Annotated in this window: 78 protein-coding genes, 3 tRNA genes and 28 pseudogenes; 81 read left to right on the plus strand and 28 right to left on the minus strand. The window is 43.0% G+C overall.

From position 1 onward, the window contains the following. The 6 genes and pseudogenes from TT11_RS00005 to TT11_RS00030 form a co-directional block, all read left to right on the plus strand. Nucleotides 1-758, plus strand: a 758-nt coding sequence (locus tag TT11_RS00005; protein WP_261868660.1) for a hypothetical protein, incomplete at its 5' end; no start/stop codon positions are given. Nucleotides 759-816: 58 nt separating this feature from the next. After that, nucleotides 817-1,944: pseudogene (locus TT11_RS00010) on the plus strand (glycosyltransferase family 4 protein). Further along, nucleotides 1,945-2,557: pseudogene (locus TT11_RS00015) on the plus strand (sugar transferase). It begins immediately after the preceding pseudogene. A 144-nt stretch (nucleotides 2,558-2,701) separates the two neighbouring features. Further along, a pseudogene (locus TT11_RS00020) lies at nucleotides 2,702-3,902 on the plus strand (DegT/DnrJ/EryC1/StrS family aminotransferase). Nucleotides 3,903-4,180: 278 nt separating this feature from the next. After that, nucleotides 4,181-5,059: a bifunctional methylenetetrahydrofolate dehydrogenase/methenyltetrahydrofolate cyclohydrolase FolD gene (gene folD / locus TT11_RS00025; protein WP_261868662.1), complete on the plus strand. Its 879-nt coding sequence runs from the start codon at nucleotides 4,181-4,183 to the stop codon at nucleotides 5,057-5,059. A 99-nt stretch (nucleotides 5,060-5,158) separates the two neighbouring features. After that, a complete protein-coding gene (locus TT11_RS00030) occupies nucleotides 5,159-5,677 on the plus strand; it encodes a phosphate-starvation-inducible protein PsiE (protein ID WP_057759021.1) in 519 nt (172 codons plus the stop codon). A gap of 79 nt (nucleotides 5,678-5,756) precedes the next feature. Here TT11_RS00030 and corA read toward each other — a convergent pair. Both corA and TT11_RS00040 read right to left on the minus strand, forming a co-directional pair. Beyond that, nucleotides 5,757-6,910: pseudogene (gene corA / locus TT11_RS00035) on the minus strand (magnesium/cobalt transporter CorA). Nucleotides 6,911-7,050: 140 nt separating this feature from the next. Beyond that, on the minus strand, nucleotides 7,051-7,443 hold the full coding sequence (locus TT11_RS00040; RefSeq protein WP_261868664.1) for a DUF2237 family protein: 393 nt from the start codon (nucleotides 7,441-7,443) through the stop codon (nucleotides 7,051-7,053). Between the two features lie 490 nt (nucleotides 7,444-7,933). Here TT11_RS00040 and TT11_RS00045 point away from each other — a divergent pair, with 490 nt between their 5' ends. The 6 genes and pseudogenes from TT11_RS00045 (at nucleotide 7,934) to TT11_RS00070 (ending at nucleotide 14,430) form a co-directional block, all read left to right on the plus strand. Next, on the plus strand, nucleotides 7,934-9,232 hold the full coding sequence (locus TT11_RS00045) for an ATP phosphoribosyltransferase regulatory subunit (protein ID WP_238053250.1): 1,299 nt from the start codon (nucleotides 7,934-7,936) through the stop codon (nucleotides 9,230-9,232). A gap of 197 nt (nucleotides 9,233-9,429) precedes the next feature. Next, nucleotides 9,430-10,718: pseudogene (locus TT11_RS00050) on the plus strand (adenylosuccinate synthase). 257 nt (nucleotides 10,719-10,975) lie between these two features. Next, entirely contained in the window at nucleotides 10,976-11,338 is a 363-nt protein-coding gene (locus TT11_RS00055; protein WP_261868666.1) for a lysozyme inhibitor LprI family protein, read from the plus strand. A 477-nt stretch (nucleotides 11,339-11,815) separates the two neighbouring features. Further along, a complete protein-coding gene (gene ndk / locus TT11_RS00060; RefSeq protein WP_057759031.1) occupies nucleotides 11,816-12,247 on the plus strand; it encodes a nucleoside-diphosphate kinase in 432 nt (143 codons plus the stop codon). 511 nt (nucleotides 12,248-12,758) lie between these two features. Further along, nucleotides 12,759-13,991 (plus strand): annotated as a pseudogene (gene rlmN / locus TT11_RS00065) (23S rRNA (adenine(2503)-C(2))-methyltransferase RlmN). Nucleotides 13,992-14,205: 214 nt separating this feature from the next. Further along, the gene (locus TT11_RS00070; RefSeq protein ID WP_261868668.1) at nucleotides 14,206-14,430 is read left to right on the plus strand and encodes a hypothetical protein; all 225 of its coding nucleotides are present in this window, start codon (nucleotides 14,206-14,208) and stop codon (nucleotides 14,428-14,430) included. Nucleotides 14,431-14,459: 29 nt separating this feature from the next. Here the strand turns inward: TT11_RS00070 and TT11_RS00075 are convergent, their stop codons facing one another. Beyond that, entirely contained in the window at nucleotides 14,460-14,585 is a 126-nt protein-coding gene (locus TT11_RS00075; protein WP_261868670.1) for a hypothetical protein, read from the minus strand. A 98-nt stretch (nucleotides 14,586-14,683) separates the two neighbouring features. Between TT11_RS00075 and TT11_RS00080 the strand changes: the two genes are divergently transcribed. The 10 genes and pseudogenes from TT11_RS00080 to TT11_RS00125 all read left to right on the plus strand — a co-directional run bounded on the left by TT11_RS00080 (nucleotide 14,684) and on the right by TT11_RS00125 (nucleotide 24,845). Beyond that, nucleotides 14,684-15,139, plus strand: coding sequence for a hypothetical protein (locus TT11_RS00080; RefSeq protein WP_261868672.1), 456 nt, complete (start codon nucleotides 14,684-14,686; stop codon nucleotides 15,137-15,139). Continuing rightward, nucleotides 15,136-15,948 (plus strand): helix-turn-helix domain-containing protein, encoded by an 813-nt coding sequence (locus TT11_RS00085; protein ID WP_191115367.1) that lies wholly within the window; start codon nucleotides 15,136-15,138, stop codon nucleotides 15,946-15,948. Before TT11_RS00080 ends, TT11_RS00085 begins: the two co-directional genes overlap by 4 nt. A 158-nt stretch (nucleotides 15,949-16,106) precedes the next feature. After that, nucleotides 16,107-17,223, plus strand: a pseudogene (gene ispG, locus TT11_RS00090) (flavodoxin-dependent (E)-4-hydroxy-3-methylbut-2-enyl-diphosphate synthase). A gap of 123 nt (nucleotides 17,224-17,346) precedes the next feature. Then, nucleotides 17,347-18,636: a histidine--tRNA ligase gene (gene hisS, locus TT11_RS00095; RefSeq protein WP_261868673.1), complete on the plus strand. Its 1,290-nt coding sequence runs from the start codon at nucleotides 17,347-17,349 to the stop codon at nucleotides 18,634-18,636. Between the two features lie 69 nt (nucleotides 18,637-18,705). Continuing rightward, a complete protein-coding gene (locus tag TT11_RS00100) occupies nucleotides 18,706-19,128 on the plus strand; it encodes a tetratricopeptide repeat protein (protein WP_261868674.1) in 423 nt (140 codons plus the stop codon). Then, the gene (locus TT11_RS00105) at nucleotides 19,067-19,501 is read left to right on the plus strand and encodes a tetratricopeptide repeat protein (protein ID WP_261868676.1); all 435 of its coding nucleotides are present in this window, start codon (nucleotides 19,067-19,069) and stop codon (nucleotides 19,499-19,501) included. The genes TT11_RS00100 and TT11_RS00105 overlap by 62 nt, the downstream gene beginning before the upstream one ends. 146 nt (nucleotides 19,502-19,647) lie before the next feature. After that, entirely contained in the window at nucleotides 19,648-19,887 is a 240-nt protein-coding gene (locus tag TT11_RS00110) for a hypothetical protein (RefSeq protein ID WP_261868678.1), read from the plus strand. Nucleotides 19,888-19,889: 2 nt separating this feature from the next. Continuing rightward, nucleotides 19,890-20,858 carry an outer membrane protein assembly factor BamB gene (gene bamB, locus TT11_RS00115; protein ID WP_261868680.1) on the plus strand — a complete coding sequence of 323 codons (969 nt, stop codon included), beginning with the start codon at nucleotides 19,890-19,892 and terminating at the stop codon, nucleotides 20,856-20,858. Nucleotides 20,859-21,251: 393 nt separating this feature from the next. Then, nucleotides 21,252-22,672: pseudogene (gene der, locus TT11_RS00120) on the plus strand (ribosome biogenesis GTPase Der). A 307-nt stretch (nucleotides 22,673-22,979) separates the two neighbouring features. Then, nucleotides 22,980-24,845 carry a HAMP domain-containing sensor histidine kinase gene (locus TT11_RS00125; protein ID WP_261868681.1) on the plus strand — a complete coding sequence of 622 codons (1,866 nt, stop codon included), beginning with the start codon at nucleotides 22,980-22,982 and terminating at the stop codon, nucleotides 24,843-24,845. A 193-nt stretch (nucleotides 24,846-25,038) separates the two neighbouring features. Here TT11_RS00125 and TT11_RS00130 read toward each other — a convergent pair. Together TT11_RS00130 and TT11_RS00135 are read right to left on the minus strand one after the other, a co-directional pair. Next, nucleotides 25,039-26,206: pseudogene (locus TT11_RS00130) on the minus strand (D-alanyl-D-alanine carboxypeptidase family protein). A 502-nt stretch (nucleotides 26,207-26,708) separates the two neighbouring features. After that, a complete protein-coding gene (locus TT11_RS00135; RefSeq protein WP_261868683.1) occupies nucleotides 26,709-27,110 on the minus strand; it encodes an MCR_0457 family protein in 402 nt (133 codons plus the stop codon). Nucleotides 27,111-27,684: 574 nt separating this feature from the next. On the opposite strand from TT11_RS00135, the gene surE reads away from it, so the two are divergent. From surE to modB, 15 genes and pseudogenes are all read left to right on the plus strand, one after another. Next, nucleotides 27,685-28,530: a 5'/3'-nucleotidase SurE gene (gene surE / locus TT11_RS00140; RefSeq protein WP_261868685.1), complete on the plus strand. Its 846-nt coding sequence runs from the start codon at nucleotides 27,685-27,687 to the stop codon at nucleotides 28,528-28,530. Nucleotides 28,531-28,713: 183 nt separating this feature from the next. Further along, nucleotides 28,714-29,502 (plus strand): peptidoglycan DD-metalloendopeptidase family protein, encoded by a 789-nt coding sequence (locus TT11_RS00145; protein WP_261868687.1) that lies wholly within the window; start codon nucleotides 28,714-28,716, stop codon nucleotides 29,500-29,502. Nucleotides 29,503-29,619: 117 nt separating this feature from the next. Beyond that, entirely contained in the window at nucleotides 29,620-30,390 is a 771-nt protein-coding gene (locus TT11_RS16745) for a lytic transglycosylase domain-containing protein (RefSeq protein ID WP_370587717.1), read from the plus strand. A 7-nt stretch (nucleotides 30,391-30,397) separates the two neighbouring features. Continuing rightward, nucleotides 30,398-30,871, plus strand: coding sequence for a lytic murein transglycosylase (locus tag TT11_RS16750; protein ID WP_370587718.1), 474 nt, complete (start codon nucleotides 30,398-30,400; stop codon nucleotides 30,869-30,871). A gap of 523 nt (nucleotides 30,872-31,394) precedes the next feature. After that, nucleotides 31,395-32,204 carry a molybdopterin molybdotransferase MoeA gene (locus TT11_RS00155; protein WP_261868688.1) on the plus strand — a complete coding sequence of 270 codons (810 nt, stop codon included), beginning with the start codon at nucleotides 31,395-31,397 and terminating at the stop codon, nucleotides 32,202-32,204. Beyond that, nucleotides 32,201-32,587 (plus strand): hypothetical protein, encoded by a 387-nt coding sequence (locus TT11_RS00160; protein ID WP_261868690.1) that lies wholly within the window; start codon nucleotides 32,201-32,203, stop codon nucleotides 32,585-32,587. The genes TT11_RS00155 and TT11_RS00160 overlap by 4 nt, the downstream gene beginning before the upstream one ends. 220 nt (nucleotides 32,588-32,807) lie before the next feature. Beyond that, nucleotides 32,808-33,832: pseudogene (gene moaA, locus TT11_RS00165) on the plus strand (GTP 3',8-cyclase MoaA). Between the two features lie 96 nt (nucleotides 33,833-33,928). Continuing rightward, nucleotides 33,929-34,459 (plus strand): molybdenum cofactor biosynthesis protein B, encoded by a 531-nt coding sequence (gene moaB / locus TT11_RS00170; RefSeq protein ID WP_261868692.1) that lies wholly within the window; start codon nucleotides 33,929-33,931, stop codon nucleotides 34,457-34,459. 57 nt (nucleotides 34,460-34,516) lie between these two features. Beyond that, on the plus strand, nucleotides 34,517-34,936 hold the full coding sequence (locus TT11_RS00175; RefSeq protein ID WP_261868693.1) for a nucleotidyltransferase family protein: 420 nt from the start codon (nucleotides 34,517-34,519) through the stop codon (nucleotides 34,934-34,936). Between the two features lie 142 nt (nucleotides 34,937-35,078). Further along, nucleotides 35,079-35,231 (plus strand): hypothetical protein, encoded by a 153-nt coding sequence (locus TT11_RS00180; RefSeq protein WP_261868695.1) that lies wholly within the window; start codon nucleotides 35,079-35,081, stop codon nucleotides 35,229-35,231. 30 nt (nucleotides 35,232-35,261) lie between these two features. Beyond that, entirely contained in the window at nucleotides 35,262-35,768 is a 507-nt protein-coding gene (gene moaC, locus TT11_RS00185; RefSeq protein ID WP_261868697.1) for a cyclic pyranopterin monophosphate synthase MoaC, read from the plus strand. A 97-nt stretch (nucleotides 35,769-35,865) separates the two neighbouring features. Further along, nucleotides 35,866-36,147, plus strand: coding sequence for a MoaD/ThiS family protein (locus tag TT11_RS00190; protein ID WP_261868699.1), 282 nt, complete (start codon nucleotides 35,866-35,868; stop codon nucleotides 36,145-36,147). Between the two features lie 75 nt (nucleotides 36,148-36,222). Then, nucleotides 36,223-36,714 carry a molybdenum cofactor biosynthesis protein MoaE gene (locus tag TT11_RS00195; RefSeq protein WP_201571239.1) on the plus strand — a complete coding sequence of 164 codons (492 nt, stop codon included), beginning with the start codon at nucleotides 36,223-36,225 and terminating at the stop codon, nucleotides 36,712-36,714. Continuing rightward, nucleotides 36,707-37,579, plus strand: coding sequence for a molybdate ABC transporter substrate-binding protein (gene modA, locus TT11_RS00200; protein WP_261868700.1), 873 nt, complete (start codon nucleotides 36,707-36,709; stop codon nucleotides 37,577-37,579). The genes TT11_RS00195 and modA overlap by 8 nt, the downstream gene beginning before the upstream one ends. A 74-nt stretch (nucleotides 37,580-37,653) precedes the next feature. Next, a complete protein-coding gene (gene modB / locus TT11_RS00205) occupies nucleotides 37,654-38,355 on the plus strand; it encodes a molybdate ABC transporter permease subunit (RefSeq protein WP_261868701.1) in 702 nt (233 codons plus the stop codon). 157 nt (nucleotides 38,356-38,512) lie between these two features. On the opposite strand, the gene TT11_RS00210 is transcribed toward modB, so the two are convergent. Then, a tRNA-Asp gene (locus TT11_RS00210) sits at nucleotides 38,513-38,589 on the minus strand. A 37-nt stretch (nucleotides 38,590-38,626) separates the two neighbouring features. After that, nucleotides 38,627-38,702, minus strand: a tRNA-Val gene (locus TT11_RS00215). A 382-nt stretch (nucleotides 38,703-39,084) separates the two neighbouring features. Here TT11_RS00215 and TT11_RS00220 point away from each other — a divergent pair. From TT11_RS00220 to TT11_RS16760, 12 genes and pseudogenes are all read left to right on the plus strand, one after another. Further along, the gene (locus TT11_RS00220) at nucleotides 39,085-39,345 is read left to right on the plus strand and encodes a PLDc N-terminal domain-containing protein (protein ID WP_261868702.1); all 261 of its coding nucleotides are present in this window, start codon (nucleotides 39,085-39,087) and stop codon (nucleotides 39,343-39,345) included. Nucleotides 39,346-39,386: 41 nt separating this feature from the next. Continuing rightward, nucleotides 39,387-39,773 (plus strand): phospholipase D-like domain-containing protein, encoded by a 387-nt coding sequence (locus tag TT11_RS00225; protein ID WP_261868703.1) that lies wholly within the window; start codon nucleotides 39,387-39,389, stop codon nucleotides 39,771-39,773. After that, nucleotides 39,718-40,623: a phospholipase D-like domain-containing protein gene (locus tag TT11_RS00230; RefSeq protein ID WP_261868704.1), complete on the plus strand. Its 906-nt coding sequence runs from the start codon at nucleotides 39,718-39,720 to the stop codon at nucleotides 40,621-40,623. The genes TT11_RS00225 and TT11_RS00230 overlap by 56 nt, the downstream gene beginning before the upstream one ends. 120 nt (nucleotides 40,624-40,743) lie before the next feature. Then, nucleotides 40,744-41,217, plus strand: a complete 474-nt coding sequence (locus TT11_RS00235; protein ID WP_261868705.1) for a hypothetical protein — start codon at nucleotides 40,744-40,746, stop codon at nucleotides 41,215-41,217. A gap of 100 nt (nucleotides 41,218-41,317) precedes the next feature. Continuing rightward, nucleotides 41,318-42,262 (plus strand): tetratricopeptide repeat protein, encoded by a 945-nt coding sequence (locus TT11_RS00240; RefSeq protein ID WP_261868706.1) that lies wholly within the window; start codon nucleotides 41,318-41,320, stop codon nucleotides 42,260-42,262. A gap of 132 nt (nucleotides 42,263-42,394) precedes the next feature. Further along, nucleotides 42,395-43,942 carry a 3-deoxy-D-manno-octulosonic acid transferase gene (locus tag TT11_RS00245; RefSeq protein ID WP_261868707.1) on the plus strand — a complete coding sequence of 516 codons (1,548 nt, stop codon included), beginning with the start codon at nucleotides 42,395-42,397 and terminating at the stop codon, nucleotides 43,940-43,942. Beyond that, a complete protein-coding gene (locus TT11_RS00250) occupies nucleotides 43,939-44,661 on the plus strand; it encodes a 16S rRNA (uracil(1498)-N(3))-methyltransferase (protein ID WP_261868708.1) in 723 nt (240 codons plus the stop codon). The genes TT11_RS00245 and TT11_RS00250 overlap by 4 nt, the downstream gene beginning before the upstream one ends. Before the next feature lie 265 nt (nucleotides 44,662-44,926). Further along, nucleotides 44,927-46,052: pseudogene (locus TT11_RS00255) on the plus strand (extracellular solute-binding protein). A 338-nt stretch (nucleotides 46,053-46,390) separates the two neighbouring features. Further along, on the plus strand, nucleotides 46,391-47,026 hold the full coding sequence (locus TT11_RS00260) for an iron ABC transporter permease (protein ID WP_261868710.1): 636 nt from the start codon (nucleotides 46,391-46,393) through the stop codon (nucleotides 47,024-47,026). Then, nucleotides 47,013-47,927: an iron ABC transporter permease gene (locus TT11_RS00265; protein ID WP_261868711.1), complete on the plus strand. Its 915-nt coding sequence runs from the start codon at nucleotides 47,013-47,015 to the stop codon at nucleotides 47,925-47,927. The genes TT11_RS00260 and TT11_RS00265 overlap by 14 nt, the downstream gene beginning before the upstream one ends. 315 nt (nucleotides 47,928-48,242) lie before the next feature. Beyond that, on the plus strand, nucleotides 48,243-48,947 hold the full coding sequence (locus TT11_RS16755; RefSeq protein ID WP_370587719.1) for an ABC transporter ATP-binding protein: 705 nt from the start codon (nucleotides 48,243-48,245) through the stop codon (nucleotides 48,945-48,947). After that, complete coding sequence (locus TT11_RS16760; RefSeq protein ID WP_370587720.1) at nucleotides 48,887-49,375, plus strand: TOBE domain-containing protein; 489 nt, start codon at nucleotides 48,887-48,889, stop codon at nucleotides 49,373-49,375. Before TT11_RS16755 ends, TT11_RS16760 begins: the two co-directional genes overlap by 61 nt. Before the next feature lie 34 nt (nucleotides 49,376-49,409). Here the strand turns inward: TT11_RS16760 and TT11_RS00275 are convergent, their stop codons facing one another. Continuing rightward, nucleotides 49,410-50,267, minus strand: a complete 858-nt coding sequence (locus TT11_RS00275) for a methyltransferase domain-containing protein (protein ID WP_238053232.1) — start codon at nucleotides 50,265-50,267, stop codon at nucleotides 49,410-49,412. Between the two features lie 54 nt (nucleotides 50,268-50,321). Beyond that, nucleotides 50,322-50,603 carry a hypothetical protein gene (locus tag TT11_RS00280; protein WP_057759093.1) on the minus strand — a complete coding sequence of 94 codons (282 nt, stop codon included), beginning with the start codon at nucleotides 50,601-50,603 and terminating at the stop codon, nucleotides 50,322-50,324. Nucleotides 50,604-51,074: 471 nt separating this feature from the next. Between TT11_RS00280 and TT11_RS00285 the strand changes: the two genes are divergently transcribed. The 8 genes and pseudogenes from TT11_RS00285 (at nucleotide 51,075) to TT11_RS00320 (ending at nucleotide 59,407) form a co-directional block, all read left to right on the plus strand. Further along, nucleotides 51,075-51,254, plus strand: coding sequence for a hypothetical protein (locus TT11_RS00285; RefSeq protein WP_160021614.1), 180 nt, complete (start codon nucleotides 51,075-51,077; stop codon nucleotides 51,252-51,254). Between the two features lie 291 nt (nucleotides 51,255-51,545). Beyond that, nucleotides 51,546-54,337, plus strand: a pseudogene (gene gyrA / locus TT11_RS00290) (DNA gyrase subunit A). Nucleotides 54,338-54,516: 179 nt separating this feature from the next. Next, nucleotides 54,517-55,587: an EamA family transporter RarD gene (gene rarD / locus TT11_RS00295; RefSeq protein WP_261868712.1), complete on the plus strand. Its 1,071-nt coding sequence runs from the start codon at nucleotides 54,517-54,519 to the stop codon at nucleotides 55,585-55,587. Between the two features lie 304 nt (nucleotides 55,588-55,891). Continuing rightward, nucleotides 55,892-56,896 (plus strand): EamA family transporter RarD, encoded by a 1,005-nt coding sequence (rarD, locus tag TT11_RS00300; protein ID WP_261868713.1) that lies wholly within the window; start codon nucleotides 55,892-55,894, stop codon nucleotides 56,894-56,896. A gap of 194 nt (nucleotides 56,897-57,090) precedes the next feature. Then, nucleotides 57,091-57,507 carry a glutathione S-transferase gene (locus TT11_RS00305; RefSeq protein WP_261868714.1) on the plus strand — a complete coding sequence of 139 codons (417 nt, stop codon included), beginning with the start codon at nucleotides 57,091-57,093 and terminating at the stop codon, nucleotides 57,505-57,507. Then, nucleotides 57,504-57,761, plus strand: coding sequence for a glutathione binding-like protein (locus TT11_RS00310; RefSeq protein ID WP_370587721.1), 258 nt, complete (start codon nucleotides 57,504-57,506; stop codon nucleotides 57,759-57,761). The genes TT11_RS00305 and TT11_RS00310 overlap by 4 nt, the downstream gene beginning before the upstream one ends. A gap of 94 nt (nucleotides 57,762-57,855) precedes the next feature. After that, on the plus strand, nucleotides 57,856-58,167 hold the full coding sequence (locus TT11_RS00315; RefSeq protein ID WP_261868715.1) for a hypothetical protein: 312 nt from the start codon (nucleotides 57,856-57,858) through the stop codon (nucleotides 58,165-58,167). A gap of 103 nt (nucleotides 58,168-58,270) precedes the next feature. Next, nucleotides 58,271-59,407, plus strand: coding sequence for a ribonuclease Z (locus TT11_RS00320; protein WP_261868716.1), 1,137 nt, complete (start codon nucleotides 58,271-58,273; stop codon nucleotides 59,405-59,407). 40 nt (nucleotides 59,408-59,447) lie between these two features. Here the strand turns inward: TT11_RS00320 and TT11_RS00325 are convergent. Then, nucleotides 59,448-60,419: pseudogene (locus tag TT11_RS00325) on the minus strand (ATP-binding protein). 192 nt (nucleotides 60,420-60,611) lie between these two features. Between TT11_RS00325 and TT11_RS00330 the strand changes: the two are divergent. The 3 genes and pseudogenes from TT11_RS00330 (at nucleotide 60,612) to TT11_RS00340 (ending at nucleotide 62,749) form a co-directional block, all read left to right on the plus strand. Further along, complete coding sequence (locus TT11_RS00330; protein ID WP_261868717.1) at nucleotides 60,612-61,652, plus strand: protein kinase; 1,041 nt, start codon at nucleotides 60,612-60,614, stop codon at nucleotides 61,650-61,652. Between the two features lie 155 nt (nucleotides 61,653-61,807). Continuing rightward, nucleotides 61,808-62,370: pseudogene (locus TT11_RS00335) on the plus strand (DJ-1/PfpI family protein). Nucleotides 62,371-62,425: 55 nt separating this feature from the next. Next, a complete protein-coding gene (locus TT11_RS00340) occupies nucleotides 62,426-62,749 on the plus strand; it encodes a ribbon-helix-helix domain-containing protein (RefSeq protein ID WP_261868718.1) in 324 nt (107 codons plus the stop codon). A gap of 289 nt (nucleotides 62,750-63,038) precedes the next feature. Here TT11_RS00340 and TT11_RS00345 read toward each other — a convergent pair. The 4 genes and pseudogenes from TT11_RS00345 to TT11_RS00365 form a co-directional block, all read right to left on the minus strand. After that, nucleotides 63,039-63,123 (minus strand) — tRNA-Leu (locus TT11_RS00345). Between the two features lie 218 nt (nucleotides 63,124-63,341). Further along, nucleotides 63,342-64,992, minus strand: a pseudogene (locus TT11_RS16580) (sigma 54-interacting transcriptional regulator). 234 nt (nucleotides 64,993-65,226) lie between these two features. After that, nucleotides 65,227-65,394, minus strand: coding sequence for an ATP-binding protein (locus TT11_RS00360; protein ID WP_261868719.1), 168 nt, complete (start codon nucleotides 65,392-65,394; stop codon nucleotides 65,227-65,229). 20 nt (nucleotides 65,395-65,414) lie between these two features. Beyond that, nucleotides 65,415-66,590, minus strand: a complete 1,176-nt coding sequence (locus tag TT11_RS00365) for a nitrogen regulation protein NR(II) (protein ID WP_261868720.1) — start codon at nucleotides 66,588-66,590, stop codon at nucleotides 65,415-65,417. A gap of 135 nt (nucleotides 66,591-66,725) precedes the next feature. Here TT11_RS00365 and rimO point away from each other — a divergent pair, with 135 nt between their 5' ends. From rimO to TT11_RS00425, 12 genes and pseudogenes are all read left to right on the plus strand, one after another. Next, complete coding sequence (gene rimO / locus TT11_RS00370) at nucleotides 66,726-68,312, plus strand: 30S ribosomal protein S12 methylthiotransferase RimO (RefSeq protein WP_261868721.1); 1,587 nt, start codon at nucleotides 66,726-66,728, stop codon at nucleotides 68,310-68,312. Between the two features lie 172 nt (nucleotides 68,313-68,484). After that, on the plus strand, nucleotides 68,485-69,210 hold the full coding sequence (pyrH, locus tag TT11_RS00375) for a UMP kinase (RefSeq protein ID WP_057759121.1): 726 nt from the start codon (nucleotides 68,485-68,487) through the stop codon (nucleotides 69,208-69,210). A gap of 112 nt (nucleotides 69,211-69,322) precedes the next feature. Then, nucleotides 69,323-69,878: pseudogene (frr, locus tag TT11_RS00380) on the plus strand (ribosome recycling factor). Between the two features lie 389 nt (nucleotides 69,879-70,267). Continuing rightward, nucleotides 70,268-71,025: pseudogene (uppS, locus tag TT11_RS00385) on the plus strand (polyprenyl diphosphate synthase). 189 nt (nucleotides 71,026-71,214) lie between these two features. Beyond that, the gene (locus TT11_RS00390; protein ID WP_261868722.1) at nucleotides 71,215-72,024 is read left to right on the plus strand and encodes a phosphatidate cytidylyltransferase; all 810 of its coding nucleotides are present in this window, start codon (nucleotides 71,215-71,217) and stop codon (nucleotides 72,022-72,024) included. Between the two features lie 185 nt (nucleotides 72,025-72,209). Then, a pseudogene (gene ispC, locus TT11_RS00395) lies at nucleotides 72,210-73,431 on the plus strand (1-deoxy-D-xylulose-5-phosphate reductoisomerase). 78 nt (nucleotides 73,432-73,509) lie between these two features. After that, a pseudogene (rseP, locus tag TT11_RS00400) lies at nucleotides 73,510-74,884 on the plus strand (RIP metalloprotease RseP). 260 nt (nucleotides 74,885-75,144) lie between these two features. Continuing rightward, a pseudogene (gene bamA / locus TT11_RS00405) lies at nucleotides 75,145-77,543 on the plus strand (outer membrane protein assembly factor BamA). 146 nt (nucleotides 77,544-77,689) lie between these two features. Continuing rightward, nucleotides 77,690-78,706 carry a UDP-3-O-(3-hydroxymyristoyl)glucosamine N-acyltransferase gene (lpxD, locus tag TT11_RS00410; RefSeq protein ID WP_261868723.1) on the plus strand — a complete coding sequence of 339 codons (1,017 nt, stop codon included), beginning with the start codon at nucleotides 77,690-77,692 and terminating at the stop codon, nucleotides 78,704-78,706. Between the two features lie 52 nt (nucleotides 78,707-78,758). Next, nucleotides 78,759-79,296, plus strand: a pseudogene (gene fabZ, locus TT11_RS00415) (3-hydroxyacyl-ACP dehydratase FabZ). Between the two features lie 173 nt (nucleotides 79,297-79,469). After that, a complete protein-coding gene (lpxA, locus tag TT11_RS00420) occupies nucleotides 79,470-80,249 on the plus strand; it encodes an acyl-ACP--UDP-N-acetylglucosamine O-acyltransferase (protein WP_261868724.1) in 780 nt (259 codons plus the stop codon). A 299-nt stretch (nucleotides 80,250-80,548) separates the two neighbouring features. Continuing rightward, nucleotides 80,549-81,903: pseudogene (locus TT11_RS00425) on the plus strand (sodium-dependent transporter). Nucleotides 81,904-82,043: 140 nt separating this feature from the next. On the opposite strand, the pseudogene tgt reads toward TT11_RS00425, so the two are convergent. Beyond that, a pseudogene (gene tgt, locus TT11_RS00430) lies at nucleotides 82,044-83,194 on the minus strand (tRNA guanosine(34) transglycosylase Tgt). A gap of 416 nt (nucleotides 83,195-83,610) precedes the next feature. Between tgt and TT11_RS00435 the strand changes: the two are divergent. Genes TT11_RS00435 through TT11_RS00445 form a run of 3 tightly spaced genes read left to right on the plus strand, consistent with a single transcriptional unit; the run spans nucleotide 83,611 to nucleotide 84,206 of the window. After that, complete coding sequence (locus TT11_RS00435) at nucleotides 83,611-83,913, plus strand: heme-binding protein (protein ID WP_261868725.1); 303 nt, start codon at nucleotides 83,611-83,613, stop codon at nucleotides 83,911-83,913. Beyond that, nucleotides 83,894-84,127 carry a heme-binding protein gene (locus TT11_RS00440; RefSeq protein WP_261868726.1) on the plus strand — a complete coding sequence of 78 codons (234 nt, stop codon included), beginning with the start codon at nucleotides 83,894-83,896 and terminating at the stop codon, nucleotides 84,125-84,127. The genes TT11_RS00435 and TT11_RS00440 overlap by 20 nt, the downstream gene beginning before the upstream one ends. Continuing rightward, the gene (locus TT11_RS00445; protein WP_261868727.1) at nucleotides 84,090-84,206 is read left to right on the plus strand and encodes a heme-binding protein; all 117 of its coding nucleotides are present in this window, start codon (nucleotides 84,090-84,092) and stop codon (nucleotides 84,204-84,206) included. Before TT11_RS00440 ends, TT11_RS00445 begins: the two co-directional genes overlap by 38 nt. 64 nt (nucleotides 84,207-84,270) lie before the next feature. On the opposite strand, the pseudogene asd reads toward TT11_RS00445, so the two are convergent. After that, nucleotides 84,271-85,409, minus strand: a pseudogene (gene asd, locus TT11_RS00450) (aspartate-semialdehyde dehydrogenase). Nucleotides 85,410-85,848: 439 nt separating this feature from the next. Here asd and TT11_RS00455 point away from each other — a divergent pair. Beyond that, entirely contained in the window at nucleotides 85,849-86,979 is a 1,131-nt protein-coding gene (locus tag TT11_RS00455; protein ID WP_261868728.1) for an endonuclease/exonuclease/phosphatase family protein, read from the plus strand. A gap of 479 nt (nucleotides 86,980-87,458) precedes the next feature. Here TT11_RS00455 and TT11_RS00460 read toward each other — a convergent pair whose 3' ends face one another. From TT11_RS00460 to TT11_RS00475, 3 genes and pseudogenes are all read right to left on the minus strand, one after another. Then, on the minus strand, nucleotides 87,459-87,836 hold the full coding sequence (locus TT11_RS00460) for a peptidyl-prolyl cis-trans isomerase (RefSeq protein ID WP_261868729.1): 378 nt from the start codon (nucleotides 87,834-87,836) through the stop codon (nucleotides 87,459-87,461). Between the two features lie 71 nt (nucleotides 87,837-87,907). Further along, nucleotides 87,908-88,705: a peptidylprolyl isomerase gene (locus tag TT11_RS00465; protein WP_261868730.1), complete on the minus strand. Its 798-nt coding sequence runs from the start codon at nucleotides 88,703-88,705 to the stop codon at nucleotides 87,908-87,910. Nucleotides 88,706-89,007: 302 nt separating this feature from the next. Next, nucleotides 89,008-92,000: pseudogene (locus tag TT11_RS00475) on the minus strand (LPS-assembly protein LptD). Between the two features lie 471 nt (nucleotides 92,001-92,471). Between TT11_RS00475 and TT11_RS00480 the strand changes: the two are divergent. Next, complete coding sequence (locus TT11_RS00480; RefSeq protein ID WP_261868733.1) at nucleotides 92,472-93,575, plus strand: aminoglycoside phosphotransferase family protein; 1,104 nt, start codon at nucleotides 92,472-92,474, stop codon at nucleotides 93,573-93,575. A gap of 46 nt (nucleotides 93,576-93,621) precedes the next feature. Beyond that, a pseudogene (murU, locus tag TT11_RS00485) lies at nucleotides 93,622-94,358 on the plus strand (N-acetylmuramate alpha-1-phosphate uridylyltransferase MurU). 187 nt (nucleotides 94,359-94,545) lie between these two features. Here murU and TT11_RS00495 read toward each other — a convergent pair. From TT11_RS00495 to TT11_RS00525, 8 genes and pseudogenes are all read right to left on the minus strand, one after another. Next, complete coding sequence (locus TT11_RS00495; RefSeq protein WP_101206161.1) at nucleotides 94,546-94,662, minus strand: DUF2474 domain-containing protein; 117 nt, start codon at nucleotides 94,660-94,662, stop codon at nucleotides 94,546-94,548. Nucleotides 94,663-94,757: 95 nt separating this feature from the next. Beyond that, on the minus strand, nucleotides 94,758-95,774 hold the full coding sequence (gene cydB, locus TT11_RS00500) for a cytochrome d ubiquinol oxidase subunit II (protein ID WP_057759155.1): 1,017 nt from the start codon (nucleotides 95,772-95,774) through the stop codon (nucleotides 94,758-94,760). Beyond that, nucleotides 95,774-97,270, minus strand: coding sequence for a cytochrome ubiquinol oxidase subunit I (locus TT11_RS00505; protein ID WP_370587723.1), 1,497 nt, complete (start codon nucleotides 97,268-97,270; stop codon nucleotides 95,774-95,776). Before TT11_RS00505 ends, cydB begins: the two co-directional genes overlap by 1 nt. A gap of 451 nt (nucleotides 97,271-97,721) precedes the next feature. Further along, complete coding sequence (locus TT11_RS00510) at nucleotides 97,722-100,127, minus strand: triacylglycerol lipase (RefSeq protein WP_261868737.1); 2,406 nt, start codon at nucleotides 100,125-100,127, stop codon at nucleotides 97,722-97,724. Nucleotides 100,128-100,498: 371 nt separating this feature from the next. Next, the gene (locus tag TT11_RS16765) at nucleotides 100,499-100,978 is read right to left on the minus strand and encodes a tetratricopeptide repeat protein (protein WP_370587724.1); all 480 of its coding nucleotides are present in this window, start codon (nucleotides 100,976-100,978) and stop codon (nucleotides 100,499-100,501) included. Then, a complete protein-coding gene (locus tag TT11_RS16770) occupies nucleotides 100,932-101,624 on the minus strand; it encodes a hypothetical protein (protein WP_370587725.1) in 693 nt (230 codons plus the stop codon). Before TT11_RS16770 ends, TT11_RS16765 begins: the two co-directional genes overlap by 47 nt. Nucleotides 101,625-101,860: 236 nt before the next feature. Continuing rightward, complete coding sequence (gene coq7 / locus TT11_RS00520) at nucleotides 101,861-102,499, minus strand: 2-polyprenyl-3-methyl-6-methoxy-1,4-benzoquinone monooxygenase (protein WP_261868973.1); 639 nt, start codon at nucleotides 102,497-102,499, stop codon at nucleotides 101,861-101,863. 273 nt (nucleotides 102,500-102,772) lie between these two features. Next, a pseudogene (locus TT11_RS00525) lies at nucleotides 102,773-104,105 on the minus strand (MFS transporter). A gap of 524 nt (nucleotides 104,106-104,629) precedes the next feature. On the opposite strand from TT11_RS00525, the gene TT11_RS00530 reads away from it, so the two are divergent. Next, nucleotides 104,630-108,058: an autotransporter assembly complex family protein gene (locus TT11_RS00530; RefSeq protein WP_261868738.1), complete on the plus strand. Its 3,429-nt coding sequence runs from the start codon at nucleotides 104,630-104,632 to the stop codon at nucleotides 108,056-108,058. A gap of 102 nt (nucleotides 108,059-108,160) precedes the next feature. Continuing rightward, nucleotides 108,161-113,153: pseudogene (locus TT11_RS16775) on the plus strand (translocation/assembly module TamB domain-containing protein). Nucleotides 113,154-113,476: 323 nt separating this feature from the next. Here TT11_RS16775 and hemP read toward each other — a convergent pair. Next, nucleotides 113,477-113,635, minus strand: a complete 159-nt coding sequence (hemP, locus tag TT11_RS00555; protein WP_227672156.1) for a hemin uptake protein HemP — start codon at nucleotides 113,633-113,635, stop codon at nucleotides 113,477-113,479. Nucleotides 113,636-113,934: 299 nt separating this feature from the next. On the opposite strand from hemP, the gene TT11_RS00560 reads away from it, so the two are divergent. Next, nucleotides 113,935-115,071, plus strand: a complete 1,137-nt coding sequence (locus TT11_RS00560; RefSeq protein WP_261868743.1) for an NUDIX domain-containing protein — start codon at nucleotides 113,935-113,937, stop codon at nucleotides 115,069-115,071. Nucleotides 115,072-115,343: the final 272 nt, after the last annotated feature.

Genomic DNA, 115,343 nt, shown 5'->3' on the forward strand with positions numbered 1-115,343 from the left:
TTCCCATTATGGTAGTTAGACTTTCAAGCATAACGTTCAAAAGAAATCAAAAATACTATTTATACGCTCTTTTAGTTTGCTTGATTCATCCAACGATATTCTTTTTTTCAACAGATATATTTCGCGATATATTTATGGCCTTTAGTTTTCTATTAGGATGCCTGACAGTAAAGTGGTTCTTAAATAGTCATAGTGTCTTTGGTGCTGTCTTTTATTTTTTATTATCTGTGGCGATTGGATTTTTCTTAATAGAGATAAGACCTTATTTAGGATATGCCTACTTGCTTAGTCTACTTTTCTTAAAGATAAAATTTACTAAAAGTAGAGCTTTTTATTTAGGTCTTCTCTATCTTGGACTTCTGTTTGCAGCAAACTATTTAGGCGTTTTGGACTTGCTAACTGAGTATCGGTCTGGATTTGAAGATTCGGAAGGTGGCTCGACTCTAGGTCTCAGCTTCTCTAATCCTATACTATTTATACCTAATTTTATAATTAGCTTTTTAGGGCAGATGTTGGGCTTGTACATTACTAACCCGCTAGCGCTTGTACTATTCGTACTCGAAACCGTTCCTTTCTTTTTCATGCTCATATATGTATTAAAGAATATTAAGTTAGCAGACAGCTTTGTACGTTTTCTCATTATATTTTTCGTGTTCTACGGCAGTGTTTGGTTGATCGGAAACGATAATTTAGGCACCGCAGTACGTTTAAGGATATACAACTATTTGGCTATATATATCAGTTTTTTTATATCTTAAGGCTTAAAAGATCGTCTTTTAGAAAGTCCTCCTCAAATAGAGTATAGGTGGTGAATGGATGAAAATAATTATTTTAGGCACCATTGCTTATAGTTTTTATGGCTTTCGCGCTGACCTTATTCAGGAGCTGGTCAAACAGCAGCATACTGTCTATGCGTTTACTTCTGAATATACTCAAGATGAGCTAAAGAAGATAGAAAGGTTGGGTGCCATACCTGTAACCTATAGTCTAAATCGAGGTGGCCTGAATCCTTTAGCGGATATCACAGCAGCTTATCATCTGTCCAAAGTTATTAAGAAAATAGCGCCAGATGTTGTGTTCTCTTACTTTTCTAAACCCGTTATTTTTGGCACGTTAGCAGCAAAAATAGCAAAGGTTCCACAGGTTGTAGGTATGCTCGAAGGATTGGGTTATTGTTTTACAGATCAACCTGAAGGCCTTAGCAAGAAGGTAAAAGTGATTAAAGGTATTCAGGTCTTATTGTATAAAATTGCTTTGCCACGGTTAAATCGGCTTATATTTTTAAATACTGATGATCCTAATGATTTATTGAAGCGGTATAAAATACAAGTGAAACAGGTAAATGTGCTAGGTGGTATTGGTTTAAATCTAAGCCAGTACAAATATCAGTCCATAGTAAATATCGAAGAACCTATCAAATTTTTATTTATTGGTCGCTTATTGAAAGAAAAAGGCATTCATGATCTTATTTCGGCTATAAAAATAGTAAAGAAAGTATACCCTGAAGCGTATTTCACTATTTTGGGAGAGATAGATGCTTCTAATATGGGTGCATTGCAGAAATCAGAGTTAGATGAGTTGATTGCATCGAACATCGTAAATTATCCTGGTCATGTTGATAGTGTAAAAGACTGGATTGCAAATCATCATGTATTTGTACTGCCGTCTTATCGTGAAGGGGTGCCGCGCAGCACTCAAGAAGCGATGGCAATTGGAAGACCTATTATCACTACTGATGTACCTGGTTGCGTGAGACGGTTGTTGATGGAGTAAATGGGTTTTTAGTAGAAAAATGGGACCAAAAGCTTTGGCAGAGAAAATAATTTACTTTATAGAACATCCTGAACAGATTAAAGAGATGGGTGATGAAGCTACAAGCTAGCACAAGAGAAATTTGATGCGAATAAAGTCAATAAACGACTAATAAATATGTTGGGCTTATAAATGATAAAACGACTATTTGACATTGTAGGTGCAACGACAGCGTTAGTAGTGCTGTCTCCTATCTACGCTGCAACTGCCTACAAGGTGAGTAAGAATCTTGGCGCGCCTGTTCTATTTCGTCAGATTCGTCCAGGTCTGTATGGCAAGCCATTTGAGATGATAAAGTTTCGTTCCATGAAGGATGATATAGACGCAGATGGCAATCCTCTAGAAGATGGCGCGCGATTGACATCGTTTGGTAAAGCGTTGCGTAACACCAGCCTTGATGAGTTGCCTGAACTTTGGAATGTTATAAAAGGTGATATGAGTCTAGTGGGCCCGCGACCATTATTGATGGAGTATCTACCCTTATATAATGATGAACAAGCGCGCCGACACGATGTCCGCCCAGGTATTACAGGGTATGCTCAAATTAATGGTCGCAATGCTATTGGATGGAATGAGAGGTTTGCATTGGACACATGGTATGTGGACAATCAGTCGCTGTGGTTGGATATCAAGATTTTATTTAAAACAGTGAAAAAAAGTTATTGTTAAAGATGGCATTAGTGCTGAGGGAGAAGCGACTATGAGTAAATTCATGGGCAATAGTATTAATGAAGAAATGCTTTAAAAGTACTCTTTGCTAATAGCAATACAGCTAATTGAAAAAGCTGCGTATCAAGCAAATCATGATAGATAGGAAGGTTAATAACATAGTGAGCAGTTTATCGTAGAGCATGACACAACATTAGACATAAGTACCATAGAGGAACATATGCTAAATACCCCTTTTTCACCTTGGCCAAAATTTACGCAGCATGAGGCTGATGCTGTCAGTCGAGTGCTACTATCTAATAAAGTCAATTATTGGACAGGCGAAGAATGTCGTCAGTTTGAGCGAGAGTTTGCTGACTGGGTAGGTAGTAAGTACGCAATAGCGTTGGGTAATGGCACCTTGGCATTGGATGTCGCGTTACAAGCACTCGATATAGGTGCAGGTGATGAGGTCATTGTCACACCGCGTACCTTTATTGCTAGTATCTCATCAATCGTTAATGCAGGTGCGACCCCCATCTTTGCAGATGTCGATGAAGCAACTGGTAATATCACTGCTGAGACCATCACAGCTGTATTAAGCGACAAGACGAAAGGTATCGTGTGCGTCCATTTAGCTGGCTGGCCATGCGATATGGACAGTATTATCGCACTGGCAGATGAGCATGGCTTATATGTTATTGAAGATTGCGCACAAGCTCATGGCGCACGATATAAAGGGCGAAGCGTGGGCAGTATTGGTCATGTTGGGGCATGGAGTTTTTGCCAAGATAAGATTATGACCACAGGAGGTGAGGGCGGTATGGTCACCACCGATAGCGAACTGCTATGGCGTAAAATGTGGGCGTATAAGGATCATGGTAAGAGCTATGCGGCAGTCTATGAAACGGAGCAATCACCTGGCTACAATTGGCTCCATGAAAGCTTTGGCACCAATTGGCGTATGACTGAGATGCAAGGCGTTCTAGGGCGTATTCAACTGGAAAAAAATGAATGAGTGGACAGCAAAACGGACTACTAATGCGCAAGCCATACTAGAGGCCTGTAGTAAATGGGAGTCCAAAGGCTACCTTTGTGTGCCGAGACTAGAGCATTTAGCGCAGTTCTCAAATGCTAACCATGCTTACTATAAATTATATGTCTATGTGCAGTCCGATAATCTACCTGATGGCTGGACACGTGACCGTATTATTGAAGCAATTAACAATCAAGGTGTGCCTTGCTTCTCTGGATCTGCGTCAGAAGTATATTTGGAGAAGGCCTTTGATAATACAGGGTTGCGTCCAAGTGTTAGATTGCCAATGGCAAAGCAGCTAGGTGAGAGTAGTCTGATGTTTCTAGTGCATCCTACGCTTACGGCGGCTGAAATTGAACTGACAATACAAGCGATCGATAGCGTGTTTGATTCGATGGTCGAATAAAATGGCAATGAATGATTATTTTTAGAAATTTACTTTGTGGTCGATGCTACTCTTACTAAAAGCATAAGGTACATTTGCCTATATATAAGCAATACTGTTTAATTGACTTATTATGAAAATTTATCAGTGCACAGGCTTTATCTTACGCTAGGATTTTGTAGCGTACACAGGTACAATATTACTCTTAGTCAAAGATTGACGAACCAAAGGACAGGCATGCAAAGTATTTGCGCGCGCTGTCTTTATTTTTTTATATCGTACCCTCTATTGGAGTTACTATGTCTACTGCCCAAGAATCCGCTACCGTTTTGGACGGCAAAGCACTTGCCAAACAAATAGAACAGGATCTGCGCACGCGCGTAGATACGATTAAGGAAAAGACTGGCCGCACCCCAAGCTTAGCGACGATATTGGTTGGTGACGATCCAGCCTCTGCCACTTATGTTCGTATGAAAGGCAACGCCTGTAAGCGTGTTGGCATGGACTCTATACGCGTTGAGATGCCGAGTGCCACGACCACTGAGCAGCTCATGGCAAAAATAGATGAGTTAAATAGCAATCCAGATGTACACGGCATTTTGCTACAGCATCCGGTTCCTGAGCATATTGATGAGCGTGCTTGTTTTGAGCAGATTGACTTAGCAAAAGACGTCGATGGCGTGACTTGTCTTGGTTTTGGTCGTATGGCGATGCAGCAGTCAGCTTATGGCTCATGCACACCGCAGGGCATTATGCATTTGTTAGAGCATTATAATATCGAGCTATCAGGTAAAGAAGCCGTAGTCGTAGGACGTAGTGCTATCTTAGGTAAGCCAATGGCGATGATGCTATTGAATGCTAACTGTACAGTGACTATCTGCCATTCAAGAACTCAAGATTTGGCAGCACATATTAAGCGTGCAGATATCGTGGTTGGTGCCGTAGGTGTACCTGAGCTGATTAAAGCGGAATGGATCAAAGCAGGAGCGGTTGTCATTGATGCAGGTTTCCATCCGACAGATGATGGCGGTGTTGGTGATATCGAAATGCAAGGCATGGAAAACATTGCCAGCGCTTATACGCCAGTGCCAGGCGGCGTTGGCCCAATGACTATCAACACGCTTATTCGCCAAACGGTCGATGCTGCTGAAAAATCAGCGGGTTTGAATAACGGCTAAAAAGATAGTCATACGAATACTGATTGCCGATATATAAGGGGCCTGAGGTCACATAAACTCAGGCTAAATCAACCACATTTCAGTTGATAGGACCTAAACATGGCTAAAAAAAACGTAGGTGTTCATGAGCGACTACAAAGTATTGGTAGAGAGTTTGTCGATGTCTGTCATTACGTTATTTTATTTCTAATCAGTGTAGTGGTAGTCTGGACTGCAGGTAAAGAATTTATTTATATTGTCCAAAAGGGTTCAGCGGATCTAAAAGACATATTGATGTTATTTATTTACCTTGAGCTACTGGCTATGATAGGTATCTACTTTAAAACTCACCGACTGCCAGTACAGTTTTTGATATTTATTGCTATAACGGCCTTATCACGACATTTGGTGGTTGATGTACAGGCAGTTTCAGACTATTTCCATTTATGGCTGCTTGCGACAATTTCCGTGGCCATCATGCTACTGAGCGGCTCTATTGTAATCCTGACTTGGACGGCCAAAACATTTGGTCGCCCAGAGGATAATCTTGATAAGCAGCATGCAAATCTAACAGTTAAGGCGCTATTGCCTGATAATGCTCAAGCACCTGATAGTCATACTAAGCATCGCCGTGAATAATTAGATAGCGTTACAAAAAGATAGCAACATAAAAAAGAGCGACTAGCGGTTGCTCTTTTTTTATGCCTGGCGTTTGGTATTACAACCATTTCAATCTTTTAAAGTTGTAGTACAGATAGCTACATAAGGCGATAATAATGACCATTATGACAAGGTAAGAGTATTTCCAATGCAGCTCAGGCATAAAGTCAAAGTTCATGCCATAAACGCCAGCGATAGCTGTCGGCACTGCCAGAATACCTGCCCATGCAGCGAGCTTACGCACGACTTCATTCTGACCCATATTGACCATCGCCATATAGGTGTTCATCACCACGCTCAGCATTTCATTAAGACCATTAATAGCATCTAGGGAGTGCAATAGGTGATCGTTAACATCGCGAAAGTAAGGCTTAGCGGCTTGAGAAAATCCAGAGATAATCTCACTTTTTTTATGATTGATAAAAAAGCTACAGATGTCTTGCACAGGTAAGATGATGGCGCGCATATGTACCAGTTGCGATTTAAGCTCGTAAAGATTTTTTTAGCGTGCCTTTATCAAACTCAGAGGTAAATACATAGCGTTCTTGCTCGCGCAAGTAACGGCCCAATCGATCGGTAATCGGCATATAGTTATCAACGATAAAATCGAGGATAGCATGCAGTACAAAGATAGCCCATGCGTAACTTCTCAGGACGACGATGACAATGCTCACGTACTGGCGCATAAGAGTTTGACGGACCATTGCGAATCGTAATGAGGTAGTTTTTACCCATAAATATCGCAGTAGTACCATAACGAATGACATTGTCTTCGAGCTTGGCCGTACGTAGCACCACAAAGACCATGTCATTATCGTAGTTTTCGACTTTGGCACGTTGATGATCAGCAAAGGCATCCTCAATCGCTAGCTCATGCAGGTCAAAGGCTTCTTTTACTTTGACCATGGTTTCTAAGCTTGGATCATATAGCCCAAGCCAAATAAACTGACCGTTATTACCTAGCGTACGACTCACATCATTGAGCGCCACTCTATTAAGGTTCTCACCTGTTTTACGTGAGTAAGCGTAGCAATTGACCACTTCGCCTGCGCTTGATGAGTCAATATCTTCATAGCGTTCAGAGTCAGGATCGTAGACCGTCATGGTCTCGATAGTGTCTTCAGTAGTGGCGTCCACATCCCCATAAATATAGCTATCATCATCGTCCAAATAGAGATGCTTGTCATTCATATTGGCGTAGATATGATTCATATTGGAATCAGGCGCAATATGAGCCGTTTTTTTAATCAATTGATTATTATCATTTTCCATATACTTTCCTGTCATATAATAAAAAAATCAATAATCCAAATATACTGTGAACGCTGCTACGGTTTTATCGTGTGCCAATGCTAACTATAGGCATAGCTTTTTAGCGTATCGATATCTACCAATGCCAATAAACTCTCGTGACACGCTTCTAACTTTATTTGCGGTGCAATATCGAAGTCCAATGCTTCAACCCAACGTAGCGCGCAGATGCACCAGTAGTCACCAGGTTTGAGACCAGGAAAGTTGTATTCAGGTAGTGGGGTAATCAGGTCGTTACCGCGACTGGCAGAGAAGTTTAAAAACTCACTGGTCATCTTGGCGCAGACGGTATGTTGACCGACATCGTGGTTGCCAGTATGGCAAAAACCATTGCGATAATAGCCAGTGATGGGATCGAAACAACAGCTGGCAAGTGCGGTGCCTAAGACATTGGTTTGGTTGATGGCAGGGTTTGGGTGGTAATCAGATGACATAAGGCTTCCGAGATAAAAATATGTGTTAGTGTATCATGAGTCTGTGTTGATGACGCTGCCGTAATCGCGCTCATTATCTTATGGTTAACAAAAAAATAAACCTCTTGGCTATTCGCTCAATATTGAGCCAAACACATCAATGATGACTGTTACATCTGCTAAGCTAATAAGCGGCAATTGAACTGTAATTAGATAGTGATTGTGGCTAATTGTCACTAGGCGAACCTTGAGTGCTATGCTAAACTAAAGCATAAAGTGCCTTGATTATTTGTCGCAATTTTTTTAGCGCATAAAGATACTCGTCTTATCATTCTAAATTATACTTATTATTCACCCTTTTGCGGTTACCTGGTTTGTTTATAAATAATTGGGTCAATGATGTTGCGCGTTAAAAATAAACACACACAGCGTCAATACTCGGCAAATCACCCTTTAAGTACCGCATCAGTACCGCGTTTTTGGTAAGCGATACGCCAAACAAGGATTTATTGTGTCTGTTAGTTCTGATTCTGCAAAACCTGCCCAGCCAAATTCTACCAACGAAACAGTGTCTCAGCCTGCCGAAAACAGTGCTGCACCCAATCGCATGCCATATTTGAGTAACTTTGGCAGTGATGTTGCCAATAGTTGGCTATTGCCTGATGGGGTGGTTGATGTCCTGTTTGAAGATGCGCACAAGCAAGAAGTGCTTAGACATCAGTTAATCGAACAGCTTATTACTCATGGTTATCAACTGGTTTGCCCACCGATGATCGAGTTTACTGAGTCTTTGCTAAGTGATGCGTCAGAAGATCTGAAACGCCAAACCTTCAAAATTATCGATCAGTTGACGGGTCGTCTAATGGGCGTTCGCGCTGATATTACCCCGCAGATTTTACGTATAGATGCGCATCATGGCGGTACGGGTATTGCGCGTTATTGCTATGTTGGTGATGTGATTCATACCTTGCCATCAGGTCTGTTTGGCTCACGTACGCCGCTACAGTTGGGTGCTGAGATATTTGGCTGTGCGTCACTAGCAGCAGATATTGAGCTGATAGACGTGCTGTTTACGATGGTAAATAAACTCAATATGAGTGCAGCGCTTCATATCGATTTGGGTCACGTGGCAATATTCAAACGTTTGGCTGAATTGGCTGAATTGTCAGACAGTGATACTGAGCAATTGATGTACTTATATGCCAATAAAAACTTGCCAGAGCTCAAGCGTGTTTGCCGTGCTTTGCCAATGGGTGATGATTTTTATGTGTTGGCACGCTTTGGCCACGATATCGCAAACCTATTAGCCAAATTATCAGATGCAGCACAACAAGACAGCCAAATCGCAACGGCAATTGATGAGCTACAGCGTCTGAAAAACTATCTACAAGACCAATGGCAGTGCCCAGTGAGTATTGATGTGACTGAGCTATCAGGTTACCACTATCACACTGGCATCGTCTTCAATGGTTATATTAATAGCGAAACGCAGCCACTAGTACGTGGTGGTCGTTTTGATGGTATGCAAAGCCAGACACAAGCGTTACGTGCGGCCACGGGCTTTAGTATGGATGTTAGCCGATTGCTGGCTCATACACAGTTAGATGCGCCAACCGTTGTCTTAGTTGATTTTGCCGCTTTGTCTAATGCAAATACAGATGAGATGCAGACGCTACTGCAACAAGTAGAGAGTCTGCGTCAGCAAGGCTATCGCGTTACTATGCCGTTAGATGCACAGGACAGTCCAGATGATGTGACGCATCGTTTGTGCATGGCTGATGACAGTCAATGGCAGCTACAAACTGTTTAACTGTCTGATAGTAGCTATTGAATGGCGCACGTAGCCAAAATTATTCAGTACAAATTATGAGAACGTAAAATTATTTGTTAGATATCTCAGTGTTTCTATTTCATGAAGCACTGAGATAAAAAGATACAGCTAAGAAAATCATTTTAATTTTCAGCTTTTATTGCACACACCTCAATACATAAAGGTAAGGATTGATCATGGGTAAGAATGTTGTAGTTTTGGGTAGCCAATGGGGCGACGAAGGTAAGGGTAAAATCGTTGATTTACTTACCGAAAAAGCTCAGCAGTAGCCCGCTTCCAAGGCGGTCATAATGCTGGTCACACGTTGGTTGTCGATGGCAAAACCACTGTCTTGCATTTGATTCCATCAGGTATCTTGCGTGAAGGCGTCACTTGCTTTATCGGTAATGGCGTGGTGTTAGCACCTGATGCACTACTAAAGGAAATGAAAGAGCTAGAAGACAACAACGTACCAGTACGTGAGCGTCTACGCATCTCTCCTAATTGCCCACTTATCATGCCTTATCACGTGGCACTTGATCAAGCTCGTGAAGCCAAGCGTGGTTCTGGTAAAATCGGTACAACAGGTCGCGGTATCGGTCCTGCATACGAAGACAAAGTAGCACGTCGTGCGATTAAACTTGCTGATTTGTTCCGTGAAGATCTAGAAGAAAAACTACGTAACCTAATCGAATATCATAACTTCCAACTGACTGAGTACTATAAAGTTGAAGCGATTGATTTTGATGAGACACTTAAGCTTTGTAAAGAGTGGAAAGAAGAGATTAAAGGTATGGTTACTGATGTAACTGAAGACCTAAATCAATTACGTCTGGCTGGCAAAAACCTAATGTTTGAAGGTGCTCAAGGCACACTGCTTGATATCGACCATGGTACTTATCCGTTTGTAACCAGCTCAAGTGTAACTGCTGGCGGTGTATCAACGGGTACAGGTATCGGTCCATTGTATTTAGACTATGTACTTGGTATCACCAAAGCGTACACTACGCGCGTTGGTAGTGGTCCATTCCCAACTGAATTGTTCGATGATGTTGGTGCTCACTTAGCCAAAGTCGGTCATGAGTTTGGTGCGACGACTGGCCGTGCCCGTCGCTGTGGTTGGTTCGATGCTGAAGCATTACGCCGTGCAGTAGTACTTAACTCTATGTCAGGTATCTGCTTGACCAAGCTTGACGTATTAGATGGTCTTGAAGAGCTGCTAATCGGTGTGGGTTATAACCTACCTGAGACTGAGTGTGCAGGCGCACATGATGCTGAATTCTACGAGTCAGTCACACCTAAGTACGAAACAATGCAAGGTTGGAGCGAGTCTACCGTTGGTATCACTAACTATGATGAGCTTCCAGAAAACGCTAAAAAATATATCAAGCGTATCGAAGCATTGATTGGTTGCCCAGTTGATATCATCTCGACTGGTCCTGATCGCGAAGAGACTATCGTATTGCGCGATCCGTACGATGCTTAGTTTTTACTATAAACTTAATTAAATAGTTTTTGGTATCAATAAAAACCCCAATGCTGAGCGTTGGGGTTTTTTGTGTGTGCTACTTCAAGAAATTGATTGATTACCTTGAATTTCAACAATGTAAGAGTAGGGCTACTAGCTATAATATCATCTAGAAATATCATAAATAATGGATATACTGACATTATTTTGGTTTAATTAAGTGTAAGATATTATAGACGGATTTGGTTTTATCAACATACAAAAAGGAATTTGCTATGACAACGAATACGCTTAAATCCACGATTCGCAATACCTCTATAGCAATAGTTACATCCGCAGCTTTCATGTTGCCTATGTTTGCTTGGGGTGCAGAAAACTGTGACAAACCAAACAATGACTTTGATGGGCTATATTGCCTCACGAAAGTATATTTGGAAGCAGATAAGGAGCTTAACAACTCTTACAATAAATTGAGTAAACTCCTAAACAAACAGCAAAAAGCCACGCTTAAACGCGGACAATTAGCGTGGATGCGCGAGCGCAACGACCAATGTAGTTATAACGATGGTGATGGTTTCTTTGTCAATATGAGCTGTGCCACCAATAAGACAGCTAATCGAGTTAATTTTTTTGAATGAACGTGTGCGTGAATGCAATGCAGGTAGTTGTCGAGACAGTCGCTTAGATGATTAAATGTTTTGATTGGTAGTATGTATTAGCAAAACTCTTAGCAAGGTGTGTTGAGGGTTTTCTAATCATTAATAATGATATAAATACTCTATAAAATCAGTCTGGTAGCTATAAGTGATAAATATGAGTAGCGATAAGGTAAGTAAGTCGATAGCTCATGCATCTGTTGTTGATGAGTACTTAACTTGGATGTAAGTAAGATACTGTTATAAATTTACTTTTATGCAAGGTATGGTCATAAATTAACCCTATCATTTATGGCCTTAATCATTATAATAGGCAGCAATCCGATGTTGGCGCTTATGGTTATACACTGATATACCATGAGTTGTGTAAAACAGTTCAAGTCAACATTGTGGCTAAAGCTAAAACAACGCATTAATTTTTCATATTTTATTGAATTTATCATTTATTAGGAGCTTCTCATGGCTAACGAACGTACTTTATCTATCATCAAACCTGACGCAGTTGCTGGCAACCATATCGGCGCTATCTACAGCCGTTTCGAACAAGCTGGTCTAAAAATCGTTGCAGCTAAAATGCTACAACTTGATGATGAAAAAGCAGGCGGTTTTTATGCTGAGCACGCTGAGCGTCCATTCTACAATGACCTAAAATCTTTCATGATGTCAGGTCCAGTATTGGTATCAGTACTAGAAGGCGAAAATGCTATCGCTCAGCATCGTGAAATCATGGGTGCAACTAACCCAAAAGAAGCTGCTGAAGGCACTATCCGTGCTGATTTCGCTAGCAGCATCGACGAAAACGCAGTACATGGTTCAGATTCAGCTGAATCAGCAGCACGTGAAATCAGCTACTTCTTCAGCGATGATGAAGTTTGTGCACGTACACGCTAATATAATAAATCAGCGATAAGCTTTTGCGGCATTCGATTTGTTTGAGGTAACTGTTATAATAAGACGGCTACGATTTAGACCGATCTTACCTGTATGAGTTTTATACTTGATTGACTATAGACGAATTATTTACAACATTGATTGTTCATAATTGGTTTGCGAGACGGCTTATATCTTATGGGTATAGGCCGTTTTAGCTATTATAATAATCCTATAATCAAAGAATTACTAAACTGTGACGGCGTTACCCTCATCAGATGTACTACTTGTACAATCTGCAGTCGGCTGCCTTGTATTCGCTTTAGAGTTCTATAATTATATTATTCATTGAAATTCTTAGCGACTTGCCTCATTATTGATTTTACTTAGCGTTATCAATCCCTTATCAGCATGTTTTCATTAATTCGAAAAACTGCGCTCATAGCGGATTGCTCATGCACTCACGTATGTATGGCAAAGCATATAAATAATTGCACCGCCTATCTAAGCTTCTGCAAAAAGGTTACCTATTATGTCAACTGTTCAAGCACCTACTCAGCACGTACCTGCTAAGATTACTGATAGCATTAAGCTAGTAGATGAGGCACATGCCAAAACCAATCTATTGGGGATGACGCAAGCGCAACTGGCTGATTACTTCAAGAGTATTGGCGAAAAACCATTCCGCTCAACTCAAGTGATTAAATGGATTTATCAGCATGGCGTGACCGATTTTGAGCAAATGACCAATTTGAGTAAGTCGTTGCGAGACAAATTATCACTTAATGCTTGTGTGGTACCGCCCAAAGTGATTCATCGTCAATATAGTGATGATGGTACGCGTAAGTGGGTATTTGAAGTCACTGGCGGCTCGTTGGTTGAGACGGTGCTTATCCCTGCAGATGATAGCAAGTTAAATGGCCGTAAGACATTATGCGTGTCTTCGCAAGTAGGCTGTGCACTAGACTGTAGCTTCTGTAGTACAGGTAAGCAAGGGTTCGAGCGTGACTTGAGTGCGGCTGAGATTATCGGTCAGTTATGGGTCGCTAATGCGTCATATATGACAGATGAAAATGAAAGTTTAGAAAACGTCGACCATAGCCTATGGGAAAATAACGTCACCAACGTGGTGATGATGGGCATGGGTGAGCCGCTATTGAACTATAAACCTGTAGTAGGTTCAATGGAGTTGATGCTAAGCGATCATGCTTATGGACTGTCAAAGCGTCGCGTCACGTTATCGACTTCTGGTGTCGTTCCGAAAATGTATCAGCTAGCACAAGACATCGATGTGGCATTGGCTATTTCACTGCATGCACCAAATGATGAGCTGCGTAACGAGCTGGTACCAATTAATAAAAAAAATATCCGTTAGAAGAGCTGATTGCAGCGGCAAAAAAACTATGTCTATGATGTCAATCCACGTCATAAGAAGCACGTTACGATTGAATATGTGATGCTTGATGGCGTCAATGACAGTAATGAGCATGCCCATCAGTTAGTTGCTTTATTAGAAGGGTTACCAAGTAAGATTAACCTTATTCCGTTCAACCCATTCCCACATGCACCGTATGACAAATCAAGCAACAACCGTATTCATGCGTTTAGTAATATATTGAGCGAAGCGGGTTTCGTTTGTACGATTCGCCAAACACGTGGTGATGACATCGATGCCGCTTGTGGTCAGTTGGTTGGACAAGTTGCCGATCGTACTAGACGCTCAGCCGCGTGGCAGCAGAGCATCAAAGATCGTGAAAGCGTTTAGCACGTTCTCTAGAAGATAAACGTTATATTCGACTGGTATAGCGTTTTAGCTGTCTTTTGTCTGTCGCAATGGTAAGAAAATGTAGCAATGACTGTCAAGATTGCAGAACGTGGCAATTAATAACAACTAAATTGTACTTATAGGGGTTAAATCTATTAAACTGAGGCCTCGAAGATCGAACGCATTGAATCCCAGTTTTATGATGGCGGCTATGATGACTTCTAAAAATTCTTGTCAGTTCAAATATCAAAAATCATTTTCTAAATTTTATAAGCAGTCGAGTATCAGTGCTGCCCAAACCGCTTTGCCAAAGCGTGCAGTCCTGTTGGCAGTGTTTGGCGTTCTTGTATTAAGTGGCTGTCAGACCACCCCGACTAATGATTTGTTAGGTAACTCTCCTTATCAAACATCTACGCGCGCTAGCATGATCGAAGTTTAGATCAGCAGGAAATCGCCCGTGTACGTACCTCACTTGCCGCGCAATACATCCGAAAAAATGAGCTTGATACCGCGCAGCAGCAGCTTGAAAAAGCCTTTGCTGCCGATAGCCGTTATGCGCCAGCCTATGATATGATGGGCGTTTTGTTGCAGCAAGAAGGCAGCCGTATCAATCTAGCCAAAGCTGATGAGTACTTCAAAAAAAAGCAATCGCGCTAGATAAAGATTTTGTACAAGCACATAATAATTATGGCGTGTATCTGTCACAGACAAAGCGCTATCGTGAAGCAGCAGAACAGTTTGAGATTGCAGGGGCGACGCTAGGCTATGAAGGCCGTATTGGCGCGCTAGAAAACCTAGGTCGTACTTATCTACAGTTGGGTGATGATAGTGCCGCTTCAAAAGCATTTTTACGGGCACTCGATGGCAATCGTAATAGCATCATTGCTCATATCGAATTGGTAGATTTATTGCTCGACCAACAGCGTGTACCGCAGGCACAGAGACTGTATGATGAGACGCTGATATTGGTGCAGGGGCAGGGTGTTAGCCCGCGCTTGCTCTTACAAGGTATCAAGCTTGCAGCAGCACAAAATAATATAACAACGCGCCAGCAATTGGCACAGCAGCTTTTATCCGCTTATCCGCTAAGTGATGAAGCAAAACAACTTAAGACTTGGCTTAACAATCCAGAGGCACCATGGAAATGATCACCCCATCATCTAACACTCAATCTAACGCTCAGGGATCATTTGGTGCCGTGTTGCAGCAAGCCCGTAAAAACAAGCAAGTAACTTTAGAAGCGGCGGCGGCTGAGCTGTTCATTCTAAAGCGTCATCTAGAAGCGCTAGAAAGCGAAAATTTCGCTGAGCTACCACAGGCTGCGTTTGCTCGTGGTTTTGCGATTAACTATGCCAAATATTTGGGCTTAGATTCAGCAAAAATCGCTAGTAGCTTCGATGCCGCCTATCCTAATGAGCTAAAGGCCAAATCAGCCAGTAATATCGATACGCCACTGCGTCCAATGGGGACTTTGCAGCGTGATACTCATAACCGTATCCGCTTTAACCCTCTATTGATCATAGGCGTTATCGGATTGATTATCTTGGCGGTATTCCTATTCCGCATGGTGAGTAACGCAAGCAAAGAAAATACCCAAGAGCCTGTATCAGCTGTGGAGGACATGTCAGCGATAGAGCAAGCCCAAGGTGCCGCCATCAATAGTGATGCAAGTGGCGTTGGTGCTTCTGGCTCTGCATTGAATCTGGGTGATGCTGCAACGACTGCTACCCTAAACCTTGTATTGACAAGCGACGCTGTGGTTAGTATCACGGATGCTTCTGGAAACAGTCTGATAAATGGTTCTCAGTCTGCGGGTAACTATGACTTGTCAGGTATGCCACCGTTTAATGTGCAAATTGATAATATCGATAATGTTAGCTTGATGCTCAATCAACAACCAGTTGCGTTAGATACGTATGCAACAGATAAGCAAGCCACTTTTGAATTGGCACCATAGTCAGTTGGATAAACGCCAAATTTGAATGAAGCACTTATATGTTTGGATGAAGCATCCATGTGTTTGAATAAAGCGCACATGTGTATCCTGATTTAGCTGATTTATATTATATGTACAAAGGCCTAGGGCTTTTCTATTTTTGATTCAAGGATTTATGTATGTCAATGCCATCGCCTATTAATCGTCGTCTGACCAAAAAAATCTATGTCGGTGATGTCGCGGTTGGTGGTGATGCACCAATTAGCGTACAGAGCATGACCAATACTGATACCTGTGATGTAGCAGCGACGGTCGCTCAAATCGAGCGTTGTGTCGAAGCAGGTGCTGATTTGATGCGCGTATCAACGCCAACGATGGATACCGTTAAAGCCTTTGGTGAAATTCGCAAACTGGTAAGCGTGCCTTTGATCGCTGATGTGCATTTTGATCATAAAATCGCTTTGGCCGTTGCTGAAGCGGGCGCTGACTGTTTACGTATCAATCCGGGTAACATTGGTAGCGATGCTAAGGTACGTGAAGTGGTCGCTTGTGCTAAGTATCATAATATTCCGATTCGTATTGGCGTGAACGCTGGCTCTTTAGAAAAAGACATACAGCGCAAGTATACTGAGCCAACTGGCGAGGCAATGCTAGAATCGGCAATGCGCCATATTGATATTTTAGAGCGTCTTAACTTTGACCAGTACAAAGTATCTGTCAAAGCCAGCAACGTGTTTTTGACATTGGATGCTTATCGTTTAATATCAGCGCAAATTAATAATCCATTACATTTGGGCGTGACGGAAGCGGGTGTCTACCGTACGGGCGCTGTTAAATCTGCTATTGCGCTAGGTGGATTATTGCTAGATGGTATTGGCGATACCATTCGTATCTCATTGGCCGCCGAGCCTGAAGAAGAGATTAAGATTGGTTTTGATATCTTAAAATCGCTTAATATTCGCTCGAACGGCGTAAACTTTATCGCTTGCCCAAGTTGCTCGCGTCAAGAGTTTGATGTAATTAAAGTAATGACAGCGTTAGAGTCGCGCCTAGAAGATATTCGTGAACCGATGAATCTATCTGTGATCGGCTGTAAGGTCAATGGTCCAGGAGAAGCAAAAGAGGCCGATATCGGTATCGTTGGTGCTGCCCCTAGATCACTGGTCTATCGTATGGGTGAAAAAAAGCCACCTTATTGATACAGGCAATCTGGTCGATGAAATAGAAGGTATGGTTCGCGCCCATGCAGAAGAGTTGGCAAAAAAACGTGAGAATGAAATCATTCGCGTAAAATAAGCCATAGAATAGATTGATACGTTAAGCTATATCGTCATAGCATCAATTAGATATAGCGCTTATTTGAAGATATAGAAAACAATAATAGAATACCTGTTAAACATTTAAGGATACGACCGTACCATGATCAAAGCTATCAAAGGTTTCAATGATATTTTGCCTGACCAATCAGCAAAGTGGCTGCATTTAGAAGCGATATTGGCTGATGTACTTGGTAGGTACGGTTACGAGCATATTCGCTTGCCTATCGTTGAACAAACGGATCTATTTGCCCGTGCTATTGGCGGCGCGACTGACATTGTCGAAAAAGAAATGTACAGCTTTACTGATAAATCTGAGCCACCAACGCCATTAGCGTTGCGTCCTGAAGGCACAGCTGGAGCAGTACGTGCAGTTATCGAGCACAACTTGCTACGTGGTGACACGCCCAAGCTTTGGTATATCGGTCCAATGTTCCGCTACGAGCGCCCGCAAAAAGGCCGCTATCGTCAGTTTCATCAGTTAGGTGTCGAGAGCTTCGGTAGCGCACTACCGGATGCTGATGCTGAGCTGATTGCGATGACTCATTTGATGTGGCAAGAGCTAGGTCTCAACAATGAGATGCGTTTGCAACTAAACAGTTTGGGTGAGTTGGATGAGCGTTATGCGTATCGCGAAGCATTGGTTGCCTATTTAACTGATAAAAAAGACCAGCTAGACGAAGACAGTAAGCGCCGTCTAACGACTAACCCTTTACGTATCTTGGATAGTAAAGAAGCGAGTACGCAAGCAGTATTGGCAGATGCGCCAAAGCTTGCTGACTTCTTAGGTGAAGAGAGTGTGGCGCATTTTGAGCAGGTCAAAGCCTATCTGACTGCGCTTAATATCGATTTTGAAATCAATCCGCACTTAGTACGTGGCCTTGATTATTACAATAAAACGGTATTTGAGTGGGTAACAGATAAGCTTGGAAGCCAAGCTACCGTTTGTGCGGGTGGTCGTTATGACGGGCTAGTAGGGCAATTAAAATCAATCGGTACAGATGGTAGTAAACCAGTAAAATCTGAGCCTGGTGTTGGTTTTGCAATGGGGCTTGAGCGTCTATTATTACTGATAGAAGCGGTAGCGCCGATTGCTGACATACCTGCTTGTGATGTATTCGTTGTGGCCCATCCTGAGGTATATAGTGCTGGTATAAGCTATGCACAGAACTTACGTCACAGTCGTCCAGATGTACGAGTAAAGATGGCCAGTGCCACGAGTCTAAAAGCGCAAATGAAGAAGGCAGACAAGTCAGGCGCGGCATTGACAGTCATCATCGCACAGCAAGAGCTGGATGATAATACGATTAGTATTAAAGACATGCAGACAGGTGAGCAAAAGACGGTCGCCCAAGATTGGCTATCAAATAAAGATAACTTTTCTCGTGGCTAATTGACTTTGACTAATCAGCTTTGTTTGTAGTACTAGCAATTTAATGTAAATTTTATCAGGTAAATATATATGGCTCTGACACCTAATTCGCCGAATGCAGATAACTCCATGCAAGCGCTAAAGCAATATGGTAGTTATATCGTTACTGCGATTTTGTTAGCACTGGCCGCCTACTTTGGTTGGACATACTGGCAAAACAATCATGCGCGAGTAGATACCGTCGCCGCCGATCAATATGCTGATATTCAGCAGCTAAACGAAGAGGTCAAACTGGCCTCGCAAAACCCAGATTTGGAGGCAGAGGCTCAAGAAGCACTTACCCAAAGTCGTAGCCAACTAGACAAAGATATTGATACTTTGGTCAGCACGCACGGTGAGTCGGTTTATGCATGGCAAGCGCTAATGATAAAAGCACGTCAACAAGTAGACAATGATGACTTTGCAGCAGCGACTGAGACATTCAAAAAAAGCATTGGCCATCGATTTGGGTGATGCTGGTCTGGAAGCGATTACTCGTTTACGCTATGCAAAAACATTATTGGCTGCAGGTGATACAGATGCTGCACTTTCAGAAGCAAACAATGATATGCCAAGCTCGTTTGAAGCAAGTCAGCAGGAGCTGCTAGGGGATATTTACCTAGCGCAAGACAATAAAGATTCAGCGATTAAATCTTATAGCAATGCGTGGGAGCTATTACGTAGCCGTCAAGAAACGCGTGCAGTATTGGCATTAAAGATGGAAAGCTTAGGTATCACGGCTGAGCCGATTGCTGAACAAACCAGTCTTGTTCAAGAGCCATCTGCTCCTGAGCCGTCGCTAGTGATGGATACCTCGAACGAAGTCGCTGTCGAAGCAGGGCAGTAAGTCAGTAGGCTAGATATTAAGTCAGTAGTATAGTATTGAGAGTTGGTAATCAGCCAAAGCTCTTTTTTAATATAACCTAATGATTACTAATTTGCGGTTGGCCAATTTACCAATTAATAATAATTTATCTGTAGTGAGAACATACAATGACTCAATCTATTCGCTCTAGCAAAATATTAAACACCAAGACTATCAAAAAGACAGTTATGCATGTGGCCGTACTGGCAGTAATGAGCACGGCAGTGATTGGATGTAATCGCGGTATTAAGCCTGTGGTTAATGATCCGGTAAAATTGGTACAAATCGCTCAGCCGATTAGCGTACTACAGCCTGTTTTCAGTACCGATGTTGGCAATAAAAAAAGCCAGCAAAAAAAGATCCGTTAGATTTGCAAGTTGGCTATGCCAATGGTCAAATCGTTACTGCATCACGCGGTGGTGAGCTGTCAGGGTTTAATAGTGCAGGCGAGCGCGTATGGTCAATCAATGTTGACGACCAAATCACCGGCGGTGTTGCAGTAGATGCATTGAGCCAGACAGCTATCGTTAGTACTCGTGGTGGCAAGGTCATGGCGTTTGATAGCACGACTGGTGCAAAACGCTGGCAGCAGCAGTTATCAGGTTCGGTTTTGACGCCAGCACTGATTACCAATAATCGTGTGGTATTATCAGCAAATGATGGTTTCTTACATGGTCTGTCACTACAAACCGGACAATCAGTATGGCAGTTCGCAACTCAAGTACCTGCTATCAGCGTTCGCGGTAGCGCTGCGCCAACTTTATTAGACAATGAGACAGCGCTTTTAGCAACAGCTGATGGTCGCCTGCATGCAATTACTGTCGATAATGGTCTTCCGCTATGGTCAAGACGTGTTGGCGTAGGTGCTGGTAGTAGTGAAGTTGAGCGCATGAGCGATGTCGATGGCAAACCTATCGTAGATAAAAATCAGTTATTTGCGATTAGCTATAGTGGTCAGCTATTGGGTATTGATTTGGCCTCGCGTCAGGTAATGTTCGTCAATGAAATTGCAAGCCTCAAATCACTGGCGGTAAATACTCAGCAAGTTATCGCTACCAGTCTAGATGGCAAAGTAGTTGCTTATGATCGCAACAGTGGCGAGACACTATGGGAAAGTGACGAATTGGCTTATCGTGATCTTACCAATCCTGTGATGATTGGCAACTATATTGCCATTGGTGATTTCGATGGCGTAGTGCATTTGTTTGACCCTGCTACGGGTAGCATCGTTAGTCGTGTAGAGACAAAAGGTGCGTTGACCAACTTGCAAGTCCAAGGTAGCCGTTTAATGACTCAAAGTACGTCAGGACAAGTTGCTATCTGGCAGTTAGTGCGCTAATAACTATATAGATAGGTGCTTATAGATAATCAACGAAGTGTAATATTTCACTATAGCCTTTGAGCCTATTCTCAATTATCATTTATAAAACACAAACGCTGCTTAGTCAGCGTTTAGTGCTTTGTGTAAATTGCTTGTTTAAACACAGGCTTTCGCGTACTCTATGCGACCGATGTGCTATCCATATATACTACTTATTTATGTATAATAGGTATTATGAAGCCATCCTATATACTATTTTTAATCGTAAAATAGCCATCTATTATTTTTGCTATTGTTCTATCATTCATTTTAATTCACGGTCAATTGCAGCATATCTATTACTATTGTTATGTCACTGGTTATAAGAATAACTGTACTGCCCGTCATTGTGCCTTTCACTGAGAGTAACCCATGAGTATCAAGCCTGTGGTCGCCTTAATTGGTCGTCCAAACGTCGGTAAATCCACCTTATTTAATCAGTTCACAAAAAGTCGGCAGGCATTGGTCGCTGACCTTTCAGGATTGACTCGTGACCGTCAGTACGGTGATGCAACTTATGAAGATAAATCTTTTATCGTTGTAGATACGGGTGGTATCGGTGAAGCTGACGACGGTAGCGGTAATATTGATGACTATATGTCTGAGCAGTCGCATACAGCAATCCATGAAGCAGATATCATCGTATTCGTCGTTGACGCTCGTGCCGGCATGATTGGCGCTGACGCTGAAATTGGTAAATTTTTGCATACGTTAGGCAAGCCTGTCTATGTTGTTGCCAATAAAGTCGACGGTGTACATGATGCAGCGCCTGCCGAGTTTTATGCATTAGGCTTGGGCGAGCCGTATCCGATGGCAGCCAGTCATGGTCGCGGTGTAGGTAACTTGCTTGAAGTGCTAACGGCTGATATGCCTGAGCAAGAAAACATAGTAGAGCCAAGAGGCTTGAAGCTTGCATTATCGGTCGTCCAAACGTGGGTAAATCGACGCTCGTGAACCGCCTGCTTGGCGAAGACCGAGTAGTGGTATTTGATATGCCAGGCACGACGCGTGATAGTATTTATATTCCTTATCAGCGTGAAGGCAGAGACTATGTCTTGATTGACACCGCTGGTGTACGTCGCCGCGGTAAAATCGATGAAAAAGTAGAAAAGTTCTCTGTCATCAAGACCTTGCAAGCGATTGAAGATTCTAACGTAACCGTGATTGTTATTGATGCTCATGAAGGTATCGTGGACCAAGATTTGCATATGATTGGGTATGCGCTTGACGCTGGACGAGCGTTAGTCGTTGCGATCAATAAATGGGATGGTCTAACGCAAGATCAAAGAGACTATATCAAGCTTGAGATGGATCGCCGTTTTAGCTTTATTCCTTATGTAAAAATACATTTGATTTCAGCACTGCATGGTACAGGCGTCGGTAATTTATATCCGTCTATTTTACGTGCGTATAAATCTTCGATGTTTGAAGTATCGACCAACCGTTTGACCCAGATTTTGCAAGATGCGGTAACGGCCAATCCGCCACCGACCGTTGCTGGTCGTCGTATCAAGTTACGTTATGCGCATATTGGTGGCCACAATCCACCCGTTATTGTTATTCATGGTAACCAAACCAGTGCGCTTCCTAAGAGCTATCAGCGTTATCTTGAGAATCAATTCCGTCAAGTGTTTAAGCTAGAAGGCACACCGCTTAACGTTATCTTGAAGCAAAATGACAACCCATATGCTAATAAGAGCGATACGCCGACTAAGGCAAAAGCTCAGCAATTGCGTCAGCGTGAGCGTAATAGATCACAGAAATTTACTACCAAAGATAAAAAGCCTCGTTAATCCTCGTATTTTAGGCTTTATATCTTTAGCTTTATGATTAATGTCATCGCGTTCGATAGCGCGATGACATTTTTCTACTAATACGCTATAGTTTGGGCCTATAAATAGCTGTCTCAATGCTTCAAAAATACTCAAATGTTTTACTTATCACATCTTTAAAATACCTGTACTATAAATGAAAGCTGCCCGCGACTCAGTAGAGTGATATGAACAACCGTTCGTTTCAAACCATACCCGTACTTATCTGGCGTTCTGTCATACAAGCTGTCGTATTGGCAGTGCTGGCAGGTTTTTTTATTGCCTTTTTATGTATGGTTTAGTGCATCACTATCAAGAAAAAGAACAGCATATTCAACAATTGGCATCGCTACTAACGACTAGCGCATCGACTGCAGATGGGGCAGATGTCGTGGCTGAGCAAGTGAATATCTTGTTAGAAAATGAGCCGATGATTCAGAGTATTGTTTTCTATTCCACCTCTGAGCCAATTGAAGATATAGACCAGTCGCTTGCTGATTGGAAAAATGCTTTATTTGCGCATACGGTCAGTTTCAACTATCCAGTGATTAGTAAAGACCTCGATGCCAGTATTGTGGCGTCCAATAAGTCCGATTCCAATCAACAGTTAGCACTGACTTTATCAAATATTATGAGCGAATCGTCAGCGCCAGATGAGGCGACTGATAAAGCTACCGAAAATAGCACATTGATTGGTTATATCAATATTACGATGGACGTAGAGTTGCTACGTTTACATTGGTTCCAAAATATCCTGTGGTTATGGCTAACAACAGTGGTAATGATTGTGATGTTTGCCTTATACATTTTTAGAAAGCTTAATTGGCCAGTTAAAGATATTGAAGTGTTAACCGATGTTTGTGACATTGTCATAGACAACGCAAATCTAGAGCAACTGCCAGTCATTCCGCAGCAATTCAATTTTCAAGAACTGACCCAAATCAAAAAAGCATTAATTGTGTTATTTAATCGTTTACAAGAAGCACGGCAAGGTTATGAAACCCTTGCGGCCTTTGAACAGCAATTGCACAATAAAGATGTGTCACTTGATGTGCAGTTGCATAATTTTCAAAGCATGATTTCTCATGAGTTAAAAACGTCATTGAATGCAATTGTAGGTGGGTTACAACTATTGGATCATGAGGCGCTAAACAGAGAGCAAAAAGACGCGGTAGAGATTATCAGTAGCGGCAGTGATAAATTGGTATTGTCGTTAGATCATATTATACAGTTGAACCAGATTCAAAAAGGCCAGATAAGAATTCATAAAAATGAGTTTAACCCATTACAGTTAATCGCTGACCTGTTAGCTAAGTTTGAAAATACGGCTACTCAAAAAGGGTTGGAGCTAATCAGTAATATTCATCATATAGACTATAGCTTATATGGTGATTCAGAAAAAATACATCAGATACTATCAATACTGCTTAATAATGCGATTAAGTTTACGCCTGTCGGAAAAATTACGATTACGTCGCAACTGACACATTTTAATAAAAGTAATCGTTGGCAGATTAGCGTGAAAGATACCGGTATTGGTATCGATAATGAGCATCTAGACGATATATTTAACCCATTCTTTCAGGTGGATTCGTCGCAAACTCGCCAGTATGAAGGCTCAGGGGTTGGCTTACCTATCGTTAGACAAATGGCACAGCTTATGGGTGCTACTATAGATGTTGATAGTGTGCTTGGCGTAGGTACACAGTTTACGCTGACCATAGCGATGCCCAATCAACAGCAATCAAAACAGCAGCGCTTATTGTCTGGCCTAACGATTATTTATTATTACTATCATGAGACAGGCTCCTTGTTAGAGGAACTGGAATACCTAGGTGCTACGATTATTTGTCGCCAAGGTAACCAACTCGTCATAGAGGAGATGCGTAAGCAGAAAGTTGACATGGTCATGTTTGCTGAAGATGTTTTCCCAGAAAAAGCTGAGATGCTGGCCAAACGCATTCGTCAGTATGAAGGCGATGAGGGCAGTAAGAGCGAGCATCGTGCGTTATTGGTATATTGGTATCCGCAGCATCGGGCGCGCTATGTAGACAGTTTTGAGTATGGTTTAAAAGCAGCTGGCATTGACTATTGTCATATTGCTACTTATAAAGACAAAGCGTTAAGCGACTTATTAAAACAATGGTTGGTTTAGACGTAGTACGGTTCTACTAGATCTGTGCTCCTAGTTGGGTTTATTTAATTTACTAGGTAGCATTTTTATATTTTCGACTTTTCAATATCGAAGCACTTTTAAATTAAAGTAGGTATAAATACAAAAAAGACGCCCATTTTAAGGCGTCTTTTTTAAACAGTTTTTAGCTAGAATTGCTTTTTAAAGGTCTCTCTTAGAGAAGGTTCTTTACCCAGCGTACGATATGTTCCCACGTACGGCTCATGAAGCCTGACTGTTCGATATCATTAGTTGCGATAATTGGAACTGAGGCTACCGCTTTACCATCGATGACAGCCATCATTTTACCAACTTCCTGACCTTTCTTAATCGGTGCTTCTAAGCTCTCAGGGATATCAACCACTGTGGTAATTTTGTTTTTCTGGGTTTTGCTGGTTAGAATTTGCAAGTTGTCGGCAGTTGCTAGCTCTACCTCGTCAGCTTCTCCAAACCATACTGGAAGCTTACTAACGAACTGTCCAGCAGGCGCCTTGGTAACTGTTGTAAAGTGACCGAAACCCCAGTTAAGTAGTTCGCGTGACTGATCGGCGCGAGCTGCTGGCTCTTGGTACCCATAATGACAGAGATTAAGCGCATGCCTTCACGGTTGCTTGATGCTACTAAGCAGTAGCCTGCCGCATCAGTGTGGCCAGTTTTCAGGCCATCAACAGTTGGGTCAGTAATCAGCAGAGCATTACGGTTACCTTGGGTAATACCGTTATAAGTAAACTCTTTTTCTGCGTAGATACTATAGTAGTCGCCGCTGTTTTTGATAATAGCGCGAGCAAGTTTAGATAAATCCAAAGCAGATGCTAAATGACCTTCATCAGGCATACCAGTAGCATTGACAAAGTTAGAGTTCTCCATGCCAATTTTTTTTGCGCTTGTTCGTTCATCAATATTGCAAACGAGGCTTCGCTACCAGCAATATGTTCAGCCATGGCTTTTGACGCATCATTACCTGATTGAATGATAATACCGCGTAGCATATCGATGACGCTGGCAGTTTTGTTCACAGGCACATACATACAAGATTGGCTGCTGCTACCACGGCACCATGCGTTTGGGCTCATCAATACCTGTTCATCTTCTTTCAGGTCGCCTGATGCTAAGCGTTGCTCAATGATATAACTGGTCATCATCTTAGTCAGAGATGCTGGCGGCAGCGCCTCATTGGCGTTCTTTTGAGCCAAAATTTCGCCAGTGTTATAGTCCATCAACACATAGGCAGTATTGTCCATTTCAGGTGGTTGAATGGCTGCGTTTGCCACTACTGCACTCATCGAGATACTTACACCAACTACCAGCTGTATCAGCTGATTTTTTACACGCTTTACTGTCATATATCATTACACCGCATCATGGAACCAAATGTATCTATCGCTTATGTTTTGTACCTATTTCCATACATTATTTTAAGCAGCATGTCTTAAATGCAGTGTTTAAAATAATGTATCGACGAAAATAGTAACGCCTACACAATAGACATAAAATTAACGCCTTATCTTAGCAAAATGACTACCGATGGGGAATCGATAAATGCAAAAATAAGGCAAGTTTGAAAAGAAAAATGAAGGCCTATCATATATTTGTTCTGACTATCATCTGACCAGTCTCTGCAATGGAGAATTCAACGCTCACAAAAAAAGCCTGCTGCACTGCTTGTGAATAACAAGTAAAGTGACAGCAAGCTTTGATGCTACAGATATCTAGACAATCAGTTGATAATATTTGCTTAATTGATGTTATAAAGAGTACATAGCTTTTATTTTATTATCATTGATATCAATATTATTAACACATTAAGCAGAGGACGCTAGTTATTGAATTAAACTAGCTAGTTGTCTAATAATCCGCGTTTGCCAAATCTTCACATAGTGCTTTGTTTTCTTGCTTTGAGAATCCCATCGTCCAACTACGAATACCTTGTAGTATCTGGCGGTAGTCTTGCTGTGTAGATAGGTATTGAATAGCCGCTTTTGGATCTTCTAGAGAAGGCATTAGCTCATGCAGCTGTACAGTGTACGACTTATAGAACCGCTGTTTTTGCTTACCATTTAGCATTGGTGGGCATATCTCTGATAGTACCTGCATCACCGCAATTTCGTGCTTAGTGATATTGATGCCAGACATGTCTAGCGGAATGGTAGTGCCAGAGTTATTCGCAGCATTAGAAGCTTGAGACAGCATAGCAACAGACGTTATCAGTCCTGCAATCCCAACTTTTGAGGCAGTATTTGCTATCACAGAAGCTATAGATAATATCGATTGTTTATTCATTCAGTATTACACTCGCTCGTCTTTATTTAATGGTCATATGTTAATCGGTAAAAAAACAAAAGTCACATAAAATATTGATTTATGTGTAGATATCTTGTGAGCCAACACCATTTTTTTAGCAACATATCAGTAGCATACCCTAATGACGTTACTTCAGTATCAGTACATCGGTTTGTATTGTTGTGGGGTGTTGCGTATTGTAACGCGATGCTTAATCTACTGGTTGTTATTCGTTTGATACAGATCTTGTTACGCTACTTTCATCGTATAATTATCAGCATAAGAAGAACACGATACTTTGCTAACGACAGGGTTCGTGTCTGTATATTATTCAGTTATAATCGCCCATGCTATCAAAATGAATATTTTTCTCTAGACTGTGACGTCATGTCATTGAAGAATTAGAGTATCATGTTTTCATTTTAAATATGATCATCGTATTTTTATGCCATATCTTGAACAGACATGGCGCGATAGTAGAATTACCAAATAGAGATGTAGAAAGACAGCTAATAAAACATTAACCACATACTGAGTAGAAATGAGATTTTTAATTAGTAATGATGACGGTGTGTATGCGCCAGGATTATTGGCACTGTCTCAAGCACTATCGACCATCGGTGAGGTCGTGGTAGTCGCACCAAACGAGGAGCAGAGTGGCTATGCTAGTGCATTGAGTGTATCAAAGCCATTGCATACGCATCAATTGCCATCGGGATTTATAGCGGTTAATGGTTCACCAGCTGATTGTGTCCATCTGGCGCTGCATGAGCTATACCGTGACGTGGATTTTGACTGTGTCATTACAGGTATCAATTCAGGTGCAAACTTAGGACAGGACGTGATGTTTTCTGGTACCTTTGGCGCGGCATTGACCGCGCAGTTATTGGGCATACCTGCTATTGCCACGTCTTTGGTAGGTGGCGGCGTAAAAAATGGCGGACAAGAATCAGCCAGTGATTATCAAATGGCGGCAAATGAAATTGTCAAATTGCTCACTGAGACCTCGATTTTAGAGTTTCTCAAAAGTTTGCCCTATCATGTATTAAACGTTAATATTCCTGATGTGGATAGCAACAGTGATATCAAAGGGCGAAAGGTTACCTCGTTGGGACACAAGCAGATCGCTGAGCCCGTGCGTCATATGATTGACCCGCGCGGCCGAGATGCGTACTGGCTGTCTCTACGAAAATGTAAAAACAGCAAGCACAAAAATGAGCGACCCTTAGACAGTTCAGCTAAATCAACCAATCAAAAAAATGTTGTATTAACATCGGGCATGACGGATGATCAAGCAGTGGCGGGAGGATACATCAGTTTGTCGCCAGTACGTCTACATCATACTCCAGCGGCGACATTGGATAAGCTTTTGGCACTAGATTTATAAGTTCGATAGGATATGATTATCAATGACATAGGTGATGGTCACCATATCACCTGCTGTACGAGTGATATAAATCATCTGCTAGATCGCTAATGGTAGTAACAATATCTAGAGGCTTTTGAGTGATATCAAGCGCTTTTGGATGATAAAACAATGAATGAGCAACACAAAGAATAGGAACCTTGTATGAAAAAAATCATAGCTGGATCGCACCTTGTTAAAGCCGCGTTGATTGGTACTATGGCAGTCGCTACTCTATCTGTCGTCGGCTGTGCAACGAAGCCTACCTATCAATCAGCAAACCAAGCAGGTCCTAAGATTATTACTAATGCGCAAGGCGTCCCTAACTATCACCGTGTACAACGCGGCGATACGGTCAGCCAGATTGCAGCGCGCTATCGTCTGAACTATCGCCAAATCGGGGCGATGAATAATCTAGATAGTAAATATACCATCTATAGTGGCCAATGGCTCAAACTATGGCAAGGCAATGCGGCAACCACTGCAAGTAACAATAGCTACAGTGCTCCAGTTCAAACGCAACCAACTTATACGCCACCTGTGACCCAGTCTCAAACACCAGCTTATGAAGCCACTGCCAACTCGACCTCTGGTTATGATTATCCTACGCGCAACCCAGTGACTCGTAATATTGACCCTGCTGCGGGCAATATGGGAATGTGGTTTGCGGGCAAGGTTGGTGATCCAGTACTTGCCAGCCACTCAGGAACTGTGCTTTACTCAGGCAACGGTCTGCCAGAGTATGGCAATCTAATTATGATTCGTCATAGTGATAACTACATCACAGCCTACGCGCACAATAGCCAATTATTGGTGCAAGAGGGCGATACAGTACAGCGTGGTCAACGTATTGCTAGTATGGGTAGCAGTGGTCAGACCAATGAGGTAGGCTTAGAGTTTCAGGTTCGCTTAAATGGTAATCCTATTGACCCACGTAGCGTACTTGGGCGTTAGATTTAAATAATAGCTACGGATAGCTTGGCCACTGTGAGCCATTTTATTTATTCATGTTTGAGATTTTTTTTATGAGATTAAAAAAAGCAATACCTCACCCTTATGCCAGCATTAGTGATGGTCGGGTGTACAAGCCAGCAGGCAATGCAAAGTAAGCCTGTTCGTCAAGGCGGCGTTGAGATTACTCAAACCCAAACCGTTCAGGTCAAGCCAACACCTGCGCCAGTCGTAAAACCGCAGCCTGCGCCAAAGCCTAGCTACAGTAGCTTTTCTGATTGGAAGTCAGACTTTTCTATGCGGGCCATATCGTCAGGCTATGATGCCCAAGTGATTGGTCGATTGCTCGATTCTGCTTATCTAAATCAGCAAGTCATCTCATTAGATTCAGGTCAGCCCGAGTTTTCTAAGATGCCGTGGGAATACGTAGATTCTGCGGTATCAAGTGGACGCGTCAGTGTAGGGAAGCGCAAATTTGCCGAACAGCGCGCTTACTTGTCTCAGCTAGAGTCTCAGTATGGGGTTAATGCAGAGATTATCGCTGCGATATGGGGTATGGAGTCATCGTATGGCGCTGTGACGGGCAATAGTGATTTGCCAAGTTCGCTTGCCAGCCTCGCCTATGATGGTCGTCGTCAAGAGTTCGCTGAAACGCAGTTGCTATCGTTAGCGACCTTACTACAACGCGGTGACGTATCATGGTCACAGTTGGACGGTTCTTGGGCAGGCGGCATGGGACAAACCCAGTTTATCCCTGAGACTTGGCTCAAACAAGGGGTCGATGGTGATGGTAATGGACATCGCAATCCTTGGGCACTGGTGATGCACTGGCTTCGACTGCCAACTATCTTAGCAATTCAGGTTGGGTTCGTGCTTAGCGCCTTTTTATGAAGCAACGGTGCCAGCCTCGTTTGATTACTCAGTGGTTGGTAGCAAACAACCTGCGGCTAGATGGGCTGCGATGGGCGTCGATACGATAGCGGACGTTTACTTAGATGCCAATACTCAGATGGAGCTATGGTTACCTGCTGGTAAAGACGGTCCAGTATTATTGCTGAGCCCAAACTTTGATGTGATTAAAGTCTATAACAACTCATCAAGTTATGCGTTGGGTGTTAGTCTGCTAGGCAAAACGATTAATGGACAAAGCGGGTTGCAAAAGTCTTGGCCTCGTTATGAGCGTCCGTTATCGACTACGCAAGTGACTAACCTACAACGTCGTTTGACTAGTATGGGTTACGATACCAAAGGCGCTGATGGTATCGTTGGTACCAATACTCGTATGGCATTCCAGCGCTGGCAAGCAGATAATGGCCAAACGCCAGATGGATTCATTACTCAAAACAGTGCGTCTTCATTGGCTGGATGGTGAGGTAGGCTGAGGGTATTTATACATTGTATAAAAGCGGCTCTTTTAAATTATATTTAGCCATTATTAATTAGCCACTAGCCAACAAACGATAATTTACTTTGTTCTACAAAAAGCACCTTGCAAGGTGCTTTTTTTGTCTCAATCTATGTCTGATTTTGCTGACATCTTTAACACAATAGACAATGCAATAAATATCAAATATTAAGACCAGTGTAATCTGGCTTTATTCAAAACTTATCAGGACAAGGTTAATACAAGAAAGTTGATACTTTGAATGATAGACTCTAGATAATGTGTTTTTTAACGATGACTTTGACGCATAGTGTTTAGTAACAGTTTTCAATGACCATTTTAAATAACAGTTTCGATTACGAATAATTAGAACGACAGTAATTAGAATGACAGAAAGAGCGTGACCTTATGATTACCATGGAAGAATTACAAGCTGCGATACAGCAACGGATAGATAATTATCATATTACTGACTTTCCGCTACAAAAAAAGAGCCGTCAACACTCTAGAGTTGCTGGGCAGCCTAAACCATATACTGGCTCAAGATATTGCTTCGCCTTTTGATGTACCGCGACAGAACCTATCTGCAATGGATGGTTATGCGATTGCCAAAGGTAGTCAGTTATCAGAAAGCAGTACTATCGAAATCGTTGGTGAGTCGCAAGCTGGCAGTGCTTATACTGGTGAGACAGCGGCGGGGCAAGGGATACGTATTTTTACTGGTGCAGTCGTGCCAGATTGTTGTGATACGGTCATTATGCAAGAGAATACGAATTTTGCAGATATCAGAGCAACCGTTGATAAATCTCGACCTTATAACATTACGCTCACGCAAACCGCCAAAGTTGACGATAATATCCGCTCACAAGGCGAAGAGATTGAGTCTGGCGAAGCCGTACTAAAAATTGGTAAACGCCTTAATCCTGCAGATATTAGCTTACTTGCCAACCTTGGTATTAGCCAAGTGAACGTGTTCCAGCCGCTCGTTGTAGGGGTGTTGGCAACAGGTGATGAGCTCGTATCTATTGGCAATGAGCTACAAAGCCTAGCCCAAATATATAATTCTAATACCCCAACGCTCAAAAGCCTGCTGTCAGATTTGCCTATCACTATTCGTGACTATGGCATTATTCCTGACAACCTAGAGCAGACAACTATCGCAGTCAATGAGGCCATGCAGGACTGTGATGTACTGATATCTACTGCAGGTGTTTCTGTTGGTGACTATGATTTTTTGACCACGGTGATTGAAACGCTAGGTCAAATTAACCATTACAAAGTGGCGATGAAGCTGGTAAGCCTTTTGTATTTGGTGAATTGAATAAAAATCTTGATAAGCCAGTATTGTATTTTGGCCTACCGGGCAATCCGCTCTCTACGGTTGTGGGTACGTTACAGTTTGTGATACCTGTATTGTGGCAAATGTCAGGTGCTAGCGTGTCAGAGCAGCCGATGCCGCTAACTATCAAAGCCAAACTTATCAGTGATATCAGAAAATCTCCTGGCCGCAAAGACTTTCAGCGTGGCGTACTGTCACGAGATGAGACAGGTCATTATCAAGTTGAGTGCTTCTCAAGACAGCAGTCACATAGAATCAAACAGCTGAGCCGCGCCAATTGCTTCATTGTATTGGACAAAGACAGTGGGAACGTAGCAGCTGGTAATGACGTCGTTGTACAACCGTTTCCTTGGCTACATCGCTAATTCATCGTTTGCCAATTTATTGTAAGGTGGTCGCACAGAGCTGAAGAGCAACCCTATAACCTTACACTGGTATGCTAAACACGAATAATAAAGTAGTGCTTATAGTAAGCAGTACTGATGGCAGTAACATATGATTGATGACAACATAGATGACAAACACAAAATAGATAGCCCGCAACTGTATTCACCGAGCTTGGCGCCCGCAATGTCCGACGGCTACATGGGGTCTTCCTTGGTCGTGCCCACTGAGCAGATGAGTGACTATCACCAGCCGCTAACCGATGGGTTTGCACGGCGTCTGACTTACTTGCGTCTGTCTATTACTGACTTTTGTAATTTTCGCTGTGAGTATTGCTTGCCAAATGGCTATCAAGGTAAGCGCTCTGATGATGAGCTGAGTATCTCTGAAATTGCAACTTTGGTGCGCGGCTTTGCTCAAGTAGGTACCAAAAAAGTTAGAATTACAGGTGGTGAGCCCTCTATTCGTCGTGATGTTGTCGAAATTATCGAAACGATTAAGCAAACTGACGGTATCGAGACGGTCGCGATGACCAGCAACGGTTATAAATTGGGTAAACATATAGCCAACTGGCAAGCTGCTGGACTTGATCAGCTCAATATCAGTATGGACAGTTTTGATGCCGCTACTTTTCATAAAATGACAGGCTTTGATACCTTGCCGCAGATATTGGCTGACATGGATATATTGTTAGAAACGACTGACATCAAACTCAAAATAAATAGTGTCTTGATGGCGGAGACTGCTTTTGAGAATTTAGTCACGGCGATCGACTATGTCAAAGATAGACAAGTGACTTATCGCTTTATCGAATTTATGCAGACCAGTGATAATAGCGATTTGTTTTTTTTGCTCAGCATGCTCAGTCTGATATTATCACTGATTACTTGTTAGAGAATGGGTGGCAGCCGCACGAGCGCGGTAGTGCCGATGGCCCAGCAGTGGAGTATAGCCACCCTGAATATGTCGGTCGTATCGGTATGATTGCCCCATATGCGGCGCACTTCTGTGATACCTGTAACCGTTTGCGTGTAAGCAGCCAAGGCAAGGTGCATTTGTGTTTGTTTGATCAAGGCAACTACGATATCCGTCCATACTTACAGCAAGACGATATCCAAGGACTGGTGAACACTTTACATAGTTTTATGCCGATTAAGCCTGAGCATCATCATCTGCATGATTCTAACAGTGGCATCATGCACAATCTATCGATAATCGGCGGATAAAAACCTTTGAGTCTACAATCATTTTTCTACATAGCTTTTTTTTGATACAACGGATCTTTAATACAATTATAAAATGACATCTATAAAGGATTATTTATGAGTAAGCCTGCTGCACAATTTACACCGCTTAATATTGCTGTATTGACTGTTTCTGATAGCCGTACGCTGGCAGAAGATACGTCAGGTCAGTACTTAGTAAATAGCTTGACTGAAGCAGGTCATCATTTAGCAGATCGTCAATTAATTACCGACGATATTTACCAGATTCGCGCAGTCATTAGTGGCTGGATTGCTAGCCCAGACGTTCATGCAGTTATTACCACTGGCGGCACAGGGTTCTTCATTAGAGACAGCATGCCAGAAGCGGTGAGGGTACTGTTTGATAAATCAATCGATGGTTTTGGTGAAATGTTCCGTCTAATCTCAAAAGATGAGATCGGTATGTCTACCGTACAATCGCGAGCAGTTGCTGGCATGGCCAATGGTACGGGTATATTCTGTCTACCAGGATCGTCTGGTGCTTGCCGTACGGGTTGGGAAAATATCTTAAAGGATCAGTTTGATAGCCGTACTCGTCCGTGCAATTTTGTACCGCATTTTTTGGCACAGAACCCTAGCCATAATTGAGTTATAAATAATTGAGCTATGAGTGATATACAATCAAGCCTGACAGGTAAATGGTAAATGAAAAACTGCTCAAATAATCTGGATGGTTTGGCAGGTGTGGTTATCTTGGCAGGTGGGGCATCCAAGCGCATGGGAACGGCTAAAGCGATGCTGACACTACCGTCAGGTGAGCAGCTGCTAGACTATCATGTTTGTCATGCGAGCAAGTTACAGGTTCCTATATTGATTGCAGATAATGGTCGCGGCTTTCAAACGGGTTTAGATGTCCATTCAGAAAAACCTAATGCGCCTGTTATTCATATTGCTGATTATGGTACTGATGTCGACTCTAATAAGCATGATGAGCAGATCAAAACTGGCGGCGCATTGGTGGCTATCAAATCAGCCTTACAAACATTGAACGATTTGATCAGCTTGAATGATTCAGGCATATTAAAAAAACGTACAAGCATCGTGGTTACTGGTTATCAGCTGTGATAGCTTAATACCAGCAACTGACCTGTGGCAGAAACTACAATGTGAAATAAGCCTTGCTACTGATAAGAAGGTGATTTGCTTAAAAGATGATAGTCACTTATATCCATTATTAGGACTTTATCAGCTAAGCATCGAGCCTGATTTGAAAAGCTATATAGATAGCGGACAGCGTAGAGTGATGCAGTTTATTCAGCCATTGGTGCAAGCTGTACCATTTAGCAAAGAGTGGCAAAATCTAACCAACTTTAATACGCCTGAAGAGTTTAAGCAGGCATGTGCTGATCTACCAAAATAATAAAAATATCACATAAGAAAGGTTATATAAATGAATGACAGCGTTCAGATAAACCAGCAATCTACTTTATCTCACTTAGATAGTGATGGCGATATTACCATGGTCGATGTCAGTGGTAAGACAGCAACGACGCGAGAAGCCAATGCTACTGGTCAGGTACGCTTTCCCAGTGAGATTTATGCGCAGATTAAAGCGGCTGATGGGATGACCAAAAAAGGCAGTATCACGCAAACGGCTCACATCGCTGGTATCATGGCGGCCAAACGCACTCATGATCTTATACCGCTTTGCCATCCACTACCGTTAGACAAGATAGGTTTGAGCTTTGAGTACAATGACGCGCTCAGCAGCCTCATGGTCAGTGCGGTGGTCAAGGTTACGCATAAGACAGGGGTGGAGATGGAAGCGTTAACAGCGGTTAGCGTTGCCTGCTTAACTATCTACGATATGACTAAAGCACTATCGCATGACATCGTTATAGATGATATTCATCTGGTTAAGAAGACAGGTGGTAAGTCAGACTATAGTCATGCTTAAAGTGATAAAATTGCAGAGTGCGTCGTCAATCAATCAATGAATTAATAAAAATGTGCTAGGTGCCAAGCAAGGAAGCTTGCATAAGAGGGAGAGGGTTATGAGTGCTATCGATATGACAACTAATATCGAATCAACGATGAATATTAATGTCATGTATTTTGCCAGTTTGGCTGACGAGGCCCATTGTCAGCAAGAGACAGTAAGCGTACAGCAGGATACGTCATTGACTGAATTATACGAACAGCTTAGTCAAAAGCATCGCTTTAGCCGTCCGCAGTCGGAGCTACGCGTTGCAGTGAATGACTACTTTGCTAAATGGACTGACCAGATAAACGATGGTGATAGCGTAGTTTTCATCACGCCAGTCGCTGGTGGTTAGACAAGCGTTTACTAGTGTCCATTTTGTCAGTGGCTATTCAGTAGTTACGAAGAAAATAATAAATAGAGAAGAAAAATGACCGACAACGTCCACGATCATTCAATGAGCATCAAACGTAGTGCTGACGAGGCTTACCTTATCGCTGAGCGTGATGGTTTTGCGCTACTAGATATTGCGATTGATGAAGATAGACTAAAAAGTACGCTAGATAATGACAGCTGCGGCGCGTTTGTTTGCTTTGAAGGGCGCGTGCGCAACCATAATAACGCTACGAGCGTTGATCGTCTTACCTATTATGGTTATGAGGATTTGGCAATCAATCAAGGTCGCGCCATTATAGAAGAAGCCAAAAAGCGTTTTGAAATTACGCATGCTATTGCGATACATCGTATCGGTGCGCTAGAAATTGGCGATGTGGCTGTGTGGGTTGGGGTAGTGTCAGCGCACCGTTATCCAGCATTTGATGCGTGTCGCTGGATATTAGATACCATCAAAGCAGACATTCCTGTGTGGAAGCAAGAATACTACGAAGACGACTCGTCTAAATGGCTTAGTAATAATGGTTAAGTCATTAGTTGCTGTCTGTGTATCTGCTTGTCTGTTATTGTCACTAAGTGCTTGTACGCAAGACAAAGACGCCAATACGATGCTTGCTGGTGATACCACTGAACCAGCCCGGACTTTGCGTATTGCCGCGGCTGCTAACTTATCTGATGTACTACCTCATATTATTGATAGCTATCAGGCTGATAACAGCTCATCTGCCCAAAATGTTTCAAGTATCTCAGATATTGAAGTTACTTATGCCTCTTCTGGTAAGTTATATGCGCAAATCAAAGCAGGGGCACCATATGATATATTCTTGTCTGCCAATCAAGCGTTCCCTGCTAAATTGGCTGATGAAAATTCAGCTGATGTTACTAGTAAAGAGCGTAAACTAACTAAGCCCTTTACATATACCAGAGGACAGTTAGCGCTCTATAGTGTCAGCAAACCTTTAAACGATTTTACGCCAACATCGCTGGGTGATGTGTTTACCAGTGCTGACTTTACTCAGGACAGCAAGGTAGCTATTGCGAACCCTGACCTTGCTCCTTATGGTGCCTCTGCGAAAGCCTATCTGCAATCGCAAAATATGTATGATAAGTTGAATGCTCACAAAAGCTTAATACAGTCAGAGAATATCGGTCAAGCGTTCCAATATGCGCATACAGGTAGCGTAGACTATGGTTTTGTAGCACAGTCTCAGCTTGTTGCGATTAAAGCCAAGCCTGAGCAGTTTATCACTTTGCTGCCAGCGTCTTATCCAGCTATCTTACAAGATGGCATAATTATCAATAACACCGCCCCAGCAGCAGACTTCACCGACTACCTGCGCTCAAAAGCAGGGCAGCAACACTTCTTACAAGTAGGCTATCTGGCCGTCCAGTAATACGTTAGACTAGGGTTGCTTGAATGTTCAACAGACCCTAACCCCTCTCATCATAGAACGAGCAGTGACATTATATGATCGACCAGTCTCTTATGTCAGACATGCTCAGTCCATTTTGGGTGAGCATCAAGCTCGCTTGCGTGACTACCTTATGCTTATTGCTATTTGCAACGCCTATTGCTTACTGGTTGGCTAAGCCGAGTCGTATAAAAGCAATAGGACGTCTTAAGGTACTGCTCATGGGCATCATTGCGATGCCTCTGGTGCTACCACCTACCGTGATTGGTTTTTATCTACTGTTACTGCTCAGTCCTAGTGTGGGTATCGGTAAATGGTTGAGCGAACATAGTATTAGCCCGCTGATTTTTACCTTTGAAGGTCTGGTCATTGGTTCTATTATTTACTCATTGCCTTTTTATATACAGCCTGTTTACGCACAGTTTCTGCGTATTCCGCAAAGTGTCACGGAAGTTGCTCATCTCTTAGAGCCCAGTCGTATGCGACGGTTTATGAAAGTGGCTTTACCGCAAGCGCGGGTGGGTATTATTTTGGGTAGTTTGGTAAGCTTTGCTCATACCATTGGAGAGTTTGGGGTTGTACTGATGATAGGCGGCAGCATCTCAGGCGAAACTAAAGTGGTATCGATTGCGATATATGAGCAGGTAGAAGCGCTCAACTATGAGGCAGCGCACATGATGTCTGGTATTCTGATTATCATGGGTGTAGTGATGGTAGCGTTAATCGCTAGTGTGAGCCGAATAAGTCAACGCCCATAGGGCTAAAACATCTGTACGCGAGTTAAGACGTATTAGCTGGCGCAGCAGCTATATAAACAATGTCTAAGCAAAATACGCAGACACAAAAAAACCTCAAACAATCTAATGCTTGAGGCGAAACTTGCTTAAACTCGAAAGTCTAAATTCGTTTTAAATATGGCGCAGCGGACGGGACTCGAACCCGCGACCCCCGGCGTGACAGGCCGGTATTCTAACCAACTGAACTACCGCTGCTTAGGTCTCTTAGCTTGTTTAGCCACTTGCTAAGAAGTGGTGGGTGATGACGGATTCGAACCGCCGACATTCTGCGTGTAAGGCAGACGCTCTACCAACTGAGCTAATCACCCTTCGAACAATTGCTATGCAATTTATTCAACATCAACTGAGCTCTTAAGTTTGTCACTAAGCTCCGTTGCTGTGGGTGTGTATTATATAGATTTACAGTTGGGTGTCAAATATTATTTTAATGTTTTTAGAAAATAATTATAAATTGGACTTGTAATCTATCAAAAATAGCACTCAAAGCCATGTATTATATAGCATTTCTAAAAACGCACTTATTATCATTATTTGTTGTTTAGAGGTGAAAAGCTACTATACTATGGATGCTTTATTCGTTGAACACGGTTGATGGAGGCCAATATAAACACTTTTACTATTAAAGATGCTTTTACTAGCTGGACCTGGGGAGACTTAGCGGGTCTAGGTCTGGTGCTGCATATTGTACTTATGATAGTAATGACGCTGCGCGTGGTTTCTGTGCAGCGCAATATTGGCGTGTCTATTGCTTGGGTGGCTGTGCTTTACACGTTACCAGTATTTGGTTTTGTGGCTTATATCCTGCTCGGTGAGCCGATGATTGGACGGCGCTATCGTGAACGCGTGGATCAAGCCAGCATCTTGATGAATGATATGGCAAGGCGTGAGCATCTGATTTTTGATAAAGGGCAGGACTTATTACCAGCAACTACCGCGGTGTTAGCCAAATAGGAACGCGCTGGACCGGGTTTGGTGTATTTCCCAATCACCAAATGCAGCTGTTGACGGATCCTGCTTCTATTTTTCAGCGTTTGATTGAAGATATTCATGCCGCCCAGCGTATTGTCCTTATGGAGTTTTATATTGTCTATCCAAAAGGACAGGTGTTAGAAGTTATAGAGGCGCTGTCTGTAGCGGCTCAACGCGGCGTAGAGTGTCATATATTGGCTGATAGTGTGGGCAGCTTTAGCTTTATTAATAGTAGCGTGCATCGCAAATTAGAAAAAGCAGGGGTTTATGTCCATCAGTCATTGCCAGTAGGACTGTTTAAGACGCTATTTAAACGTTCTGATTTGCGCAATCATCGTAAAATGGTGGTTATCGATGAACATATTGGCTATATCGGCAGCTTTAATCTGGTTGATCCAAGGTTTTTTTAAGCAAAATAAAAACGTTGGTCAATGGATTGATGTGGCGCTACGAACGACTAGCCAGCACTCAATTAGTATCAATACAGCGATGGCCAAGGTAATTGTTACCGATATCGGTGCTGAAAGTAATGACAATCTTGCTGAGCTGCATCAACGGGTTAATAATTACACTCGTAAGTTGTATGTGATGCATCCGACCATCAATGATCTAAATAGCCGCGTGAAGGTATTGGTGGATACGATTGATGATCATGAGCAGCCAGATATAGGCGCCACCTCGATTGTCGTACCAAAGATGCCTGTCGTGGACAAAGTCTTGGCGCAGCTAATACCTTCAGCACCGCAGCTAACGGCTCATGTGATTTACAATACGTTAGTTTCTGTGATTCATCGTGCCAATAAGCGCATTCGCATTACCACACCTTATTTTGTCCCTGATGAGTCCCTATCGGGTGCGCTGACGATAGCGGCTAAGCGCGGCGTTGATGTGACGATTATTGTTCCTGAAAAGGTGGATTCATTTCTGGTACAGCATGCCTCTCAGGCTTATTATCAAGAGTTGTTGGATGCTGGGGTAACGATTGCATTGTTTAGAGGTGGTTTGCTACACGCAAAAACAGTAGTTATCGATGATGACTACTGTCTATTTGGCACCGTCAATATTGATATGCGCAGCTTTTATCTAAATATGGAAGTCAGTTTGGCGATTTATACGCCAGAAATGGTTGCTCAAGTGGCGGACTGTCAGGAAGTCTATTTAGAAAACTGCCGAATCTTGGGTAGTGATGAGTGGCAACAGCGTCATGGATCAAAACGATTGTTTGATAATGTCGTGCGCTTGTTCAGTCCTTTATTGTAGCACTTGGATTTTTAGGGTAAGGTAATCTACCAGTATCGTTCTATTATTTTAGTAGTATTAGCACTTTTATAGCCTATGCTTTTTTTGATTTATCTATCTGCAAAGAGGTTACTCCCGTCTATGTCTGCATCACCTTTAACGCCACTGGACTATATTGCAGAAGGCTACTGGCAAGATTTCTTAGCTAGGCGTCCTATTGCAGGCGGTATCGCCTACGAAACTGAGCTGCGCGCTTGTACGCTAGATGAGTCGCTTGAGAGTTTACAGCGTGTTGATACGCTATTGTCCCAAATGCGCCGAGATATGATCAAGAGCGGTATATGGGATGAGACGACGCTGCTGATCGATGAGCGCTATCGTAATTTTATGGTGTTTTTGGCGTTTTATGCTGGTCGTGTATTGGCGCAGCAGTGGCAGAGCAAGCCACATTGGTATGGTCAGTTTGAGCTGCGTAAACGTTACCCTGAGTTGTCATTGATCACCGATGATTTTTATCAGCATATGGCAGTCGGTTATGATAATGATAGCGTGGTGAAAGAGCGCTTATTTTTTTGCGCTAGAGCCAATAGGGCTGCGTCTTTTTGGTCATATTGATCGGCAGTTTGACGCAGTACAAGGCGGGCAAGTAGAGAGTGGGTTATATCAAGCGGTTAGCCTTAGACTACCGAATACTCTAAATAACGATGTTCATTCAGTGTCCGAATTAACAGCGCACAAAGTAACAGCGCACAAAGCAACCACTCATCAAGTCACTGAAAGCATCGTTCCGAGCGCAGATTTAAATACGCATGTTGGTACTAGCCAATTAAATGCTTCCCTTAACAAGCCAGAGGAAGTATCGATAGGAGCTGAGTATCACCAAGCCAATATATTTGTAACTGATAGTGAGAGTCGCGCAATTCAGTCTGCTATGCCTGATACGGTAACTGAGTTGCAAGCAAACGTAGTACCTCCTGAGTCTGAGAGCTCGATAAAGCCTGAGCTGACTAAAGTAGCGCAATCAATAACTAAGCCTACGTCGTCTGTAAAAAACACATCAATGCCAGAGATGTTTACGCAACTGCTCGTAGAATTAGATGAGATAGCGGTGCCACAACCAACTGGTGATGTTCAGTATCAGCAAGCACGCAAAGTATTAGATCAGTTCGAGCAGCATATTGCCAAACAGAACAAGTCTCGTCGCCAAGTTATATTTTCAAATGATCACAACACGGCAAAAAACAAAGCGCTTCTAATACTACAAGCGGCTGCTGAAGATGGTAATACAGCGGCTATGCTACGTTTGGCCATGTATGAGTTGTTAGGGGAAGGTTTGACAGCGGACAGTGACAATCAAAAAAAATCTGGCATAGATTGGGTTAATCAAGCCGCCAGCAAAAACGACAGCCGTGCTCAGCGTCTACTCAGTAAAATGTACTACCAAGGAGTAGGGGTATCCCAAGATATAGATAGCGGTAAATACTGGTTAGAGCAGGCAGCGGATAATGGTCATGCAGAAGCGGCCAATCTGGTCAAGCAATGGCAGCAAGCAGAAATGCTGCTGACCACACAGAAGCAAGAGCAGCATAGCACCAAGCGTTATCAGATGTTAATTGGCGCAATCATCGCAGTCGCTTTATTGATAATAGTCATTATCTAACAATCATTATCTAATAACTATTTACTCAGTAACTTTTTAAAAGCTTATTGTTACAGCTTAAATTCAGGTAGAATTGGCGCGCTTTACCTTTACCCTTTTATTGTTTGATTCATAACTAATTTGGGCTGTTCCATGCCATCATCTAATACCCCGTCTGACCACTCTGCAAATCCAATTGACCCTGTATCATCGCCTAATCGTGCGGTACACGAGACACCTTTATATTATCAGTCTCTTATTGGGCTGCTAAAGCCATTATATCGTCTGCAAGTATGGCGTCGATCTCATAAGAACGACAACTATCAGCAGGAAATCGATCAGCGTTTTGGTAAGCAGTATCCACCGCGTCCAGTGGTCAATGCTGATATAGATAATGGAGTAATTTGGTGCCACGCAGTCTCATTAGGCGAAACCAATACGGTCGCGCCTTTATTAGATATGTTATTGGCTCATGGCTATCAGATATGGTTGACCAATACGACTCAGACAGGTTTTGCTCGTGGCGCCAGTCGTTTTGCAGAACAGATAGCTCAAGGTCAGATGAGTCATAGCTATGTGCCAGTCGACAGCCCTGCTGTGATCGAGACTTTCTTAACGCACGTACAGCCTATCGCTGCGTTGTTTGTAGAAACAGAACTATGGGCAAATATCTTGACCAAGTTATCCCAGCACCGTATTCCAAGTATTCTAGTCAATGGTCGATTGTCGGCTTCTTCTTTTCAGAGTTATCAAAAAATTGGTGCAGTCAGCGCCAGTATGATGAAAAACCTCTCCTTAATTATTGCGCAAGACAGCGACTCTGCTAAACGCTTTAGGCAACTAGGGGCCAGTAGCGCCCAAATTCGTGTGGCAGGCTCATTAAAGTGGGTAATCAATGCGTCCAAAATTGATGACAAAGCGGTAGCAGATAATAGTATTTATAATAAAAAAGCTGATCTGCGAGCAGAGTTTGATATAGCAGATCGTCCTGTGTGGGTAGCTGCGAGTACTCATGATGGCGAAGAGGCAGCAGCGTTGTCATTGCAACAGCAACTACTGTCTCAAGTGACATTAGCAGATACGTTGCTTGTTATTGTCCCTAGGCATCCTGAGCGTTTTGATGCAGTAGCAGATCTCATTCAGAAAACTGGGTTAAATATGGCTCGGCGCAGTGATGGGGAAGCCATTGATGCAGACACGCAAGTCTATCTAGCAGATAGCATGGGTGAGATGATGACTTGGTATACATTGGCAAATGTAGCATTTGTGGGCGGCTCGCTGGTAGATATTGGTGGGCATAATCCAGTGGAGCCTGCTAGTGTGGCAACGCCTGTACTGATGGGACGTTATACTCAGTCCTGCCAAAGCGTGATAGACAAATTGGCTGAAGTAGGCGCTGTATATCAGCCAAATAATGACTTCTATTGTCCAATTGAATCAAACGATGCAGACGCACAGATGGCCATTGATGACCAGTTAAAGGCGAATAAAAAATCCTCTCGCAAAAAAACAGCTTATAACCGTGAAGACGCTGTTAGCATTTATATGCAGCTAGAGACTTGGCTACGCAATTTGCCATTGGCCGCGCAGACAGGGCAAGCTGGCGAGCAAATGACGATACAGCAGCAAGCGGTATTGACCCGCCAATTTACGATGATTGAAGATGCAATCGAGCTGTCTTCTAACCAAGATAGCTTATGAACTGTATATTATTGCCCGCTGAAAACTTCTCATCAGACACAGCAAAAATCGACGCCTTGTCTCAAGTCAGTCATGTGACTAAAGTGCTGGGCGCAAAAGTTGGTGATACGCTTAAGATTGGCCAGATCGGTGGCAACCTTGGTTCGGCTGTTATCGAAAATATTACCGCTGCCAGCATTCAGTTAAGTAACGTTCAGCTCAATACTGTGCCGCCTGCCAAATTGGATCTGACTGTTATTTTGGCGTTACCACGTCCTAAGGTGCTACGGCGGTTGATAATGGATATGACGGCGCTTGGTGTACGCGATATCATTCTTATCAATAGCTACCGTACCCAAAAAAGCTATTGGCAAAGTCCAATGCTTGAGCGGATTGACGAGTTTGTATTAGAAGGTCTGCAACAAAGCATCGATACGATTGTTCCTAGTATTACGCTACAAAAACGTTTTAAGCCATTTGTCGAAGACTTACTTGCAAGCCTAATGAGCAATCGAGCGATTGTCGCACATCCCTACAGTCAGCAGTCATTTTCTGAGTTTTTACAACAGCAACCATCACGACAGCTACCAAATCTAGTCTGCATAGGCGCTGAAGGTGGTTGGATTGACTATGAGATAGAGCTACTGTCAGCACAAGGCTGTACGCCTGTACATATAGGTTCTCGTATCTTGCGCACGGAAGCTGCGGTCAATGCAATTCTAGGACAATGGCTGCTTTAGATGGATACTAAAACGCGTCGCTAGACCAAATTATTGAAAGAGCTGGTGAAAAATAGTTCTTAAAAATCAATGCTAAAGACTCATTAAAGGTATATTTACCAGTTAAACAAATGTATTGATAATTAATCTCACTTCCATTAGTATGTTGCTTTGACATATTATGGCCTGATTACTGCTAGCGTTTAGCCAGTCATCGTTATAATCACTGTTATTTTGTCTCACCATCCGTCTTACTTTTTTTTATAGCATTACTATGGGGAAAACCATGTCATTGAACGCTATCAGCGCTAATCTAACCTCTACGAAGCTTATCCTACCTGCAGCCGTATTTGGCATGATGTTGGGTTTGGCAGGTTGTAGTAATTCTTCAACCACAGAAGAAAGCGTAGAAGTAGAGTCAACAGAAACAGGTGCTGAGCAGCAAGCAGCAACTGACGAAGCTACGACTGCTGATGGTCAGACAATTACTATCTACTCATCACGTAATGAGCAGCTGATTAAGCCATTGTTAGATCGCTATACTGAGCAAACAGGTGTAAAAGTTGAACTGGTTACAGACCAAACTGGGCCTTTGATGGCGCGTCTAAAAGCTGAAGGTCAGAATACTCCAGCTGATATGCTATTGACTGTTGATGCTGGTAACTTATGGCAGGCTGCAGAGCAAGGCCTATTACAGCCAGTATCATCTACTGTGTTAGAAGCTAACGTCCCTGCAAAATACCGTGATCCAAAAGGTCAGTGGACTGGTTTGTCACTACGTGCACGTACTATCTTTTATGATCCAAGCAAAGTCACTGCTGACCAATTGTCTACTTATGCAGATTTGGCCGATCCAAAATGGAAAGGCAAACTATGCCTACGTACCTCTAAAAAGGTTTATAACCAATCGCTTGTTGCTAGCATGATGGAGCATTTGGGCGAAGAAAAAACCGAAGCAGTTATTAAAGGGTGGGTTGATAACCTAGCGACTGATGTGTTCAGTGATGACGTTGCGATGCTAGAAGCCATCGCTGCTGGTCAGTGTGAAGTCGGTATCGCCAATAGTTACTACTATGGTCGTCTATTGGACGAAAAACCAAACTTCCCTGTTAAGATATTCTGGGCAAACCAAGATACGACTGGTACGCACGTAAACATCTCAGGCGCTGGTGTGGTTGCAGGTTCAGACAATCCAGATGGTACGCTTAAACTGATAGAGTGGTTGTCATCTGACGAGGCACAAGGTCTTTATGCCAGCTCTGACAAAGAATTCCCAGTAAAAGTAGGTATCGATGAGTCAGACATGCTCAGATCATGGGGCGAGTTCAAAAAAAGACGATATCAATGTACAGAAATTCGGTGAACTACAAACTCAAGCTATCCAAATGATGGATAAAGCGGGTTATAAATAAGGGATCGCCAGTAATACTGATACCAATCTCAAAATCATAACTTTTAGATAATAGTTCTTAAACAATAGCTTTTAAACAACAGCTTTTAAAGAGTAGGTTCAAAGGTTAGTCATTACAGATGAGTTATTTAGGTAATGACGATTTTAAGGTTGGTATAAGCTTACAAGGTCTCTATACGTATGACACGGTAATGATAATATGATCACAACGCCAGATGCGTCTGTTAGTCAAAATGATACTGTCAATAACGGTGTTAACGACCAGCAGACTGTCAGCCAAGACCACGCCCTTCGTAAACGTATTATCTCGAAATCAGTCTTAGGCTGATTTCGTTGTTTATGCTAGTACCGATTTTGATCGTGCTGCTGTCGTGGACTCAGCCAGTGGCAGAGATTTGGACACACATGGCAGATTATGTACTGCCGCAAGTGCTCAAAAACACGGCGATTTTATTGCTTATGGTGACTGTCGTTTCAGGCACTATTGGTACTGCTCTGGCTTGGGTCACTAGTATGTATCGTTTCCCTGGTCAGCGTTTCTTTTCGTGGGCGTTGATGTTGCCACTTGCCATCCCTGCTTATGTATTGGCATTTGTCACTATCGGCATTGTTGATTTTAGTGGGCCGCTACAGACAGCTCTGCGCGATTCCGGTATTAGTACTGTCATACCGTCGATAAGGAATGTATGGGGCGCAGGCTTGGTATTATCGCTAGCGTTTTACCCTTATGTATATTTGCTCGCGCGTCAGGCATTTTTGTCACAAGGCAGGCGAGCGATAGAAGCGGGGCAGATGCTAGGTTTGAGTCGTAGCCGTGTGTTCTTTCGGTTGGCATTACCGCAGGCACTGCCTTGGATTATAGGTGGCTTGTTGCTAGCCAGTATGGAAACCTTAGCGGATTTCGGTGCAGTATCCGTATTCAATGTCGATACTTTTACTACCGCCATTTATAAGGCGTGGTTTGGTTTTTTTTAGTTTGACCACAGCGGCTCAGCTAGCAGCCTTGCTAATTGGTGTGATCTTTATCGTGGTATTGTTTGAGCAGTATTGGCAAGCGAAGCGTGGTAGCTCACTTACCCAAGGTAGCAGCCAACGCTTTGACGCTAGTAAACCTGCTAAGCTCGCCATGACACTGCTGTGTACGCTCATTTTTTTAATCGCCTTCTTAATTCCTTTCTTACAGCTCATCTATTGGACAGCACTGAATTTTCGCCAAGATTTTGATGCACGTTACATTGATTTTGTCACCAACAGCCTCATGATTGCTAGTATGACCACGCTGTTTATTGCCTTTTTGGCCATTATTATTGCGTGGATCAAACGGCAGTATCCTGATAAATCGACTAAGCTAATGACCACTTTAGCCAATTTAGGCTATGTCGTACCGGGGACTGTATTGGCGGTAGGGATATTTATACCTATTGCGTGGCTTGATAATCAAATGATTGCCTTTGGTATCACCTCACAGCAAGTGCTTTCTGGCAGTGTTATTGTTATGCTACTGGCGCTATCGACGCGTTTTATGACAGTGAGTTTTCAGCCAGTTGACAGACAGTTGCAGCGATTGACAGTCAATCAAGAAGCTGCTGCAAAATTACTGAGCGACAGTCCTTATCAGCGCTGGCGTCATGTGATGCTGCCTGTGCTTAGCCCTGGCGTATTGACTGCATTATTGATGGGTTTTGTCGAAGTGATGAAAGAGATGCCCATTACGCTGATGACACGTCGTCAAGGCTGGGATACGCTTGCAGTACGAGTATTTGAAATGACGAGCGAAGGTATGTGGGGACGAGCCGCATTGCCGAGCTTGCTAATCGTGCTGGTTGGTTTGCTCCCTGTTTGGATATTACTGCGTCAAAGCGACAAACACAGTTAGTAACAACAAAGCTAATAGCAATAATTTGGCATAAGTTTAACAGCACACTCGTAGTGTCAACTATATTATAATTTGCTCTGTTTTATCGATGGTTTTACTTACTAATAGCGAACTGGTACCGTCTATGTACACTGATTCAATGAACGACTCTACAAATGCTAAGTCAGAAAAGCTCGGGCTAGCCATACGCCTGTAGCAAAATCACCACTGTCACAAAATAGAATCAATCCAGTTCAGACGAATCAAACTGTAGAGCAGAGCAGTACCTCACAACAAAATACTGAGAAACATATCGCGACAGATCCTTATTTTAGTGTGCAAAATCTCATCGTAGGCTATGACGATACTATCGTCGTCAATGGTCTATCATTGATGTTGGAGCAAGGCGAGATTGGTTGCTTCTTAGGTTATAGCGGCTGCGGGAAGACTACAGCACTTCGAGCAATCGCGGGACTGGAGCAAAGTCGCGGCGGCACTATCTATCTGAACAATCAACGCTTAACAGAGAAAACTGCTCGCCAATCGTTTGCAGTGGCGCCAGCCAAGCGTGGCATGGGCATGGTATTTCAGGATTATGCTCTGTTTGGTCATTTAAGCGTGGCAAAGAACATCGCCTTTGGTCTTAATAAATGGTCAGCTGCTGACAAAAAAGCCCGTGTGGCTGAGATGCTAAGTTTAGTTGAATTGACTGAACATGCAGACAAACGTCCAAATGAGCTTTCTGGTGGTCAGCAGCAGCGTGTGGCTCTAGCAAGAGCGCTAGCCCCCAAACCAAAACTACTATTACTTGATGAACCATTCTCTAATCTAGATGTGGTGCTGCGTGAATCACTAGCAATGAATGTCCGTGATATTCTTAAACGTACCAACACCACAGCAATTTTGGTCACTCATGATCAAAATGAAGCGTTCGCGCTAGCGGATAAAGTAGGGGTAATGGATAAAGGACGATTGGTGCAGTGGCAAGGCCAAGCGAGCTGTATCATGAGCCTGTCAGTCCTTTTGTCGCTGAATTCGTAGGCGAAGGCGCGATGGTAGACGGCATTATCAAAGAAGGTCATGTTGAGACGGCGCTAGGTAATATCTATCGTCGCATGGAAGTCTATGATGAATCAGGCCAGCCACAGTATTGCGAATATGACTATCCAAACGGTACACCGATCAAAGTACTTGTACGCCCTGATGATATTATTCATGATGACGACAGTACGCAGACAGCTTTGGTTATAGGGCGTGTGTTTCGCGGTGCTAATTACTTGTACCGACTGCAGTTAGATGATGGACAGACTGTCTTATCCTTGGTTGCGAGCCATCATAATCATGCAATCGGCTCGCATATTGGCATTTTGCCTTTACTAGAGCATGTCGTAGTCTTCGATGAAAAAGACATCAATGCCACTACTTGGTCAGAGTATGATAGATCATCGAGAATGGATGAAGAAGTTTAGCCGTCTTCATCCATTTTTGAGCTATCGTCTAAATTTACCGTTTAGCCAAAATATGTAAATAACGGCCAAGCCATTTGTACGGCTCTAATTGTGAGTAGCGTAACTCCATTCTGATCACTGCATCTGGGTCGTTATGACCGCCACGTTTGAGCGGTGCATAATCATGAAACACTCGTAAACCACTGCTACGTACCGTCTGATAATCATGCGCTTTGAGCCACGACTCGACTTCTTCTTTGGCAACGGGATGGTTGGGGGTGAGGCTTTTCTTATTGTCCGCTTTGTAATCGTTACCATCAAGTAAGCTATCGAGTAAGTTAAAGTTCCCCATGATAAGATTGCGATAATCAAAACTCGCTGGATTATAAAAGCAGACGGATAGTGCGCCACCATCTATTAATTGCTTATCAAAAAAGTCCATGACCGCCGCTGGTTCTGCCAACCATTCAAGTAGCGCGTGCGACATAATCAAATCAAACTTTTCTGTCTGAGCCAGTTTTTCTTCAAGCGCTTGATAAGGGCAAACATACCAAGTGATGTCTAGCTTTTTATCAATTTTCTCTGCGCTCGCTTTTGCTTTCTCAAGCATATTCGCTGATATATCATTGATGACTACGCTATGACCTTGAGCACCAAGTTCTATCGCAATTTGCGCAAGCCCTGCACCCACATCCAAGATACGTAAAGGTCGCCCAAGCACCTCACTCATCTGTGAACTATATTCAAAAATATCACGGCGTAGCACAGCCAATCGAATCTCGCCTTTTAAACCGCCATAGACCTTTTTTTCGAAATGATCGGCAATGGCATCGAAGCTACGATCTGCTCGATCGTTTTCTGCTGGTATAGAAAGGTTTGAGTCAGGCTGGCTATCTTGATGTTTAATTGTCATAGGTATTAGATCAATAAGTGAGAGGGTCAAATTAATAAAACTATTCAGTATGAACTAGCGTTTCAAACGTCTGTTAATTACCCATTTAAAAACGAATTTCGCTAAAACAATAACGACAAATACCACGATAACAAACACCCACATACCGTTGCCTTGTAGGTTTTCTTGGTAGGCTTTTGACAAGTATGCTGATAAAGCCATAGCGACTAAAAGTGCTCCCCAACGGACATAGGGTACAGCGCGATTGTTATGGTTAGGAAAGCTAGCAACATAATCGCTCGAAAAGCTGTATAGCACCATTGCTAAAATCCAAACAATTGCAAGAATGATATCCATAATAAAAGTAGCCTGTTAGGTCGTTATGTAAGTGCTATAAAAGATGAGGTAGTGTAGCGTTTAGAATTTTTTTTGTCCAGTATCACTAAAAAAATAACCGCATTAAAGTGGTTTAAATCACCATGTACTCATTAAAATAATATGATTTTGAAAGCTATTAGCTCATGGCAAAGCATTATGGTTATGAAAACAATATGACCATAACAACAATCAGTTCACGTCAGAGACAGTTGTAGGGGTTGTTGTATTGGCTAAATATTCTAAGCATCTTAGTTGTTTGGTCAATAGAGCTTATATGCAAACCACGTATGAGCTCTATGCTCAAGATTTTAGCGTTAAATCAAATGTCATGTTGAACTGTAGATAGAAATATAAGTATCCACTCAGTTAGTCAAAATAAATCTTGTCGAGCTGTAGCCAATGAGTATAGTATTTTTCTATTTAATATCCATCAGATACGGAGAATAAACAATGAAATCAATCAGCACAGCGCTACTCGCCCTAGTATTTGCCTTTACATCTATGAGCCAAGCACAAGCTCGAAATACGCCTTGTTCAGGTAAAATGGGCGGGCTGTCTCATTGCTCAGCAGATGGTAAGTTCGTCTGTAAAAATGGCAAAATCAGCCAATCAAAAAAAACCTGTCATTAGAATTATTTTAGTGTGTGTCAATAATTCAAAATATCACTGTGAATGAACCGTCTAGCTTGATTTTAATGGTACTCAGAACCCCCTAAATCAGCAAATTTGTGCTAAAATAGCTTCTTTTATTAAACATTAAAACTATCGCTATTTTCCTATTGTTTTGCACGTGTAGCAGTGTTTTTTATGGTATCTATTTTGGTCATGACTGCCTATTTATGTGGCAGTATTTTTATATGATCTATGGGTGCCATAAGCGATGTGTCAACGTTAGAAAAAAATGTGAGTGAAGGAGTGTATATGAGCGAATCGGTCAGTCCTATTGGCATCGTAGATGAACTAAAGCAGTCGTATTTGGATTATGCGATGAGCGTGATCGTCTCGCGTGCGCTGCCTGATGTGCGTGATGGGTTCAAACCTGTACACCGCCGCGTGATGTATGCCATGCACGTGCTATCAAACGATTATAATAAACCGTATAAAAAAATCAGCACGTGTGGTCGGTGATGTTATCGGTAAGTACCATCCACACGGCGATAGTGCTGTCTATGATGCCATCGTACGTATGGCGCAGAATTTCAGCTTGCGCTATCCAATGGTTGATGGTCAAGGTAACTTTGGCTCGATCGATGATGATCCTCCGGCAGCGATGCGTTATACCGAAGTACGTATGACCAAACTGACCCACCAGATGCTCGCTGATTTGGACAAAGACACGGTCGATTGGGAAGACAACTACGACGGCTCTGAGCGCATGCCAAGCGTGATGCCAGCGCGTATTCCTAACTTATTGGTCAATGGCGCGACGGGTATTGCCGTTGGTATGGCGACCAATATGGCACCCCATAACCTGACCGAAGTGATCAATGCTTGTCTAGCCTATGCTGAAAACCCACAAGTTTCAGCTGAAGAGCTGATGTCGCATATCTCAGGTCCTGATTTTCCTACGGGTGGTATTATCTATGGTCGCGCGGGCATTTTAGATGCTTATCGTACGGGTAAAGGCCGTTTGCATATTCGTGGTCGTTATCATATCGAGCCGATGAGCAATTCTGGCGTCAACCGTGATCGTGAGCGCATCGTATTTACCGAAGTACCTTATCAGGCTAACAAAGCCAAGCTGATTGAGCGTATCGCAGAGCTTGTTCGTGATAAAAAAATCGAAGGCATTAGCGAAATTCGTGATGAGTCTGATAAAGATGGTATGCGTATAGCTATTGATTTGCGTCGCGGTGAGACGGCTGAAGTTATCGTTAATAACCTATTTCTACAAACGCCGCTAGAGTCTAGCTTTAGTATCAATATGGTGGCGCTGGATAATGGTCAGCCAAAACTATTGACCTTGCGTCAGCTTATCGCTGCATTTGTTCGTCATCGTCAAGAAGTGGTGACCCGCCGTACGATTTATGAATTGAACAAAGCCCGCGTTCGTGGTCATTTGCTAGAAGGTCTAACGGTTGCTCTAGCCAATATCGACGAAATTATCGCGACGATTAAAGCTTCTGCAAACCGTGGCCTAGCACGTGAAAGCTTATTAAATAACACGTGGGGTTCAGGTAGCGTCGTTGCGATGCTTACAGCTGCTGGTAGTCAATCAGTACGTCCTGAGTTTATCGATGGCGAAGATCCTAAAGCGCCGTTTGGTCTAATCGAAGGCGAAGAGCGTTATCGTTTGTCACTTGAGCAGGTCAATGCGATTTTAGATATGCAATTGCATCGTCTGACTGGCCTTGAGCAAGATAAATTGACCGAAGAATACCAAGACCTATTGCGTGAAATTGCGCATTTAGAGTCTATTCTTGGCGATTTTGATAAGCTGATGGCTATTATCTCTAATGAGATGATCGAGATTCGTGATAACTTTGGTGATGAGCGCCGTACCGATATCATCGATTCACGTATGGACTTTAGTCGCGAAGACTTATCCCTGAGCAAACGGTCGTCATGACGGTATCGCGTACTGCTACGCCAAAACTCAGCCGATTGATGATTATGTCGCACAAAAACGTGGCGGTAAAGGTAAGTCTGCCACAGCAATGAAAGAAGATGATGTGATTGATCATTTAGTCGTGACTTCAACTCACTCTACCGTATTGTGCTTCACGGATAGTGGACGTGTCTTTAGCTTACGCGGGTTTGAAGTGCCGATTGCCAGTCGCGGTGCTCGTGGTCGTCCATTGGTCAATCTAATTGGTCTAAATAGCGACGAAACCGTTACAACCATACTACCAATTCCAAAAATTGTGGAAGATACATCAGTAGTAAGTGAAGTGTCAGAAGTAAGCAATGATGACGATTCGGTAGAAGATAGCAATCAAGCAGAGCCACCTTTTGTCTTCTTTGCCACGGCTAATGGTACAGTGAAGCGCGTAGAGCTGAAGCAGTTTGCCAATATTCGCTCGAACGGTTTGATCGCGGTTGGTCTAGAAGATGGTGATAAATTGGTCAGCGCTCGTATTACCAACGGCAATCAAGAAGTGATGCTATTTGCCTCAAGTGGTAAAGCGATTCGTTTTGATGAGAATGATGCTCGCGCGATGGGCCGTACAGCGAAAGGCGTCCGCGGTATGCGTTTGGCTACTGATGAATTTATCAAATCATTGGTCGTTATCGAAGATGATGTACATGAAATCCTAATTGCTTGTGAAAACGGCTTTGGTAAGCGTACCCTTATCGAAGAGTTTAATACGCAAAACCGTGGCGGTGGCGGTGTGATCGCTATCAAGACCAGCGAGCGTAATGGCGCACTAGTACGAGCGACCAAGGTTGACTCTACCGACGATATCATTTTAATCTCTGATAAAGGTACGTTGGTTCGTACCCCAGTTGAGCATGTCGCTAGCTCTGGTCGTAATACACAAGGCGTAACATTGATTCGTCTGTCAAAAGATGAAAAACTGGTTGCCATGGCGCGTGTTGAGCACGAAGAGAGCGATGATGAGCTTATCGATGCCATGAGAGAAGACGGTACGTTTGACGTAGAAGGTCAGGAGCAGATAGATATTGATGCGACAACTGATAATACTGCAACTACCGACGTCGACGATGTGATTGATATTGCAAACGATCATAAACCAAGTGACAATCTATAATAGACTCACTATGCATAAGACGATGACGAGTAATAGTCTTGGTAATTAGCTTTTGAGTCTAGTCTCTTAGCATTTTTCTAGAAAAAAGCCTCTGACGTTATCGTCGGAGGCTTTTGTTTTTTTTAACTCTCATATTTTCAATACTGTAAATAAGGTTCTATTTTTTTAAGGCTGTTGTTATGCTTACGACCAATCAAACTTTTCAGGGAACGGTTGCTTCGGTATCATCGAGCTTTTTATTCTCGATGATGTTTTTGTTTGGACTGTTTATGCTGCCCTTAACAGGGACGCAGGTAGCGTCATGGCGTGTGCTCATGATGTTGCTCAGTTTGGTAATATTGGTCAGTTTGACTAAGCAGTGGCAACGTGTTTTTGATTATATAAAGACGCTAAAGACAATCAAGGAATGGCTAATATTTATTCTGCCTGCGCCAATCCTAGGTGGGCAGATTTGGTTGTTTATGTGGGCTCCGGTCAATGGGTTTGGTCTCGATGTTACGTTGGGTTATTTCTTATTGCCGCTAGTGATGATTGTGCTTGGTCGATTCTTTTACCATGAGTATATGAGCATCTTGCAATGGGCTGCCGCGATATTTGCAGCACTCGGTATCGGCTACGATATTGTTCAGTATGGTTCAGTCTCTTGGGTGACACTGTTTGTATGCTTGGGTTATCCGCCGTATTATCTGTTACGGCGCACTCTTTCTGTACCGCCCATTACAGGGTTATTGTTTGATTTGACGCTGTTGACACCAGTTGTGCTCATCGTGCTCTACATGACAGGCGGTTTTGATGTTGCGGCGCAAGACGTGAAGTTCTGGTATCTACTGCCACTGCTTGGTGCTTTTAGTGCGCTTGCGATGTCGCTGACGATGATTGCCAGTAGCAAGCTGCCTGTTTCACTGTTTGGAGCGCTAAGTTATATAGAGCCAATGCTGTTATTCGTATTGTCTATTACTATTTTGAGTCAAAGCCTTGAAGAAGGTGGTTCACTCTTTATGTACGGCATGATTACGCTTGCGCTACTGGTCATGATGGCCGATAGCGTAAAAGGTTACCTCGTTCGTCAGCGTAATGACCGCTTGCATGGCTATAGAGAGCTTCAGATTGGCGGCTTTCCACCACGTCGTCATTTTATCAATCAGCGTATCGATGGCGTGCTAAAAGCCCATCGTTTTCGTAAGATTCGCCGTTACCAAAAGAAGATGGATAAGATACAGCAAAAAATCGAACAACTTGATGCAAAATAAGCACTTACCTGCATTAAATTTACTCAATTTAAAAGTTTAGACACTAGATGAGCAGTGGCATTGCTTATTCATTCTGACTTTGACATAATGCCGACCATGATGTAAGCCTAATACATCAAAAGCGTTCAACTTAGATTGCGCGACGACCTTATATGCAAAAGCTCAGACGTTCTCGTCTGAGGCTTTTGTTTTTTTTAAAAATTGCCATGGATGTGCCCCAATCTTTAAAGGCTGTTGTGATGCTGACTACTAACCAAACCTCGCAGTACAATCACTGCTGTCGCTGCAAATTTTTTTATACTCATTGCTGTTCTTATTTGGTCTACTGCTGCAACCATTATCAGGTACGCAAGTCGCTTCGTGGCGCGTGCTGACAATGTTTTTTAGTCTAGTATTGCTGGTCAGCGTACTAAAGCAGTGGCAGCACATTTTTGATTATCTAAAAACATTAAAGAACGCAAAAGAGTGGTTTCTATTTATACTACCCACACCGATTTTGGGCGCGCAAATCTGGATATTTATGTGGGCGCCAGTCAATGGCTTGGGGCTTGAGGTCACGTTGGGTTATTTTCTATATCCGATGATTATGATTGTTGTCGGCAGGTTCTTTTACAACGAAGATATGAGCTTACTTCAGTGGGCTGCCATTGTATGTGCAGGTCTTGGTATCGCTTACGATATTTTCGAGTATGGTGCTATTTCTTGGGCGACTTTGTTTGTTTGCTTTGGTTATCCTCCTTATTATCTACTACGCCGCAAGTTGGCAGTACCACCTATTACTGGTCTTATCTCAGACCTTGTATTGTTGTTGCCAGTGGTATTGGTCGCACTGTATATGAATGGTGGTTTTGAAGTAGCAATCACCAACCACAAGCTTTGGTATCTGCTGCCATTATTAGGCATTATTAGCACCGCTGCGATGTCACTAACGATGGTGGCCAGTCAGAAGTTGCCTGTCTCACTGTTTGGCACTCTGTGCTACCTTGAGCCAATATTCTTGTTTATATTCTCAATCGCAATTTTAGATCGTAACTTACATGATGGTGGCTCCATGCTGATGTACAGCATGATTTTTATCGCATTGCTGATTATGATTGCTGATAGCGCGCTGGGCTATATGGCACGTAAACGTGAAGACCGCTTACACGGCTACAATGAGCCACAAGTAGGCAGTTTTCCACCACGTCGCCGCCTGAAAAATCGCCGTATCAAAGGCGTGCTAATCGCGCATCGATTCCGCCAAATTAAAAAATATCAGCAAAAGATAGATAAAATGACGCGCAAGATTGAAGCATTACATTTAGATTGATGTTAAAGAGTACACCGTCTTAGACAGTATCGATTCGGTAGGCATAGTTTTCCAGCATGTCTGCCAACTCGCAGTATTAAAGAAGTACAAATTACGCTATTATCGAGAGCAGTAGTGCCACGATCGAGTAAACGTATGGCGCTATATCTGAGATATTATGGCTGATTTACTACAATATATAACTAGGACGGTTTATGTTACATCTTCATCATTTAGCAAACTCGCGCTCGTTTCGTATTATTTGGCTGTTGGAAGAGCTTGGCGCTGATTATAAACTGACTTGCTATGAGCGCAACAAGGCATACCGTGCTCCTGATAGCTTAAAGCAAGTGCATCCGATTGGTAATGCGCCGATATTAGAAGCAGACGATCGTGTGCTGATTGAGTCAGGGTTTATCATTGAATATTTAATTAAGCATTATGATAAAGAAAAGCAGTTCAAACCTGACGATAATAACGAAGCAGCGTGGGAAGCCTACACGTTTTGGCTACACTTTGCAGAGGCTTCATTAATGCCACTGTTGGTCATGCGTTTGGTATTCACAAAAGTAGTGTCTCAGTCGCCGATGCTAATCAAACCTATCAGCAAAAAAAATCCAAGGTCAGATTGAAAAAAAACATGATCAGTAGCGGTTTGGAGAAGATGCTAGATATGATGGAGCGTCATCTACATGAAAATCACTGGTTTGCAGGTAGTGAATTTAGCGCCGCTGATATTCAAATGCATCTTGCAGTCTTAGGTGCCAATGCTGGTGCAGGTTTAGATCAGAGTAAATATACCAATCTTTTGAACTGGCTCAAACGCTGCGAAGAACGAGATGCCTTTAAGCGAGCAGAAAAAAAGGGTGGCCGTCTGAATTTCTAGAGGATACTGGTATAATCCTCTCTCAACGCTTAAGTAGCCATGTAGACCAAAGGCTTTGTTTATGAATAAACAAAGCCTTTTTTAGGATAATGTTATGACAGACCTAAATACCTCGAATAAAGACAATCTGAAGCAAGATAGTCTAGACAAAGATAATAATCAGTCAGCAACTCAAACATCACTTAATAAGCAAGATACCAGTATGCAAGAAAATAATAGACAACAGATTAATAGCCAGCAAGTCTCTATCAAATCGTGGTCACAGAAAATTCTAGTGGTAATTCTATGTGCAGCGAGCTTTTATGGTGGCTGGAAATCTTACGAATCAAATATGGTAAACGAGTGCACCGCCAATGGTGGACAAATGGTTGAAGGTCAAAAAACCATGATATGCCAACTGTCGTAGCTAGGGTATATTCTTCGTTTATCTTATTTCTGTCATTGATTTAGGATGAAGAGATGCTCTCGTACTTCTTAGCCAGTATTCCTAATAAATCAAAGGCATCATTATGCTAAAGCTAACCTTTTTGGGAACCTCTGCAGGTGTACCGACCAAACAGCGTAATGTGACTGCATTGGCGATAGAGTGTCTGAATCCGCATACCTCTGGCGTACAGCAAGGAAGTCGTCAACAGAACAATCAGAGTAAGAAATCGCGCCCATGGGTGTTGATTGATTGTGGTGAAGGCACGCAGCAGCAATTGCTACATACCAAGCTCTCCCTACATCAATTGGCTGCTATCTGCATCACTCATGTGCATGGTGATCATTGCTACGGTCTACCAGGGCTGCTAGCTAGTGCTGCCATGTCAGGACGTCGTGAATCATTGACTTTGATTGCACCAAAAGCGATTGCTACTTTGCTTGAAGCGATTACCGCCACTACAGAGCTATATCTACCTTTTGCTCTTAATTTTGTAGCGATTGAAGAGGTGTTAGCTGAGCAAGGTGATACGAACAAGGTTAACATTAGCTTAAGCGACCAACATCAGCTTGATATTGATATCACGCCGCTATCACATCGAGTTGCTTCTCATGGTTTTGGTATTACTCAGACTATTAGCCGTCGCATCCTTAATACAGATAAGCTTATGGCAGATGGTATTCCAGCAAGTGCACTATGGGGCAAGTTACAGCAAGGCGAAGATGTCACGACTGAGGGTAATAGACAATTGCGCTCAGTAGATTATGTTGACAATGAGATACAGCGGACGCGAGTGGTGGTGGCAGGAGACAATGATACGCCAAACTGTTTGCGCAAAGCCGTTGTAGATGCGGACTTATTGGTGCATGAAGCCACTTATACCCATGAAGTGCTGACTAAGCTTCAAGCCAGAAACCCTGACTATGACCCAATGCATAGCAGTGCGCATGTGGTGGGCACATTCGCGCAAAAGATGAACCTGAAAAACATCATTTTGACCCATTTTAGCGCTCGCTATCAGAACTTTGATAATCCAGATAGCGAAACGCCAAATATGGCATATATTCGTTTAGATGCTGAGAGCGTCTACAAAGGTAATCTATGGCTGGCGGCAGATTTTGACCAATATATGGTTGATGGTGCAGTTGAATCGGTAAGCAATCAAGAGAACAGTCAAGAAGAGAGTCGCGTGCAGTATATAGGCTCTGCACGCAGTGATTAGACATCGTTAAGCTTAGATATGATTTAGCGTTAAATATGACCTAGTACTTACTGTCTTCGATAGCCAATTGTGTTTTACCACTCCAAAAACGGCTAAATTGATAAGCAACTCGTCCTGAGCGACCACCACGTTCTGAGGCCCAGCGTAGCGCATCCTTTCTGATCTTATCAGGCATAGACTGACTTGCTAAAATGTCCTTAGCATCATTATCCAGATCAGCTGAGATTTTTTTGCTGCTCTAAATTCAGATAATGCTGAATGATTTGCAGATAAGTCTGCTGATCCATAGGATGGAAGGTGAGGGACAAACCGAACCGATCTGATAATGACACGGTTTCATCAATGGCCTCATAGGGATTGACTTCATCCGTCTGCCATTATAGATATCGACATTGTCTTTCATCATCTGTGGTAGCAAGCGACGGCGATTACTGGTGGCGTAGACCAGTAGTTTGTCTTGCTCAGAGTCTAGCGAGCCATCAAGCACGCTCTTTAGTGCACGATAGCTTTCGTCTTGACCATTAAAAGCGAGGTCATCACAGTATACGATATAGCGGCAATGACAATCTGCTGGTAGGGCATTAATAGCAGCACGAATCTTATCCAATACTTGCAGGTCATCGCGGGCAACCTCAATAATACGCAAGCCTTCACTATGATGGGCTTGTAGCAAAGCGCGAATCAATGATGACTTACCGGCACCGCGTGTCCCTGACATCAATACATGGTTGGCAGGGTAACCTTTAATAAACTGACGGGTGTTTTGTACCAGTTTCGATTTTTGCGTATCAATACCATGCAAGTCATCTAAGCTCAAAAACAGGTTGACCGACAGAGGCTGCAGGTGACCAGTGCGTCCACCGACCCAGCGATAAGCAAGCTGGCTTGGATCGATTTCAATAGTTGGTGTGACTCGCTCTTGTAAGTATTGACTGAGTAAGTCTAACAACGGTGCGGGTAGGGCATAAGTAGGCTGAACAGATGGCGTGGTTGGGATAGTTGGTTGTGACATAGGGGCTCTAGCAATTAAGGTTGTCTTTAATACCATACCCAAAAATACAATTAACGCTGCTGAAATTTCAGTGCCTACAATCTTAGTACCTATTAATCGTAGTACTTGTAACCATTATTCGCGCTATTATTATCTTTGGAAATGATACGAATGGGAAGGCAATAATCTCACTATATTATGAGAGACAATACCATGGAAAATAGTGCCAGTAATCCGCCTATTACGCAAGCTTTGCAAGCTCAGGCGATGCAGCTATTGCCCATTATTAACCAAGAACTGGATGCACAGCATTTTAGTGAGATAGTGCATCAACGTATTGCTCAGCAAAACACAAAACAAACGCAAGGTCAGCATGCGCAAGTTGTTAAAACGCAACATATCGACAATACTTACTTCCAAGGTTTAACACGTGCCCAGCATCCACAATTTGGTAGCGTGATGATTAAATGGCAGTTGAGTGATGGTGCTTATCCTATTGCTGCCGATTTAACTCATGAAGCGGATATTTTAGCTGCTGTAAATGCTTCATCGAAAATCAAAGATAATGCTATCGCACCGCCACTGTTGGCGCATCATTGTCTAAACGTTCAAATACTAGAGCAATTGCAACACCTAGTTATAGTGGTCATGCCTTATTACCCTAATGGTAGCTTGGCGAGTCAACTGACCGCTTCAAAACATCTATCATTGATAGCGTCACAAAAGCATCATTTCATCACTCAGGCTGCATACTTGATAGCTAATTTGCATCAGGCTGGTTGGCTACATAATGATATTAAGCCCAGTAATATTTTGATTGAAGGTTCTGATGATGAGTGGCCAGTAGATACTATGAGTAATGATCTGACCCCTAGATTGTTACTCACTGATTTTGCTTTAGCACAACGTATGACGGTGGCTAATAGCCAACCAAATCCTGCTGGCACACCAGCGTATCTTGCACCTGAGCGCTGGCAAGGTCAGGGTGCAAAGGTGCACAGTGATATCTACGCGTTTGGCATCATGATGGTTGAGATACTAACAGGAAAACGCCCGTTTCAGGTAAGCGGCAATAGCAATGAGAAATTAAAAACGTGGGCGATTCAGCATTGCCAGCAACCTATTCCAACGTTGGCAGCAGAATACAGTCACTATCAATGTATTGTCGATAAGGCATTGGCGAAGCGGGTAGAGAGACGGTATCGGGAGATGGGTAAGATATTGATAGATTTGAAGTTATTAGAAAATAGCTGAATTTATTATTTTATTTTAAAAAGTGATTGTTTGTAGTATTCACATATTACCCAGTCGTTGTTTTTTTATGTTTGAATGGATATTCAGGCTCATTTTAAGCGAAGTCGCTATAAGCTAATTTGGGTTCCCATATTTCATTACAATACAGTGAGAATATCATGGCTAAAGTACTTATCATTACCGGTGATTTTGTTGAAGACTATGAAAACATGGTTCCGTTCCAAGCACTACTAGCGATGGGGCATGAGGTTGATGCGGTATGCCCAGATAAAGTGGCAGGTGATAGCATTGCTACCTCAATACACGACTTCGAAGGTGATCAAACTTATACCGAAAAACGCGGTCATAATTTTGTCCTTAATGCGTCTTTTGCCGATATCAATGTAGAAGACTACGATGCTTTGTATTTACCAGGTGGACGTGCACCAGAATACTTGCGCTTGAATGCTAAGGTCATTGCAATGATTCAGCATTTCGCAAATACTGATAAACCGATTGCCTCAGTTTGCCATGGGCCACAAATGCTGACGGCTGCTGGCGTATTGAAGGGTAAAAAAAAGTATCTGCTTATCCTGCGTGTCAGCCAGAAATAGAAATGGCTGGCGCTGAGTATATCGAGTTACCTATGGATGGCGCTATTACCGATGGCCAACTGGTAACGGCACCTGCATGGCCCGCCCACCCAGCGATGCTAAAGCAGTTTGTTGCCTTGCTATAAGCATTAATTTGGGTCTGTTGAACGTTCAATAGACCCCAGTATCGAGAGAGGATATATGTGCCAACTTTTTATTAGTGCTGACGATAGCTTGTGGAGCTCTAAAACCAAATCGCTTCGCATCCAGGGCGTTGTCACCTCAATTCGTTTAGAAGTGTTTTTTTGGGATATATTAGAAGAGCTGTCATTTCGCGATCAAATGACGGTTAATCAGCTGATCACTAAGCTGTATCTTGAATCTCTCGATGCTGATCATGATATTGGCAATTTCACCTCTTTTTTTAAGAGTTTGTTGTTCTCGTTATTTATCTTTAATAGCCGATGGCGATCTTTCTCGCGAAACAAGATTACCTTTAGAAAAAGTCGATGCAAAAAAATATAATTCAACGTGAAGCTCTTCGTAAAAATCAACGTAGTGCATTATTCAATAATAGTGAGGAAAACCTTTCTATTAATTAGTTCTGGCTATGGTAGGTGCATGAAAGCATTGATTCAGAGGGTAGAGTGTCGCTATTAGCGTATGGATGAAGTGTTAAAGGATTTATAAAGGTTAGAAAAGTAGATTAATACTTTTAACAAGATACTTTATAGTTTTAATACCAAATTCCAGACACAAAAAAACTGCTAAAAAGCAGGTTTTGATATTTGGTCTAAGATGTACTATCCGAAAATGGTGGGGCTGGAGAGACTCGAACTCTCACACCTTGCGGCGCCAGAACCTAAATCTGGTGCGTCTACCAATTCCGCCACAGCCCCATTTTCGTTACTCTATCATCAAAAGCGATTAAACTCAAACGCTATCTAGATAGTTAACTGATTCGGTAGTGCGTCTCAGTGGTTGGCTATTATATAGAGTTTTAATTTTTTGGCAACCCCTATTTGCAATTATTTTTAATTATTTAGCATTTATTTTCGATATTAATTTTAAGTAATTGATATTAATAATAATTTAATATCATGTTTTATGCGTTTATTTACTCTTTAGTTGGTACTCTCGGGGCAGAGATATCCAACTGCTGCAATTTGCGCGTCAGAGTATTGCGTCCCCAACCAAGTAGCTCGCGGCTTCTATCTTTTTGCCGCCGCTATGATTGAGTGCTGCTGTTAATAAAACACGCTCAAACTCAGGGGTTGCTGTTTGCAGAATATCAGTTTCCCCCGTGCTTAACGACTGCTCAGCCCAATCAGCCAATGCTTGCTGCCAACTTTGGTTTTTAGGCAACTGGCTACTTTGATGACTGTTTAACGCACTGCCATTTAATGATCTACCATTTAACACATTGCCATTTTGTGCCAAATGCTCTTGAGCGTCTTCCTCTGTTGGGCCGTGTTCTTCATAAAGCACCGTATTAGGTGAGATGTTTTCAAGTAGCTCTGGTGGCAAGTCTGTCGCCATCACAGTGTCACCAGTAGCCATGACCGTGAGCCACAAGCAGACATTTTCTAATTGACGTACGTTACCGCGCCAGTCAAACGTCTGCATAATTTGCAATGCGGCAGGATGTAAATGCTTTGGAGTGGTATTCATTTGCTCTGCGGCAGACTGCATAAAGTAGAGGGCTAATGCAGGAATGTCTTCAGGGCGTGTACGTAGTGGCGGTAGGGGTAATCGAATGACATTGAGGCGATAAAATAAGTCTTCGCGGAATCGGCTTTGTTTTACCAGCTCTTCTAAGTTTTGGTGGGTGGCTGCGATGATACGTACATCGACCTTTATTGGCTGCTGACCACCAACACGATAAAATTCACCATTGGCCAGTACGCGTAACAGCCGTGTCTGAGTGCTAAAAGGCATGTCACCGATTTCATCTAGAAATAGAGTACCGCCGTCTGCCTGCTCAAAACGGCCTTGACGCATCGTAGTTGCACCAGTGAACGCGCCTTTTTCGTGACCAAATAGCTCAGACTCGATCAAGTCATGTGGTATGGCTGCCATATTAAGCGCAATAAACGGTTGCTGCTTACGAGGGGAGTGTTGGTGCAATGCACTGGCTACCAACTCTTTACCCGTTCCAGACTCTCCAGTGATTAAGACGGAAATGGGGGATTGAGCCAGTCTGCCAATAGCACGAAACACCGTTTGCATGGCTGGAGACTGTCCAATGATACCGCTAGGTTCCCATTACTTTTGTTTTCGACGGCACCTTTGTTCTTATTGTCTTTGGATGTCTTACTAGCAGGTGCTGCTTTAGGTTTTATCAAGTTTTCAGTAGACGTGTCAGACGTTATATTAGTATTGGGCTTATCTGCAAGGGAAACAGTCGTTGTTTCTAAATTAGGCTGATAATTGATGGCTTTATAAACCGTTGCAACCGCATCATCTAAGTCAAAAGGCTTGGGCAAGTATTCAAAAGCACCTGTCTGATAGCTATTGATAGCAGAGGTAAGGTCTGAGTGTGCCGTCATAATTACGATTGGCATTTTAGGAAAGTGCTGATGGACCCAGTCGCTAAAAGACAATCCATCCATCATTGGCATACGAATATCGGTCAGTATGACGTCTGGTAATTGCTCGGCTGACTCTTGCTGTTTTAACACATCATTAAGGCGAGTCCATGCTGCTTGTGCTTGAGTAAAACTGATAACGGTCAATCCAGCATCTTCAAACGTGTCTGCCAACACCATACGTAGAGCTGCATCGTCATCGATTAACCACAATGTTGCAGGGTGGTCGCTGGGTGCATTATTCACAGTTACTATTGGTGATTGTGTTGATTGATCATCGCTTTTAGGTTGGAGGTCGTCGCTATATTCAGTCATGTATTGGGCCTAATCAGCAATTATTGATAGTAAGTTGGGGATTGGGAGTTGGGCATTAGGAAACTTAGCAGTCTTTAATTCATAAATTCATCATTTGTTTTATGTCTCAGTGATGGGTTGAGTAAATGGTAGGTATAGCGTAAATCGGGTTTGCTTATCTTCTTGTTCTTTTGTCGAGCTCACATCAATCATACCATGATGATGACTGATAATATCTTGGACGATGGATAATCCAAGACCTGTACCGGCTGCACGGCTAGTGACCATCGGGAAAAATATCTGACCGATCAGGCTGGATCAATGCCTGAGCCATTATCAGTAATAGTAATCTGCATCACTTGCTTGTGCTGCTGTCCGACGATCGTATGCTGAAAGGCAACCCGTGTCTGGATATGCAATGTCGGTTGATAATTAGAATTGCGCTCAGTTTGCATGGCAGCTTGTGGTGATTCTTGAGACTCTGAGATTTTATTCTGTTGTAGTGTTTGTTCGAACTCAATCATCGACTCACAAGCATTATTGATGAGGTTTAAAAACACTTGAATCAGCTGATCCTTATCTGCACACAACTCTGGCAATGATAAATCATAATCACGCTGTAACACTACCTGTGGATACTGATTGGTCACTAAGGTTAAGACATGCTCTAGGGGCTCATGAATATTGAGCGTTTGCCAGTTTGGTAGTTGATTGGAACCCAGGAGCTGCCCAATAAGATGAGTCAATCGATCAGTTTCTGAAATAATAATGTCCGTATAGTTGCGCAGTTTTTGATTCATTTTTTGTAAATCATGCTGCGTGTCAGCGCTGGTAGTTGTCAAAGCATTATCAACACTAGAGGCGCTAGTGGTAGATGCGTCACTGAATTTAATAAACTGCCGTTGCAACAGCTGTGCTGCCCCGCGAATACCAGCAAGAGGGTTTTTTATTTCGTGTGCCACTGAGCGTAGCATATGACGGGCCACTGTATATTGCTGTTGTTGGCGCTGCTCCTCAGAAATACGACTTTGCCGATCTTTGCCCCACATCTCGATAATAAAATAAGGCTGCTGTTCATAGATGACTGGCGTGACGCTATAGTCGACTGACAATGATAAATTACCGTTTAGCGGTGTTTTTATGATGTGATCATGATCGATAAAAGGCTGCTGATAGTTTTGCGCTTGCACAAAGCGCTCGGTCAACGAGTAAGCTGGCTCGCTCAAAGGCTCATTTTCATTTGTATCATTACTATCATTATCTATAGATACAGTATCTTTATTCTTCAATTCATCGGGTGCGAGCAGTGTCAAGATTGATTGATTAATTAGTCTGCCGCTACTAATGGCAAGTAGCTGCTCGGCTTGAGCATTCAACCGTGTGATTGATAGCTCATCGTTGACCCATAAAATAGCGGTGAATAAATGCTGAGATATAAATGCGAGGTCAGGGGTTGTTTTAGCGGTTATAAAATCAGCGTTCATCGGTAGGGCCCAAAAAAAGTCAGATGCTTGAGATAATATTTAACCACAAATCAAGACTATAGAGCGGCAAAACTGGTGATTTTTGCAAAAAAACGTACAATGCGCTCAGCCAATTTATCTCTAGCAAGGTCAGCCATGTCCAAAACTTCTACCGAGTCAGTGAATACGACAGCAGCAGCTCCTCTATCTGCCGTAAAAGACACTGCCACTATCTTCAATCCTGCCGCGCCTACCATAGTACAAGCGCAGAGTCAGGCAGATGCCAGTCAAACAGATACTAAACAACCTTACCATCATAAAGCCAACCACAACCAGAACCGTAGTGTAGCCCAAAGCAGTGATGTAACGACTGCCAATGCCACTGCTACGATGCCAGTTAGTGCAGCGCCAAAGATTGGTTTTGTATCACTAGGTTGTCCAAAAGCATTGGTGGATAGTGAGCGTATTATCACTGAGCTAAGCCGTGACGGCTATCAAGTAGCCAGTGATTACGACGGTGCTGACTTGGTCGTGGTAAACACTTGCGGCTTTATTGAATCAGCGGTACAAGAGTCGCTCGATGCGATCGGCGAGGCCATTAGCAAAAACGGTAAAGTGATTGTTACTGGCTGTTTGGGCAAAGAAGCAGACAAAATCCGTGAGATGCATCCGGCTGTACTAGCAGTGACGGGCGCGCATGCCTATGACGAAGTGATTACGGCAGTGGCGCAGCATGTGCCTAAGCCAAATCGCAGTCAGGACGCCAACTATGATCCAAAAATAGATTTGATTAATGAAGCGGGTATCAAACTGACCCCAAGCCATTATGCTTATCTAAAAATATCAGAAGGCTGTAATCACCGTTGTACGTTCTGCATTATTCCAAGCTTGCGCGGTGATTTGGACTCACGTCCGATTGATAATGTGATGAACGAAGCACTGGCGCTCAAAAAAGCTGGCGTGAAAGAATTACTTATCATCTCGCAAGATACCTCGGCATATGGTCTTGACCTAAAGTATAAGACCAGTTTTTGGAATGGTATGCCGCTTAAGTCTAAGTTTTATGACTTATGCCAAGCATTGAACGATTTGGGCATTTGGGTTCGCTTGCATTATGTCTATCCGTATCCACATGTAGACAAAGTCGTTGAGCTGATGGGTGAGAAGAAACTGCTTCCTTATCTGGACATTCCGTTCCAACATGCCAGTCATCGTATCCTAAAAGCGATGAAACGTCCTGCACATAGCGAAAATACCTTGGCTCGTATCAAAGCGTGGCGTGATATCTGTCCTGATATCGTGATTCGTTCAACCTTTGTGGTTGGCTTCCCTGGCGAAACAGAAGAAGATTTTCAGTGTTTGCTTGATTGGTTAGTTGAAGCACGCCTCGATCGCGTGGGCGCATTCACTTATTCAGAAGTAGAAGGCGCAGTTGCTAATGACTTGCCTGATCATGTGCCTGAAGACGTTAAGCAGTCTCGCTATGAGCGTTTAATGGCGCTACAGCAAGATATTTCAGCGCAAAAGCTACAAGAAAAAGTCGGCAAAACCTTAACGGTATTGGTCGATGAAATTGATAGCGATGAAAATATTGCTATTTGCCGTAGCTATGCTGATGCACCTGAAATTGATGGTCATGTTTATGTTGATGACATCAACGCTCAAGTCAAAGTAGGGCAGTTCTTAACCGTGACTATCGATGATGCTAGTGAATATGATCTATTCGCCAGTTATCAAGGCTAGATATCCAATAAGATATGCGAGTGAAAATTGCCCAATGGCGGGCAGTTTTTGCTACAATTAGCGCAATTTAGCCTTTTTAATACGCTTAACTGTAAGTGTGGCGTTGTGGGCAAACTCGATTTGTATTTTACCGATAATTTTCTTTATAATTTCATGATAACAAGGTGACCTCATGTCTGACAAAAACCCGCGTTACGCTCGTATCTTGCTGAAACTCTCCGGTGAAGCCTTAGCTGGTAGTAAAGACATGGGTATTGATACCGAAGTGCTTGATAAAATGAGCTTATCTATCGCTCACTTGCGTGGACTTGGTGTCCAAGTTGGTATCGTGGTCGGCGGTGGTAACTTATATCGCGGTGCGCAGTTACAAAAAGAAGGTCTCGTTGGCCGTGTTACTGGCGATCAGATGGGCATGCTAGCGACCGTTATGAACGGACTGGCAATGCGTGATGCGCTTGAGCGTCGCAACATAAAAACCCGCTTGATGTCAGCGTTACCGATTGGTGAAGTCACCGAAAGCTATAGCAGTCGTAATGCCATTCGTTATCTAAAAAACGGCGAAGTTTGTATCTTTGTTGCAGGTACGGGTAACCCATTCTTTACCACTGACACTGCTGCTTGTTTACGCGGTATCGAGATCGAAGCTGGTTTGATTTTAAAAGCGACTAAGGTCGATGGCGTTTATGACAAAGACCCAAGCCTACATGATGATGCAGTCAAATATGACGGTCTGACTTTTGATGAGGTACTAGAGCAAAAGCTAGGCGTCATGGATTTAACGGCTATCGCATTGTGCCGTGAGCATAACGTACCGCTACAAGTGTTTGATATGACTAAGCCTAATGCATTGTTGAATGTCATCATGGGTGAAAATGAAGGCACACGAGTTTTTCATTAATTGACGCGATACTGGCAACTAACGTCAGTAAATAGCTAATGATTAGCAACACATAATTAATATCCCAATAGCAAATAAAAGATTTGTCGGTAACGATAAATAAGGATACACAATGATTAAAGAGATTAAGCAAGACGGCGAAGCACGCATGCAAAAAACGTTGGAAGCGCTTGAAAGCACTTTCAGTAAAGTTCGTACTGGCCGTGCGCATCCAGGTATGTTGTCAGGTGTGATGGTCAGCTACTACGGTTCTGATACACCATTGAACCAAGTGGCAAGCGTCAACGTCGAAGACTCACGTACCTTACTGGTTCAACCGTTTGACCGTACGATGGTGCAAGCAGTAGACAAGGCCATTCGTGAAGCAGATTTGGGTCTAAACCCAATGTCTGCTGATGTGATTCGTGTGCCAATGCCAGCATTGACAGAAGATACCCGTCGCGATATGCAAAAACTTGCACGTGGTGAAGCTGAGAGCAGCCGAGTTTCTATCCGTAATATTCGCCGTGACATGATGAATGACATCAAAGACTTGGCAAAAGAAAAAGAAATCTCAGAAGATGATGAGCGCCGCGCTAGTGATGATATTCAAAAAAATCACTGACAAGTATATCGAAACAATCGATGCTCGCTTGAGTAAGAAAGAAAGCGATTTGATGGAAGTTTAATACTGATATATTTGGTATTTATAGCAAGAATCAGTTCGGTAGATTATCTGTAATTGAGCAGCCAATACTTTATAGCTATTGGCTGTTTATTATTGTGTAGACTGATATAGTCAATCCTTTATAAAAGAGTGACAGCGTTAACCTCGCTTGAAGTATCATAGTTACATCTGCACTCGGTTGCCTTGTCTCTCTTTTAAACTGAATTAACTATATAAAGCCATATCTAAGGCAAGCCAAAGATGTGGTTGATTGAACTAGATCTATCGCATTCTGAGCACTAAAAACTAACGACGCAATTGTGATAAGTTAGTGAATTATATAAAAGGCGCTTTTTAATCGCCGTTGCACACGTTATTATTATTTTACCTTAACAATAAGCAAGTTCGCCTATGTCCACTTCAGCCGTTTTGGCGCCCGCTATTCTTCCTCGTCATATCGCCATCATTATGGATGGTAATAATCGCTATGGTAAGGCCAATGATTTGGGCCACGGTCAAGGGCATGTGGCTGGCAAAGACGCGCTCGATCCTATCGTTGAGTATTGTGTCAATACAGGCATTGAAGTACTGACTGTATTTGCGTTTTCGAGCGAAAATTGGCAGAGACCGCCTAGTGAAGTAGCATTGTTGATGCAGCTACTCACATCGACGATTCATGAGCAAATGCCGCGCATGAATGAGTATCGTATTCGCTTGCGTTTCATCGGTGACCGTAGTCAACTTAGTGAGTCATTACAAACGCTAATGGCTGACGCAGAAGAAAAGACGGCAGAGTTTGATGCGATGACGCTGGTGATTGCGATTAGCTACGGTGGACAGTGGGATATCGCAAATGCAGCACAACAGCTGGCTCAGCAAGTGCAAGCTGGCGAATTAAAAGCTGAAGATGTCAGCGAAGAGCTGTTAGGTAACTACGTACAATTAGCCGATACGCCAGCAGTAGATATGCTGGTACGTACGGGCGGCGAGTATCGTATTTCTAATTTTTTATTGTGGCAATCTGCTTATGCTGAGCTGTTTTTCACTCCCACATTATGGCCGAAATTTGCAGCAGAAGAGCTAGCTCGATGATCGCAGAGTTTGCTAAACGTCAACGTCGCTTTGGCAAAACCAGCGAGCAAGTAGTGATAGAGCAGCAAGGTCACTGAGCAGTGAGCTAATAGATAAGTTTAGTCGGTTCAGTTCAGTTAGTATTGTATAACTGGTCAATAGGGTTGGTTTATGCAATGATAAACGGCTTGAATGAGTATTGAATGCTATCACTAGGCCATCGTCAGTTAGCTGCTATAATGCATTTTTTGACCATCTGTTCTTCATTATTATAAGGCTCGATAAGTATGTGGCAACGAATTAAGACGGCAATTGTTCTCGTTATTATCGTTGGTATTGCAATGTTTGCGAGCCAAACACCTATTTTATTTGCACCACTGTTGGTCATTGGGGTCGTTATCGCCGCTCATGAGTGGGCCAAATTGATGCCTAAGTGGCGCCAACCTGCGGTATTCGTTCTAATTATTTTAGCGCTCACTATATTCTCACTGATGTTCAAGGTGACTTGGCTGTTCTGGTGGGTGGCTTCATTAGTAATATGGCTGATGGCGCTGTCTTGGGTTCGAGTCTTCCCAACACAGACGAGATGGTACGGCAACCAATTGGCAATGATGGGCGCAGTTATTTTGACGGCGTCTATTACGGCGATGTTCTATCTCTGGCAACTGTCGGCATGGTGGCTGCTGTATGTGTTCTTATTAGTATGGTGTGCAGATAGTGGTGCATATTTCGTTGGACGCAAGCTTGGTCGTCGAAAAATGGCACCCAATGTCTCACCCAATAAGAGCATGGAAGGGTTGGCTGGTGGCCTCGTTACAGGGCTGTTAGTTGTGGTAGCCATTAGCGTCTTTAAATTACAGCTGACCGGTGTACCGTTAATCGCATTTGTAGCGTTATCGGCCATCACTATTCTTGCCTCTGTACTTGGAGATTTGTTTGAGTCGATGCTCAAACGTCGTGCTGATGTAAAAGATTCAGGTACTATCTTGCCAGGTCACGGTGGTATCCTTGACCGTATCGATTCGCTACTGTCTGCCACACCGATATTTGCTCTTGGTTTTTGGGCGATACAGCAGCTTGGTTTGATAGTGGTGTAAGGTTATATAGCAGCACTGTTCTATTTGAGCCTGCTCAGTCGTTCATTCTCAGTAATATTGATATAAGTGAGCCAAGTGTGAACGATGCATTAGTATAGCTAGCACGGTTATCAGAGCAGTGGCTTTATAGTTAATAGACGATATTCTATTTTTATTATTTTTAAGTATCATGGGCATTGATGGTTATGACGCAACGCATCGCCGTACTAGGCGCGACAGGCTCGATTGGCGATAGCACCTTAGCAATATTAGCGGCGCAACCGCACACTTACGAAGTCTATGCTTTGTCAGGCTATCATCGCTTAGATAAGCTATTTGCACTCTGTCAGCAGTTTTTGCCGAAACGCGTCAGTGTGCCGACGTCAGCCGTAGATGATTTTGCTCACAGGCTTAAAGCTGCGGGGATTGATAGTGAGGTCGTAGGGGGTGAGGCAGGATTGGTAGATATTGCCACTGACTCACAGACTGATACGGTTGTAGCGGCGATTGTAGGGGCGGCAGGGTTGCCGTCTACATTGGCAGCAGCCCGTGCAGGTAAGCGTATCTTATTGGCCAACAAAGAAGCCTTAGTCATGGCAGGTAAGGTTATGATCGATGCGGTCAAGACGCACAAAGCCACTTTGCTGCCGCTCGATTCTGAACACAATGCTATTTTTCAATGCTTACCACTTGCTATTCAGCAAGATAATACGCAAATCCATCAGTCAAATCATGGTGTCCGTAAACTATGGTTAACAGCCTCTGGTGGGCCATTTTTGCAGCAGTCGTTCGAGCAAATGCAGCAGGCAAGCGTCGCAGAAGCGGTCAAACACCCGAATTGGTCAATGGGTCAAAAAAATATCTGTCGATTCGGCGACGATGATGAACAAGGGGCTTGAGCTGATAGAAGCCTGTCACTTATTTGATTTGCCTGAAGATAAGATAAATGTGGTCATTCATCCACAAAGTATTATTCACTCAATGGTAGAATATAGCGATGGGAGTTTTTTGGCGCAGCTAGGTAGTCCAGACATGAAAACGCCCATTGCGCACGCGCTGAGCTACCCTGATCGGATTGATAGTGGCTCGCAGCCGTTAGACTTATTTGAACTTAGTGGTTTGGAGTTTATTGAGCCAGATCTACAAAAATTTGCCTGCCTGCGTTTGGCTCGTCAAGCCATGCAAGCCGGAACGCAAGCCACGATTGTGCTCAATGCGGCAAACGAAATTGCAGTAGCGGCGTTCCTCGATGGTAAAATTCGTTTGACTGATATTGCTAATATTAACGAACAAGCCTTAAATGACATACAGCTGCCCCCATTGAACGAAACTGCTGACATAGAAGATATCTTGGCAATCGATAAGATTGCACGCCATCTGACTGATAAGTTGGTAGCAAAGCGACATAATCGTAGCAAGCGTCTCTGAGCTGATATATGACATTGATAAACGATATTAGCGAAGATGTTAATAAAAATGCTGAGAGACAATACTGAGAAAAAAATCATGACGTTTTTACTAACACTTCTTGCCGCTATATTTGTCTTAGGCCCGCTTATTGCCTTACACGAATGGGGGCATTATATTGTGGCGCGGCTTTGCGGTGTCAAAGTACTAACGTACTCTATCGGTTTTGGCCCTAAAGTTTTTGGTTGGACCAGCAAAAAGAGCGGCATCGACTATCGTATCTCAGCATTGCCACTTGGCGGCTATGTAAAGATGCTAGATGAGCGTGAAGGTAATGTCGCAAAAGATGAGCAGCACCTTGCGTTTAATCGGCAGCATCCGCTCAAGAAAATTGCTATCGTTGCAGCTGGTCCTATCATGAATTTTGTCATCGCTATCGCGCTATTTTGGGTACTATTTATGACCCCATCTGAGCAGTTGGCGACTAAGATTGGACAGGTACTACCAGATACGCCTGCTGCGATTGCACAGTTGCCAGTCGGTGAGAAGATTGTTGCGATTGATGGACATGATGTGCAGACATGGGAAGGTATTAACTATCGCCTCGCAGGACGTATGGGTGAGACGGATAATGTTAGCATTACCTTGCAGTCAGACGCCCAAACCGATCAGTCGACTAAAACCTATCAAGCACCAGTTACGCAGTTTATGCAAGGTGAGGCTCAAGGCAAAGACGCACTGACCAGCTTTGGTATGTTGCCATGGCAGCCGCAGATTGCGCCGATTGTAGCGGTTTGGCTCCCGATGGTGCCGCTAGCCGCCAAGGTCTAAAGGTTGGTGACCGCATTACTGCTATTAATAATGAGTCAATCGAAGATTGGATTACTGCCACGCGTATCATTCGTGATAATCCTGAAACGCTGTTGAACTTTACAGTGTTGCGTGATGACAAGCCTGTACAGTTGCAGATTATGCCCCAAGGTAAAAAAGACAACTTGGGTAATGATTACGGACAGATTGGTGCAATGGTGGATCAGACTGAGATTATTATCCCTGACGATTACAAGACCACTGTGGTCTACGGTCCTAGTGAGTCGTTAGTTAAGTCGTTTGAAAAGACTGAGCAGCTAGCGGTAATGACCGTAAGCTCAATGGGAAAAATGCTGTCAGGTATGATTGGTTTAGATAATCTATCAGGCCAATTACCATTGCCAAAGTCGCCAAACAAAGCTTTGATATCAGTTGGCAAATGGTATTATCGACAGCGGCGCTGATTAGCCTGAGTCTTGCCGTCTTAAACCTTTTGCCGATTCCAGTATTAGATGGTGGGCATATAGTCTATCATTTTATCGAGCTGATTCGCGGTAAGCCACTGTCTGAAGGTGTGCAAATGGTCGGTCTAAATATCGGTTTACTCTTGCTGGCAGGTTTCATGGTGTTAGCAATTGGTAATGACATCAGCCGACTATTTTGATCAACTGATGAGCAATATGGCTGATAAAGCACGATATACTAATGGTTTTACGCCTATTATAAGCTGATTATTGTTATGATAGGCATGCTACTCTGTGTCGCAGCCTCTGTACTAATCGTAATTTTTAGTTTATTTTGTGATGCAATTTATATAAAGTGTTCTGAGTTACCCTTGCATGTTTATAACCTTATGCGCATGGGTTAGACAATACGTGCCTTTTAACTTAACTTAAGCAATTTTTTTATTGACGGATAGTGTTTATGCGTACGCCTTTAATTATGAGCGCGGCTGGGTTGCCGTTAGTTGTAGCGATGATGAGTATGCCAGTACAGGCTGCAGAATTTGTAGTAACTGACATCGGTTTTAATGGCTTACAACGCTAACCCCTGATAGCCTCTATCCGGTCTTACCTATTACGGTAGGCGATACGGTGAATGATAGTAGCTTAGCTGCCAGTATTAAGGCGCTATATGCAACTGAGAACTTTGCTGATATTCAAAGCCGTGTCGAAGGTGGCAAGCTAAGGTTTGACGTCATTGAGCGTCCAACGATTGCTGAAGTAACCTTTGAAGGTAACAAGCTCATTCCAAAAGAAGGGCTTGAGCAGGGATTGAAGAATGCTGGACTGTCTGCTGGTGACGTGCTCAAGCAGTCTACTTTGCAAGGCGTGGCCAATGAGCTACAACAGCAATATATTAGCCAAGGTTACTACAATAGTAATATCGAAGTAGATCAAACGGTACTTGATGGCAACCGCGTAAAACTTGACGTACGCTTTGTAGAAGGCAAGCCTGCTAAAGTTGTCGATATCAACATTATTGGTAATAAGCACTTTAGTGATGAAGAGATTAAAGACGTTTTCGCGGTAAAAGAATCTTCATGGACACGTCTATTATCTAAATCTGATCGATACGCTCAAGAAAAACTGGCCGCCAGTTTAGAGAGTTTAAAGGCGCTATACCAGAACGATGGTTATGTGCGTTTTTCAGTCGATAATGCCGTATTGAACATCAGCGAAGACAAAAGTAGTGTGTTTATCGAAGTCAGCCTAAGCGAAGGCGAACAATACCAGTTTGGCGAAGTGAACTTTTTAGGTAAACCTACCTTTGAGAACAGTGAGCTAAAAGAGCTGGTTAGCTTTGCATCTAATGAAAAATACTCGCAAGCAAAACTAGACGAAACCACTGCTTCTCTTAAGAGACGCTATGGTAACGAAGGCTACTACTTAGCCCAAATCAGACCAGTACCACGTATCAATGACGATACTAAAATGGTCGATGTCGATTATTATATCGATCCTGCACGTCCTATCTACGTTCGCCGTATCAACTTTACGGGTAATATCAAAACGCAAGACGAAGTATTACGTCGTGAAATGCGTCAGTTAGAAGGTACGCTGTCATCTAATGATAAAATTCAGCTGTCACGCACGCGTTTGATGCGTACTGGCTTCTTTAAAAATGTCACTGTCGATGTTAAGCCAGTACCTAACCAGCCAGATCAAGTTGATGTAAATTATGTGGTTGAAGAGCAGCCTTCTGGTAGCTCAACGATTGCAGCCGGTTACTCACAAAGCGGTGGTGTAACTTTCCAATTGGATCTGACCCAAAACAACTTCATGGGTACCGGTAACCGTGTCAAGGCTGCACTTTCTCGCTCAGAAACACGTGACTCTTATAGCCTAGGTTATACCGATCCGTACTTTACAGAAAACGGCGTTTCTCAAGGTATCAGCGGTTATTATCGCAAAACCAAATATGATGACGACAACGTTAGTAACTATGTGACCGATTCATATGGTGCGACGTTGAACTATAGTTATCCTATTGATGAAACCAAACGCCTGAGTGCTGGCCTAAATGTAGACAACACAAAGGTTCGTGGTGGTCGTTACCTAGGTATATCTAATGTTCAGGAAATTCTAGACGAAGGCGGTACAAAAACGCCGGAAGTTGAGACTGATGGTGTTGCTACCTTCAAGAATGATTATCAGACTTACAATCTATTGTTTGGTTGGGACTACAGCACTTTAGACCGTCCCGTATTCCCTACCAAAGGTATGAGCCATGCAATTGATGCAACCATCGGTCTTGGTGATGCCAATTACCAAAAGCTAACTTATAGCGGCAATATATATTACCCTATTTATAAAGACGTGATCGCGCGTGGTTATACTAAGCTTGGTTATGGTAATGATTTACCGTTCTATGAAAACTTCTATGCTGGTGGTTATGGCTCAGTACGTGGCTATGAATCATCTACTCTGGGACCTAAATCACAAGTCTATTATGATGCGGTCAATGATCCAGACAACCAAACCTTTACCGCAGAAGAGGTTGGTGGTAATGCACTAGCAACGTTTGGTGCTGAACTAATTTTACCAATGCCGTTTAAAGGCGATTGGGCAGATCAAGTACGCCCAGTATTGTTTGCTGAAGGTGGTCAGGTATTTGACACCTCTGATAAAGAAGATCGCACTTTTAATGATTCAGATGTTCCATTACTGACCCAAGATAATGACTTCCGCTACAGTGCTGGTGCTGGTATCACTTGGTATACGCCAATTGGTCCAATCTCACTTAGCTACGCGGTACCATTTGGTGACAAAGAGGGCGATGAGACTGAAAAAGTCCAGTTCCAGATTGGTAATACATTCTAAATTAATGACACCATTCTCATCTATTTGAGTAATTGTAAAGATTGTCTCAAATAGACGGAAATATCATTAGAGCTTAGTAGGTCGTCAAAACGCATTGTTATTTTGGCGACCGTTTCATTTATAACCATATTTTATTAATAGTCATTATGATAACGATTGAGCAACTCATTACTCGAATTGAGCAGCGTCAGCCTATTATTAATAAGGCTGAGATTGATACTGAGCAATTGTGTCAACCATTCAGTAGCGTCGGTAGTTTGACGACAGCCAGTCAGCAGCAGTTAAGCTTTTTGGCAGATCCTCACTATATTTCTAGCTTGGCGAGCAGTGCCGCAGGGGCAGTGTTGGTAACGGAAGCATATCGTGATCAAGTGCCTACCTCAGCGATAGCGCTAGTCGTCTCAAATCCATATCTGGCTTATGCCAGTGCCAGTCAGCTGTTTGCACGTCATTCTTTATCTAATGGGATTCATCCTAGTGCTGTGATTGCAGACAGTGCTGTTATTGGCGAGCAAGTCAATATAGGCCCTTTTTGTGTGATTAGTGACAATGTGCAAATAGGAGCGCGTAGCTCACTAGATGCTCATGTCGTGGTTGAGGCCAATACTAGTATCGGTACCGATTGTGTCATTAAGTCGCAAGTTGTTGTCGGGCCTGAGTGTGTCATTGGCAATCACGTTAGATTGCATGCAGGGGTCAGTATCGGATCTGAAGGGTTCGGGTTCGCTCCTACTAAAGATCCTAGTAACACAGGTTGGGAGCGCATTGCCCAGTTAGGCCGTGTCATTATTGGTGATTATGTACGAGTTGGTAGCCAGACGTGTATCGATCGTGGCGCTATTGATGATACTGTTATTGGTAATCACGTGATTATTGATAATTTGGTACAAGTTGCCCATAACGTCCGTATTGGTGATGGTACTGCTATTGCTGCTCAAACTGGCATTGCGGGTAGTACTACGATAGGGAAGCGCTGTATAATAGGCGGCGCTGTCGGTATCACAGGGCATATCGAGATTACAGACGATGTTGTTTTGTCCGGCATGACCATGGTAACCAAATCCATTAAAACCGCTGGCTCATATTCATCTGGTACTGCTGCAATGCCGACTGCTAATTGGCGACGTGCGGCTGTACGTTTTCGTCAGCTGGGCAGTAACTAATGCAAACACAAACAAATGATAGATATTCAAAACACAGCAAGGAAGCGTCATTATGAGCAATAACAATATAGATATCCCAACTGATGAAGACGTTAAAAGCTTGGCTGAGCAAGGTCTTACGCTACCATTGACGTATCATACGATTAAGCATTACTTACCGCATCGTTATCCTTTTATGCTGGTAGATCGTATTGTAGCTTGTACGCCAGGCGAGTGTATTACTGGTATCAAAAACGTGACTATTAATGAAGAGTTTTTTTAACGGTCACTTTCCTGATGAGCCGATTATGCCAGGGGTATTGATGGTGGAATCAATGGCGCAGGTGTCAGGAGTGCTTGGTTTTATCAGTGCAGGGCTGACGGCAGAAGACGGCTATCTGTATTTGTTTGCTGGTGTGGATAAAGTCCGTTTTAAGCGCCGAGTGATTCCTGGTGATCAGCTTATCATTCGTGCAAAAACCGTGATGCAAAGACATGGCATCTATAAGTTTGATTGTACTGTCCATGTCGAAGATGAACTGGCGGCTAGTGCTCAAATCATGATTGCACGTCAAGAGCAGCAAAAACCTGCTAACACGAAGGGTGCTTAAGTTTTTAATAAGCCATACTGTACAAAGAGCGATATTGAAACCGCTTACTATCACTGCAATAAACAGCTATATGTAAACTCAACAACACAACTGGTATTAGCTTCGTTAGTAACACTGAAATAGCGATACTTTTTTATTATTTACTCGCATCAAATGATACAAGGGCCCATCTTATGAGTCAGATTCATCCTACAGCACTCATCTCACCGTCCGCGCAGATTGACGAGACTGCTATTATCGGGCCCTATTGTATCGTTGGTGATGAAGTATCAATTGGACCACATACTGTGTTGCATAGGCATGTCGTTGTAACTAGGTTGACTCGTATTGGCGCGCACAACCAGTTTTATCAGTTTGCGAGTGTTGGAGAAGATCCTCAGGATCTAAAGTATGCAGGTGAGCGTACTTGGCTTGAAATTGGCGATCACAATACGATTCGTGAAGCCTGTAGCTTACATCGCGGTACAGCGCAAGATGGCGAGCTGACTAAAATCGGTAGTCATAATCTACTGATGGTAAACACCCATGTCGCACACGATTGTGTCATTGGCGATCATAACGTACTGGCTAACAATGTTGGTGTGGCAGGGCATGTGACTATCGGCGACCATACCATCATCGGTGGCAACTCAGGCATACATCAGTTTTGTACAGTAGATGACTATAGCTTGATTGGCGGAGCCAGCCTCATTCTAAAAGATGTGGCTGCATTTACGATGGTGTCTGGCAATCCAGCAAAGGCTCATGGACTCAATATAGAGGGTATGCGCCGTAAAGGTTGGTCAAAAGAAACCATTAATGTATTACGTCAAGCGTATCGTACGATTTTCAGGTCAGGTTTGACTACTGCACAAGCGTTGGAAGTCTTACATAATGAGCTATTGGCTAAAGAGCCAAAAATCCAGCTACTTATTGATTCTTTGCAAAATAGCAGCCGCGGTGTTGTCCGCTAAAAAAAACAACTCGATTAATGATGAGTTAAATACTTTTAATAAGCTAAATTTTTATAGAATGAAGGCGAATTAGATGAAAGCCATAACTATTTGTTATGCTTTTTATATTTATGAGCACTTGACTTTTTTGGTCGCTTAGCAGAAACTGAGCGTTTATGATATTGTAAACAATTCTTTCTTAATGTTGCTGGGCGTTTCACATTGAAGCGTTTACTAAATAGTTCAACGGTAAGGCCGACTATTTATGTTGATCAAGGAAGATTATCAGTAACGTTAATTGAAGCACGAGGACGGAAAAAATGGCTATCAATAAACAAGAACATGCCCAATGGAGCTCAAGCTTTGGCTTCGTATTGGCAGCAGTAGGCTCAGCAGTTGGTTTAGGAAACATATGGAAATTTCCATACATGGTTGGCGAAAGCGGTGGTTCAGCTTTCGTTATTGCTTATTTGTTCTGTATCGCGCTGGTCGGTTTTCCGATATTAGTTGCTGAATGGTTAATTGGTCGACGTGGTCAAAAAAAACCCAGTCAACACGTTTGCGGATGTGGCTGCTAGCGAAGGTAAATCTCGTAGCTGGGGCATCGTTGGTGCTACTGGTATCTTAGGCGGCTTCTTAATTCTATCATTCTATAGTGTGATCGGTGGTTGGGCGCTTAACTATATCACTAAAGTTGCAACAGGTAGTTTTGCTGGTCAAGACAGTGATTCTGTTGCTGCAACCTTTGATGCTATGCTTGCATCCGCTGGGACATTAACGATCTGGCACACGGTATTTATGATTTTAACCGCTGTCATCGTTGGTATTGGTGTGACAAGTGGTATCGAAAAAAACAGCTAAGATTTTAATGCCATTATTGGGTGTGATTCTATTCGTTATCGTTGGTTATAACGTGATGAACGGTGGATTTGGTGAAGCAGTTGCTTACCTATTTACACCAGATCTTAGCAAACTAACGGCTGATGTTATGCTTGCAGCATTAGGTCATGCATTCTTCACCCTATCAATTGGTATGGGTATCATGGTCGCTTATGGTTCGTATTTGGGCCGTGAAGTAAACTTGCTAAAAACAGCACGTACCGTTGTTATTTTAGATACGGTTATTGCGTTGGCTGCTGGTCTTGCCATCTTCCCAATCATCTTTAGCAATGGTCTAGATCCTGCATCAGGTCCTGGTCTTATCTTTGTAAGTTTACCAATTGCTTTCGGTAGCATGGGTGCGGGCACTATCATTGGCGCATTGTTCTTCTTGCTTATTACCTTTGCAGCTATCACCTCATCTATCTCGTTACTTGAGCCAACCGTTGAGTTGTTAGAAGAGCGCACGTCGATGAGTCGTACTGTATCGACTATCGTGGCAAGTACAGTAATCTGGTTGTTAGGTATTGCAGCACTGCTATCGTTTAACCTATGGTCTGACTTCACTATCATGGGTAATGGTATCTTTGATGCATTAGATAAGCTTACTAGTAAGTTCCTATTGCCTCTAACCGGTCTGGCGGCAATTGTATTTGTTGGTTGGAAAATGGATCAACGTAACATTCAGCAAGAGCTTGGTTTATCTAATGGTACATGGCAGCTGTGGCAAATCGTTGCGAAATTCATCGCGCCAATCGCTGTTATTGTAGTATTTGTGACGTCATTGATGGGATAGTAGTCAGAATTGACGCTATTTGAATCATTAGGTGATAATCATTAAGTGATAAAAGCATCATAGAAAAAGGGCTTAAGATTATTCTTAAGCCCTTTTTATTTCAACAGATATCATTATACGGTCGTGAATATTAAACAGGATTAACGCAAGTTTAACTCAGGAACTGTTTGACCGCGTTTGGCATAAAACTCGCTGACAAACTCATCAAATTTATCTTGCTCGATAGCATCTCTAACACCCTGCATCAAACGTTGGTAATAGCGTAAATTATGAATGGTCGCTAACTGAGCACCTAGCATCTCTTTGCACTTATTAAGATGGTACAGATAAGCACGGCTAAAGTTTTGGCAGGTATAGCAGTCGCATTCAGGATCTAATGGGCCTTCGTCATTGCGATATTGGCTATTACGGATACGTACCACACCAGCATTGTCTGCATCGCCCGTCACAAAGTAATGGCCGTTACGCGCGTTACGCGTTGGCATCACACAGTCGAACATATCTACGCCGCGGCGTACGCCTTCAACTAAATCCTCAGGCTTACCAACGCCCATAAGATAGCGCGGCTTATCTGCTGGCATATCATCAGGCAGGTAATCTAGGACGTCTATCATCTCTTCTTTAGGCTCGCCACTGATAGACCGCCAATAGCATAACCATCAAAGCCAATCTCTAACAGACCTTCAAGTGATTGCTGACGCAAATCAGGGTACATGCTGCCTTGTACAATACCGAATAACGCGTTGGTGCTGCCCAGTCTGTTGTGCTCATCGATACAGCGCTGTCCCCAACGTAGCGATAGCTCTAACGACTTTTTCGCTTCATCATGAGTGGCTGGATACGGCGTACACTCATCGAACTGCATAACGATGTCTGAGTTCAAGCTGTACTGAATTTGCATAGATTTTTCTGGTGATAGAAATACCTTAGCGCCATCGATAGGAGATTTAAAATTGACGCCTTCTTCGGTGATTTTACGCATTGCGCCGAGGCTAAATACTTGGAAACCGCCCGAATCGGTCAAGATAGGTTTGTCCCAATGCATAAACTTATGTAAGCCACCAAATTTATCAATGACTTCAGTACCTGGACGTAACCAGAGATGGAAGGTATTGCCCAAAATAATATCAGCACCGATGGCTTCGATATCACGTGGCAGCATGCCTTTGACCGTACCATAAGTACCAACAGGCATAAAAGCAGGCGTTTGCACGTCGCCATGATTGAGATGAACCGTACCACGGCGTGCACGCGTTGCACCGCTGGCCGTTTTATGTAAGACAAATTGCATATGATAACCGCTATTTAAGCTATGAAAATGGCGCTAATTATAGCATTGTTAGCAGTTTTTTGGACATATAGTCAGAGAATCACTGAACTACTACGGCGTTACTTTCCCTAAATATACTACTTGTGCGATTTTCAATCGGCTGCCTTACATACATTTTAGCGTTCTTTGACTATAGTTATTAGATATCATCGGTATACGCTAAATATACACTTTGGTAAATACCGCTTTACTATAACTAAAAAACACAGATAGCACCCCAAAAAACACAGACAGGATAAAGGTCTGTTGATACAGTAGAAGTCATACAGGTGAGGTGATAATCATTACCACATCATGCTTTTAGATGCTGGAGACATAATATGAAAAAGACAGCTTACTTATTATTGAGTGGTTTATTATTGATATCAGGAGGGGCTATGGCTACTGAAGAGCCGAAATATACGGTGTTGACCCAAGTAGATGACTTTGAGCTGCGTCGTTATGATGAGCAGCTAGTAGCGCAAACGTGGGTGAGTGGTGACCAAGACTCAGCAAGTCGTGAAGGATTTAAGGTTTTAGCGGACTATATTTTTGGTAATAACACCGCACCAAGTGGCGACAGTAGTAAAATTAGTATGACGGTACCTGTCACGATGCAAGCTGATAACAAAGAAAGTGATAATGAGTCACAAAAAAATTGCCATGACAGCACCAGTCAGTATGCAACAAGACAATGGTAAGTGGCGCGTACAATTTACGATGCCTAGTAAATATACGATGCAAACACTGCCAAAGCCAAACAATCCAAACGTTGAAATTATAGAAGTGCCTGCACAGACGTACGGTGTGATTAAGTTCTCTTGGCTCGCAGGAAAGGACAAAGTAGCGGAAAAAAACCGAAGCGCTGCAAACATGGATGCAAAACCAGAATTTGACGCCTATAGGCGAGCCTGAATTAGCACGTTATAACCCACCTTGGACGCTACCATTCTTACGTCGTAATGAGGTGATGATTGCGTATCAATCTAAATAGTAATCGATCCATAAAAAAAAGACAGCAATCGCTGTCTTTTTGTGCTTAATATAAGGTATCTAAGTTAGACGTTTTGCTCACGGATGATATTAAGCATGCGACGTAATGGTTCTGCTGCGCCCCATAACAATTGATCACCAACAGTAAATGCGCCTAGATACTCAGGGCCCATATTAAGCTTACGTAAGCGACCTAGCGCAACGGTTAGGGTGCCAGTCACTGCTACTGGCGTTAGGCGATTCATAGTAGCTTCTTTGTCATCTTCGACTAAGTCCAACCACTCGTTGCCACTGTTTTTGAGTGCAGCTTCGATTTCTTCTAGTGGAATGTCTTTTTTTTCAGCTTGATCGTTAAACCTTGCGCATGACAACGCATAGCGCCGACGCGTACACACATACCGTCGATAGGAATCGTACTGGTATCATCGTTACCCAAGATCTTATTGGTCTCGACGCCGCCTTTCCATTCCTCTTTTGACTGTTTGTTTTCTAGCTGCGCATCGATATAAGGAATCAAGCTACCTGCCAATGGTACACCGAAGTATTGTGTAGGAAAGTCTGCTGAGCGCTGAGTCTGAGCGATTTTTTTTATCAATCTCAAGAATAGCACTAGCTGGGTCAGCCAATTCGTCTTGGACGGCATCACGTAACACACCCATGCCATTGATGAGCTCACGCATATTGTTTGCGCCAGAGCCACTAGCAGCCTGATATGTCATCGCGCTGACCCATTCGACCCAGCCTTTATTAAACAGCTCACCGATAGCCATCAGCATCAACGATACGGTACAGTTACCACCGATAAAGTCTTTTTTTGCCGTTGGCTAGGGCACTATCAATAACGTTACGGTTGACTGGATCAAGAATGATGATGCTGTCATCTTTCATTCGAAGCGTACTTGCCGCATCAACCCAGTAGCCGTTCCAACCGCTATCACGCAGTGGTTGATGGACTTTTGACGTATAGTCACCACCTTGGCAAGTAATAACGACATCACAAGCAGCAAGTGCTTCAATATCATGAGCGTCTTTTAGTTGGCCGGTTTCAATACCATCGAATTTTGGTGCATCACCACCAGCATTACTGGTTGAAAAAAAACACGGGTGTGATACCGTTGAAGTCGTTTTCTTCCTGCATACGTTGTATCAATACTGACCCTACCATACCGCGCCAGCCTACCAAACCTACTGTTAAATCACTCATGAAGTTCAATCCTATTTACAATTATTTGTTGCATCGTCAACCGATAACAATGCCGTGAATGGCGCGAAAAAGCAAGGCGTTTTGGCTATTATTTGGTCGTTTTCCATACACTATTAACTATGTCGACTATAACTTTAAGTTATTACTATTGAAGAGATACTTAGCTATCTAACGACCTCAAAAATATAATGTCTAATAAAGCACTCATTACATTGAGTGAGCCAGTATTGTAACGTTTTATGATAGTTGTCGCATAATTGAGACTCACCAGTAGGCGAGAATCTTCTGAAATGCTAAAGTAAGTCTCAAACACAATTACTCGACGTTAGTTATTTGATGTCAGGTGAGTTACAACCACGATATTTCTTATCAAATAAAAGCTTAACCAATATACATCATCGGCTCTATCAAAATTTCAATCAACGGTTAGTACCTACTTATGGATCTCTCACTATTATATTACGCCTTACAAGGTCTAGCAGGATTCATCGCCTTTGTCACAATCTGGGGCTGGTTGCCGCTGGATAACTGGTGGGTGCGCGGTGTTGAGTTTCCACGTATTCAAATAATGGTGCTTGGTATTATCGCTTGGTTTGGCATGTTAGTGTTTTTCTCAGAGTGGGAGTTATGGCAGTGGATATTGTTTGTTGTATTGAGCGGTACGTTAGCATTTCAGCTGAGAATGGTACTGCCCTATACTAAGCTGTGGAAAAAAGAAGTTCAAAAGGCAAAAGATAAGCCAGAAGAGCAAGCGCATCAGATAAAAATCATGGTATCAAACGTATTGACACCCAATGACGAAACGCAAAAACTGGTCGATTTGGTTAAGCAAAAGCAGCCTGATATCTTAATTACATTAGAGAGTGATAAGAAATGGGAGCAAGCCTTACAGCAAGTTGAGCCTGACTATCCTTATACCGTGAAAGTGCCATTAGATAATTTATATGGTATGCACTTGTATTCTAAGCTTGAGCTTATCGATCCTGAAGTTAAGTATTTGATGATAGATGATATACCTTCTATTCATACACAGTTGCGTTTACAAGGTGGTCGCGTCATTTGGTTATATTGCTTGCATCCCATGCCGCCTAGCCCAACTGAAGCTGATAAGTCCACCACACGTGATGCTGAGCTGCTCATGGTAGGTAAACACATAAAAGAAAACGACCAAACGGCGATACTGGCAGGTGATCTCAATGATGTCGCATGGTCAAAAACTACTCGTCGCTTTCAGCGTATTTCTGGCTTGCTAGATCCTCGCATTGGTCGACATTTTATTAATACCTTTCATGTTAAATACCCGTTTCTGCGTTGGGCTCTAGACCATATTTTCCATAGTGCTTGCTTTACGGTAGTTGATATTCAGCGTATGCCATCCGTAGGATCTGATCACTTTCCTGTGATGACTACCTTGCAATATGAGCCAGAAGAGGCAAGCAATCAAGAAGGCAATGCGCCTACGGCACAAGCAGAAGATATCCAAGAAACTGATAACAAGATCGAAGAAGGCAAAAAAGAAGGCGAAAAAGTGTCAGAAGAGCACAGACAAGAGCAGCGCAGTTTTGGTTGATAAAAGAGGCTGTTTATTAGCTGTAATGCATAAAAGTGATGTAAGCATATGCTTACGCAAAATAGAGTCTTTAGCTTCTATCGGCACCAAATCCATTGGCCTATAATACATCCATCAACACAAGGATACGCATGGATGTAGTGTTGAGACAGTATCAATAAAAGCACAGGTCAGCCCGCTGTCTTATATAATGCTGTTAAATGACTTAGGATGAGTCAGCACGGAAGAGAGATAATAACAATAACACGAAGCATTGAAACCCTGAACCAATCGCCCTAGGTTCGGGGTTTTTCTTTGTGTATAGATTTTGGTTTATCAAGATTTAAACTATTTAACTTTGGGATTTTCTCATCAAAGCTTCCAGTTAAATATCTAACTGCGCAAAATAAAGAAGGGTATATGCAATGGCATATACCCTTCTTTATTTAAATCGATTCAATATTCTAGCTAACTTAATACTATTAGCTTATTACAACACATTAGCCAAGTATCTGGATATAAGCGCCAGCACGTAGCTCTTGTAGCCAGTCTTCTTGAGCTTGCGGTGCTAGGCGTTGATACAGTGCTTGACGTGCCATGTTGCGACGATATTGCTCGCTAATATCCTGCTCACGCTTACCGTCGACTTTTAGGATATGCCAACCAAATTTTGTCTTAAATGGTGCAGAGTAGTCACCAACCGCTGTATTTTTCATGGTGGCTTCAAATGGACCAACCATATCTTCTTCGCTAACCCAATCAAGATCACCGCCACGTCCCGCAGAACCTGGATCGTCTGAATATGTTGAGGCTAGGCTAGCAAAGTCAGCGCCGCCACGAAGTTGCTCGTATAGATCATTAATTTTTTTGTTCAGCAAGCGCGTCAGTTTGTAGATCATCGACTTTGACTAAGATATGGCGAGTATGCCACTGTGGTATCAGCATCGTGTCACTGGCTTTTTTTATCAGCAAGTTTGATGATATCAATACCTTCAGGAGTTAATAATGGCTCGCTTACGGTACCAACGTCTAATTTGGTAATTCTGCTGGAAAGCTCTGTCGGTAAAGAGGCTGCCTTGTGGAAGCCCATATCTCCACCTTGTAGTGGAATCGGATAGCTACCTTGGCTAGCGGCAACGGCCTCAGCGACGTTGACATTTGGCTCAAGCAAACGCGTACGTAATGCTTGCGCGACTTTTAATGCTTCTTCACGTTGAGCGGCTGATAGGCGACTATAGTCATCTATATAAGGCACACGTACGTGAATGGTTTGATATTCGCTTTGATTCAGACGTTTGGCTTCAGGTGAGGCCAAAAATGCATCAATGTCTTGCTCGCTAATACGTACTCGGCGAGTAATTTGACGCTGCTGTAGCGCTTGGATAGAAGCCTCTTCGATCAGTTTGGCGCGTAGATTGGCATAACTACCAGGTTGTGCTGCATCTAGACGTTGCTGCAATGCTGCGATGCTATTAAGGCCTTCAGCTTGAGCGATTTGACCAAGACGTTGATTGATCTCTGCTTCATCAGCAGACAGTCCCGCACGTTTGACCATAGACAGTTGTAGTTCACGCAAAATAAGCGCGTTTAACACTTCAGACTGTAGTTGTGCTGAGTTTGCGATAGGCTCACCAGCAGCTTTTGCACGTGCTTGGGTTTGCTCGATAGCATCAACCAATTCGCTTTTTAAGATAGCATTTTCATTAACTAAAGCAATAATACCGTCTGTACTATTGGCTGGAGTCAAGCGATCAACTGAGCTTTGCGCAGCAGAAGTAGAAGCTTGAGCCGCTGCAGGTTTGACAGTAGCAGCGTTGGCACTTAACGTAAGCGTAAGCCTGCCATAGATAGCAATACTGCTCTGCTAGTCTGACGTAAAGAAAAAAATCTCATGATGCTCCTCATCAATGTCATTGCATCGGATGGTAGTCGTCAACTCTATCCGATATCCTTAATAATAAAATATTCGACAGCGTTTCCCATAATAGGGATTCAAATAGTGTCTTATAAATATTTACGTAAATAACTCTAATCTAGCAAAAAAACTGGTTAGTCCTTCCATGCCGTCTGTACAGGTTCAAAGCCCAAAATCTTATCAGCAAGCAATCGTGTCAAGCGGCTACTACCACTGCCAAGACCATTTAATCTAACTTCTGCCATAATAGCTTGCGTTGGCTCGTCTTTTACGTTTAGGTCATTGTAATAGCGACGACCATAGACAGCAAAGCCGAAACAGCAATCTTCGTAATCAACACCGATGAGTGAATCAAGCATCTTGTTACGATTATAATCGTACTGACCCTGAGCCAATATACGCCAGCTGTTATTGATAGGGAAAACAGCGGAAGCGGTAAACGCAGATAATGGCAACTGATCGGTATTATCATCACGCTGACGCTTAACATAACCCACATTAAATAAGCTATTGTCTGATGGCTGATAACGAAGTTCAGTCGTAACGTAGTTCAAATCATAATTACTGGTTAGGGCACCGCTAACATCAACCCAAAAATTATTATAAGGCTGAGTGCTGGTATCCCATACCATACCCGAAGAAGACGAGGTAAATACTGGCTGATCGTCATCAAGTGTTACACGTCCATCATCTAGATAGAACTGTTCTGCAATGCTACCATCAAAACGTGTCACACCCGTTGCATCGATGTAACGATAATTGACGCCAGGCGTAATAGAGTGCAAATCCTGCAAACGATCATGACCTAAAAACCAACTGTCCGAAAATAGCTGCTCATAGTTAATAGAGGCAATACGCGTATTAAAGTTAGGAATGTCGTTTTGGTTTTTATACGGTGAATACGTATATTTTACGCGCGGACTAAGTAAACGATAGCCGCCCATTGTATCGTCAAACGCGCCAAACGGTGAGCCTGCTTGGTAAAAAGTCAAACCCGCATCAATACTGGCTTGCGGGACAAAAACCGATTGACTGCCATCTTCTTCACTAAGCTGATTATCTTCCAAGCTATCTTCATCATATGACGTATATAGATGCTGCAAGCTAAGCTTAGGTTTGATATAACCCCAAGAGGTTCCATCGGATAGGCGGCGCTCAGTTTATTGTAGATACGTGCGCCACTTTTTTCGTTTTCAGAACCATCATCGATAGACTTCTTGAAGTATGCAGAATCATGAATACCAGTGATATCGAAGCGCTCAGCCCAAGGCAGACGATAATTTAATTTGAGCTGTGGCAAGCGTGAGTACGGCTTGTCTTTGTCTTCTAACGCTTCACCACTATCAGTGAATGCATCTAAAGTCTGGAAAGTTTCTACTTTTAGTTCACCATCGACATAATCATTGTAGTAATTGACACGGGCACGACGTGGCAAGTTTATAGTGCTATCTGACAAGCCCAACGTATCAAAATCATTCAGGTAATCGGCATCTGATACATAGTTGTATTCGGCATCAGCGCTTAATCGTGGAATGCTTTTCGACGCCCAAGTGTGGTCATAAAACAAGCTGGTACGATCTTCGTCGTCATACTCTTTATCGTTTGGTAAGTATGAACCGTTTAAAATACCTTCCCCATAACTTTCAGTCAGATAACGGAACTCACCTGATAGCATCGGGTTACGGTCAGTATAAATATGCGTGTTAAGGGTGGCATCGTAGTTAGGTGCTAAGTTGAAATAATAAGGAATATCAACTTCAAGACCGCTTTCACTACTGACACTAGCACTTGGTAATAAAAATCCACTACTACGGCGACTGTCTATCGGGAAGTTAAAGTAGGGGAGATAAAATACGGGTATGTCAGCCACACGGAAAGTGGTGTTATACGCTTCGCCGCGCCCTGTATCAGTATTTAGATCGATACTTTTGGCTTCAAACTGCCATTTGCGGTTGGTAGGTGGACAGGTACTAAACATAACCTGATCCAGCTCGTATTCACTCTCGTTAGGTTTGTTTAAGCGTTTGGCATAGCCGTGCGCTTGTAGTCCAACACTGGCAAAAGCCACATCATTGGCCGTTGATTGACCAGTCTCAGTATTGTAATTCAAGCTGTCTGCAACGCCAATTAAGCCGCTTTGTGCCGCTCTATCGTTAAAGCTGGCTTGGCCATTATTTGTAGAGACGTTGTTTGTAGCTGCATTGCTTGTACGCTGTCCAGTCGCATTATCTGTAAACATGACTTTGCCTTGAGCAGCCGCAACGCCATTGCTCAAGTCAATCATGACTTCTTCTGCTTCGATATGCTGAGTGCCTTGATCGATTTTTACATTGCCAGATAGCTCAGCGTAATTCACGTTATTGTAATAACCGTAATCAGACTCGGTAAATAAAGGGGCTTGATTGTTCGGAACGCTAGCCACATTTGGTGCTGGTTGTCCGTTTGCCGTACCAGCTTCGTTTACAGCGCGTTGATAATTGGGGTTACTCTGCGGATATACCCATTGACCTTCACAGCGCTGGGCACTGTCCACGGCATTTGGCAACAGACGCAAATCTCTACCGACCTTTGGAATCGTCTGTGCAGCAGGCATCGCATTATTATGAGTATTGTTCGCTTCAGTGCTGACAGCCTCATTGTTTAATGTTGAAGCATCGGTATCTGGTGTTAGCTCATAAAACTCTGCTAAGCGAATTAAGCTGGCTTGAATACTCTCATCATTAAGATCTAGTTTGCCATTATCTGTTGTTATCGCTTTAGGGGCAAAGGCACTGCTATCTGGTGTATCAATGCTTGCTTGGTTGTTAGTTTCTGTATTTAAATTAGCAGTATTAGAAACTTCGTTGCTAAAAGCTTCAGAGTCAGCAGCCTCATTAATATCTGTGATATCTAGGTCATTGTTCTCAGAGAATCTGCTATCTAACGCAGTATCATTTAATAAAGTAGCGTTGTTCGTATTAGCAGAATTAGCATCGTCTGGATAGCTATCATTTAGAATATCTGCTTCTTGATAGCCCTCATTACTTTGAGTACGACTGATACTATTGGTGTCAGTCGCCACACTATTAGACGCATAGCTGCCTGTACTGTCCGTAGTGAGTGGTTCAGTTTTTTTGCGTATTGGCATCACCAATGGCAGCACTGACAGTTAGGCTAGATAAACCTAAGGCACCAAATAAGATCAAGCGGATGCTTTGGTAAAGCGGAGAATATAACAAGGGCACACCTATGATTGCAGAGCTTATTGGATTGCATGACTGAGTTTAGTAGCGGTATCACCGAACGACATAAAGCAGTGAACGAGCGACTAAAATATGACTAATGTATTCTCAAAAATTTGGATGTTTTACATATAATGACGACTAATCATAGTCAAAAAAACCAAATCAGCTACACTATTTACCAAAATTTATAATATAGCCATGCTGATTTTTAAGTAGCGATAGCGATTCTATCCGACATCAAGTATTGAATGATATAGCAATACGTCTGTGACAGCTTGTAGAGCACCGACACATATCGCTATTTTAGCAAGTATTTGTCCGACTTATCACTACTTTAATTATTTATGACTTATATTTAACCAGCGATGCCCAATATGACTGACAAAACGACTTTAGAGACTGATATGATCGATGAAAATAACAACCGCCAACAGCAATTAGAACAATGGTTACAGCAAGTATTTTTAGATCAAACATTTAGTCTAGATAGCTTACCTGGTGACGCTAGTGCCCGCCGATATCATCGTATCGAACTATCAGAGACAGACAATAGCGCCAATAAGCATTATATCGTCATGGACTCCGCTGACGAGCAAGATGCGATGCTGCAGTTTATCAATGTCGCTAAGCTGATGGCACCTGCTGTCAACGTGCCGACTCTGACTGCACAAAATGTAGAAAAAGGATTTTTGGTATTACAAGATTTTGGCACAGTAGAATTTGCCCATTTGCTTATCGATGCAACCGTAGACCAAATCAATGACTACTATCAACTAGCAATGCAGACATTAGTGGCGCTACAAACGGTACCAGTAGAAACGGCAAAGTCGCAACACCAATTGCCAGATTATGATATAGCACTATTAGACCGCGAGATGGATTTATTTAGCGAATGGTTTATGCCTTATATTGGTGTCGCGCTAGATGAGCAGGTTTGGGGAAACCTAAAAACAGCGTTAATGAATGAGATTTTGCGACAGCCACAAGTGGTGGTCCATCGTGATTATCACAGCCGCAACCTTATGCAAGATCAAGCAGATAAATCAAAGTTGGGCGTGATTGATTTTCAAGATGCCGTCATTGGTTCGTATGCTTATGATTTAGTGTCGTTAGTCCGCGATGCTTATGTTGAATGGCCAGAGAGCCAAATATCTGCATGGATTGATGACTTTTGGCAGCTACAAAAGCAAAAATCACTAACCACTGCTGATAGCGCGGTACAGTTTGAAAACGATGTGAATGTCATAGGCGTACAACGTCACTTAAAGGTACTAGGGATTTTTATTCGTTTGTCTGAGCGTGATGGCAAAGACCGCTATTTGGCGGATATTCCTAAAGTCATGCGTGATTTGATTATTGAATTAAACTGGCTTGCCGAACATGGCAATGATGAACTAAAGCAATCAATTATATCGTTTAATCAATGGTTACAAGAGGCAGTGCTACCTGCTTATAAAGAGAAGTTTGCTTCAGCGTAGATGACGCCCAGCTACATTAATTTAAATAATAAAGATAGGAGCGCAGATGTCTACCTCTACGATTACACAAGCCATGATTTTGGCAGCGGGCAAGGGCACACGCCTACGTCCATTAACGCTTGAGACGCCCAAGCCTTTGGTTGAAGTCGCAGGTCAACCGCTTATTGTTTGGCATATTAAAGCACTACAAGCAGCAGGCATTACTGATATCACGGTCAATGCATCATGGTTGGCAGATAAGCTAATGGACACCTTAGGTGACGGTTCGCAGTATGGCGTAAAGCTGCATTGGTCAGTAGAAGACGATGAACCACTTGAGACTGCAGGCGGTATTTTTCAGGCATTACAATCAGGTAAACTAAAGGATGAGCCATTTATTCTGGTCAATTCTGACGTTTGGACTACCTATGATTTTTCTCAATTAACAGACTATACATTGGGAGCGGATCAGCGCGCCCATTTATTATTGATTGATAATCCAGAGCACAATAATGGCGGCGATTTCGCGATTAATAATGGCCTTGCTAGTGAACATCCGGTTGGCGATGCGGATAAGTATACATTCGCTGGTATTAGCGTAATGTCACCCAATTGGTAGAAGGTCTGGTATCAGGACAGCCTGCTGCATTAGCACCACTACTAAAGCAAGCAATGATAAAGTTTCAGATTACCGCTGAAGTGACAACAGATAATTGGATAGACGTGGGGACCCCAGAGCGTCTAACACAGGTCAATCAGTTTATCGAACAGAATGATATCGAGCATGCAGGTAAACCAAGCTGATAAATTTAAGATAAATAAAAAGCAGCGTTGATTATTCAACGCTGCTTTTTTTATGCATATAGAGTTATTTTTTTACGATACATCTACAAGGTATATTGGCAAGATAGAAATGCAAATTTAACATCTAGCAAGCTATTCATTAGCTAACTAACTAACTAGCACTCAATCGTATGATTAGGCGATTACGCTAAACACCCATGGCTAGTTTAATTAGCTGAGCAATGGTAAACACCACTAAAAACCCTGCTAAATATAGACCCACGAACCATGCCCATTGCGATTGTTTTTTACTGAACTTTTTCATAGAGATCTCCTGATTAGCGTATGAAGTGTGACTATCATCTATAAACGATGATAGCCATCCTTTTTAGCTGATCCGTTGCGCGCCGCGATTAGCGACTAGTACATCGGATTGTGATCAGATTTACCTTTGAAGGTATAGTAAGCAAATGCTGTATAGCTCAAGATAATCGGTAACATGATACAGGCGCCAATCAGCATGAATGATAATGAAGTATCGGCAGCAGCAGCCTCATAAATCGTCATTTGATACGGTACGATATAAGGGAATAGGGCGAAACAAACGCCGATGTAACCCATTAAAAATAGAGCAACCGTTAGTAAAAATGGACGATACTCACGCTCTGTTTTTAAGTCTTTACGCATGATAAAGAATAAGAGCATGACAATGATAGGCATAGGAGCAAGATACAATAAATCTGGGAAACTAAACCATCCTTCTAATGCGTCAATGTCTGAGAAGTACATAAACGCTGTGACCACAACCATCGCTACTAGTAACGCAGTAAGCATCCATCTAGAAACTTGGCGCGCCCATACTTGTAACGTGTGTTCTGTTTTTATAATAAGCCACGTTGAACCAAGTAAGGCATAGCCGATAATCATAGCAAATCCGCACACAATCGAGAAGGGCGTGAGCCAATCAAATGGGCCACCAGTATATAGACGGTTACTGGCTTCTAAACCTTGCACTAACGCCCCAAGCATAATGCCTTGAGAGAAAGTGGCAACGACTGAACCGACAAAGAAGAAGGTATCCCATACATGCCGACGTGAAGAGGATTTAAAGCGAAACTCAAACGCCACACCGCGCATGATAAGACCGAACAACATGGCAGTCACGGGTAAATAAAGACCTGTCATGATAATGCCATAAGCAACAGGGAATGCTGCGAATAGACCACCACCGCCTAGCACTAGCCACGTCTCGTTACCGTCCCAAAATGGCGCGATAGAGTTCATCATGCGGCTACGGTTTTTATCTGAGCCTGCAAAAGGGAACAAGATACCGCAGCCTAAATCAAAGCCATCAAGCAGTACATAGACAAAGACAGACAAAGCAATCAAACCGCCCCAAATAAGAGGTAAATCTAATACATCACCGAAGTTAAACATTAGCGTAATCCTCCATCATCGACATCATTTGCAGGCTCATCTAAGCCTTCTTCAGTACCTTTGGCAGGATTACTATCACCACTTAACGCGCGGCCTTGGCTCTCGGTTACTGAGTGCTCGTAGAAATTATCTTCTGCAGGATCTGTATAAGGTTTCGGCCCTTGAGCAATCAAGCGCAAGATATAAAAACTGCCTGCACCAAAGACAAATATGTACAGCACGATAAAGCCAATCAATGTTGTCGCTACTTGCTGTGCTGCGAGCGGAGACATACTTTCAGCAGTACGAATGACCCCATAAACCGTCCAAGGCTGACGCCCTGTCTCGGTTACGAACCAACCTGATAATAAGGCGATAAAACCAAGCGGAGTCATCATCATCCAAGCACGGTGGAACCAGACACTGTCAGTATTGAACTGCTGTTTTTTGAAGTATTTGTATAGACTGAATAGGCCGACCAGTACCATAAGCATGCCAATACCAACCATGATACGAAATGCCCAAAACACGATAATAACGGGTGGTTGATCTTCAGGTGCCCAGTTTTTGAGCCCTTTAACTTCACCATCTAACGAGTGGGTTAAGATTAAACCAGTCACATAAGGAATTTTTACTTCGTACTTATTGGTCTGATTTTCTTGATCGGGAATCGCAAAGAGACGTAGTGCAGCACCACGTTCATCCTCCCAGAGCCCTTCCATCGCAGCCACTTTAGCAGGTTGATGCTCAAGCGTATTTAGACCATGCTCATCACCAATTAACACCTGTGCTGGTGCCACAAAGATGGCCATAATCATTGCCATACCTAGCATGACACGACCATGCTGACGGTGCTCGGCGTGTTTTTTGGACTGGATATAGTAGGCACCGATACCGCCAATGACAAAGGCAGTGGTTAAGAACGCCGCCGTCACCATATGTGCGAAACGGTAAGGGAATGAGGGATTGAATATAATCTCAAGCCAGTTGGTCGGATAAAGTAGGCCGTCTGCACTCACCATAAAACCTTGAGGGGTTTGCATAAAACTGTTAGCCGACAAAATCCAAGTAGCTGATATCAGTGTACCAATGGCAACAATGGCAGTGGCGGTAAAATGCATGCGTTTGCTTACACGGCCCCAGCCAAATAGCATAATACCTAAGAAGGACGCTTCTAAGAAGAATGCTGTCAGTACCTCATAGGCGAGCAATGGGCCTAGAACGTTACCGGCCTTATCAGAGAATACAGCCCAGTTAGTACCGAACTGGTAGGACATTACCACGCCTGATACCACGCCTAGACCAAAGACGACAGCAAATATTTTGACCCAATGCTTGTAGACTTCAGCATAGATAGGTTCACCAGTTCTCAACCAGCGGAATTCAAGCACCGCAAGCCAGCTGGCAAGTCCGATAGAAAAGGCAGGAAAGACGATATGGAACGAGATAACAAAAGCGAATTGGATACGCGCAAGCATCAGCGCATCGAGCTGGTCAATCATAAATGTAGCGAACATAAACGGTTACTCTCATCTGTTAGCTGAATAGCGCTGACTTCCATACAACGCTCAAGTAACTGTCCGTAACTATCCATCGATCAAAGTGGCAAGCATTACGGGCAATAGCTCAGTGACGTGGACTTAGCTCCATTAGACATAAATTGTGGCTAAGTTTGCGACTCACTGTTTAGCTGAATTGAATAATTTATGTCCTTATAAATTTACATATTACTGTCATGTGCTATAGATATATTATGCGCTCACCTAGATATACACGCAAGCAACCCAGTCTGTCTGTTGCAGACCTAAGAGTCATCAAAATAACATAATTCAAACATTGAAAAATAAAATTAATATTATTAAAAACAAAGCAGTATGCGCGAACATACTGCTTATCTGAAAGCTATGACTGATGTTTAAAGGTTACGATTTGCACATCAAAAACCTTGTGAAATAACAAAAATCTACATCATTCTTGTAGCTGCTTATGCAAAATTCTTCGCAACGTCAAAATGGTCTGCGGATTGGTCTGAATACTATGACCGCCATTAATAATGGTTTCAGACGCAGCGCCATCAAGATGGGCACTGTTATAAGGAACGATACCATCTGACAAACGCTCGGTCAGTGCTTGACTGATATCATCATTGACTGTTACAGCGGCAACAAGCGGCTCAGGTGGTAGCTGTGCTGTCTCAGTATTATCGCTCACATCAACGCTCGCCGTTTCATTTCCAGCATTGTCTTCTACCGCTTGAGACAAATCAATCTTGGCACCGTTTGGTTGCGTTTGTGCCAGTCCTTTAGTGATATCGGCATCGTTATTGGCAATGATTGAATGGTAAGTGATACGCTCATTAATAGTGATGTCTTTGGTTAACTCTATAAAAGAAGACTTATCACTTAACTGGCTGGCACCGTTCTGCAAATATAATGCGCCCAGTGGGTTTTGTGCCAAGTCGCCTTGTGTGGCAATGGTCGCTAAGTTATCAGTGAATGTTTTGACCAGACCTACAGGTAAGTAAACGATGCGGCGTAGTGCACGGGTGAACCAACGATCTGCATAATCGGTACCACGGAAAGGTGCAGATAGAAAAACAGCAGTGTCTACTTGCGGCAACGCCTGTAGCTCAAAACGCTCCTTTAACTCATCTTCGCCAAAAGAAGTCTTAAGCGCGTTACGGATTTGCTGTTTCTCATTACTAGAGAGTATGTCTTTATCATTGAGCTTATCTAAATCATCGACTAAATTTTCATCAGACAGCATCATGCGAGCGATAATGGCACCCATACTATGACTGATAATCACACTATTTCGACTGGCACGATTTTGTCCATCAGGATCAGTCTGCTGGTAGGTGCTGTTGATTAACTGCTGAATCTGATAACGATTTTCTAAAATAGGCAGATTGGTTGGATAGAATATTTGCCAAACTTGGTAATTATCACGCAGCTTGTCATCATTAAGAATATCGTTGGTAAGATTGACCCAAGTGGCCGGACTAGAGGCTAGCCCATGCAACATAATCAACACGCGTTTATCAGGATCATAAGGCTCAAGCATAAAGAGTTTGGGCAGCTGAGCATCTGGTTGGCGCGTAATCAAGTTTAAATAACCCACACCATCTAACTGGTTTTCTGATAGCCATAAGCCATATCCCGCCGAAAAGTTGGCTGCCAGTGGGTAGTCATCATTGAGAATATTAACGGATTCGGTTTGGTACGGGTTATATAAATGAATATCAAGCTTACGACTGCTCAGCGCATCTAATACGCTATCGCCGTCTGGCTTAATCAGACCCGTTAATAACAGGTGTCCAGTCGGATAAATACGAGAGCTTGGCTCGCTGTCGTCGGTGTTTTTATCTTCATTTGTTAGTCGACCAGATAAGGAGGCAACCAACAACTGACGGATTGTGGTGGTATAGCGATCATCCAATGACGCTACCAAACTGATGCCCAAACCAGGGCGCTTACTCACGGAATTGAGACCTGAAAGTCGCAACTCATAAGTAGATGATAAGTCTGCCAAAGCGGAAGTTTGTTTATGAGCATTTTGCAGATAGTTGTTTTCATTGGGCAAATAAATATCAAGGTTATAGTCATCTACTGTCACTTTCATGACTTTGACTTGGTCTGTTGCTTTGCCCTTTAGCGGTGGTCGATTGGCAATTGCTGCTTCATCCGTGTTGTCACGCTTGGTAGAGGTTATTGGCAGATATTCTACTGTCGTATCACCCATCAATTTATTGGCATTTTCAGTCGATTGATAGATTTGAGTAATAACGTCATTGCTAGCAGCGTTATAAATGTCCTGGGTTTGGATGTCATTGTCATTCGGAATACGGTTTTGCGCACGATGGCTATTGCTATTTTGCTCTGCACCTTCAAAGTCATGGGTCAAGCTGTCATGAAATAGGTAGGTGTAGCTGTATTTGACGGCATCAAACAACCTTGCTTGATAGTCGGTCAAACACAGGTCGGTCTCTTTTTGCTGCGTTCTTGCATCATCATCACTTAAAGGCGCGTTGGCGTAATACGGATCAAGTGGCGGGCGTGTAAGCGCATTACGACAGTTTTTCGAATCAGATAGTTGACGCGCTTTTGCATAGTGCAGTTCTGCAAAAATAGCTAAGGCAGGCCGATAGTGCCTGTTAAGCATACTGTCAGAGAGCTGAGTCAAGCATAAGTCAAATTGCTGCATACAGGCTTGTTCATTCAGTCCTGCTGATAGCAAAGCAGATGTTGTGTCGCTACTTAGCGCATTGTCAGTGACGATATTGCCGCGCTGCGCTGAGATGGTCTTGGCCGAGGCTTGTTTATCGACCGTCACCGTACTACACGCTGGTAGCAATACTGCTGCCGCCAAAAGCATAAGTGAAGTAATGGGCAGAGTTTTTTTATTAGTATGCATTATTGTCTGTTTGCCAAAGCCAGCGAAAGTCATAAGTCAGTCCAATAAACGGTGGTTATGAGAGTACGAGTAATGAAAGTAGCAATTTACAATGAGTGTAGCGCAACTTTTGGCGTTAGACTATTCATTTGCAGTTCTACAAAAGCATGTTTTAAAACGAATGGGTTTCTGCTAGTCGAAAAAAAGCGCTTTGGTCTTATAGATATAAAACAAAAGCGCTTGTTATTTAAAGCTTAGATTATTTATTAGAGATTTGACCTAGTGAAGGTCTTATTAAACAAATATCTTATGAATCAAACCCTCAATAGCTAATCTCAACAAGTACAGAATATCTATGCACCTGGTTTTACACTGATGTCAGGGGCAGGGATATCCCAAATGTAGAACTTACCTTCTTCAACAAGTTTGATTTGTTGAGGAATGACAGTGTTGTTAGGGTATTGCCCTTCAAGACGACGTAGGCGCTCTAACGCATTAGCACGTCGGTCACTAAGTAGATCTGACTGTGCCAAGCTTTGTTCTGCTTCGGTGTACCCTAAAGCGACCGCACGATCTAGATACTTTTGACCTTCTTTGAAGCCGCCACCTTCTGATAGCATCATACCGTATAAGAAGTTAGCCTCACCACTATCAGGTTGCAGTTTGATAGCGCGATCGACATACTGACCACCACGTACCGTGTAGTCTGAACCCAAATCTAGATTACGACCCATACCGTTTAGCTTAGCGGCACGAAGCAACACATCATAAGAAGCATTTGGCGACTTAGCATAAGGTTCGATCCAATCCGCTAATACTTTGATTTTTTTCACGTGTGTAATGGCGCTGTGAGCGGTTAGGGAAGTTTGGTGGATAGTGGCGCGCGTTAGGGGATACATCAGCGATGAAGTCATCTAATAAGCTAACATCAAGCTTATCAGTACCTAGCCCTTTTTGTTGTGGAATCAGTACGGTTTTGACAAAGCTCATGTCTGAGAGCTGTACTTGCGGTGTAGGAATATTCGGAAGTTGTCCGCTACGCAAGTCGATACCGGTAGCTGTCATTGGACCAGGCTCATAAACGCGAGTAGTGCCGTTCATGACAGGTGCAGCAGCAGGCGACATCATTTGCGGTGTTTGAGGTTGAGCAGTATTAACAGATGCATTGTTTTGCAGAGTGCCGCTTAGTTGCATGTTAGTTGTTTGCGCATTAGTCGGCTGGCTGTTGCTCGCAGGTGTTGCTGGCAAGCTTGTTTGCGCGGCATTGGCTTGAGCAGGACTGATAGCTGCATTGGGGCGAGCAAGACGAATCACACGTTTGCTTGAGTCCATTGCACTAGGTACAGCTGTTGCAGTGGCATCAGTTTCTGCTGCATTCACGGGTGCAGATAACAGCATGGCACAGGTTGCAGCCATAACGGTCAATGTTGCAAACTTTGGTGACTTAATAGAGTGGCTACTAGAGAGAATCGCTTTCATAAAAATCGTTACCTTGTTTAATTTATTTGGTTGTTATTCATTGATTGGACGGTAATATAAATAGCGCATTGCTGGAAAATCGTACAAATTTTTAATACCGTAGCAAATTAAGCTTTACGCTATCTGTGGTAGGATTGTTAATCGCTAGAATTAAGCAAACCTACGTAAATCTGTGTAGACGTTGATGAGTAAGAAAGTCGACAACAGCAGCTAACAACAGTACCTGTAACCATAAGCTATAAATGATAAGCGGTATCTTTCATACGATTTGCCATCCATCGCATGGTCCGACGTACTGCCGGAGAAAGGGCAGCGCCGCCACTTGCAAGTGCTAGCTCGCGATGATGCAGCTCCTCTTTATCCATTTGTGCCAGTATTTCTTTTGAGCGCTGATCATGTTCAGGTAGCTGCTTGATATGATCCTGTAGATGCTCGCTGACCTGCGCTTCTGTCTCCGCTACAAACCCTAGACTAAACTCATTTGAGATCGCACCTGCTACCGCACCGAGTCCAAAAGACATACCGTACCAAAGCGGTGTAAATACGCTGGCATGGCTACCAAGTTCGCTTAGACGAGTCTCGCACCAGACCAAATGATCGACTTCTTCTTCGGCCGATTGTTGCATGGCTTGTTTGACACCATTATCTTTCGCGGCAAACGCTTGGCCATGGTATAGACCTTGCGCACATACTTCACCTGTATGATTAATACGCATAAGACCTGAGACGTGCCGAGCCTCTGTGATGGTCAGCTCAGGAATCTCATCGCTACTGACGGGCAACGGACGCGTGCTTGGATTAGAATGTGGCACGACAGCTCGTAATGCCTTATCGACCCCAAGTAACAACTGGTCAATTTTAGATAAAGGACGCAGGTCATAACTCACTCCTGATGGTGTTAAAAACTGTCAATAAAATAAAATGTATTACCGTTTAAACGCAACGGCATAATGCGTATTACTATAGCAAACAATCCAAATTATCGGCTCAAATATTACTGTCTAGGTAGCCCATAAATAATCTATAGATGGTTGGTAGACTGCTCTAGCTATAACAGCAACGAAGTCATCAGCGCAACGATTAGACTATTATATCTATGGAGCCAAACTTATTTACGGCGCTAACCGTATTTACGGCGCTAACCGTATTTACGGCGCTATACCATCGTTGGTTTGGATAACGGCATGCTTAATATGTTTATTGAGTTTGATGTATAAAAATGCACCAAACACTATATTCAATAGCCCTGTCACCAAAAATAACTGCGGTAGCGTAAACCCTAAAACGTTTAAGATAACAATCGCAAAAATCGCTGACGTAACCATAAATATCGCATTAAAAATGTTATTCGCACCGACAATACGCGCTCGATGACTCTTAGGTGCGTAGGCTTGCATAGAAGCATATAGCGGTACGATGTACAAACCACCACTAAATCCTAATAAGAATAAATCTGCAAATACCCGCCAGCTACCACTTATATTAAACAAATCACCGATGCCAAGTAATGTGTCATTATTCACATTTATATCTAAACCTGAAAGTGAAAAATACAAATCAATAGCAAAGATACTTAATCCAGCAATACCAAAAGGTAATAGACGCAAGCTGACTTTGTTTTTGGTCAATGTTTTGCACAGTACTGAACCGATTGACACCCCAACAGAAAATAATGTGAGTAAGAAAATAACGACTGACTCATCACCAAGCAAAATCACCTTGCTGAACTCTGGCACTTGGGTCAAAAATGTCGCCCCATAAAACCAAAACCAGCTGTTGCCAAGAATGATAAAGAATAAAAAAAGGCAAGGAGTATAAGTAACGGACAGTAGCTAAGCTAGTCGTAATAATATTCCAGTTAATCTTCAGGTCAGGCTGCATCGCTGGCATAGTAGGGATATAGCGTGCGGCTAAATATCCCAAAACAGCGACAACCAACACCGTGGCACTAATCCAATACAATGATTGTGATAGCTGAGTCAAAATACCAGCGACAATCATCCCGACCAAAATAGCCAGCGAAGTACCCATCTGAAAAAGGCCGTTGGCGCCGACCAGCTCATCTTCTTTCATCGCTTGCGGCAGATAAGCGTATTTAATCGGTCCAAAGAAAGTCGAATGTGTACCCATCAAAAACAACGCGACAAATAGCAGTGCATACCATTCAAAGACAAAGCCGACCGCAGCAACTGCCATAATGACCAGCTCAAGGAGTTTGATGAACTGCGTAAGCTTTGATTTTTCATACTTATCAGCAATCTGTCCTGCCAAAGCAGAAAACAAAAAGTAGGGCAGAATAAATAACATGGCGGCCAAGTTATTAAGGATGCTGACCTCTACGCCCAATTTACTGGCGGCAGTATAAGTGAGCACCAGTATGAGCGCCTGCTTAAAAATATTGTCATTGAATGCGCCCAAAAACTGGGTGAAAAACATAGCGCTAAAACGACGGCGCTTGAATAACTGAAACTGGTTGGACATGGACATTCCTACAGATAAATCGCGACTGATAGAGAAAAGAGCGGCGCTGAACGACAATTTTTTATGATAATAATCGTAAATTTTATTAAAAACTATATCAAGATATAGCATAGGTTTTATCAATATTAAGCCGTATAATAGCAAGGCTTCGGTGAAAATACATGCAGTCAATGCTATGATTCGATATTTAACTAAGTTATGATTTATAAATTTTATGTGATTGCGTTTTAGGGTATAAATAGTAGTGAAAACAAAGGCCACTACCCATCAATGCTATCTTTAAGCTAGTAGCCTTTTCTAAGCTAGTAGACCTATAAAGTATTAGGTATACAGTGCTAAAGCCGACACTATAGATAACCAGTCATAAAATTAAAGTAGTAAACCATTAATTCCAGATAACTGCTATAAGTTTATTCACCGGTCAGACTTGACGATCGTTATCGTTGATAAGATTGTGCCGCGTGAGCTGATAGGACGTAAAGATGATAAAGCAGCCTTCAACTCGAGCATGCAAGGGTCTAATGATGCAGCGTGACACAGCCATAATCCAAAACGATAGTAATAATCCAAGTACATATCCAGCAGCGCCGCGTAAAAATTTCAGACGCTCTGCACTGTGCACTGCGCTTGCGACCAGTTTGTTCGGTATGGCACCTGCGGCAATGGCAGATACCATCAATAATGTAAACGATACTGCTATCACCAACTCATCTGCTACTGACCAAACTGACGATACTCAGCTAGATATGGCTCTAGATGCGCTACGTCTAAAAAAAGCAGTAGAGCAAGGCATCATCGATCAGTCAGTATTGGACGACTATAGCGAACAGAGCTTGGGCATTAAGAAACCTAACTCGACAAAGTCAGGCTCTAAAAACTCGACGACGCAAAATGCCAATGCTCAAAACCTATCTTCTCAGAGCAGTAATTCACAAAATACAGTTTCTCAAAACAACTCTCAAGATCTAGAGAGTTTCCCTGACAGTCCAAGCACTTCATATAATCCAAATAACGCTCAATCAATCGCTTCTAATGATGACCTGTTGCAACAAGCAACCGAGATCCAGCAGCAGGGTTATCAAATGATGACCCCTGAGCAGATCGATCGTGAGCTAGCTGCAATGGATGCGCAGAATGCTCAAGATATTAATAGTATTAATACTAGCAATAACGACAGTGACTTTGATGCGCCAATCGCTACGTTAGATGACACAACATCGCCAATTGGTCTCGATGTAGAGCTAGATGCGACAAACTTGCCAGCGCCTAGCAATCTTGATACGTTGGGTAGAAATGAAACAACGCAAGAGCAGGCGAGTACAGCTGAAGGGATGTCACGTCCGATTGAGGTGAGTGGCGCTGTTAGCAATGAAGATGTCGTTAGTAATGAAGCTATTGTTAAGAATGAAAATGGTCTGACGACTGATGATAGTAGTGATGAGGTGATAGCTGGTACGAATGTGCCTGCCAATGTAGAAGGTACGACGACAGATATTATCAATCCGAATGACTATCTACCAGATTATCAGAATGATACTCAGGCCGTCGATCAAAGTATCGAACAAGCCAATAGACCACGGCCACGCGCGCGCAATAGAGGTAATATCGTGACGCGTCTGTACAATCGCTTTTTTAATGACGGTGGCGTGGTAGCTTTGCCAAATGTAGAAACCGCTATTTATCTAGAGCAAGTATCTGCTGAAGACTCTCCTAATGGTAAGGCTCAGCTGATTGAGGCTGATAATGATATTCAGCCAATGAAAAACATCAAAGCAGCACTAGATGATACTTCCGTTCAGTCGGTTATTGACTTTACTGCAGCATTGCCACGTTTGCGCGAAACAGCACAGAATGCTGCTAAAGCCGTTGGTTACTACGAGGTTGAGCTGCGTCTGACCCAACCTGATCGTGACACAGTTAATGTGGTGATTGAAGAGCTGGGCGAGCCGGTACTGGTAGATAGCCGTATTATTGAGATTCGCGGTGAGGGCAGTGAGCAAGAAGAGTTTGCAGCGCTTGAGGCAGACTTGCCGCCGCAAGAAGGTGATATTTTTAATCACCGTGTCTATAAGAGCAGTAAAGCGGCTTTAGAATCTTTGAGCAATACCTATGGCTATTTCGACCAGTACTGGCTGAACAAATCTGTTGATATCATCTTGCCTGATAACAAAGCGGATGTCTCGTTGGTTTACAACACAGGTGATCGTTACGAGTTTGACGATGTGGTGTTTTTTACTTACGACAAAGAAACCAATACGCTGACCCAAGATCCTGACAAGTTACCAGTAGAGCTTTCATTATTGCAACAGCTCTATGGCTTTACGCCGGGCGAGCCGTTTTATCGTCCAGCAGTTACGAAGTTTAGTAACGACTTATCGGCAACTCGATACTTTAATACGGTCAACGTCGAGTCGATACTACCACCAACTGATAGTAGTGAAGCTGGTACCTTGGCGTTTGACAATGCTGCTACCGAGGGTAACGACACATTAGATGACGATATTAACAATGTAGACAATGATGGCGCAGCTGCCTCAAATGTGACTGCTAGCAAAGAAAATACGGTCAATGATAATAGTGATATAGGTGCAGAGAGCGATAATGCTCTGAGTGCTAACAGCGGCGAGACGGTCAATGAAGCGGATATCGCTGCTATTGATTTTGAAGCTGATGAAGCCACCCTTGATAAGCTGCAAGCCATCAGACAAAAAGCAGAACGACTAAGCCGCTTGCCGAATGACCGTGTGCTCGATGAAAAAGATCAGGAAGCTGATAATCTATTGGGCAAAATTAGTGATTCAATCAGCAATGTCGCACAAAAGATATTCCCTGATGAGAAGAGTCTGATCACTGACGAAAACTTTGTACCGCCAACGCTGGCAGGACGTAAAACGCCGCAAGACGTTGCAGAAAGCAAAAAAGTACCTTTATATGTGTTTGTATACGCGGATAAACCACGTGATGCTCAAGTTGGTCTGGGTTATGGAACAGATACAGGCGTTCGCGCCACCGCAAAAATAGACTATAACTTGCTCAATCGCCAAGGCTACCAAGCAGGTGCAGAAACAGAAGTGTCGAGAATCAGCAAAAACGTGGCTGTGTATGCCAGTCGACCATGGAATCATCCGCTCAATGATAAGCTAGATGCACGTCTTACTTATGAAGAAGAAGTGATTGACCAAGGGGAAGGTAATTTCGATCTGTCGACCACAACGCTAAAAGCGGCCTTGGCACGTAATATCCGTAGTGACACTGGCTGGAACCGTAGCTACTCTGTGCGTTACCGCTTGGATGAGCTTGAGACGGGGGTTGACGGTGCAGCGCTAGATGATCTGCCTATCCGCTTTACCTCTTCAAGTCCGAAACAGCGCGCGCTGCTATTTGGCTATGGTATGAATAAAACAGATACTGATAACGCTACCAATCCAACGCAAGGTATGCGCCAGTACTACTCAATCGAGGCTGGCACTGATAGCGCATTCAGTGATACCGATATGGCGATTATTCGTGCAGGTGTTAGTGGTATCTATAGCTTTGGCGAAGACAAAAAACATCAAGTATTAGGTAGTGCCAATGCCGGTTATATCTGGGCGGATGATTTTTACGATGTGCCTTATAAGTTGCGTTTCTTTGCAGGTGGCGATCAGAGTATCCGCGGTTATGACTACGAGAGCTTGTCACCATTAGACAAAGGCTATCTAACGGGCGGGCAGGTGCTAGCGGTCGGTAGTGCTGAGTATAACTATGAATTTAAACCAGGTTTCCGTGGCGCATTCTTTACTGATGTCGGTAATGCTTATGACAAAGATTTTGATACTGAGACAAAAGTCGGCGTTGGTGTCGGTATCCGCTGGGCATCGCCTGTAGGAATGGTGCGCGTCGATGTGGCTGCTGGCGTGACAGAGGAAAGCATTCCTGTACGACTGCACTTCTTTATTGGGTCACCGTTATAATCGCTTAATGTAGTAGTTCCAAATGTTTAGTAGCTCCAAATGTTCTAATCATCACTTATCGTACCGATTGCTGGTCTTCATTTTTTAACGTAGTTGAGTGTCATGCTGACAGAAAATACCCCGCCTAATAATGCTCCAGATGAAGATCCAGCACAGCGTGATGCCCGTGCCGTTAGGCGTTGGTATCCGTTGTCATTTCTGCTCAAACTGCTGGTATTGGTGCTTATCGTACTGGCGATTATGTTTGCCATATTTTTTTATGCGGCTGGTACGGACGCTGGTACGAAGCTTATATTAGAAAAAAATTAGTGTTGAAACAGGTATTGATTTCAAATATGGACGCGGTAACTTGCGCGATGGTATTTGGGTCACTGATATCGATATTGAAGCGACTGAAGATCTTGAGATATTAGTAGATAAAGCCTATGTAAAAATAGGCTGGCGTGCAGTATTTGCAAAAGAAGTGCATTTAAGCGATGCAGATATTCAAACTATAGAGATTATCAATAAAAAACCGCCGACTGGCGAACCGTTTGATTATAAAACTTTAAAGTTGCCAGTAAACTTGCGTTTTGATCAAGCAAAAATTAAGAAAATCACTTATAAGCAAGTAACCAAAGATCCTATCGTTATTCAAGATATTACGGCGCGTGACCTGACGTGGGTAGGTAGCACGGTGACTGTTGGTCGTGGTGACCTGCAGTATGCTGATATCGTGAAAGTCAGTGCCTTACAAGGAGAAATCGACCTACAGGGTGACTATCCACTAGATTTGAGTGCGATTGCGGAAGTCAGCGCCCTTGAAAAAGCCTATATCGACCCATTGAATATCTCTGCAACGGGAACGCTTAAACGTACTGTCGGTAAAGTACGTAGTCGTTATAACGATAGCGATGTGAGAGGCGACTTTGTAGTGCAGGGGCTAGATGCAGGTGCGCCGTTTGATGCAAAACTACAGTGGGATGATATTCTTATCCCTTACGCCGATAGTCAAAACATTCGTCTACAAAGCGGTACAGCTACAGCTTCTGGTGTCATCTCTGAGATACGATTGCGTATCAACACTGAATTGACGGCCAAAGACATTCCATCAGGTCATTACCAAGGCCGAGCCGTTATTGCCAACAGTCAGCTACGTATAGATCGCCTAGATGCTGACGTGCCAGCGGGACGTTTGGCATTGCAAGGTATTCTAGATTGGAAAGACAGCTTTGAGGCCACGGTGCGTGCGACAGGCAGTAATTTTAATATTCGCCAAGCTATTCCGGCTGAGTATGCTGACTTCAAAGCTTATGCACCGCAAACCCTTAACGGTAGGCTGTCATTGCGTTATCAGCAGCAGAATCCTACTGGTAACACGCAGATTGATGCAGATTTGCGTCAGCGTGATGGTGAGCACATCAATGCCAATATGATCCGTGGTAAAACTTCTGCTAAATCTAAGCAGGTTGCGCCTTGGTATATTGATGCTAACTGGAAAAACTTAACCCGCCGTAACGTACCCAATATTGGCAATATCGACAGTCCTAGTGGGCAGGCGGACGTCATCGTTCGAGGTTCGACCCTATCAGTCGATGCCAATGCCGTCATCAATGAGCTCAATGCTGCCCCCAAAGGCAACTATGATCTACGTATACGTAAGGCTGGTGATGTCATAGATATCAATCGTCTTAATTATAACGGCATCGTAGGAGACTTATCCGGCACAGGACAGATTCAGTTGGCGAGCAAACAGCGTCCACTGACATGGCAGATTGACGCCAGTACAAAAGGTTTACTCCCTAAGAAATATCGTAGCGATTTACCGCTTGAACGCCTAACAGGTAGTATAAGTGCGCGTGGTCGACTGCTAAATATCACTAAAAATGGTGTTAGCGGTCAACGTCATGTGATTACTTTAAACAATACCGATATGCAAGCGCAGCTCGATGCGACACAAGCAGATCGTGCTATCGGTATTACTGGTGCTGGTGATGCCAGTGTCGATATTGTAGGTGGCGAGCTGTCGGTGTTCGATGCGCGTTTTGATGGTCGGATTGATACAGCAGATGTACCACAAGGTCGTCTATCTATCGATGCTGCGGGTACGCCAAAGCTGATTAGTATTCGTAAGCTGAACTATAAAAGTGAAGCGGGCGCAGTTGATGCGAAAGGTGTTATCGACTTACGTAAAAATATCGGCTGGAATATAGATGGTCGTTTTGACCAGTTCAACTTGGGTTATTTTTTACCCAATAATCCAGCGATAATCACAGGCGATCTAAAGACCAGTGGCGAATGGCAAAATGCGCCAAAAAACAGCAAAAACACCGCAGGCACATTGCAGCGCTTTGCCGTAAATTTCAACGGCATATTGGATGCCGAGCAATTGCCAGCAGGTAAGCTAAATATAGAAGCCAGTGGTGACAGTCAGTTGATCCGTATCAACGTTTCCGTCATGTGGGTGCGGCAGGTAGTATCGATGCCAGCGGTACCGTTGATGTGCGTCAAGGCGTTGCATGGGATATCAACGCGGTGATGGATCGTTTTAACATTGGCTACTTCCTAAAAGATACTCCAAGCCTTATCACTGGTACGATTGATACAGATGGCCGCTGGAGTGACACGCAGCAGATTGTCAATATTAAACAAGTTAATCTAAATGGCATGCTAAAAGGGCAGCAACTGAGTGCCAAAGGCAGCCTATCAGCGAAAATGCGTTTGCCTAAAGATTTAGCAAGTTACTTCAAGCAACTTCAGACCCAAGATGCCCAAGCACAGTATAAGCAAGTAAATGCTTTGATTGATAGCTTAAACGCTAATAACCTTGTACTGCGTTGGGGTGACAATTATGTCACCGCTAACGGCAACGCTAAGCAGCTACAAACTAAAATTAATATCACCAGTCTAGATCAGCTGTCTAGCCAACTGGCTGGTAAAGTCACTGGCGGTGCCACGCTGTCTCAACCATCTGGTCAAGCACTGCCTACTATTTATATTGATTTGGTCGGTGAGCGACTTGCGCTACCTGGCTTTATATTGCGTCAAGGCCGTGTACGCGGCAAACTGGTCAACTTGGCCAATAGCCCAAGTCAGTTAATCGTGACGGCTGAAGGCCTAGATGCTGCTGGTCAAAGTTTCGATAGTGTTAAAGCGTCCTTTAATGGTACCGAAAAGTCTCATGTGGTCGATCTCAATGTGGCCAATAAGCAACTCGATGTCGGCGCTAGGCTAAAAGGTGGTTTTGATCGAGATAGGCTAAGCTGGTCAGGTGTCATTGGGAAAGGCCGCATTAAATCTAAATATGCGACTTTGAATCAATTGCAACCTGCACAGCTGATTGTGAATTTACCTTACAACCAAGGTGGTGAGAATCGTGATCTAAAAGTACAGCTTGCCGCTCACTGCTGGCAGGCCACGGATCAAACAGGCAAACTTTGTCTACGAGAAAAACTAGTGGCATCGCCAGACCAAGGTGAAGTCAATTTAGCGTTGCAGAATTTAGACACGTCGTTATTCTCAGTGTTCTTGCCAGAAGATATTGACTGGAATGGCAAGATTAATGGTAAAGCAATCGTTGGGTGGCAACGTGGTCGTCCGCCAACCATTAATACCACGCTATACTCAGACAATGGCAAGATAGGCCTTGTTCAAGATGGTGAGAGCACATCAATGACCTTGCCATACAAACGTGTCTCTCTCATTGCTCTGTCTGTGCCTGAGGGTATCAAGCTGCGTACTGATATCAATACTGGACGCGGTGCGCGTGGCTATGCTGAAGTGATCGTCGATCCTTATAAAGACCCTAAACCAATTTCTGGTGCCTTGGTGCTGAACGAGCTTGATCTTGCGATATTTAAGCCTTTCTTCCCTGGTATGCGCGTCCTAAGAGGTAACGTTACAATGGCGGGTGCTAGGCGGCACCTTAACCAAACCACAGTTCTATGGCGACGTAAAACTCTCTGACGGCCGTATAGCTATGCTTGATTTGCCCGTGAATCTATCCAAAGTAAATGCGGTAGCCAAAATCCGCGGCACACAAGCGACTATTGATGGCACATTCAATAGTGGTACAGGTGAAGGCGAATTGTCAGGGACAGTCAACTGGCAGCAAAAATTGCAAGCCAAGTTGAGTATCGTCGGTGAAGGCCTAGTCATTACCCAGCCGCCATTACTGGTTGCTGAAATTGATCCTGATATTGATATTATCGTGCGCCCAGGCGACCGTTATGTTGATATAAAAGGGGCGATCAGTGTGCCGTCTGCGACCATTCGTCCGCCTGAAGCCAGCGAAGATATTATCACTCAGACTGAAGATGCAGTCGTATTAGATCGTCGTTTGATTGGTAATATCGATGAAGTACTGGCTATCTCAAAACCTTGGTCAATCAATGCTGATATCGGTGTTGATTTGGGTGATGATATCAACTTCCGTGGTTTTGGCGCAGTTATTCCATTGGCAGGTGCAATTAATGTGACTCAGAATGGCACAGGTATCATGCGTGCCAGAGGTGTTGTACAGGTCTCACGCCGTACTAATATCAATGCCTTTGGACAGAACCTAGAGCTAAATTATGGTCAAGTTCGTTTTAATGGCGACGTGATGAAACCGAGCTTGAGTATTGAAGCGGCCAAAACAATTAATGGCAAAACAGTTGGTCTGCGTGTTAAAGGAACGACCGAAAGCCCCAATATTATCGTCTTTAACAATGCAGGACTGACCCAGCAGCAAGCAATGAACGCGTTGGTGACAGGCCGCATCGATAATAAGAGCGCGACGCAAATTAGTGAGCAAGGGTTCAAATCGCAAGTGACCAATAATCTGGCTGCTGCTGGACTGAGCTTTGGTCTGAGTGGTACTCGTAGCCTGACCAATCAAATCGGACAGGCGTTCGGTTTGCAGAGTTTGACAGTCGATGCTTCAGGTAGTAGCGAGGACACCAATGTCAACGTCACAGGTTATGTGACCCCTGATTTGTACATTCGCTATGGCGTAGGTGTTTTCAATGCGCAAAACAGCCTTTCTGTTCGTTATCAATTGACACGCCGTATCTATGTAGAAGCAAGCTCAGCAGCGGAAAACGCAGTAGATGTGGTCTATAGTTGGCAGTTCTAAATTGTTTATTAGGGCATGTCCTCAATTCAATCGATAGTTATCTAAATGGGTTAAAAATGGCTAAATCTTGCCAAACAGCGTCAAATAGCTGACTAATATCTCGATATTATCTGCGCTATTTTCCTTGTTTGACTGCGATTTATCTCATTTTCATCACCATTTTTAAAATGAAGACACGCCTTAGTAAGACAACTGCTTTCTAGTTGATATCAACTGAGAGCGCTTTTGAAATTATTTTTAAGTTTTATAGCATGTAAAAAAAACGCCTCATAATGAAGGCGTTTTTTATAGAAGTATTGAACAAGGTGTCACTGAAATAGACGTTACTTGGTTAGAATCAAGCGATTGTTGCGAGTTAGGCGTAGTCGATACTCTTCGCCTTCATGCTCGATACGTACCTCTTTAGTCAGTGCAAATAGATGTTGTGATTGCAAAGTAGGTAAACGGTTTTCACGACAGTTTAAATAACGAGAGATGACCATGCTCATAGTAAATTCCTTTTGAAAAAAAGTGGCTTAAAAAAATTGGCTAACCATAGCGTAATTGTTTTTAACGATAATAATTATCATTAGATTTGATAAATTTGCAAGGCAATTGATAAAATAAAATGCAGTTATTATGTAAATTTATCTAAGTTCACTGACATAAATCATCTCGATTGAATATTTTATCTATATAAATTAATGAGTTAGGTAATAAATTTCAATAAATCATCTAGTCTATAAAAACTATTAAATTATCAGAAATAATCAGAGCAAACACTAAAATAAAGGATATAAGTATGTCGAATAGGTCAAATCAACAATCAGAAACCAAGCCGGAAAGTAAGACAAATAGTAAGGCGAAAACTGACAAACCCAGCATTGTAAATGTTGCAGTGGCTGTCATTCATTATAAAGACCAGTATTTGCTTGGGTTTCGAGATGCTACTCAACATCAGGGAAATCGTTACGAGTTCGTCGGTGGAAAGATAGAAGCAGATGAGTCAGCAGCGCAAGCGTTGATAAGAGAGGTAGCTGAAGAGACAGGTATCCTGCTTGATAATAATACTGTCGTTAAGCTTGGGCGTTTGCATCATGATTATGGCGATAAGCAGGTCAGCTTACAGGTTTATAAGATTGAGCTGACAGCAGAGCAGTACGAGCAGCATAGACACCGTGAACAGGGTTTGGAAGGGCAGGCATTAACTTGGGTAAGCAAATTACAGCTTTTGGCAGGAGCGTATCATTTGCCTGCTGCTAATAAGACAATCCTTGAATGGTTGAAACTTCCATCGAATATAGCGATTACTTATCCTCTGGCACACTTCAACACACACACTGATGCAGCGGCAGCATGGCTACAATATCATCAAGAAAATCTAGCATCAGAGTCGTGGGTATATATCCGCTTGAAGGACGCAAGATCTAAGCATCTTGCTGAACAACTGATAACGGCACGTCCAGATATTTTAGCGATTTTACCTAATGATAATGAGCAGCCTTTGAATGTTGAGGAATCACTAACCGCTAATGAGACAGAGATTGGCCAGCGAATAGTTGCCAAGCATCTGACACAAACGACACTGATGCAGTGTTTCGATGAGGTAGGCAGTTCTACAGCTCTCACGCAGTCGTTATCTAAAGACCATCCGCTTATCGTCAGCTGCCATGACATTGCGAGCATAACGGCAGCCAATCAACTTGCCAGCATGCGCATACTACAGAAGCTACCACCAGTGATCGGTGCTTTTGTATCGCCTGTGCTCGCTACCCAAACGCATCCTGATGACGCACCGCTTGGCTGGGAAGCATGGTCAGCATTAGCAGAGTTAGCTGATATGCCTATCATTGGGTTAGGCGGTCTGGAGCCTGCTATGCTCAATCAAGCATTGCAGTATGGCGGTATCGGTGTGGCAGGTATCCGTCAGTTTATATAATCTGCATATTTCAAGAAAGCTACAGGCAATCTATGGTGTCATATAGCTGAATGTGACCCGCATTAGACTTCCGTATTAAGCTTAGTAAGTTCAAATAACTGATTTTTAACTTAGTTATCCAGCAAGTAACTGTGTGGTTATGATGTGTTCAAACAACACTCAAACCCCATAGTTATTTACAAACCGTTGCGTTTTCCTACATTGCACTACTGTTTTAATAGTCCAGTTATCCTTAATATATATTGCATATCTACGATACGTTGATCTTATTT

The sequence above is a fragment of the Psychrobacter sp. JCM 18901 genome, from assembly GCF_000586435.1.
GTDB lineage: Bacteria > Pseudomonadota > Gammaproteobacteria > Pseudomonadales > Moraxellaceae > Psychrobacter.

Bases quoted from the DNA above. Each gene is read 5' to 3' on its own strand.
- ndk (WP_057759031.1), top strand. From the start codon at position 11,816: ATGGCTAACGAACGTACTTTATCTATCATCAAACCTGACGCAGTTGCT.
- TT11_RS00330 (WP_261868717.1), top strand. From the start codon at position 60,612: ATGGAAAATAGTGCCAGTAATCCGCCTATTACGCAAGCTTTGCAAGCT.
- TT11_RS00055 (WP_261868666.1), top strand. From the start codon at position 10,976: ATGACAACGAATACGCTTAAATCCACGATTCGCAATACCTCTATAGCA.
- TT11_RS00230 (WP_261868704.1), top strand. From the start codon at position 39,718: ATGAACATATTGGCTATATCGGCAGCTTTAATCTGGTTGATCCAAGGT.
- TT11_RS00085 (WP_191115367.1), top strand. From the start codon at position 15,136: ATGATCACCCCATCATCTAACACTCAATCTAACGCTCAGGGATCATTT.
- rarD (WP_261868712.1), top strand. From the start codon at position 54,517: ATGCTTACGACCAATCAAACTTTTCAGGGAACGGTTGCTTCGGTATCA.
- modA (WP_261868700.1), top strand. From the start codon at position 36,707: ATGGTTAAGTCATTAGTTGCTGTCTGTGTATCTGCTTGTCTGTTATTG.
- TT11_RS00070 (WP_261868668.1), top strand. From the start codon at position 14,206: ATGACTTCTAAAAATTCTTGTCAGTTCAAATATCAAAAATCATTTTCT.
- TT11_RS00390 (WP_261868722.1), top strand. From the start codon at position 71,215: ATGTGGCAACGAATTAAGACGGCAATTGTTCTCGTTATTATCGTTGGT.
- TT11_RS00110 (WP_261868678.1), top strand. From the start codon at position 19,648: ATGACTCAATCTATTCGCTCTAGCAAAATATTAAACACCAAGACTATC.
- TT11_RS00040 (WP_261868664.1), bottom strand. From the start codon at position 7,443: ATGTCATCTGATTACCACCCAAACCCTGCCATCAACCAAACCAATGTC.
- cydB (WP_057759155.1), bottom strand. From the start codon at position 95,774: ATGTTTAACTTCGGTGATGTATTAGATTTACCTCTTATTTGGGGCGGT.
- hisS (WP_261868673.1), top strand. From the start codon at position 17,347: ATGATCAAAGCTATCAAAGGTTTCAATGATATTTTGCCTGACCAATCA.
- TT11_RS00495 (WP_101206161.1), bottom strand. From the start codon at position 94,662: ATGAAAAAGTTCAGTAAAAAACAATCGCAATGGGCATGGTTCGTGGGT.
- TT11_RS00190 (WP_261868699.1), top strand. From the start codon at position 35,866: ATGAGTGCTATCGATATGACAACTAATATCGAATCAACGATGAATATT.
- TT11_RS00440 (WP_261868726.1), top strand. From the start codon at position 83,894: ATGCAACAAGACAATGGTAAGTGGCGCGTACAATTTACGATGCCTAGT.
- TT11_RS00275 (WP_238053232.1), bottom strand. From the start codon at position 50,267: ATGACAATTAAACATCAAGATAGCCAGCCTGACTCAAACCTTTCTATA.
- TT11_RS00220 (WP_261868702.1), top strand. From the start codon at position 39,085: ATGATAGTAATGACGCTGCGCGTGGTTTCTGTGCAGCGCAATATTGGC.
- TT11_RS00105 (WP_261868676.1), top strand. From the start codon at position 19,067: ATGATGACTTTGCAGCAGCGACTGAGACATTCAAAAAAAGCATTGGCC.
- TT11_RS00195 (WP_201571239.1), top strand. From the start codon at position 36,223: ATGACCGACAACGTCCACGATCATTCAATGAGCATCAAACGTAGTGCT.
- TT11_RS00480 (WP_261868733.1), top strand. From the start codon at position 92,472: ATGACTGACAAAACGACTTTAGAGACTGATATGATCGATGAAAATAAC.
- TT11_RS00510 (WP_261868737.1), bottom strand. From the start codon at position 100,127: ATGCTTTTGGCGGCAGCAGTATTGCTACCAGCGTGTAGTACGGTGACG.
- TT11_RS00530 (WP_261868738.1), top strand. From the start codon at position 104,630: ATGCAGCGTGACACAGCCATAATCCAAAACGATAGTAATAATCCAAGT.
- TT11_RS00175 (WP_261868693.1), top strand. From the start codon at position 34,517: ATGAAAAACTGCTCAAATAATCTGGATGGTTTGGCAGGTGTGGTTATC.
- lpxA (WP_261868724.1), top strand. From the start codon at position 79,470: ATGAGTCAGATTCATCCTACAGCACTCATCTCACCGTCCGCGCAGATT.
- TT11_RS00235 (WP_261868705.1), top strand. From the start codon at position 40,744: ATGTCTGCATCACCTTTAACGCCACTGGACTATATTGCAGAAGGCTAC.
- surE (WP_261868685.1), top strand. From the start codon at position 27,685: ATGAGATTTTTAATTAGTAATGATGACGGTGTGTATGCGCCAGGATTA.
- TT11_RS00360 (WP_261868719.1), bottom strand. From the start codon at position 65,394: ATGGTCACTAGCCGTGCAGCCGGTACAGGTCTTGGATTATCCATCGTC.
- TT11_RS00280 (WP_057759093.1), bottom strand. From the start codon at position 50,603: ATGGATATCATTCTTGCAATTGTTTGGATTTTAGCAATGGTGCTATAC.
- TT11_RS00030 (WP_057759021.1), top strand. From the start codon at position 5,159: ATGGCTAAAAAAAACGTAGGTGTTCATGAGCGACTACAAAGTATTGGT.
- rimO (WP_261868721.1), top strand. From the start codon at position 66,726: ATGTCCAAAACTTCTACCGAGTCAGTGAATACGACAGCAGCAGCTCCT.
- modB (WP_261868701.1), top strand. From the start codon at position 37,654: ATGATCGACCAGTCTCTTATGTCAGACATGCTCAGTCCATTTTGGGTG.
- TT11_RS00245 (WP_261868707.1), top strand. From the start codon at position 42,395: ATGCCATCATCTAATACCCCGTCTGACCACTCTGCAAATCCAATTGAC.
- moaC (WP_261868697.1), top strand. From the start codon at position 35,262: ATGAATGACAGCGTTCAGATAAACCAGCAATCTACTTTATCTCACTTA.
- TT11_RS00445 (WP_261868727.1), top strand. From the start codon at position 84,090: ATGCAAAACCAGAATTTGACGCCTATAGGCGAGCCTGAATTAGCACGT.
- TT11_RS00340 (WP_261868718.1), top strand. From the start codon at position 62,426: ATGTGCCAACTTTTTATTAGTGCTGACGATAGCTTGTGGAGCTCTAAA.
- TT11_RS00435 (WP_261868725.1), top strand. From the start codon at position 83,611: ATGGCTACTGAAGAGCCGAAATATACGGTGTTGACCCAAGTAGATGAC.
- TT11_RS00250 (WP_261868708.1), top strand. From the start codon at position 43,939: ATGAACTGTATATTATTGCCCGCTGAAAACTTCTCATCAGACACAGCA.
- TT11_RS00365 (WP_261868720.1), bottom strand. From the start codon at position 66,590: ATGAACGCTGATTTTATAACCGCTAAAACAACCCCTGACCTCGCATTT.
- TT11_RS00285 (WP_160021614.1), top strand. From the start codon at position 51,075: ATGAAATCAATCAGCACAGCGCTACTCGCCCTAGTATTTGCCTTTACA.
- TT11_RS00505 (WP_370587723.1), bottom strand. From the start codon at position 97,270: ATGTTCGCTACATTTATGATTGACCAGCTCGATGCGCTGATGCTTGCG.
- TT11_RS00145 (WP_261868687.1), top strand. From the start codon at position 28,714: ATGAAAAAAATCATAGCTGGATCGCACCTTGTTAAAGCCGCGTTGATT.
- moaB (WP_261868692.1), top strand. From the start codon at position 33,929: ATGAGTAAGCCTGCTGCACAATTTACACCGCTTAATATTGCTGTATTG.
- folD (WP_261868662.1), top strand. From the start codon at position 4,181: ATGTCTACTGCCCAAGAATCCGCTACCGTTTTGGACGGCAAAGCACTT.
- TT11_RS00560 (WP_261868743.1), top strand. From the start codon at position 113,935: ATGTCGAATAGGTCAAATCAACAATCAGAAACCAAGCCGGAAAGTAAG.
- pyrH (WP_057759121.1), top strand. From the start codon at position 68,485: ATGTCTGACAAAAACCCGCGTTACGCTCGTATCTTGCTGAAACTCTCC.
- TT11_RS16770 (WP_370587725.1), bottom strand. From the start codon at position 101,624: ATGAAAGCGATTCTCTCTAGTAGCCACTCTATTAAGTCACCAAAGTTT.
- TT11_RS00315 (WP_261868715.1), top strand. From the start codon at position 57,856: ATGACAGACCTAAATACCTCGAATAAAGACAATCTGAAGCAAGATAGT.
- TT11_RS00100 (WP_261868674.1), top strand. From the start codon at position 18,706: ATGGCTCTGACACCTAATTCGCCGAATGCAGATAACTCCATGCAAGCG.
- TT11_RS00320 (WP_261868716.1), top strand. From the start codon at position 58,271: ATGCTAAAGCTAACCTTTTTGGGAACCTCTGCAGGTGTACCGACCAAA.
- TT11_RS00305 (WP_261868714.1), top strand. From the start codon at position 57,091: ATGTTACATCTTCATCATTTAGCAAACTCGCGCTCGTTTCGTATTATT.
- TT11_RS00125 (WP_261868681.1), top strand. From the start codon at position 22,980: ATGTATGGTTTAGTGCATCACTATCAAGAAAAAGAACAGCATATTCAA.
- hemP (WP_227672156.1), bottom strand. From the start codon at position 113,635: ATGGTCATCTCTCGTTATTTAAACTGTCGTGAAAACCGTTTACCTACT.
- lpxD (WP_261868723.1), top strand. From the start codon at position 77,690: ATGATAACGATTGAGCAACTCATTACTCGAATTGAGCAGCGTCAGCCT.
- TT11_RS00260 (WP_261868710.1), top strand. From the start codon at position 46,391: ATGCTAGTACCGATTTTGATCGTGCTGCTGTCGTGGACTCAGCCAGTG.
- TT11_RS00225 (WP_261868703.1), top strand. From the start codon at position 39,387: ATGCAGCTGTTGACGGATCCTGCTTCTATTTTTCAGCGTTTGATTGAA.
- TT11_RS00455 (WP_261868728.1), top strand. From the start codon at position 85,849: ATGGATCTCTCACTATTATATTACGCCTTACAAGGTCTAGCAGGATTC.
- TT11_RS16745 (WP_370587717.1), top strand. From the start codon at position 29,620: ATGGTCGGGTGTACAAGCCAGCAGGCAATGCAAAGTAAGCCTGTTCGT.